110 protein-coding genes and 1 pseudogene (2 of these 111 cut by a window edge) are annotated in these 112,689 nt (G+C 68.6%); 69 read left to right on the top strand and 42 right to left on the bottom strand.

Translation table 11 applies throughout. From position 1 onward, the window contains the following. A protein-coding gene (locus ACPCUW_RS10375; protein WP_423424483.1) for an acyl-CoA synthetase crosses the window boundary here: on the bottom strand, positions 1-1,259 show its 5' portion. Its footprint begins 154 nt before the window's first position; the window shows 1,259 of its 1,413 coding nt (coding positions 1-1,259); its start codon is at positions 1,257-1,259; its stop codon lies beyond the left edge, outside the window. Positions 1,260-1,391: 132 nt separating this feature from the next. Here ACPCUW_RS10375 and ACPCUW_RS10370 point away from each other — a divergent pair, with 132 nt between their 5' ends. Both ACPCUW_RS10370 and ACPCUW_RS10365 read left to right on the top strand, forming a co-directional pair. Next, the gene (locus ACPCUW_RS10370; RefSeq protein WP_104390663.1) at positions 1,392-2,126 is read left to right on the top strand and encodes an IclR family transcriptional regulator; all 735 of its coding nucleotides are present in this window, start codon (positions 1,392-1,394) and stop codon (positions 2,124-2,126) included. A gap of 89 nt (positions 2,127-2,215) precedes the next feature. Beyond that, a complete protein-coding gene (locus ACPCUW_RS10365; protein WP_423424481.1) occupies positions 2,216-4,210 on the top strand; it encodes an APC family permease in 1,995 nt (664 codons plus the stop codon). Positions 4,211-4,229: 19 nt separating this feature from the next. Here the strand turns inward: ACPCUW_RS10365 and ACPCUW_RS10360 are convergent, their stop codons facing one another. From ACPCUW_RS10360 to ACPCUW_RS10345, 4 genes are all read right to left on the bottom strand, one after another. Continuing rightward, positions 4,230-5,498: a cytochrome P450 gene (locus tag ACPCUW_RS10360; protein WP_423424479.1), complete on the bottom strand. Its 1,269-nt coding sequence runs from the start codon at positions 5,496-5,498 to the stop codon at positions 4,230-4,232. A gap of 68 nt (positions 5,499-5,566) precedes the next feature. Beyond that, positions 5,567-6,958 (bottom strand): NAD(P)/FAD-dependent oxidoreductase, encoded by a 1,392-nt coding sequence (locus ACPCUW_RS10355; protein ID WP_423424478.1) that lies wholly within the window; start codon positions 6,956-6,958, stop codon positions 5,567-5,569. After that, entirely contained in the window at positions 6,955-7,173 is a 219-nt protein-coding gene (locus tag ACPCUW_RS10350) for a ferredoxin (RefSeq protein WP_423424477.1), read from the bottom strand. The genes ACPCUW_RS10355 and ACPCUW_RS10350 overlap by 4 nt, the downstream gene beginning before the upstream one ends. A gap of 179 nt (positions 7,174-7,352) precedes the next feature. Beyond that, the gene (locus tag ACPCUW_RS10345) at positions 7,353-7,850 is read right to left on the bottom strand and encodes a MarR family winged helix-turn-helix transcriptional regulator (RefSeq protein ID WP_063017208.1); all 498 of its coding nucleotides are present in this window, start codon (positions 7,848-7,850) and stop codon (positions 7,353-7,355) included. Positions 7,851-7,969: 119 nt separating this feature from the next. Here ACPCUW_RS10345 and ACPCUW_RS10340 point away from each other — a divergent pair, with 119 nt between their 5' ends. From ACPCUW_RS10340 to ACPCUW_RS10325, 4 genes are all read left to right on the top strand, one after another. Then, positions 7,970-8,914 (top strand): NADP-dependent oxidoreductase, encoded by a 945-nt coding sequence (locus ACPCUW_RS10340; RefSeq protein WP_423424475.1) that lies wholly within the window; start codon positions 7,970-7,972, stop codon positions 8,912-8,914. 155 nt (positions 8,915-9,069) lie between these two features. Further along, on the top strand, positions 9,070-10,581 hold the full coding sequence (locus tag ACPCUW_RS10335) for an aldehyde dehydrogenase family protein (protein WP_423424474.1): 1,512 nt from the start codon (positions 9,070-9,072) through the stop codon (positions 10,579-10,581). A 21-nt stretch (positions 10,582-10,602) separates the two neighbouring features. Beyond that, positions 10,603-11,718 carry an NDMA-dependent alcohol dehydrogenase gene (locus ACPCUW_RS10330; protein ID WP_064906869.1) on the top strand — a complete coding sequence of 372 codons (1,116 nt, stop codon included), beginning with the start codon at positions 10,603-10,605 and terminating at the stop codon, positions 11,716-11,718. A gap of 108 nt (positions 11,719-11,826) precedes the next feature. Continuing rightward, entirely contained in the window at positions 11,827-13,515 is a 1,689-nt protein-coding gene (locus ACPCUW_RS10325; protein ID WP_423424472.1) for a sigma-54-dependent Fis family transcriptional regulator, read from the top strand. A 76-nt stretch (positions 13,516-13,591) separates the two neighbouring features. Here the strand turns inward: ACPCUW_RS10325 and ACPCUW_RS10320 are convergent, their stop codons facing one another. Further along, entirely contained in the window at positions 13,592-14,395 is an 804-nt protein-coding gene (locus ACPCUW_RS10320) for an SAM-dependent methyltransferase (RefSeq protein ID WP_423424470.1), read from the bottom strand. Between the two features lie 349 nt (positions 14,396-14,744). On the opposite strand from ACPCUW_RS10320, the gene ACPCUW_RS10315 reads away from it, so the two are divergent. The 8 genes from ACPCUW_RS10315 (at position 14,745) to ACPCUW_RS10280 (ending at position 21,903) form a co-directional block, all read left to right on the top strand. Next, positions 14,745-15,875 carry a 4Fe-4S dicluster domain-containing protein gene (locus tag ACPCUW_RS10315; protein WP_423424469.1) on the top strand — a complete coding sequence of 377 codons (1,131 nt, stop codon included), beginning with the start codon at positions 14,745-14,747 and terminating at the stop codon, positions 15,873-15,875. Further along, positions 15,862-16,371, top strand: coding sequence for a Crp/Fnr family transcriptional regulator (locus ACPCUW_RS10310; RefSeq protein ID WP_305780670.1), 510 nt, complete (start codon positions 15,862-15,864; stop codon positions 16,369-16,371). The genes ACPCUW_RS10315 and ACPCUW_RS10310 overlap by 14 nt, the downstream gene beginning before the upstream one ends. Positions 16,372-16,412: 41 nt before the next feature. Further along, positions 16,413-17,222: an FAD/NAD(P)-binding protein gene (locus ACPCUW_RS10305; RefSeq protein ID WP_423424509.1), complete on the top strand. Its 810-nt coding sequence runs from the start codon at positions 16,413-16,415 to the stop codon at positions 17,220-17,222. Next, a complete protein-coding gene (locus ACPCUW_RS10300) occupies positions 17,222-17,995 on the top strand; it encodes an oxidoreductase (RefSeq protein ID WP_063017225.1) in 774 nt (257 codons plus the stop codon). Before ACPCUW_RS10305 ends, ACPCUW_RS10300 begins: the two co-directional genes overlap by 1 nt. Next, positions 17,979-19,271, top strand: coding sequence for a Ni/Fe hydrogenase subunit alpha (locus ACPCUW_RS10295; protein WP_063017227.1), 1,293 nt, complete (start codon positions 17,979-17,981; stop codon positions 19,269-19,271). Before ACPCUW_RS10300 ends, ACPCUW_RS10295 begins: the two co-directional genes overlap by 17 nt. After that, positions 19,268-19,759, top strand: a complete 492-nt coding sequence (locus ACPCUW_RS10290; RefSeq protein WP_064906866.1) for a hydrogenase maturation protease — start codon at positions 19,268-19,270, stop codon at positions 19,757-19,759. The genes ACPCUW_RS10295 and ACPCUW_RS10290 overlap by 4 nt, the downstream gene beginning before the upstream one ends. A gap of 90 nt (positions 19,760-19,849) precedes the next feature. Further along, positions 19,850-20,662 (top strand): alpha/beta fold hydrolase, encoded by an 813-nt coding sequence (locus tag ACPCUW_RS10285; protein ID WP_423424467.1) that lies wholly within the window; start codon positions 19,850-19,852, stop codon positions 20,660-20,662. Positions 20,663-20,736: 74 nt separating this feature from the next. Continuing rightward, entirely contained in the window at positions 20,737-21,903 is a 1,167-nt protein-coding gene (locus tag ACPCUW_RS10280; protein ID WP_423424507.1) for a PP2C family protein-serine/threonine phosphatase, read from the top strand. On the opposite strand, the gene ACPCUW_RS10275 is transcribed toward ACPCUW_RS10280, so the two are convergent. Then, positions 21,890-22,747, bottom strand: coding sequence for an aldo/keto reductase (locus ACPCUW_RS10275; RefSeq protein ID WP_423424465.1), 858 nt, complete (start codon positions 22,745-22,747; stop codon positions 21,890-21,892). The two genes, ACPCUW_RS10280 and ACPCUW_RS10275, sit on opposite strands and share 14 nt — an antisense overlap. 262 nt (positions 22,748-23,009) lie before the next feature. On the opposite strand from ACPCUW_RS10275, the gene ACPCUW_RS10270 reads away from it, so the two are divergent. Both ACPCUW_RS10270 and ACPCUW_RS10265 read left to right on the top strand, forming a co-directional pair. Continuing rightward, positions 23,010-23,519, top strand: a complete 510-nt coding sequence (locus ACPCUW_RS10270) for a DUF2231 domain-containing protein (RefSeq protein WP_423424464.1) — start codon at positions 23,010-23,012, stop codon at positions 23,517-23,519. Between the two features lie 87 nt (positions 23,520-23,606). After that, entirely contained in the window at positions 23,607-25,808 is a 2,202-nt protein-coding gene (locus ACPCUW_RS10265; RefSeq protein WP_423424462.1) for an acyl-CoA dehydrogenase family protein, read from the top strand. A 9-nt stretch (positions 25,809-25,817) separates the two neighbouring features. On the opposite strand, the gene ACPCUW_RS10260 is transcribed toward ACPCUW_RS10265, so the two are convergent. Further along, positions 25,818-27,161 (bottom strand): cytochrome P450, encoded by a 1,344-nt coding sequence (locus ACPCUW_RS10260; RefSeq protein ID WP_423424460.1) that lies wholly within the window; start codon positions 27,159-27,161, stop codon positions 25,818-25,820. Positions 27,162-27,260: 99 nt separating this feature from the next. Between ACPCUW_RS10260 and ACPCUW_RS10255 the strand changes: the two genes are divergently transcribed. Continuing rightward, positions 27,261-27,872: a TetR/AcrR family transcriptional regulator gene (locus ACPCUW_RS10255; protein WP_423424458.1), complete on the top strand. Its 612-nt coding sequence runs from the start codon at positions 27,261-27,263 to the stop codon at positions 27,870-27,872. Here ACPCUW_RS10255 and ACPCUW_RS10250 read toward each other — a convergent pair. After that, a complete protein-coding gene (locus ACPCUW_RS10250; RefSeq protein ID WP_423424456.1) occupies positions 27,863-28,447 on the bottom strand; it encodes a TetR/AcrR family transcriptional regulator in 585 nt (194 codons plus the stop codon). The genes ACPCUW_RS10255 and ACPCUW_RS10250 overlap by 10 nt on opposite strands. Positions 28,448-28,546: 99 nt before the next feature. On the opposite strand from ACPCUW_RS10250, the gene ACPCUW_RS10245 reads away from it, so the two are divergent. After that, positions 28,547-29,686 carry an acyl-CoA dehydrogenase family protein gene (locus tag ACPCUW_RS10245; RefSeq protein WP_423424455.1) on the top strand — a complete coding sequence of 380 codons (1,140 nt, stop codon included), beginning with the start codon at positions 28,547-28,549 and terminating at the stop codon, positions 29,684-29,686. A gap of 23 nt (positions 29,687-29,709) precedes the next feature. Here the strand turns inward: ACPCUW_RS10245 and ACPCUW_RS10240 are convergent, their stop codons facing one another. Together ACPCUW_RS10240 and ACPCUW_RS10235 are read right to left on the bottom strand one after the other, a co-directional pair. After that, the gene (locus ACPCUW_RS10240; protein WP_423424453.1) at positions 29,710-30,657 is read right to left on the bottom strand and encodes an alpha/beta hydrolase family esterase; all 948 of its coding nucleotides are present in this window, start codon (positions 30,655-30,657) and stop codon (positions 29,710-29,712) included. Between the two features lie 489 nt (positions 30,658-31,146). After that, entirely contained in the window at positions 31,147-31,890 is a 744-nt protein-coding gene (locus tag ACPCUW_RS10235) for a patatin-like phospholipase family protein (RefSeq protein ID WP_423424451.1), read from the bottom strand. A gap of 296 nt (positions 31,891-32,186) precedes the next feature. On the opposite strand from ACPCUW_RS10235, the gene ACPCUW_RS10230 reads away from it, so the two are divergent. From ACPCUW_RS10230 to ACPCUW_RS10150, 17 genes are all read left to right on the top strand, one after another. Further along, positions 32,187-32,564: a hydrogenase maturation nickel metallochaperone HypA gene (locus ACPCUW_RS10230; protein WP_423424450.1), complete on the top strand. Its 378-nt coding sequence runs from the start codon at positions 32,187-32,189 to the stop codon at positions 32,562-32,564. After that, entirely contained in the window at positions 32,519-33,451 is a 933-nt protein-coding gene (gene hypB, locus ACPCUW_RS10225) for a hydrogenase nickel incorporation protein HypB (RefSeq protein WP_423424448.1), read from the top strand. Before ACPCUW_RS10230 ends, hypB begins: the two co-directional genes overlap by 46 nt. 81 nt (positions 33,452-33,532) lie before the next feature. Further along, positions 33,533-34,588 (top strand): hydrogenase expression protein HypE, encoded by a 1,056-nt coding sequence (locus ACPCUW_RS10220; protein WP_063014144.1) that lies wholly within the window; start codon positions 33,533-33,535, stop codon positions 34,586-34,588. 12 nt (positions 34,589-34,600) lie between these two features. Continuing rightward, complete coding sequence (locus ACPCUW_RS10215) at positions 34,601-36,397, top strand: nickel-dependent hydrogenase large subunit (protein ID WP_423424447.1); 1,797 nt, start codon at positions 34,601-34,603, stop codon at positions 36,395-36,397. A 33-nt stretch (positions 36,398-36,430) separates the two neighbouring features. Beyond that, positions 36,431-37,330, top strand: a complete 900-nt coding sequence (locus ACPCUW_RS10210; protein WP_423424505.1) for a NifU family protein — start codon at positions 36,431-36,433, stop codon at positions 37,328-37,330. After that, positions 37,327-37,968: a DUF5947 family protein gene (locus ACPCUW_RS10205; protein WP_423424445.1), complete on the top strand. Its 642-nt coding sequence runs from the start codon at positions 37,327-37,329 to the stop codon at positions 37,966-37,968. Before ACPCUW_RS10210 ends, ACPCUW_RS10205 begins: the two co-directional genes overlap by 4 nt. Continuing rightward, positions 37,965-38,612 (top strand): DUF6084 family protein, encoded by a 648-nt coding sequence (locus ACPCUW_RS10200; protein ID WP_423424444.1) that lies wholly within the window; start codon positions 37,965-37,967, stop codon positions 38,610-38,612. Before ACPCUW_RS10205 ends, ACPCUW_RS10200 begins: the two co-directional genes overlap by 4 nt. Continuing rightward, complete coding sequence (locus ACPCUW_RS10195; RefSeq protein WP_423424442.1) at positions 38,609-39,898, top strand: hypothetical protein; 1,290 nt, start codon at positions 38,609-38,611, stop codon at positions 39,896-39,898. The genes ACPCUW_RS10200 and ACPCUW_RS10195 overlap by 4 nt, the downstream gene beginning before the upstream one ends. A gap of 26 nt (positions 39,899-39,924) precedes the next feature. After that, complete coding sequence (locus tag ACPCUW_RS10190) at positions 39,925-40,044, top strand: DUF6893 family small protein (RefSeq protein WP_372453225.1); 120 nt, start codon at positions 39,925-39,927, stop codon at positions 40,042-40,044. Then, complete coding sequence (locus ACPCUW_RS10185; RefSeq protein ID WP_423424440.1) at positions 40,041-40,517, top strand: hydrogenase maturation protease; 477 nt, start codon at positions 40,041-40,043, stop codon at positions 40,515-40,517. Before ACPCUW_RS10190 ends, ACPCUW_RS10185 begins: the two co-directional genes overlap by 4 nt. A gap of 2 nt (positions 40,518-40,519) precedes the next feature. Next, positions 40,520-40,759, top strand: coding sequence for a HypC/HybG/HupF family hydrogenase formation chaperone (locus ACPCUW_RS10180; protein WP_063014200.1), 240 nt, complete (start codon positions 40,520-40,522; stop codon positions 40,757-40,759). Next, entirely contained in the window at positions 40,756-43,053 is a 2,298-nt protein-coding gene (gene hypF / locus ACPCUW_RS10175) for a carbamoyltransferase HypF (protein ID WP_423424438.1), read from the top strand. The genes ACPCUW_RS10180 and hypF overlap by 4 nt, the downstream gene beginning before the upstream one ends. 20 nt (positions 43,054-43,073) lie before the next feature. Then, positions 43,074-43,409: a HypC/HybG/HupF family hydrogenase formation chaperone gene (locus tag ACPCUW_RS10170; protein ID WP_063014128.1), complete on the top strand. Its 336-nt coding sequence runs from the start codon at positions 43,074-43,076 to the stop codon at positions 43,407-43,409. Beyond that, entirely contained in the window at positions 43,406-44,518 is a 1,113-nt protein-coding gene (gene hypD / locus ACPCUW_RS10165; RefSeq protein WP_195049698.1) for a hydrogenase formation protein HypD, read from the top strand. Before ACPCUW_RS10170 ends, hypD begins: the two co-directional genes overlap by 4 nt. Further along, positions 44,511-45,596 (top strand): hydrogenase expression/formation protein HypE, encoded by a 1,086-nt coding sequence (hypE, locus tag ACPCUW_RS10160; protein ID WP_423424437.1) that lies wholly within the window; start codon positions 44,511-44,513, stop codon positions 45,594-45,596. Before hypD ends, hypE begins: the two co-directional genes overlap by 8 nt. Positions 45,597-45,627: 31 nt before the next feature. After that, complete coding sequence (locus tag ACPCUW_RS10155; RefSeq protein WP_423424435.1) at positions 45,628-46,719, top strand: HoxN/HupN/NixA family nickel/cobalt transporter; 1,092 nt, start codon at positions 45,628-45,630, stop codon at positions 46,717-46,719. Continuing rightward, the gene (locus tag ACPCUW_RS10150; RefSeq protein ID WP_423424434.1) at positions 46,716-47,474 is read left to right on the top strand and encodes a DUF6390 family protein; all 759 of its coding nucleotides are present in this window, start codon (positions 46,716-46,718) and stop codon (positions 47,472-47,474) included. The genes ACPCUW_RS10155 and ACPCUW_RS10150 overlap by 4 nt, the downstream gene beginning before the upstream one ends. A 13-nt stretch (positions 47,475-47,487) precedes the next feature. On the opposite strand, the gene ACPCUW_RS10145 is transcribed toward ACPCUW_RS10150, so the two are convergent. Next, positions 47,488-48,378, bottom strand: a complete 891-nt coding sequence (locus ACPCUW_RS10145; protein WP_423424432.1) for a YihY/virulence factor BrkB family protein — start codon at positions 48,376-48,378, stop codon at positions 47,488-47,490. A 123-nt stretch (positions 48,379-48,501) separates the two neighbouring features. Then, positions 48,502-50,436, bottom strand: coding sequence for a serine/threonine-protein kinase (locus ACPCUW_RS10140; protein WP_423424431.1), 1,935 nt, complete (start codon positions 50,434-50,436; stop codon positions 48,502-48,504). A 274-nt stretch (positions 50,437-50,710) separates the two neighbouring features. Between ACPCUW_RS10140 and ACPCUW_RS10135 the strand changes: the two genes are divergently transcribed. Both ACPCUW_RS10135 and ACPCUW_RS10130 read left to right on the top strand, forming a co-directional pair. After that, positions 50,711-51,652, top strand: a complete 942-nt coding sequence (locus tag ACPCUW_RS10135; protein ID WP_423424430.1) for a pentapeptide repeat-containing protein — start codon at positions 50,711-50,713, stop codon at positions 51,650-51,652. A gap of 118 nt (positions 51,653-51,770) precedes the next feature. Continuing rightward, a complete protein-coding gene (locus tag ACPCUW_RS10130; protein WP_423424429.1) occupies positions 51,771-56,402 on the top strand; it encodes an HAD-IC family P-type ATPase in 4,632 nt (1,543 codons plus the stop codon). Positions 56,403-56,604: 202 nt separating this feature from the next. Here ACPCUW_RS10130 and ACPCUW_RS10125 read toward each other — a convergent pair whose 3' ends face one another. The 5 genes from ACPCUW_RS10125 to ACPCUW_RS10105 form a co-directional block, all read right to left on the bottom strand. Further along, complete coding sequence (locus ACPCUW_RS10125) at positions 56,605-56,949, bottom strand: hypothetical protein (RefSeq protein WP_423424428.1); 345 nt, start codon at positions 56,947-56,949, stop codon at positions 56,605-56,607. A 48-nt stretch (positions 56,950-56,997) separates the two neighbouring features. Next, complete coding sequence (locus tag ACPCUW_RS10120) at positions 56,998-58,179, bottom strand: helix-turn-helix domain-containing protein (protein WP_423424427.1); 1,182 nt, start codon at positions 58,177-58,179, stop codon at positions 56,998-57,000. 195 nt (positions 58,180-58,374) lie between these two features. Next, positions 58,375-59,400, bottom strand: a complete 1,026-nt coding sequence (gene dmpG / locus ACPCUW_RS10115) for a 4-hydroxy-2-oxovalerate aldolase (protein ID WP_423424426.1) — start codon at positions 59,398-59,400, stop codon at positions 58,375-58,377. Next, the gene (locus tag ACPCUW_RS10110; protein ID WP_423424425.1) at positions 59,397-60,377 is read right to left on the bottom strand and encodes an acetaldehyde dehydrogenase (acetylating); all 981 of its coding nucleotides are present in this window, start codon (positions 60,375-60,377) and stop codon (positions 59,397-59,399) included. Before ACPCUW_RS10110 ends, dmpG begins: the two co-directional genes overlap by 4 nt. A gap of 5 nt (positions 60,378-60,382) precedes the next feature. Then, positions 60,383-61,195: a 2-keto-4-pentenoate hydratase gene (locus ACPCUW_RS10105; protein ID WP_423424424.1), complete on the bottom strand. Its 813-nt coding sequence runs from the start codon at positions 61,193-61,195 to the stop codon at positions 60,383-60,385. A 180-nt stretch (positions 61,196-61,375) separates the two neighbouring features. On the opposite strand from ACPCUW_RS10105, the gene ACPCUW_RS10100 reads away from it, so the two are divergent. Continuing rightward, positions 61,376-62,107 carry an IclR family transcriptional regulator gene (locus ACPCUW_RS10100; protein ID WP_063014191.1) on the top strand — a complete coding sequence of 244 codons (732 nt, stop codon included), beginning with the start codon at positions 61,376-61,378 and terminating at the stop codon, positions 62,105-62,107. Between the two features lie 35 nt (positions 62,108-62,142). On the opposite strand, the gene ACPCUW_RS10095 is transcribed toward ACPCUW_RS10100, so the two are convergent. The 3 genes from ACPCUW_RS10095 to ACPCUW_RS10085 all read right to left on the bottom strand — a co-directional run bounded on the left by ACPCUW_RS10095 (position 62,143) and on the right by ACPCUW_RS10085 (position 63,700). Continuing rightward, positions 62,143-62,634 (bottom strand): DUF2231 domain-containing protein, encoded by a 492-nt coding sequence (locus ACPCUW_RS10095; RefSeq protein ID WP_423424423.1) that lies wholly within the window; start codon positions 62,632-62,634, stop codon positions 62,143-62,145. A 177-nt stretch (positions 62,635-62,811) separates the two neighbouring features. Beyond that, positions 62,812-62,961, bottom strand: coding sequence for a hypothetical protein (locus ACPCUW_RS10090; protein ID WP_423424422.1), 150 nt, complete (start codon positions 62,959-62,961; stop codon positions 62,812-62,814). Positions 62,962-63,262: 301 nt separating this feature from the next. Then, the gene (locus ACPCUW_RS10085) at positions 63,263-63,700 is read right to left on the bottom strand and encodes an Hsp20/alpha crystallin family protein (protein ID WP_423424502.1); all 438 of its coding nucleotides are present in this window, start codon (positions 63,698-63,700) and stop codon (positions 63,263-63,265) included. A 133-nt stretch (positions 63,701-63,833) separates the two neighbouring features. On the opposite strand from ACPCUW_RS10085, the gene ACPCUW_RS10080 reads away from it, so the two are divergent. After that, positions 63,834-64,187, top strand: a complete 354-nt coding sequence (locus ACPCUW_RS10080) for a MerR family transcriptional regulator (protein ID WP_423424421.1) — start codon at positions 63,834-63,836, stop codon at positions 64,185-64,187. A gap of 23 nt (positions 64,188-64,210) precedes the next feature. Here the strand turns inward: ACPCUW_RS10080 and ACPCUW_RS10075 are convergent, their stop codons facing one another. The 3 genes from ACPCUW_RS10075 to ACPCUW_RS10065 form a co-directional block, all read right to left on the bottom strand. Further along, complete coding sequence (locus ACPCUW_RS10075; RefSeq protein WP_423424420.1) at positions 64,211-64,831, bottom strand: hypothetical protein; 621 nt, start codon at positions 64,829-64,831, stop codon at positions 64,211-64,213. 206 nt (positions 64,832-65,037) lie between these two features. Next, a complete protein-coding gene (locus ACPCUW_RS10070; protein ID WP_423424419.1) occupies positions 65,038-65,664 on the bottom strand; it encodes a hypothetical protein in 627 nt (208 codons plus the stop codon). 175 nt (positions 65,665-65,839) lie between these two features. After that, positions 65,840-65,980: a hypothetical protein gene (locus ACPCUW_RS10065; protein WP_423424418.1), complete on the bottom strand. Its 141-nt coding sequence runs from the start codon at positions 65,978-65,980 to the stop codon at positions 65,840-65,842. A 161-nt stretch (positions 65,981-66,141) separates the two neighbouring features. Between ACPCUW_RS10065 and ACPCUW_RS10060 the strand changes: the two genes are divergently transcribed. The 5 genes from ACPCUW_RS10060 (at position 66,142) to ACPCUW_RS10040 (ending at position 69,572) form a co-directional block, all read left to right on the top strand. Beyond that, positions 66,142-67,158: an RNA polymerase subunit sigma-70 gene (locus ACPCUW_RS10060; RefSeq protein WP_423424417.1), complete on the top strand. Its 1,017-nt coding sequence runs from the start codon at positions 66,142-66,144 to the stop codon at positions 67,156-67,158. Next, the gene (locus tag ACPCUW_RS10055) at positions 67,158-67,415 is read left to right on the top strand and encodes a hypothetical protein (protein WP_063014088.1); all 258 of its coding nucleotides are present in this window, start codon (positions 67,158-67,160) and stop codon (positions 67,413-67,415) included. The genes ACPCUW_RS10060 and ACPCUW_RS10055 overlap by 1 nt, the downstream gene beginning before the upstream one ends. Positions 67,416-67,477: 62 nt before the next feature. Next, positions 67,478-68,215 carry an SDR family NAD(P)-dependent oxidoreductase gene (locus ACPCUW_RS10050; RefSeq protein ID WP_423424416.1) on the top strand — a complete coding sequence of 246 codons (738 nt, stop codon included), beginning with the start codon at positions 67,478-67,480 and terminating at the stop codon, positions 68,213-68,215. Next, positions 68,212-68,946 carry an SDR family NAD(P)-dependent oxidoreductase gene (locus tag ACPCUW_RS10045; RefSeq protein WP_423424415.1) on the top strand — a complete coding sequence of 245 codons (735 nt, stop codon included), beginning with the start codon at positions 68,212-68,214 and terminating at the stop codon, positions 68,944-68,946. Before ACPCUW_RS10050 ends, ACPCUW_RS10045 begins: the two co-directional genes overlap by 4 nt. A 50-nt stretch (positions 68,947-68,996) precedes the next feature. Beyond that, positions 68,997-69,572: a dihydrofolate reductase family protein gene (locus tag ACPCUW_RS10040; protein WP_423424414.1), complete on the top strand. Its 576-nt coding sequence runs from the start codon at positions 68,997-68,999 to the stop codon at positions 69,570-69,572. An 83-nt stretch (positions 69,573-69,655) separates the two neighbouring features. Here the strand turns inward: ACPCUW_RS10040 and ACPCUW_RS10035 are convergent, their stop codons facing one another. Both ACPCUW_RS10035 and ACPCUW_RS10030 read right to left on the bottom strand, forming a co-directional pair. Continuing rightward, complete coding sequence (locus ACPCUW_RS10035) at positions 69,656-70,897, bottom strand: fatty acid desaturase family protein (RefSeq protein ID WP_423424413.1); 1,242 nt, start codon at positions 70,895-70,897, stop codon at positions 69,656-69,658. 8 nt (positions 70,898-70,905) lie between these two features. Then, positions 70,906-72,018 (bottom strand): ferredoxin reductase, encoded by a 1,113-nt coding sequence (locus tag ACPCUW_RS10030; RefSeq protein WP_423424412.1) that lies wholly within the window; start codon positions 72,016-72,018, stop codon positions 70,906-70,908. A 254-nt stretch (positions 72,019-72,272) separates the two neighbouring features. Here ACPCUW_RS10030 and ilvD point away from each other — a divergent pair, with 254 nt between their 5' ends. Together ilvD and ACPCUW_RS10020 are read left to right on the top strand one after the other, a co-directional pair. After that, entirely contained in the window at positions 72,273-73,964 is a 1,692-nt protein-coding gene (ilvD, locus tag ACPCUW_RS10025) for a dihydroxy-acid dehydratase (RefSeq protein ID WP_064905092.1), read from the top strand. Between the two features lie 28 nt (positions 73,965-73,992). Continuing rightward, entirely contained in the window at positions 73,993-74,787 is a 795-nt protein-coding gene (locus ACPCUW_RS10020; RefSeq protein ID WP_104362777.1) for a PIG-L family deacetylase, read from the top strand. Positions 74,788-74,818: 31 nt separating this feature from the next. Here the strand turns inward: ACPCUW_RS10020 and ACPCUW_RS10015 are convergent, their stop codons facing one another. Further along, a complete protein-coding gene (locus ACPCUW_RS10015) occupies positions 74,819-75,469 on the bottom strand; it encodes a TetR/AcrR family transcriptional regulator (RefSeq protein WP_423424411.1) in 651 nt (216 codons plus the stop codon). A 112-nt stretch (positions 75,470-75,581) separates the two neighbouring features. On the opposite strand from ACPCUW_RS10015, the gene ACPCUW_RS10010 reads away from it, so the two are divergent. Further along, complete coding sequence (locus tag ACPCUW_RS10010; RefSeq protein ID WP_063014070.1) at positions 75,582-76,142, top strand: OsmC family protein; 561 nt, start codon at positions 75,582-75,584, stop codon at positions 76,140-76,142. Positions 76,143-76,241: 99 nt separating this feature from the next. Here ACPCUW_RS10010 and ACPCUW_RS10005 read toward each other — a convergent pair whose 3' ends face one another. Continuing rightward, entirely contained in the window at positions 76,242-77,888 is a 1,647-nt protein-coding gene (locus tag ACPCUW_RS10005) for a flavin-containing monooxygenase (RefSeq protein WP_423424410.1), read from the bottom strand. A 327-nt stretch (positions 77,889-78,215) separates the two neighbouring features. On the opposite strand from ACPCUW_RS10005, the gene ACPCUW_RS10000 reads away from it, so the two are divergent. Together ACPCUW_RS10000 and ACPCUW_RS09995 are read left to right on the top strand one after the other, a co-directional pair. Then, the gene (locus ACPCUW_RS10000) at positions 78,216-78,371 is read left to right on the top strand and encodes a DUF6131 family protein (protein ID WP_086006941.1); all 156 of its coding nucleotides are present in this window, start codon (positions 78,216-78,218) and stop codon (positions 78,369-78,371) included. A 71-nt stretch (positions 78,372-78,442) separates the two neighbouring features. Beyond that, positions 78,443-78,922, top strand: a complete 480-nt coding sequence (locus tag ACPCUW_RS09995; protein ID WP_063014066.1) for a hypothetical protein — start codon at positions 78,443-78,445, stop codon at positions 78,920-78,922. Between the two features lie 32 nt (positions 78,923-78,954). Here ACPCUW_RS09995 and ACPCUW_RS09990 read toward each other — a convergent pair whose 3' ends face one another. Beyond that, the gene (locus ACPCUW_RS09990) at positions 78,955-79,461 is read right to left on the bottom strand and encodes a hypothetical protein (protein WP_233429815.1); all 507 of its coding nucleotides are present in this window, start codon (positions 79,459-79,461) and stop codon (positions 78,955-78,957) included. A gap of 171 nt (positions 79,462-79,632) precedes the next feature. On the opposite strand from ACPCUW_RS09990, the gene ACPCUW_RS09985 reads away from it, so the two are divergent. From ACPCUW_RS09985 to ACPCUW_RS09960, 6 genes are all read left to right on the top strand, one after another. Continuing rightward, a complete protein-coding gene (locus ACPCUW_RS09985) occupies positions 79,633-81,579 on the top strand; it encodes a glycoside hydrolase family 15 protein (RefSeq protein ID WP_063910767.1) in 1,947 nt (648 codons plus the stop codon). A gap of 94 nt (positions 81,580-81,673) precedes the next feature. After that, complete coding sequence (locus ACPCUW_RS09980; protein WP_423424409.1) at positions 81,674-82,093, top strand: DUF4186 domain-containing protein; 420 nt, start codon at positions 81,674-81,676, stop codon at positions 82,091-82,093. Positions 82,094-82,185: 92 nt separating this feature from the next. Next, positions 82,186-83,517 carry an APC family permease gene (locus tag ACPCUW_RS09975; RefSeq protein WP_423424408.1) on the top strand — a complete coding sequence of 444 codons (1,332 nt, stop codon included), beginning with the start codon at positions 82,186-82,188 and terminating at the stop codon, positions 83,515-83,517. 151 nt (positions 83,518-83,668) lie between these two features. Continuing rightward, complete coding sequence (locus ACPCUW_RS09970; protein ID WP_423424407.1) at positions 83,669-84,160, top strand: beta-class carbonic anhydrase; 492 nt, start codon at positions 83,669-83,671, stop codon at positions 84,158-84,160. Between the two features lie 88 nt (positions 84,161-84,248). After that, the gene (locus ACPCUW_RS09965; protein WP_423424406.1) at positions 84,249-85,097 is read left to right on the top strand and encodes a helix-turn-helix domain-containing protein; all 849 of its coding nucleotides are present in this window, start codon (positions 84,249-84,251) and stop codon (positions 85,095-85,097) included. 124 nt (positions 85,098-85,221) lie between these two features. Beyond that, positions 85,222-86,037, top strand: coding sequence for a sterol desaturase family protein (locus tag ACPCUW_RS09960; protein ID WP_082857003.1), 816 nt, complete (start codon positions 85,222-85,224; stop codon positions 86,035-86,037). 3 nt (positions 86,038-86,040) lie between these two features. Here ACPCUW_RS09960 and ACPCUW_RS09955 read toward each other — a convergent pair whose 3' ends face one another. From ACPCUW_RS09955 to ACPCUW_RS09945, 3 genes are all read right to left on the bottom strand, one after another. Next, complete coding sequence (locus ACPCUW_RS09955) at positions 86,041-86,472, bottom strand: DUF427 domain-containing protein (protein ID WP_064905100.1); 432 nt, start codon at positions 86,470-86,472, stop codon at positions 86,041-86,043. 37 nt (positions 86,473-86,509) lie between these two features. Then, positions 86,510-87,418: an acyl-CoA thioesterase gene (locus ACPCUW_RS09950; protein ID WP_423424405.1), complete on the bottom strand. Its 909-nt coding sequence runs from the start codon at positions 87,416-87,418 to the stop codon at positions 86,510-86,512. A gap of 67 nt (positions 87,419-87,485) precedes the next feature. Further along, positions 87,486-89,009: a WS/DGAT/MGAT family O-acyltransferase gene (locus ACPCUW_RS09945; RefSeq protein WP_082856996.1), complete on the bottom strand. Its 1,524-nt coding sequence runs from the start codon at positions 89,007-89,009 to the stop codon at positions 87,486-87,488. A gap of 354 nt (positions 89,010-89,363) precedes the next feature. Here ACPCUW_RS09945 and ACPCUW_RS09940 point away from each other — a divergent pair, with 354 nt between their 5' ends. Beyond that, positions 89,364-90,398 (top strand): hypothetical protein, encoded by a 1,035-nt coding sequence (locus tag ACPCUW_RS09940; RefSeq protein WP_423424404.1) that lies wholly within the window; start codon positions 89,364-89,366, stop codon positions 90,396-90,398. A 16-nt stretch (positions 90,399-90,414) separates the two neighbouring features. On the opposite strand, the gene ACPCUW_RS09935 is transcribed toward ACPCUW_RS09940, so the two are convergent. The 4 genes from ACPCUW_RS09935 to ACPCUW_RS09920 form a co-directional block, all read right to left on the bottom strand. Continuing rightward, a complete protein-coding gene (locus ACPCUW_RS09935; RefSeq protein ID WP_063014056.1) occupies positions 90,415-90,753 on the bottom strand; it encodes a histone-like nucleoid-structuring protein Lsr2 in 339 nt (112 codons plus the stop codon). 97 nt (positions 90,754-90,850) lie between these two features. After that, positions 90,851-92,020 carry a zinc-dependent alcohol dehydrogenase gene (locus tag ACPCUW_RS09930; RefSeq protein WP_423424403.1) on the bottom strand — a complete coding sequence of 390 codons (1,170 nt, stop codon included), beginning with the start codon at positions 92,018-92,020 and terminating at the stop codon, positions 90,851-90,853. A gap of 9 nt (positions 92,021-92,029) precedes the next feature. Beyond that, complete coding sequence (locus ACPCUW_RS09925) at positions 92,030-92,536, bottom strand: SRPBCC family protein (protein WP_064905107.1); 507 nt, start codon at positions 92,534-92,536, stop codon at positions 92,030-92,032. 438 nt (positions 92,537-92,974) lie between these two features. Then, complete coding sequence (locus ACPCUW_RS09920; RefSeq protein ID WP_423424402.1) at positions 92,975-93,715, bottom strand: hypothetical protein; 741 nt, start codon at positions 93,713-93,715, stop codon at positions 92,975-92,977. Between the two features lie 202 nt (positions 93,716-93,917). Between ACPCUW_RS09920 and ACPCUW_RS09915 the strand changes: the two genes are divergently transcribed. Together ACPCUW_RS09915 and ACPCUW_RS09910 are read left to right on the top strand one after the other, a co-directional pair. After that, on the top strand, positions 93,918-94,340 hold the full coding sequence (locus ACPCUW_RS09915) for a Zn-ribbon domain-containing OB-fold protein (protein ID WP_423424501.1): 423 nt from the start codon (positions 93,918-93,920) through the stop codon (positions 94,338-94,340). Then, positions 94,333-95,532 carry a lipid-transfer protein gene (locus tag ACPCUW_RS09910; protein WP_423424401.1) on the top strand — a complete coding sequence of 400 codons (1,200 nt, stop codon included), beginning with the start codon at positions 94,333-94,335 and terminating at the stop codon, positions 95,530-95,532. The genes ACPCUW_RS09915 and ACPCUW_RS09910 overlap by 8 nt, the downstream gene beginning before the upstream one ends. A gap of 93 nt (positions 95,533-95,625) precedes the next feature. On the opposite strand, the gene ACPCUW_RS09905 is transcribed toward ACPCUW_RS09910, so the two are convergent. Continuing rightward, the gene (locus ACPCUW_RS09905; RefSeq protein ID WP_423424400.1) at positions 95,626-95,976 is read right to left on the bottom strand and encodes a hypothetical protein; all 351 of its coding nucleotides are present in this window, start codon (positions 95,974-95,976) and stop codon (positions 95,626-95,628) included. A gap of 148 nt (positions 95,977-96,124) precedes the next feature. Here ACPCUW_RS09905 and ACPCUW_RS09900 point away from each other — a divergent pair, with 148 nt between their 5' ends. After that, complete coding sequence (locus tag ACPCUW_RS09900; RefSeq protein ID WP_156747632.1) at positions 96,125-96,286, top strand: hypothetical protein; 162 nt, start codon at positions 96,125-96,127, stop codon at positions 96,284-96,286. 60 nt (positions 96,287-96,346) lie between these two features. Here the strand turns inward: ACPCUW_RS09900 and ACPCUW_RS09895 are convergent, their stop codons facing one another. Beyond that, complete coding sequence (locus ACPCUW_RS09895; RefSeq protein ID WP_423424399.1) at positions 96,347-97,018, bottom strand: phosphodiesterase; 672 nt, start codon at positions 97,016-97,018, stop codon at positions 96,347-96,349. Between the two features lie 91 nt (positions 97,019-97,109). Next, positions 97,110-97,424, bottom strand: a complete 315-nt coding sequence (locus ACPCUW_RS09890; protein ID WP_227463011.1) for a cold shock domain-containing protein — start codon at positions 97,422-97,424, stop codon at positions 97,110-97,112. A gap of 265 nt (positions 97,425-97,689) precedes the next feature. Here ACPCUW_RS09890 and ACPCUW_RS09885 point away from each other — a divergent pair, with 265 nt between their 5' ends. Next, positions 97,690-98,502, top strand: a complete 813-nt coding sequence (locus tag ACPCUW_RS09885) for an alpha/beta hydrolase (protein WP_423424398.1) — start codon at positions 97,690-97,692, stop codon at positions 98,500-98,502. A gap of 17 nt (positions 98,503-98,519) precedes the next feature. Here the strand turns inward: ACPCUW_RS09885 and ACPCUW_RS09880 are convergent, their stop codons facing one another. After that, positions 98,520-99,497, bottom strand: coding sequence for an adenylate/guanylate cyclase domain-containing protein (locus tag ACPCUW_RS09880; RefSeq protein WP_063014042.1), 978 nt, complete (start codon positions 99,495-99,497; stop codon positions 98,520-98,522). A gap of 134 nt (positions 99,498-99,631) precedes the next feature. On the opposite strand from ACPCUW_RS09880, the gene ACPCUW_RS09875 reads away from it, so the two are divergent. Further along, positions 99,632-100,483: a SigB/SigF/SigG family RNA polymerase sigma factor gene (locus tag ACPCUW_RS09875; protein WP_063014175.1), complete on the top strand. Its 852-nt coding sequence runs from the start codon at positions 99,632-99,634 to the stop codon at positions 100,481-100,483. Positions 100,484-100,614: 131 nt separating this feature from the next. Then, on the top strand, positions 100,615-101,097 hold the full coding sequence (locus ACPCUW_RS09870; protein WP_423424397.1) for a hypothetical protein: 483 nt from the start codon (positions 100,615-100,617) through the stop codon (positions 101,095-101,097). On the opposite strand, the gene ACPCUW_RS09865 is transcribed toward ACPCUW_RS09870, so the two are convergent. Beyond that, positions 101,073-101,870, bottom strand: coding sequence for a hypothetical protein (locus tag ACPCUW_RS09865; protein ID WP_423424396.1), 798 nt, complete (start codon positions 101,868-101,870; stop codon positions 101,073-101,075). The genes ACPCUW_RS09870 and ACPCUW_RS09865 overlap by 25 nt on opposite strands. An 89-nt stretch (positions 101,871-101,959) precedes the next feature. Here ACPCUW_RS09865 and ACPCUW_RS09860 point away from each other — a divergent pair, with 89 nt between their 5' ends. The 4 genes and pseudogenes from ACPCUW_RS09860 to ACPCUW_RS09845 all read left to right on the top strand — a co-directional run bounded on the left by ACPCUW_RS09860 (position 101,960) and on the right by ACPCUW_RS09845 (position 105,090). Continuing rightward, positions 101,960-102,562 (top strand): DUF4232 domain-containing protein, encoded by a 603-nt coding sequence (locus ACPCUW_RS09860; protein ID WP_423424395.1) that lies wholly within the window; start codon positions 101,960-101,962, stop codon positions 102,560-102,562. A 157-nt stretch (positions 102,563-102,719) separates the two neighbouring features. Further along, positions 102,720-103,451 (top strand): annotated as a pseudogene (locus ACPCUW_RS09855) (hypothetical protein); the annotation flags it as partial. 240 nt (positions 103,452-103,691) lie between these two features. Further along, a complete protein-coding gene (locus ACPCUW_RS09850; RefSeq protein WP_063014036.1) occupies positions 103,692-104,027 on the top strand; it encodes a PQQ-binding-like beta-propeller repeat protein in 336 nt (111 codons plus the stop codon). Positions 104,028-104,034: 7 nt separating this feature from the next. Further along, entirely contained in the window at positions 104,035-105,090 is a 1,056-nt protein-coding gene (locus tag ACPCUW_RS09845) for a DUF4185 domain-containing protein (RefSeq protein WP_423424394.1), read from the top strand. Positions 105,091-105,098: 8 nt separating this feature from the next. Here ACPCUW_RS09845 and ACPCUW_RS09840 read toward each other — a convergent pair whose 3' ends face one another. Further along, positions 105,099-105,650, bottom strand: coding sequence for a TetR/AcrR family transcriptional regulator (locus ACPCUW_RS09840; protein WP_030518493.1), 552 nt, complete (start codon positions 105,648-105,650; stop codon positions 105,099-105,101). A 162-nt stretch (positions 105,651-105,812) separates the two neighbouring features. On the opposite strand from ACPCUW_RS09840, the gene ACPCUW_RS09835 reads away from it, so the two are divergent. The 3 genes from ACPCUW_RS09835 to ACPCUW_RS09825 form a co-directional block, all read left to right on the top strand. Then, a complete protein-coding gene (locus ACPCUW_RS09835; RefSeq protein WP_423424393.1) occupies positions 105,813-106,739 on the top strand; it encodes a ParB/RepB/Spo0J family partition protein in 927 nt (308 codons plus the stop codon). 43 nt (positions 106,740-106,782) lie between these two features. After that, entirely contained in the window at positions 106,783-109,026 is a 2,244-nt protein-coding gene (locus ACPCUW_RS09830) for an MMPL family transporter (RefSeq protein ID WP_423424392.1), read from the top strand. A 187-nt stretch (positions 109,027-109,213) separates the two neighbouring features. Continuing rightward, positions 109,214-112,689, top strand: partial view of a type I polyketide synthase gene (locus tag ACPCUW_RS09825; RefSeq protein ID WP_423424391.1) — the 5' portion only. Its footprint extends 2,839 nt past the window's final position; the window shows 3,476 of its 6,315 coding nt (coding positions 1-3,476); it begins with the start codon at positions 109,214-109,216; its stop codon lies off the right edge, out of view.

Here is a 112,689-nt window from a genome sequence, read left to right as displayed (position 1 = left end):
TCGCCGACGACATATGCCACGATGCGCTGGCCGAGATCGGCATCGGGGACACCGACCACAGCGGCCTCGCGCACGCCCGGGTGCGACAGCAGTGCGTGTTCGACCTCGCCCGCGCCGATCCGGTAGCCACCGGATTTGATCATGTCGACCGATTCACGACCGACGATGCGGTGGAAGCCGTCCGGATCGATCACGGCGATGTCGCCGGTGTCGAACCATCCGTCGGGCGACATGACCTCGTCGGTCTTGGCCTTGTTGTGGAGGTAGCCGTCGAACAGTGTGGGCCCGGCGATTTCGAGGCGGCCGAGCGTTTCGCCGTCGTGGCCGACGGTATCGCCGGAGTCCGAGCGGAGCCGGGTTTTCACTCCGGTCACCGGTAGTCCGACCCAGCCGGGGCGGCGCTCACCGTCGTATCGGGTGCTGAGTGTGATGACGGTTTCGGTCATGCCGTACCGCTCGATCGGCGCGCTGCCCGTAAGCGCCCGCAACCCTTCGAACACCGGAACCGGCAGCGGCGCGCTCCCCGAGACCAGCAGGCGAGCGGAGGCGAGCGCCCGCGCGGAATCCGGATCGGCGCAGACCCGCGACCAGACCGTCGGCACGCCGAAATACAGCGATCCGCCCGCCGCGGCGTATCGGTCGGGGGTCGGGCGAGTGGTGTGGACCAGCGGCGATCCGGTGCGCAGGGCGCCCAGCACGCCGACCACCAGGCCGTGCACGTGGAACAGCGGAAGCCCGTGGACGACAACGTCGTCGGCGCTCCACTGCCACGCGTCGCGCAGTCCGTCCAGGCTGGCGGCGATCGCGGCGCGCGACAGCACCACTCCCTTCGGCGCGCCGGTGGTCCCGGAGGTGTAGACGATCAGCGCCGCCGTGGCCGGATCGGGTTCTGGGCCCGTCCAGGATTCGCAGGCGCGCGGGTCGACCGTGACCGCGGGCAGGGAGATATCGGAATCCGTTGCGCCGAGCCATAATTCGGCGCCCGAGTCGGTGAGGATGTGGCGGCGTTCGACCGCGCCGGAATCCGGGGGAACGGGGACCGCGGGCACACCGGCCAGCAGGCAGCCCACGACGGCGATCACGGTGTCGACGCTGGGGCGGGCGTCGATGGCGACACATCCGGCGCCGGCGAGGCGATGCGCGAGCGCGCCCGCCGCGCCCAACAGCGCATCGGGCCGCAGGGCGGTGTCGCCGATCGTGACGGCGGGGCGGGACTCGGCCGTTGCGGTCTGCAATGCGGTGAGAAGAGGAACTGGCATGAGGGCCACTTTCTCGTGTATGGTCCACATTGTGGACCGATGTGCTATATTATGGACCAGTGACGGTATTAGCTCCAGGCGACTCCGTCAACAACGGGTGTGCCGCCGCGCGCTCGGCGCAAGGGCGCGGTCGTGAACAGCGTGCTGACCGCCCTGCGGGTATTCGAGGAGGTGGCGCGGCTGCAGCCCGCGGGTCTCAGCGACCTCGCCCGGCGGCTGGAGGTCCCGAAAAGTACGGTGCAGCGCTGTCTGAAAACCCTCGAGGAGGCCGGGTGGGTGCGGTCGTCACCGGAAGGACGGTGGGAGATCACCGGTCTGGCTTTCCGGGTGGGTAGCGCGGTCGCGGGTCGCGACAATCTGCGTGAGGTGGCGCTGCCGGAGCTGTCCGCGCTGCAGATGTCGACCGGTGAGACAGTGCATCTCGCGGTTCCCGACGGCGACGAACTGGTGCTCATCGAACGTCTCGACAGTTCGCACCAGGTGCGCGCGTTCATGGCGCTGGGCACCCGGCTGCCGCTGCACGCCGCCGCGACCGGAAAGGCGTTCCTCGCGACCCTGTCCGACGAACGGATCGCGGCCTACCTGTCCCACACCCCCGCCAAGACCACCGAACACACCATCACCGACGTGGACGAACTCTGGGAGGAGATCGCTCTCATCCGCCGACGGGGATACGCCACCACGATCGAAGGGCTGCACGACGGTATCTGCGCGGTCGCGGTGGCCCTGCGCGGGCGCTACGGGCCGGCCCGCGCATGCTTCAGCATCTCCGGGCCGTCGTCACGGCTGACCCCCGCGCTTTTCGAGGATTACGGAGCCCGGGCTCTGGCGACCCGTGCCGCCGTCGAACGGCTGCTCGGCGAGTGAGGTCTGCGGCTGCGGCGCGGGATTTTTTACGTTTTCCCTACGCCTCGCGATCACTGGGTTCGGGTTTGCCGGATTTAGGCTGATTAATCGTGGTTTCACCGATCGACGTCGCCAAACGGGTGGTGCTGGGACGACCGTTTCGCAGCGATCGGCTCGGGGAGACGCTGTTGCCGAAGCGGCTGGCATTGCCGATTTTCGCCAGTGATCCGCTGTCCTCGGTGGCGTATGCGACTCAGGAGATTCTGCTCATCCTGACGCTGGGCGGGCTCAGCTATCTGTATCTGACACCGTGGGTGGCCGGTGGTGTCGTCGTGCTGCTGGCGGTGGTCGCGTTGTCGTATCGCCAGGTCGTGCGCGCCTATCCGTCGGGCGGTGGATCCTATGAGGTCGTCGCCGAGAACCTCGGGGCGATACCGGGTTTGGTCGTCGCGGCGGCGCTGCTGGTCGATTACGTGATGACGGTGGCGGTATCGGTCGCGGCGGGGGTGGACAACGTCATCTCCGCGGCGCCGGCGCTGAACCCGCATCGGGTGCTGATCGATATCGGGTTCATCGTGGCGCTGACCGCGATGAACCTGCGTGGGGTGCGAGAATCCGGCCGGGCGTTCGCCGTGCCGACCTACGCCTTCGTCGCCGGCGTCATGGTGATGATCTCGATCGGTGTGGTCGAGACGCTGATCGGGCACGCACCGGTCGCCGAGAGCGCGCACTACCAGATCAACGCCGCGCACGCGGGCCTCGGTACGGCCGCGGTGGCATTTCTCGCGCTGCGGGCGTTCTCCTCGGGGTGTACGGCGCTGACGGGGGCCGAAGCGATCTCCAACGGCGTCCCGGCGTTCCGAAAACCGAAGTCGCTCAACGCGGCCCGGACCATGACCGCGATGGGTGTCCTGGCGATCGCCATGTTCACCGGTGTCACCGCGCTGGCGATGATCACCCACACGCGCGTCGCCGAGAATACCTGCGACCTGATCGGCTTTCCGGGCGATTGCCGCACCGACGCCCAGAAGACCGTCATCGCGCAGATCGCGGGGGCGGTCTTCGGCGACAGCAGCCTGGGCTTCTACTACCTGATGGTCACCACCGCGTTGATCCTGATCCTCGCCGCGAACACCGCCTACAACGGATTCCCGCTGCTGACCTCGATCCTGGCCCAACATCGTTACCTGCCACGCCAATTGCACACGCGCGGAGACCGGCTCGCCTACTCCAACGGCATCATCCTGCTCGCCGCGGTCGCCGCCGGGTTGATCTACGCCTTCGACGGACAGACCACCAGGTTGATCCAGCTCTACATCGTCGGCGTGTTCACCTCGTTCACGCTGTGCCAAACCGGCATGGTCCGGCATTGGAATCGCGAACTACGCGCGGTGACCGCGCCGGGGCAACGCCGGCGCATCCACCGTGCCCGGGCGATCAACGCGTTCGGCGCCTGCTTCACCGGCGTCGTGCTGGTCGTGGTCATGATCACCAAATTCGGTCACGGCGCCTATCTCGTGGTCATCGCGATGCCACTGCTGGTGCTGATGATGTATTCCATCCACACCCACTACGCGACGGTGCGCGCCGAACTCGACATCGACCCCGACGAGGAGACGACGCTGCCCGGCCGGGTGCATGCGATCGTGCTGGTTTCGGACTGGCACAAGGCAACTCAGCGGGCCGTCCAGTTCGCGCGCGCCACCCGCCCGGACACCCTCACCGCCGTCACGGTCAACGTCGACGACACCGACACCCGGGCGCTGACCCAATCGTGGGAGCGCCACGACGTCAGCATTCCGTTGAAGGTCGTCGAGTCGCCCTACCGCGAAATCACCCGTCCCGTCGTCGAATACATCAAACGGCTCCGCCGATCGCGGCCCCGGGACGTGGTCAGCGTCTACATCCCCGAGTACGTCGTCGGACACTGGTGGGAGAACCTGCTGCACAACCAGAGCTCGCTCCGGCTCAAAGCACGCCTGCTGTTCGAACCGGGTGTCATGGTCACCAGCGTTCCCTACCAACTGCGCTCTTCGCGAAATCGCAAGCCGCCCACAGTCACACCGAGCCCCGGTCAGATCCGCCGCGGCATCGTCGCTCCCTGATCGGAGGCTTCCGCCGCGGTCATCGATCGGCTCGGCCGGCGATGTGGTCGACGTCGATGAGCAGATGTCGTGGTCCCCGGAAGATTTGGCTGCGCCGATACGGTGGCGGATCGACGACCAGCCGCGGTGTCACGACGCGGCGTAGGAAGATCTCCAGTGCGAGATTGACTTCCAATCGCGCGAGCGGGCCGCCCGGGCAGGTGTGGATGCCGCTGCCCCAGCCGAAATGCTCGTTGTCGGGCCGTTGGATGTCGAAGCGGTTCGGATCGGTGAACCGGTTCGGGTCGCGGTTGGCGGCGGCGTAGACCAGATGCACCGCGGACCCTTCCGGAATCACGGTGCCGCCGATCTCGATATCGGCGGTGACGCTGCGGCTGGGGAAGAACTGCACCGCGGCCTGCAACCGCTGGACCTCTTCGATCGCGCGCGGCAGAAGATGTGGCCGGTCGCGCACCTGGTCGTAGGAACCGGGGTTGCGCAACAGTGTCAGCACACAGTTGGCGATGGTGTTGACCGTCGAGTCGTGCCCGGCGATCAGCAGCAGTACCGCATTGGCCAGCACCTGCCCGACCGGCATCGGGCCGTCGGGGCCGTCGTCGTGCAGCAATCGCGACAGCAACCCCGGGCCGGGCGCACGCTGGAGTTGCTCGATCAGGCCGGCCAGATATCGGGTGAGTGCGTCACGGCCGGCGTGCGCCCGGCCGGCGCGAACCTTGCCCTCTGCGGTCCGCGCGTCCGGGCCCAGATCGGTGCCGGTGAGCATGTCGTAGATCCAGGCGTGGAACCGGGGCTCGTCCGCGAGCGGGATGCCGAGAATCGTGGAAATCACCGTCACAGGTACGGGGTAGGCGTAGTCGTCGACCACGTCCATCCGGGTCGTGCCGCCGGCCTCGAATTCGTCGAGCAGCCGGTTGCACAACCGGACGATCACGGGTTCCGTGCCGGGGATGACATCGGGCGAGTGCGGCGGGCCGAAGTGGCGCATCACCTGGCGGCGGGCCCGATCGTGATCGGGCGGATCGGAGACGATGATGCTCGGCGTCCGAGTCGGCGGCGTGCTCGCGGCGCCGGCGTCCCCTGCCAGGGGGTTGCCCAGCGGGCTGCGGCCGATATCGGAGCTGACCCGCGGGTCGTGCGCCAGCGCCAGCAGTTCCTGATAACCCGTCACCACATACAGGTTGTCGGCCACGCGCGCGACCGGGGTCCGGCGTAGCTGATCGAAGAACGGGTACGGGTCGGCGCGGTGTTCGAATGTCATCGCCTCGGCCCAGGCGGTCGCCGCCGTCATACCGCGTAACCGCCACTGCTGCTTGACAAAAACATTAGGCTGCCTCCTCGCTCGACGGAACTCGGCGCTCAATGGAACTCGGCGCCTCGTGAGGTGGGGTCGTGGCCGGTCAGCACCACGTCGGGGATGCCGGTCGGCACTCGCGGATCGGGAAAGCGGGCCGGCATCGGTGCCGGATCGGGGGCCCGATCGTAGCCCGGCAGTGGCGGCGGAAACGGCGCCGATCGTTCGATCATCGCCGCGTAGTACGGGAGCCATTTGCCGTGATCGAAGGTCACCGCACCGACGATGCGGCCCCGGCGGCCGTAGACGGCGGCGAACCGAAAGTCCTCGGGCGATCCCTGGGTGAACGCGATCTCGTCGCCGAACGAGCACACGCCCACACCCTTGATGTTCACCCCGAATTGCGCCGACCAGAACGACGGCAGCGGCAAATGCGGTCGCCGTTCGGTCTCCAGGCTGATCATGTTGTTCGCGGCGACCTGCGCACCGCATACCGCGTTGTCCCAGTGCTCCATCGAGATGAACTGATACTCGTAGAGCACATGGGGCTGCCGTGCGACATCGCCTGCCACGAAGACGTTGTCGGTCACCACGCCGTTGATGTCGAAGGCGCGGCAACCGGCATCGCACCCGACGCCCCAGAAACCGGCGGCAAGTCCGGCGCCGCGCAGCCATTCGACATTGCGGATCGACCCGAGCGACGCGACCACCACATCGACGTCCACTGTGGTTCCGTCCGAAAGGCAGGCCCGGCGCACCTTTCCGTCGGCGTCGCCGTCGAGGGACCGGACGGACACGCCGGTGCGCAGGTCGACTCCCGCGCCGCGCTGCATCCGCGCGGCGATATCGCCGATCACCCCGCCGAGCGGGCCGATCAGTGGACCGCCGCCGCGTTCGGCGACGGTCACCGGCACGCCGCGCTCGCGGCATACCGAGGCCAGTTCCGAGCCGATGAATCCCGAGCCGACGACCAGGACGCGCTGCGGATTCGCGTTCAGCGCTGCCTGCAGCCCCGCAGCGTCCTCGCGGGTGCGCACGGTGAACACTCCGCGCAGGGCGGCCTCGGCCGGGTTGGGCCACGGCCGGGCCCGCACGCCGGTGGCGATGAGCAGCCGGTCGTAGGGCACCGCATCGCCGGTGGCCAACAGGACCCGCCGGTTCGCTCGGTCCAAGCCGGTCGCGGCCACCCCCAGCCGCCAGTCCGCGTCGACGGCCCGCATCCGCGGAAGTGCTGTGTGATCGGCGCGCACCCATCCCTGCAAAACCTGTTTGGACAACGGCGGACGGTCGTACGGTTCGTGCGGCTCGTCGCCGATGATGGTCAAGCTTCCGTGAAAGCCCCTCTCCCGCAGAGCTTCCGCCGCGCGCAACCCGGCCAGCGAAGCGCCCACGATCACGATGCGGCCTTCGGCCCGGAAGGTGTCGACCAGGTCCGCCATCAGCGAGGCGGTCCTCATGTCGTGGGCTCCGCCTCGTCGGGAGTGTGGGTTTCCACCAGGATGGCCTGAACCGGGCAGGCCGCCGCCGCCCGCACGACCCGGCCGCGCTGACCGTCGTCGGGATTGGGGTCGTAGGCCAGCGCCTCATCGCCCAGTAGCCGCAGCACCTGCGGTGCCAGCGGAACACACTGGGCATACCCCTGGCACCGATTCAGATCGACCACGATGCGCATGTCCTCAGCTCCTCGTTCGAACCGAGTCTTGTCGGGCCGGATTGCCTTGCGACCGCTGCGGACCGATCGGCGCTGATCCCCGCGAGGGTCGACGTGAACTCCTACCGGAGGACACGTCCCGGAATGCCCGGTGCCGTGCGGGCACCTCACCAAGGATTCGTAGCGGCCGGGCCGATGGGTTATCGCCGGCGGCGAGGTGTTGCCGAGCGGGGTGGCGCGGCACGCATGTGGTCGCGCACCGGCGACAGCAGCTCGGCCAGCGCCTTGGTGTCCGCGCGTGACAGCGGTTCGAAGAGTTGCTGGTTGACGACCTCGGTATGACCGGGCAGGACCTCGGCGAGCAGCGCCCGGCCGGCATCGGTGATCGTGACCGTGACGCCGCGCTCGTCGTCCGCGGAGGGCGCGCGCGTGACCAGTCCCGCCTTCTCGAGCAGACCGGCCTGATAGGTCAATCCGCTGCGGCTGTAGACGACGCCGTCGGCCAGATCGGTCATGCGCTCACTGCCGGTGGGGGAGTCGAGACCGAGCCGCGCCAGCAGCTGGAACTGCACGTAGCTCAGATCGCCGGCGTCTCGCAGCTGTTGCTCGACCGCGTGCCGGAGCAGGCCGGCGACCTCCATGAGGGCGAAATACGCGCCCAGTTGGACGGCGTCCAGGGGCCGCGGGGTCTCGGACATGGCACGACTGTACAACTCTTGCTTCGATTTCGAAACTCTTGCTTCGAATTCAAAGCACTGCTACCGTGACGGATGTGCTTCGAACTCGAAGCACATCACATCGAGAGTGAGGCACCACGATGAAGGCGGTTCGATTCCACGAGTACGGCGATCCCGAGGTCCTTCGCTACGAGGACGTCGACCGGCCGGTTCCCGGTCCCGGCCAGGTCCGGGTGCGCGTTGCGGCGACATCGTTCAACGGCGTCGACGGCAATATCCGCGCGGGATTGATGCAGGGCCCGATGCCGCTGGCCCTGCCGCACATCCCCGGCCTGGACGTCGCCGGAACCGTCGACGCGCTCGGCGAGGGCGTCGACGAGCCGAAGGTCGGTGACCGGGTCGTCGGCTTCCTGCCGTTCACCGACGACGGCGCCGCGGCGGAGTGCGTGCTCGCCCCTGCGCGGAGTCTGGCGGCGGCGCCGGCGAGCATCCCGCTCGCCGATGCGGCCGCGCTGCCGCTGGTCGGACTCACCGCGTGGCAGGCGCTGTTCGACCACGCCGAACTGAAGCCCGGGCAACGGATCCTGATCAGTGGCGCCGGGGGAGCCGTGGGTGGTTATGCGGTACAGCTGGCCAAGGCGGCCGGCGCCCATGTGATCGCCACCGGCAGTCCGCGCAGCCGCGAGCGCGTCGAGGCGCGGGGCGCCGACGAGGTCGTCGACCACACCACCACCGAGGTGACCGCGGCGGTGACCGAGCCGATCGACGTCCTGCTCAACCTCGCGCCGATCGATCCGGCCGAGTTCGCGGCGCTGGCCGGACTGGTCCGCGACGGCGGCGTCGTAGTCGGCACCACCGTGTGGATGCCCGCCCCGGCCGACGCGGCGCGCGGCGTGCGTGCCGTCGACGTCTACGTCCGCAGCGACGCGCGGCAACTGGCGGAACTCGTTGCGCGCGTGGACCTTCGCGCGTTGATCGTCGATGTCGACGAGCGTGTCCCGCTGGCAGAGCTGGCATCGGTGCACACCCGGGCGGCCGCGGGAACGTTGCCGGGCAAGGTCGTCGTCCTCCCGGCCGCGGACTGACTGCGCCGGACCGGCGGGGAGACGACACCGACGGGTGCCGGCGCGGGACCGCTGCCGGCCGGCTCACGCCGGGTGTTCAGAAACTGGACACTTCCCGATGCTCGATCCATCCCACTATGGCTTGCATCACATCAGGTTGTAGCCAGGAGGTTTCGATGACGGTCGTCTCCGAGTTCCCGGTCCGAGCGGACGTTCGGGCGGTACTCAGCGGTCGAAAGCAGCTGCTGATCGACGGCGAATGGACCGATGCCCGGTCGGGCCGGACATTCGCGACGCACAATCCCGCCGACGGCAGTGTGCTGGCGGAGGTGGCCCACGGCGAGGCGGCCGACGTGGACCGCGCCGTCCGCGCCGCCCGCCGCGCCTTCGACAACGGGCCGTGGCAGTGGATGAAACCCAATGAGCGCGAACGGCTGCTGTGGCGGGTGGGCGATCTTCTCTCCGAACGCGCGGAGCAGTTCGGCGAACTCGAGGCGCTGGACAACGGTAAATCCGCGGCGGTCGCCACCGTCGTCGACACCGCGTGGGCGGCCGACGTCTTCCGGTACTACGCGGGCTGGGCGACCAAGATCGTAGGGAGCACGGTCGATGTGTCGATGCCGTTCGCGCCGCCCGGCAGCCGGTTCCACGCGTACACCCTGCGCGAGCCGGTGGGGGTCTGCGGGCTGATCGTGCCGTGGAACTTCCCGCTGTTGATGGCAGCCTGGAAGCTGGCCCCCGCGCTGGCTGCCGGAAATACGGTGGTGCTCAAGCCCGCCGAGCAGACTCCGCTGACCGCGCTGCTGCTGGGAGAGGTGTTCCAGGAGGCCGGATTCCCGCCCGGCGTGGTCAATATCGTGACCGGATTCGGCGATGCCGGCGCCGCCCTGGCCGCGCACGACGGCGTCGACAAGGTCGCCTTCACCGGATCCACGGAGGTCGGCAAGCTGGTCGTCGACGCTGCCAAGGGCAATCTGAAGAAGGTGTCGCTGGAGCTGGGCGGCAAGAGCCCCAACGTGGTGTTCGCCGACGCGGATTTCGATGCCGCGGTCACCGGCTCGCTCAACGCCTGGCTGTTCAATCACGGCCAGTGCTGTGTTGCGGGGACGCGACTGTATGTGGAGGACAAGATCTTCGGCGATTTCACCGCCGCGGTGGCCGAGGCCGCCTCGCGGGTGAAGATCGGTCCCGGCTTGGACCCGTCCACCGAGCTGGGCCCGCTGGTGTCGCAGGAGCAGTTCGACCGCGTCACCGCCTATCTGCAGGCCGGCCTCGCCGACGGGGCGAAGGCGCTCACCGGCGGGGGCCGCCACGGCGACACCGGATACTTCGTGCAACCGACCGTATTCGTCGACGTGCGGACCGAATTCAGCATCGTGCGCGAGGAGATCTTCGGCCCGGTCGTGGCGGCGCTTCCGTTCGACGCCGACGAAGGGATCGCAGCCGCCGCGCACCAGGCCAACGATTCGATCTACGGCCTGGCCGCGGGCATCTGGACCCGTGACATCTCCAAGGCCCACCGGGTGGCCCGTGAGCTGAAAGCCGGCTCGGTGTGGATCAACCAGTACAACGGCTTCGACACCGCGATGCCCTTCGGCGGTTACAAGCAGTCCGGCTGGGGCCGTGAACTCGGCCCGGACGGCCTGGACCTGTATTTGCAGACCAAGTCGGTCAACGTCGCCCTCTGATTCCAGCGCAGGAGAACTTTCGTGAAGACAACAGCAGCAGTACTCGTCGAGCCCGGCAAACCGTTCGAACTGATGGAACTCGACCTGGACGGGCCCGGCCCCGGCGAGGTCCTGATCCGCTACACCGCAGCCGGACTGTGTCATTCCGACCTGCATCTCACCGACGGCGATCTGCCGCCGCGCTATCCGATCGTCGGCGGGCACGAGGGCTCGGGAATCATCGAGGAGGTCGGTCCCGGCGTCACCAAGGTCGCTCCCGGCGACCACGTGGTGTGCAGTTTCATTCCCAACTGCGGCACCTGCCGGTACTGTTCGACCGGCCGGCAGAACCTGTGCGATATGGGTGCGACCATCCTGGACGGCTGCATGCCCGACGGGACGTTCCGATTCCATTCCGGCGGAATGGATTTCGGTGCGATGTGCATGCTGGGCACCTTCTCCGAGCGGGCGACGATCTCGCAGCATTCGGTAGTGAAGGTCGACGACTGGCTGCCCCTCGAGACCGCGGTAGTCGTGGGTTGCGGGGTGCCGACGGGGTGGGGCAGCGCGGTCTACTCGGGCAATGTGCGCGCCGGTGACATCACCGTCGTCTACGGCATCGGCGGGCTGGGCATCAATTCGGTGCAGGGCGCCGTCCATGCCGGGGCCAAGTACGTCGTGGTGGTCGACCCGGTCGGCTTCAAACGCGAGACGGCGCTGAAAATGGGTGCCACCCATGCCTTTTCGACGTCCGAGGAGGCGGCCGAGAAGGTCGCCGAACTGTCCTGGGGGCAGGGCGCCGACCAGGCGATCATCACCGTCGGCACGGTGACCGAGGAGGTCGTGTCGGCCGCCTTCGCCGTCATCGGCAAGGGTGGGACCGTGGTCGTCACGGGCCTGGCCGATCCGGCCAAGCTCACCGTTCACGTCTCCGGTGCCGAGCTGACCCTGAACGAGAAGACCATCAAGGGCACGCTGTTCGGATCCGCCAACCCGCAGTACGACATCGTGCGGCTGCTGCGTCTCTACGACAGCGGCCAGTTGAAGCTGGACGAGCTGATCACCACGCGATATTCGCTCGAAGACATCAATCAGGGCTATCAAGACCTGCGCGACGGCAAGAATATCCGTGGTGTGGTGATCCACGCCGGATCGTAGGTCCGCCCCGCGGCCGCCGCCACGGTGGCGGCCGCGGTCCCCGCCGGGACCGTGGCAAGCGAACCGCGGCCGACGTGGGTATGCCCGGCAGACAGGAGGTAGCACCGGATGGCGACATCGCAGTGCGGCGAGGCGACGGCGTCGGCGCCGCGCCGGGAGATCGAGTTGTCGTGGCGGCGCTCGAAGCTGTCCGGCGTACCACCCGAATTCGACGGATTCCCCGATCTGCCCACGGTGGAGGTCGATCCGCGCAGCCGGCTGCTCGAGGCCGCGCGGCCGGTTCTCGATCAGATGGCGGTCGCCCTCGCCGACACCGCCTACAGCCTGCTGCTCGCGGATCGCGAGTGCCGGCTGGTCTACCGGTGGTTCGGCGATCCGCGCTTCGAGCAGGCGCTGGACACACTGGGCATCCGGAGCGGAACCAGCCTCGCCGAGGACACCTTCGGCACCAATGCGCTGGGTACCGCGCTCGAAACCCGCCGCGGCATCGCCGTCAACGGCTCCGAGCACTACATCGAGCGCTTCAAGGGATTCACCTGCTACGGTCACCCGATCCTGCATCCGGTCACCCGCCGCCTGGTCGGCGCCTTGGACATCACCAGCACCAACACCCACGCCGATCCGCTGCTCGGCCCGTTTCTGCAGCGGGCGGCCCAGGATATCGAACAGCGGCTGCTGGATCAGGCCAAGGCGTCCGAACGTGCGCTGCTGGCCGCGTTCCAGACCGTTTCCCGGCAGCGGCGCGCCATCGCCGCGGTCGGCGACGACATCGTGCTGACCAACAAGAGCGCGGTGGATCTGCTCGGCCCGTCCGACTACGCGCTGTTGCGCCTGCTGGCGGAGCGGACCGCCGCACATCCGCGCGTCACCGAGGTTCGGCTCGCGTCCGGTGCGGCGGTGCGCATTCATCTGTCCCAGGCGCCCGGCGCCGGCACCGGCATGCTGTTCCACTTCGAACCCCTCGAAGAGGCCGCGACCGTGACCAGGGTGTCGGCGGGCACCACCGGGCACCGGGCGCTGGAAGGGGCGACGACGGGACCGGTTCTGATCGTCGGCGAACGAGGCTCCGGCCGCAGCAGCGAGGCTCGGCGGCTGGCGCGCGGCGCAGACGTGGAATTCCATCAATGCGCGGACGTCGCGGCGGACGGCGCCCAGCACTGGATCGACAGGCTGCGGGAGAACTTGTCCGGCCCCGGTGGCGCCGTCTGCGTCGACGGGGTCGATGCCCTGCCGGAGCCGGTGGTCGACCAACTGATCGATGCGATCGACGCCGCGCGCGGGCGCAGAGTGTTGCTCACCTCGCTGCCGCTGCGCACTACCCACGGCGCGCATGCCGCGCTGGCGGCCAGGTGTGTGCAGCGGGTGGACGTGGCGCCGCTGCACGAACGTGCCGCCGAACTGCCCGCGATCACGAAAACCCTGCTGCACGAGCTCGATCCGTCCGCCGATGTGCGGTTGCTGCCGAGCGTGATCGAATTGCTCGCCACCCACCCGTGGCCCGGCAACCTGCACGAACTCAAGGCCGTCCTGGCGCATGTGCTGCGGCATCGCCATCGCGGGGACGTGACGGTAGCCGACCTGCCGGACCGTTACCGCGTGTCCTCGCGGGCCCGCCGCCTTTCCGGTCGCGAGCGCGCCGAGCGCGATGCCATCGTCGAGGCGCTACGCCGCAATCAGGGCAACAAGCTCAAGACGGCCCACGAACTCGGCATCAGCCGCACCACGCTGTACGCCCGGCTCAAGGCGCTGCGCATCACCGACGGCCGATCGTCGCTCGGCCGTCCCGCGTGCCGATAGCGCGGGACGGCGTTCGGGAGCAGCTGCCGCCGAAACGGTTGCGGCACAGCCTGTTCCGGACGATGCGGGGACCGGGCTACTTGCGTGCGACGGCCGCGTAGGCGGACACCTGCACGTCCATCTTCTTCGCGGGTGCGACACCGTCGGGGCGCCAGCGGTGCGGCACCTCGACACCCGGTTCGATCAGCTCCATGCCGTCGAAGAAGCGCGCGAACTCGTCGCGGCTGCGGACCTGGCACGGCAGACCGCTGCGGCGGTAGATCTCGACCACCGTCGCTATCGCCGTCGGATCGAAGTCCGGGGTGACATGCGTCATCACCAGGTACGAGCCGGGCACGAACCGCTTCATCAGCGTCTCGATGATCCCGTAGGCGCCGTGCTCGTCGGGCACGAAATGCATCAGCGCGTTGAGGCTGACCGCGACCGGCTGGGTCAGGTCCAGCGTCTCGTGCAATCCCGGGGCGTCGAGAATCGCTTCGGGGGTGGTGACGTCGGCGGAGATGTAGTTGGTGCGTCCCTCCGCGGAGCTGATCATCAACGCCCGGGCGTGGACGAGCACGATCGGATCGTTGTCGACGTAGACGACTCGCGAGTCGGGGGCGACCTGCTGGGCCACCTGATGCAGATTCGGCTCGGTGGGGATACCCGTTCCGATATCGAGGAATTGACGAATCCCCGCGTTCGCCAGGAACCGTGTCACACGGTGGATGAACGCCCGGTTCTGCTGCGCGGCCACCCGCACTCCGGGCCAGGTCGCCACGACCTTCTCGGCCGCTTCCGCATCCGCGCTGTAGTGGTCCTGGCCGCCGAGGTAGTAGTCGTACATGCGGGCAGTGTGGGGCTGGTTCTGTCGCAGGTCGACAGGGGAGCCGGATTCCACGTCGCAATCCTTTCCGAGACGAAGCGGCAACGGCGATATGCGGAGTGCCGTGTCGAACGTGTTGCGGGCAACGGGAATCGGCGACCGAGGCCGATCCCCGCACGCGGCGAAAGTCTACCCGGCACCCTCGGCGCGAATCCGGTTCTCGGCGATCTCGTGGCCCGGCCGGTCGACGATCCGGCGCCGTGGACCACCGAGGACAACGGCGCCGGTTGCCGTGGATGGATCCGATTCGGGCCTTCCGGCCCCCCGGCCGGGACCTTCGGCGCTCCCGGTCGGGCACCCCCGCGACGAGGCTGGAATGCGAACCGGCGACGAATACCGACTCTGCGGCGAACAGAGGCTCCACATGACCATCGGCGACAACATGACGATCGACCGGGCGGGCCTGGATCGGCTCGTCACCGTCCTCGTCGAGCACGGATACCGGGTCATCGGCCCGCAGGTCCGCGATGGGGCGATAGTCCTCGACGAGCTCGATTCGGGCGCCCGGCTGCCCGGGGGCTGGGGTGTGCACACCGAGCCGGGGCGATACCGGCTGTTCCGGCGCGACGACGAAGCCGTCTTCTCGCATTCGGCCGGCCCGGGATCGTGGAAACAATTCCTCCAGCCGCCTCATCGCCGGATAGCCCGGTTCGACGCGGATCTGAATTCCGAACCGGTGCAGGATATTCCGACGCCGACCGCATTTCTCGGAGTGCGCGGCTGCGATATGGCCGCGATCGGCGTGCTCGGGCAGGTGCTCGGCGGCGGCGCCCATCCCGACTCGGCGTTCGCGGCGCGGCGCCGGGAGCTGTTCATCATCGGCGTGAACTGCACCGAGCCGGGCGGCGTGTGCTTCTGCGCATCGATGCACACCGGTCCCGACGTGTCCTCCGGCTACGACCTCGCCCTCACCGAACGCATCGACGACACCGGGCACCGGTTCCTCGTCGACGTGGGTACCGAGGCGGGTGCGCGCATCGCCGCCGAACTGGTCGGCGAACCGAGTTCGGAGGCGGAGATATCGGCGGCGCGAGCCGAGGTCGCGGCGGCGGCGGACCGGATGGGACGCAGCATGCCGGATGTCGATGTCCGCGACGTGCTTCGCCGCTCCCGCGAATCGCCTCACTGGCAGGACGTCGCGAGCCGCTGCCTCACCTGCGCCAACTGCACCATGGTGTGTCCCACCTGTTTCTGCACCACCACCGAGGACGTCACCGATCTCACCGGCACACATGCCGAGCGCTGGGAGCGGTGGGCCTCGTGCTTCGAACTCGACTTCTCCCATCTGCACGGCGGCAGTGTGCGGCAGTCGGGAGAGAGCCGGTATCGGCAGTGGCTGACCCACAAATTGAGTACCTGGTACGACCAATTCGGCAGTTCCGGTTGCGTGGGGTGCGGACGCTGCATCGCGTGGTGCCCCGCGGGTATCGACCTGACCGTCGAGGTCGCCCGCCTGGCCGAAACGGTCGAAGGAGGCGAGGATGACCACCGCTGAGGAACTGTCCGCCTTCGCGCCGCTCGCCACGCTGGACCGCGGCAAACTCGGCACGCTCGCGCGAGCGGGGCGAAACGTCGGCTATCCCGCCGGGCAGCGGCTGATCACGGAGGGCCGCCGAGCCGACCGATGCTGGCTCCTCCGATCGGGATGTGTGGCCGTGGACGCGACGCTTCCCGGCCGCGAGCCCTTCGTGGTGCAGACCCTCGGACCCGGTGATCTGCTCGGATGGTCATGGCTCGTGCCTCCCTACCGCTGGCATTTCGGCGCCGTCACCACCGAGCCCGTGCAGGCGATCGAATTCGATGCGGCCCGCCTGGCCGACATCGCCGATGCCGACCCGAAATTCGGCTACACGCTCACCTTGCTGCTCTTCGAGGCGCTGGTGGAGCGGCTGCAGGCCACCCGGGCGAGGTTGCTGAACCTCTACCGCAATCCGGGCGAGGCGGCCACGACCGCCCCGCTGCGCCGGGGGGAGAGCGGAGGTGGGCGGTGAGCAGCGCGCCGGCCGCCGCCGTGGTCGCCGACCCGGACACCATGCTCCGTTATCGGGTGGTCGAGCGCATCGCGCAGACCGCCGATACCGCGACCTTGGTCCTCGCCCCGATAGCTGATGCGGCACAACGGTTCCGGGCCGGCCAGTTCATGATGCTCTACCGATTCGGGGTGGGCGAGATCGCCATCTCGGTCAGCGGAAATCCCTGTGCCGCAGACAATTTCCTCGAGCACACCATCCGCTCGGTCGGTGCGGTGAGCTCCGCGCTGTACGACTCACCGCCCGGTGCCGTGATCGGGGTGCGCGGGCCGTTCGGCGCCGGATGGGATCTCGATTCCGCCGTCGGCCGCGATCTGGTCGTCGTCGGCGGTGGAGTCGGGATGGCGCCGCTGCGTCCGATCGTGCTGGAGGCGCTGGCGCGGCGAGCCGAATACGGCCGGATCGTGCTGATCACCGGCGCGCGAACCCCCGGTGAGACCCTCTTCCGGGACGATCAGCGCGCATGGCAGGCCGACGGCCGGCTCGAGCTGTACCGGACCGTCGATCACCCGGCTCCCGGCTGGACCGGAAGGGTCGGCTTCGTCACCGAACCCCTCCGCGCGCTCGTCGTCGATCCCGCGCGCACCACCGCATTCCTGTGCGGGCCGGAACCGATGATGCGGTTCTGCGCGCAGACGCTGATTCGGCACGGCATGGCACGCGGCGACATCCGGCTGTCGATGGAGCGCAATATGCAGTGCGGCGTGGGCCGATGCGGCCACTGCCAGCTCGGGCCGCTACTGATCTGCCGGGACGGTCCCGTCGTCGACTACGCGGTGGCCGGACCGCTGATGACGGTGCGGGAGTTGTGATGACCGTCCCGACACTCGCGGTATGGAAGTTCACCTCCTGCGACGGCTGCCAGCTCACCCTGCTGGACTGCGAGGACGAGCTGCTGACGCTCGCGGGCCGGATCCGGATCGCGCATTTCACCGAGGCGTCCAGTGCGGTCGAACCCGGGCCCTACGACGTGTCGCTGGTCGAGGGATCGGTCTCCACGCCCGAAGAGGTCGATCGGATCGCCGAAATCCGTTCGCAGTCACGCATTCTCGTCACGATCGGCGCCTGCGCGAGCCACGGCGGCATCCAGGCACTGCGCAACTTCGCCGATATCGGCGACTTCACCTCGATCGTGTACGCGAGCCCGGAGTACATCTCGACGCTGGACACCGTGACCCCGATCGCCGCGCATGTGCGAGTGGACTACGAACTGCGCGGCTGCCCGATCGACCGCCGCCAGCTCCTCGACACCCTCTGCGCCCTGCTGGCCGGTCGCGCACCCGATCTGCCCGACACCAGTGTGTGCACCGAATGCAAGCGCCGCGGCAATACCTGCGTCATGGTCGCCGACGGCATACCGTGCCTGGGCCCGGTCACCCAGGCCGGTTGCGGCGCCCTGTGCCCGTCGTATCACCGCGGCTGTTTCGGATGCTTCGGGCCGATGGCCCGCCCCAATATCGGTGCGCTGCTTCCGATCCTGCGCGTCAACGGCATGTCCTACGACGATGTCGATCGGGTGTTCGCCACATTCGCCGCGGCCGCACCGCCGTTCGCGGAAAGGGGGCGAGATGAGCCACCGCAGTAGGCGATTGACGGTGAATTCGCTGGCTCGGGTGGAGGGCGAAGGAGCCCTGCGGGTCGTCGTCGAGGGCGACAAGGTCACCCGCGCGGAATTGAACATCTACGAGCCGCCACGGTTCTTCGAGGCGTTCCTGCGGGGCAGGGCCTACACCGAGCCGCCCGATCTCACCGCCCGCATCTGCGGAATCTGCCCGGTGGCCTATCAGACCAGCGCGTGCAACGCACTCGAACAACTCTGCGGTATCCGCCTCGACGCGCCGCTGGCGGCGTTGCGGCGGCTGTTGTACTGCGGTGAGTGGATCTCCAGCCACGCCCTGCACATCTATCTGCTCCACCTGCCCGATTTCCTCGGCTATCCCGATGCCGTCGCGCTGGCCGCCGACCACCGGGAACTGGTGGAACACGGTCTGGCGGTGAAGAAGGCGGGCAACAGCCTGCTCGAACTCGTCGGGGGTCGCTCGATCCATCCGATCAACGTCCGGATCGGCGGCTTCTACGCGGTACCGGATCGGGCGCGGTTCGATCCGATCGCCGAACAGCTGCGTCGCGCGCGGGACTACGCCGTCGAGACCGCCGCATTCGCCGCGGGATTCGACTTTCCCGACCTCGAACTCGACCACGACCTGCTCGCCCTCACAGCGCCGGACGGGTACGCCATCGAAGACGGCACCCTGCGCAGCGACACCGGAACCTCGTTCACCGCAGCCGATTTCGGCGCGCACGTCGTCGAAGGGCAGGTGCCGCATTCCACCGCGTTGCACGCCCGGTTGGACGGCCGGCGCTACCTGGCCGGGCCGCTCGCCCGCTACAGCCTCAACTCCGCGCAGCTGTCACCGCTGGCCCGCGAGGTCGCGGCGGCCGCGGGCCTGCGCGCGCGGTGCCGTAACCCCTTCCGCAGCATCCTCGTTCGCGCCGTCGAACTCGTCTACGCCCTCGACGAAGCGCTCCGGCTGATCGACGACTACGAGCGACCCGCGCGACCGGCGGTCCCGGCGCGGCCACGTGCCGGTGTCGGCCACGGCGTCAGCGAAGCTCCCCGCGGAGTGCTCTACCACCGATACGAAACCGACGACGCCGGAGTCGTCGGCGCGGCCACCATCATTCCGCCCACCTCGCAGAATCAGGCCGCGATCGAGGACGACCTGCGCCGGGTGGTCGAGGCCAACCTCGGACTGGACGATGCGGCACTCACCCACCTGTGCGAACGCACGATCCGCAACTACGACCCGTGCATCTCCTGCTCGGCGCACTTCCTCGAGCTCGACCTGGTCCGCCGATGACCGGACCGCGGGCCGTGGTGATCGGCGTCGGGAACGACTACCGCCACGACGACGGCATCGGCCCCGCCGTGGCCCGTCGCCTCGAATCGCTGCGCATCCCCGCCGTCAGGGTGGCGCAGTGTGACGGCGAACCCACCGGCCTTCTCGACCTGTGGGCCGGTCTCGAGCTCGCGGTGGTCGTGGACGCGGTTCGCTGCGATCCCCCGGCTCCCGGGCGGGTGTGGCGCACCACGGTCGAGGACCTGCGCGGGTGCCCTCGCGCCGCCGGCTCGCATGCGCTCGGCGTTGCGGACGCGCTGCCGCTCGCGCGAGTCCTGGGCCGTGCCCCGGCCGAACTCGTCGTCGTCGCGGTCGAGGCACAGTGCCTCGATCCGGGTGTCGGCCTGTCCGGCCCGGTAGCGGCGGCCGTCCCGGACGCCGTCGCGGCCGTGCTGAGCGAACTCGCCCGCCTCGGGCTACGCCCGGCCGGAGCAGGGCCGCCGGACTGAACGTGCACCGCGTCCGGTGCCGGTGAGGGCTTCGGCACGCGCGGCTCCGAGGAGAAGGTCGGTCCGGCGTCGGCGTGGTAAGCATGTCGGGTGGCAGTGCGTGACAGGAACAACGTGGTCGTCCTCGGCTCGGCGGAGGGGCCGACGCTGCTGCTGGCGCACGGATTCGGCTGTGATCAGAACATGTGGCGCCTGGTCACCCCGATCCTGGCGCGGCGTTTCCGGGTGGTGCTGTTCGATCATGTCGGTTCGGGCCGCTCGGATGTCCGGGCGTGGTCGGCCGACCGGTACGGCGACCTGCACGCCTATGCCGACGACATCATCGATATCTGTGCCGAGCTGGATCTGCGTGATGTGGTGCTGGTCGGCCATTCCGTGTCGGCGATGATCGCGGTGCTGGCGGCGAATCGGGCGCCGGAACGGTTCGCGAAGCTGGTGCTGGTGACGCCCTCACCGCGGTATATCGACGACGGTGACTACCGCGGTGGATTCAGCCGCGCCGATATCGAGGAATTGCTCGACGCCCTCGAGGCCAACTATCTGGGCTGGTCGGCGTCCATGGCCCCGGTGATCATGGGCAATCCGGACCGGCCGGAACTGGGCGCCGAGTTGACGGAGAGTTTCTGCCGGATGGATCCGGCGATCGCGCGGGTTTTCGCGCGCGCCACCTTCCTGTCCGACAATCGTGCCGACCTGCGGCAGGTGAGCGTGCCGACGCTGATCCTGGAAACCGCGCAGGATCCGATCGCCCCGCGCGAGGTGGGCCGATTCGTTCACGACCGGATCCGGGGCAGCGAACTGGTCACCCTCGACGCCACCGGGCACTGCCCGCAACTGAGCGCCCCCGAACTCACCGCCGCCGCCATCGAAGCGTTCGCGGGCCTGGCCGCGATAAGCCGATGATGATGTGCCGGCAGGGCGAGGCCGACCGTCGCGACCGCGAGCGGTCACCCGATGCCGACCCCGCCTTCTCGGCGATGCTGGAGGACAGCGCCGAGGACCTCTACGACAACGCGCCGTGCGGATACCTGTCCACCCTGATGGACGGCTCGATCGCCAAGATCAACAGCACCCTGGTGGGCTGGCTGGGCTACGAGCGGTCCGAGCTGATCGGGCGCCGCGCATTCACCGATCTGCTCGCGGTGGGCGCGCGCATCTACTACGAGACCCATATGGCGCCGATGCTGGCCATGCACGGTAACGTCAACGGCCTGGCTCTCGACCTGCGCTGCGCCGACGGGACGAGGTTGCCGGTGCTGGTGACGTCGGTGGTGAAACGCGGCTCCGACGGCACCGCGCAACTGATCCGCACCACGATCTTCGATGCCCGCGAGCGCCGCGCCTACGAGCAGGAACTCCTGCGCGCTCGCCAGGCCGCCGAGCATGAACGAGAGCGGGCGTTCACCCTGGCCGCCACCCTGCAGCGCAGTCTGCTGCCGTCCGAACTGCCGGCGGTGCCGGGTATGCAGGTCGCCGCCTACTACCATCCCGCGTCCGCCGACGAGGTCGGCGGCGACTTCTACGACCTGTTCCCGCTGACCCCCGACACCTGGGGATTCTTCCTGGGCGACGTCTGCGGCAAAGGCGCCGACGCCGCGGTGGTGACGTCCTCGGCGCGATACACGATGCGCGCCGCGGCGGTCTACGACCCGGACCCCCTGGCCGTGCTGGCACACCTCAACACGGTGTTGTGCCGCGAATTCGACACCGGCACAACGGGTTTCTGCACCGTGGTCTACGGCTCCGTGCGCCCCACTCCCACCGGCGCGACGCTCACCCTGGCCGCCGGTGGGCATCCGCCACCGGTGCTGATCCGGGCCGAGGGCGCCACCGAATTGCTCGAGACTCCGGGCGGCATGCTGGTCGGGGCACTTCCGGATGCGGTATTCGCCGGGCGCGCAGTACATCTCGCACCCGGCGATACCCTGCTGCTCTACAGCGACGGCCTCACCGAGGCCCGCGTCCGCGGTCGCGAACGCCTCGGTGAGGAACGTCTTCGCGAATTCATCGATGCCCTCGGCCCGGTGTCGGCGCCCGCGCTGATCGCCGCGTTGACCGAGTTGCTGGCGGGATTCGACGGCGTCGACGACGACACCGCCCTGCTCGCACTCGGCATCCCGCCCCTCGCGGCTACCGACCGCTGAAAACCGGGAACCTGCTGGACTCGCCGTAATCCTGGAACTGCTCCATGTTCCGCAGCGCGCGCATGTCGTCGTCGGCGATCACGAAATCGACCTGGGCGTTGCTTCGCATGTGATCCGGGTTCGCCGTTTTCGGCAGCGGGAGGGTGCCGAGTTGCAGGGTGTAGCGGATGCACAGTTGCGGCACGGTCACTCCGTAGCGGTCCGCCATCGCGACGAGGTCCTGATTCTCGAGTATTTCCCCGTGCGCGATGGGGGAGTAGGCCTCCACGAGGATGTTCTCGTCCTCGCAGTAGGCGATGAGGTCGGCCGGAGTGTTTCCGACGTGCACGAGCAATTGATTCACCTGTGGCGCGACGGTGCAGGCCGAGAGGATGTTGTCGAGGTCGTGCTGTTCGAAGTTGGACACGCCGATGGACCGCAGCTTGCCCGCTCGATACGCGTCCTCGAGGGCTCGCCAGGCCTCCCGATTGCCCTCCGCGTAGTCCCCGCCCCGAAAGTCGGCCCAGGGTTGCGGACTGTGGATCAGCATGAGGTCGATGTGGTCGAGTCCCATCGTTTCGAGCGAACGATCGATGGCGGCGGCCGCGTCGGGGTAGTTCTTGATTTCCGCCGCCAGTTTGCTGGAGACGAACAGATCCTCACGCGCGACGCCACTGGTACGGATCCCTTCCCCGACGCCGCGTTCGTTTCCGTACGCCTGCGCGGTGTCGATATTGCGGTATCCGATGTCGACGGCGTCGGCCACCGCCCGGGCCGCTTCGTGGTCGTCGATGAACCAGGTGCCCAACCCCAGCTTGGGCACCCGCACACCGTTGGACAGCGTGTACGTCTCGTTCAGAACCATCGATTTCCACTCCTTCGGTCGTCGAATAGATTGCGGGAGAAAGTTTTTCGATCGATCGCGCGCAGGTCCGGCTCGGCAGCAGGACAGCAAACATTCGCCTACGGCCGTCGACTACCCACTGCGGCCCGGCTGTACCGCCGCCGACATCGGCGGGGGCCGACGGCAGTGTCACCTTCATCACGACGGCATCGCGGCTCAGCGATTTCACAGCAGGGTCGTGGAACGCTGGCGCGCGTTCGTCCGTCCGAAAGAAAGACCTTCGATGTCGACTCTCAATGGGCTGCCCGCTCATATCCTTCTGGTCCATTTCGTGGTGGTGCTGGTGCCGCTGACCGCCGTGCTCACCATCGCGTGTGCGCTGTGGCCGGCGGCGCGCCGGCGGTTCGTGTGGCTGAACCTGGCGCTGGCGGTGGTGGTCCTCGTCCTGACTCCGATCACCACCGAGGCCGGTGAATGGCTCGAGCGCCGGGTCGGCGCCAATCCCGATCTGAGCACCCACACCCATCTCGGCGACACCTTCCTCTACTTCGCCGTCGCGTTGCTCGTCGCGGCGGGCCTGATCGCGGTGGTTCATATGCGTGCGACCCGTGAGCGCGGGCTCTCCCGTCCGGTCGTGGGCGCGGTGGCGGTCGTCGCGATCGCCGCGAGCGTGGCCGCGACCGTGCAGATCTACCGCATCGGCGAATCCGGGGCGGGTTCGGCCTGGCACGGGGTGGCGACCCGGCCCGCGCACGCGCGCGCCGCGACGCAGGGCGTCACGTCCTCGCGGTGAACAGCCCCGCACATCGCTGCGAACCTGTTCTAATCGGGGTGCGCGGCCGGGAGCCCGGACCGTATCGACGCCGAGCGGAGTGAGATCGTGCCCCTAGCCCTGACCGCGGATCAGGCGGCGCTGGCGCAGGCCGTCAGCGGATTCGCCGACCGCCACCACACCCGTGAATACACCCGCAAGCACACCGATCGCCTCGCCGCCGGCGAACGGCCCACCTTCTGGGCCGACCTGGTCGCACTGGGTTTGCCCGGTGTGCATCTGCCGGACGAGGTGGGCGGACAGGGCGGAACTCCGGACGAGATCGCGGTGGTGCTCGCCGAGGCCGGGCGGGCGCTGCTGCCCGGCCCGCTCCTGCCCTCGGTGATCACCAGCGCCATCGTCGCCTCGGCGGAATCCGTTGCTGCGGTGAGCGATACGTTGCGACGTTTCGCCGAGGGCGGGACCGGTGCGACCGTGGATGCCGGACATGGGGTGCGGTTCGCCGACGGCCGGGCGAGCGGTACCACCGCCCCGGTCCTGGGCGCCGCCGCCGCCGACGTACTCCTGGTGGCCGCGGCCGACGGCGACCGGACCCGCTGGTTGCTGGTGGAACGTGGCGCCGCGGGCGTGCGGATCGAGGCGTGTGCCGGATCGGACCTCGGCCGCGACCTCGCCGTCGTCCGCCTGCACGATGTCGCCGGAATCGAGCTCACCGGCATCGACTCGGGCTACGCCGAGGCGGTCGCCACCGCCTTCATGGCCGCCGAAGCGGCCGGGGTGATCCGCTGGTGTTCGGACACGGCCATCGAATACGTCAAGGCCCGCAAGCAATTCGGCCGCCCCATCGGTTCCTTCCAGGCCGTGCAGCACCGTGCCGCGCAACTGCTGATCACCAGTGAACTGGCCACCTCGGCGGCCTGGGACGCGGTGCGCGGCCTCGCCGACGAACCGGCTCAGCGCACGCACGCCGCGGCCGGCGCCGCGCTCACCACCCTCGGCAACGCCGTGCACGCGGCCGTGGAATGTCTGTGCCTGCACGGCGCGATCGGGTTCACCTGGGAGCACGATCTGCACCTGTACTGGCGGCGGGCGATGTCGCTGGCCGGACTCGGCGGGTGCGCGGAGAGCTGGGAACGCCGCCTCGGTGAGGTCGCGCTCGGCGGCCCGCGCACATTCGCGGTGCCGCTGCCGGAAACCGATTCCTCGTTCCGCGAATGGGTTTCGGAGATTCTGGACCGGGCCGCCGCCCTGGACAATCCGAATCCGGGCAAGATCGGTGACCACGACGCCACCAATACCGGCCCCCGGCGGACCCTGCTCGCCGACTCCGGGCTGGTCTCGCCGCCGATGCCGAAACCGTGGGGGATCGAGGCCGGTCCGCTGGAACAGTTGATCCTGCAGGACGAATACGACAAGCACGGAATCGCCCAGCCCTCCATGGGAATCGGCCAGTGGGTGGTGCCGATCGTGCTGCAGCGCGGCACCCCCGAACAGCTCGCCCGGCTGGCCGCGCCCGCCCTGCGCGGCGAGGAGATCTGGTGCCAGCTGATGAGCGAACCGGAGGCAGGTTCGGATGTGGCGTCGCTGAGCCTGCGCGCCACCGAGGACGGCGACGGCTGGCGGCTGAACGGGCAGAAGATCTGGACCACACTGGCGCATCGCTGCGACTGGGGACTGCTGCTGGCCCGCACCGATCCCGAGGCCGAACGCCACCGGGGCCTGACCATGTTCCTGGTCGATATGCACGGTGCGGGGGTGACGGTCCGGCCGATCACCCAGTCCAGCGGTAACGCCGAATTCAACGAGGTGTTCTTCGACGACGCCTTCGTCCCCGGCGACATGGTCCTCGGCGAGGTCGGACAGGGCTGGGCGCTGACGTTGGAAACCCTTGCCCAGGAACGGCTTTTCATCGGTGGCGTCCGCGACCCCGGGCACAACTCCCGCATCGTCGGCATCATCGAGCGCGGAGAGTACGCGGGCAGTCGCGACAACGCCCTGCGTGTGCTGGGACGGATCAGTGCCCGCGGAGCCGCCATCTCGGCGATGAACCTGCGCGAGACCATTCGCCGCCTCGACGGTCACGCAATCGGCCCGGCCACCAGTATTTCCAAGGCCGCGGCCTCCATGCTGCACACCGACGCCGCGGCCGCCGCGCTCGAACTCGTCGGGCCGGCCGCGGCGCTGAACGAGAAGGACTGCGAAGTCGTCCTCCACGAGCTCGACATCCCCAGCTGGGTGATCGGCGGCGGGACCCTGGAGATCCAGCTCAACACCATCGCCACCCTGGTGATGGGCTTGCCGCGGAAATAGCGGGCGTGCTCAGTTGCGGACGAAGGTGATGGGCAGGCCGTCCTTGGGGTAGGGCAGGGAGTGGTAGTCCAGGGGCGCGACGTAGGCGGGATCCACCCGCCAGTGGTAGTCGCGCAGCAGGCGATGCATGATCGACTTCACTTCCAGCCCACCGAAATGCATGCCGATGCATTTGTGCGCGCCGCCGCCGAAGGGCTCCCACGCGAAGCGATGGGATTTGTCCTCGCGGCGTTCGGGGCCGAAGCGGTCGGGATCGAAGGTGTGCGGGTCGGTCCAGTACTGCGGCATCAGATGGGTGAACTGGATTCCGACGACCACATCGGTGTCGGCCGGGATTCGAACCCCTTGGATCACCGTGTCTTTCACCGCGTAGCGGACCAGCACCGGAACCGGGGCGCGCAGTCGCAGCGCCTCGCGCATCACCAGATCGATGGACTCCAGGCGCTCGAGTTCGGCCATCGACGGCGCGGGGCCCAGCGCCGATGCCTCACTGCGGCAACGCTGCTGCCATTCCGGGTGTTGTCCGAGGTACTGCAGGATCGTCGAGGTGGTGATGGTGGAGGTGTCGTGGGCGGCCATCATCAAGAAGATCATGTGGTTGACCACGTCGTCGTCGCTGAACCGGGCGCCGTTCTCGTCTTCGATATGACACAGCACCGAGAAGATGTCGTCGGTCTGCTCGGCGCGTTTCGTGGGCAGATAGTGCCGTAGAAAGTCTTCGAGCACTCGCCGGCCGCGATAGGCCCTGCCCCAGCGGGTGAACGGCACGTTGCCGCGCACGATTCCGGCCGCGGCCTGCACGCACGCGATGAACGCCTTGTTGATCCGCTCCATCTGGGCCGGTGAGGTGTCCGCGGCGCCACCCATGAACAGATCGGCGGCGATATCGAGGGTGAGTTGCTTGAGTTTCCAGTAGGCGGGGAAGGATTCGCTCTCACCCCACTGCGCGACACCCTGTTCGATCGCCGGATGCAGGCGCTCGGTATAGGTCTGCAGGCGGGGGCGGGTGAACGCCTGCTGCATGATTCGCCGATGCCGCTTGTGCTCGTCGAAATCGATGAGCATGAGCCCGCCGTGGAAGAACGGGCCGACCAGCCGCGACCACGCCGGACCGTTGGCCAGCGCCCCGTCCTTGTTCAGCAGTGCCTCGCCGCACGCGTCGGGGCCGAGCAGCAGGGCCGCGGTCCGGCCGAGTGAGTACATCGGGGCGACCGGCCCGTAGTGATCCCATTCGCGCTGGAACAGAGCCAGCGGGTCCTGGGCGAATTGCAGAACTTGCCCGAGTACGGGGTAGCCGCGGTCCTCCCGCCGCTGCGTCGGGATGGGCCTGGTCTGCAGGGCGTCGGCCGTCATCGCACACCTCGTCTCTGTGATGTCGCTCACGTCACAGCCTGATTCAGGAAGGACATCCTGTCAATCTTCGTGTGGAACTCGCTGTGGCATGCTGGGGCCATGGCCGTGCAATCAGGGGTCTATCGCGGAGCGACCGCCGCCGAACGGGCCACCGAACGCCGGTCGCGGCTGCTGGACGCGGGGCTCACGGTGTGGGCCGAGGCGGGGACACGGACGACGATGACCGCGGTGTGTGCGGTGGCCGGACTCAGCGAGCGCTACTTCTACGAGAGTTTCACCGGACTCGACGCCCTGCTCGAGGCCGTGCTCGACGGGATCGCCGTCGACATCGAGAACATCAGCCGCGGCGCCGCCGACGCGGCGGGAAATGATCCGGAAGCCCGCATGCGGGCATCGATCGGCGCGTTCGTGCGGCTGCTGGTCGAGGATCCGCGCAAGGGGCGCGTCGCGATCGTCGAGTCGGTGGCGTTTCCGCACTTGCGAAGGCGGCGAACGGAATTGCTCCGGCACCTGGCGCACGAGTCGGCCCTCGAAGTGCGAACGTGGCTCGGCGATGCCGGCCGCAGCCGGGCCGCCGACGAAACCTCCGGTCTGCTGTTCATCGGCGGTATGGCCGAACTGGTCACCGCCTGGCTCGACGGTGCGATCGAGGTGACCGCCGACGAGATCGTCGAAGCTGCGTGCCGGGCGCTGCGCGGTCTCTACCGCTGAATGCCGGTGGTGAGGATGGCCGCGAGTTCGCGGTAGGCGTCGGCGTGGTCGAGGCCGGTTTCGGTGCGGACACCGCCCTGCTGGATGCGGACCATCATGGTCGCGGCGAGGTCGGCGGCGAAAGCGGCGTGTACTTCCCGGAATTCGCCGGCCGCGACTCCGTCGTCGACCAATTCGCGGACTCTTCTCGCCGCGAGGCGGGTGTTCTGTTCGTAGACCTCCCGGGCGGGTGCGAAGGCGTCCAGGTCGGTCATGAACTGCTGCGATGCGGCGCCGAGGACGGCTCCGACGGCGGACAGATAGGCGATGATGCGTTCGCGGGCGCCGGTGGTGGTCGCGATGCGTTGCTCGACATCGTCGGTGGCGCGCCGGAAGAAGTGCACGATGGCGGCGCGGACCAGCTGTTCCTTGCTGCCGGCGAGGGTGTAGAGCGTGCTCTTGGAACAGCGCAGCCGCGCGGCGATCTCGTCGAGGGTGAGATGGGCGAAGCCCTCGGTCAGGAAGAGGTCGACGAGTGCGTCGAACAGTTCGGTCCGCCGCCGGGTGCCGAAACCGCTGCGAGTCGTCTGCGCCATGCCTGAATAGTACTCAAACGAGTGTTGCAGTACTGTTCGGCGGACAGTACTGTGGCCGGTAACAGAGTACTGTCAGGCGTGGCCGAGAGGGAGAATGTCGTGGCTGTCGATCGATTGCTGCCCACCGACGAGGCGCACGAGCTGATCCAGCTCACCCGTGACATCGCGGACAAGGCGCTCGCGCCGATCGTCGACGAGCACGAGCGGTCGGAGTCGTATCCGACCGGTGTCTTCGCCACGCTCGGCGAGGCGGGGTTGCTGAGTCTGCCGTATCCGCAGGAGTGGGGCGGTGGCGGCCAGCCCTACGAGGTGTATCTGCAGGTGCTCGAGGAGATCGCGGCGCGGTGGGCGGCCGTCGCGGTGGCGGTGAGCGTGCACAGCCTCGCCTGCCATCCGCTGATGGCGTTCGGGACCGAGGAACAGCAGCGCCGCTGGCTACCGGAAATGCTCGGCGGCACCACGATCGGCGCCTACAGCCTGTCCGAACCGCAAGCGGGATCGGATGCCGCAGCGGTGGCGTGCAAGGCCGCGCCGGTGGACGGTGGTTATCGGCTCAACGGCACCAAGGCGTGGATCACCCACGGTGGGATCGCCGACTTCTACAACGTGTTCGCCCGGACCGGTGAAGGCTCGCGCGGGATCTCGTGCTTCCTGGTGCCGAAGGACCTCGAGGGTCTGAGTTTCGGCAAGCCCGAGGAAAAGATGGGCCTGCACGCGGTGCCGACCACGACCGCGCATTACGACGACGCGTACCTGCCCGCGGAGCGGCGGATCGGCGCCGAGGGGCAAGGTCTGCAAATCGCTTTGAGCGCCTTGGATTCCGGGCGCCTCGGGATCGCCGCGGTGGCGACGGGATTGGCGCAGGCGGCGCTCGACGAGGCCGTCGGCTATGCGAAGGAGCGCAGCACCTTCGGCCGCAAGATCATCGATCATCAGGGCCTGGGGTTCCTGCTCGCCGATATGGCCGCCGCCGTCGACTCAGCCCGGGCCACCTACCTCGACGCCGCGCGCCGTCGCGATGCCGGACTGCCCTACTCGCGGCAGGCCTCGGTCGCCAAGCTCGTCGCCACCGACGCCGCGATGAAGGTGACCACCGACGCGGTGCAGGTCTTCGGAGGCTACGGCTACACCCGCGACTTCCGTGTCGAGCGGTATATGCGGGAAGCCAAGATCACGCAGATCTTCGAGGGCACCAACCAGATTCAGCGTCTGGTCATCAGCCGCTCACTCGCGAAGTAGCCGCCCGCCAAGGACTTGGGGCGTTATCGGCCGCTGAAGAACTGCCAGATGACAGTGGCGGCGTCGAATTGCCGGCTGACCTTGCCGACGAGGGCGGCGGGCAGATATTGCGGGCCGCCGGGCCAGGTGTGGCCGCCGTTGTCGATCGAATACGCCGCTACCCGAGTGTTGTCGGCACACGCGACGGTCTCGGTGTGGACGGTGGTTCCGTCGTCGACGACAGTCGGCAGTTCGGCGGTCGTGACGGGGCCGCACCGGTTTTTCGTGCGCCACAGTTGCTGGGTGGCGTCGACGGACAGGACAGGGCTGGTGCCAGGGCCGAGGCGGCCGGAGGTCATCCGCACGACTCCGCCGTCGTAGGGGACGACCGGGTCCGCGGTGCCGTGGATTTCGAGCACCGGCAGCGGATGCGTGGGCGCGCAGTCGGCGGCATCGGCGGCGGGAAGCGGTCCGGCGACCGGCGCGATCGCGGCGATCTCGGCCGAGAGCCGGCAGCCGAGGTACTCGGTGAACATCGCGCCGTTGGACAGGCCGGTGGCATAGACGCGGGTCGGATCGACGTCGTTGTCGGCGACGAGGCGGTCGATGATCGCGGAGACGAAGGCGATATCGTCGATCCGCTTCGCGCCCGCGGTGGTGTCCGCGCCCCGGCCGTCGTTCCAGCTCTTGTCGGAGCCGACGGGGTAGACGGCGACGAAACCCTCGGTGTCGGCCAGGGCATCGAAACCGGTTGTGGCGGCCATGTTTTCGGCTGTTCCGCCGCCGCCGTGGAAGATGAGGACGGCCGGTCGTCTCCCCGGCCCGGGTGATGACGGTTCGTGGATCAGGTACTGCCGTGGCAGACCGCTCGACTCCACTGTGACCGCCCGGTCCCCGGCCGGAGCGGCATGCAAAGGAGCACATCCGCCCACTGCGGCGAGCAGACCGGCTGCCGCGACGACGGCCGGAATCGGTGCGAACGGCTTACCCATCGCACCACCGTAAACCGGATCCGTCGCTGCGTCGGCCGCGTGAAGCTGAGGATCTTCTGAAATCCGCAGGGGCGGCAGGACGTAACGCGACGCGGTGCCCGCCGGACGGTACGTCCGACAATCGGGCGCCGACTGCGACGATGATCGGTTCATGATCAGGCCGAGAGTGATCGTCAGCCGGGTGATGGAGGCAGGGCTCGTGGTCGTGGGGCTGGCCGTGTTGTGGGTCGGCGCTCCGAACGCCGGGCTCCTGATCTGGGACGTGCTGGCAGCCGTCTACGTCGGTATCTGGGCGGTGCGGCTGTGGCGGCACCGGCGCGAGGAGGACCCCGAGGAATCGCTCGTCGAAGTGCAGGGCACATCGCGACATCCGCGCACAAGTGCTGGTGCATTCGGTGCTCGGATTCTTCTACAACGCCGCGGTCATCGGTGTCGCGGTCGGCGTGGTGACCGGCGGGCGGTGACCAGCCCGACCGCACATGCGTCGGGCTATGGCGCGGGCCAGATCTCACGTAGGCGTGCGGCGGCGACCGCGCTCTGGCGCAGGCCCGCCTCGTAGGCGGGCCGGAGTGCGGCCGGATCGAAGACGTCCGCCCCGGTGGCGGCTATGGCTTGGGCGTCGGGGGACAGGGAAACCGTTGTGGCCGAGGCGAGTTCGTGGTCGGTCTCGGCTCGGGGGTAGAGGTGGGCGCCCGGTTCCAGGATCACGATCGTCTCGGCGCCGGCCGCGAGGTCGGCGTTGATCGGGGAGCGCACGCCGCCGTCGGTGTAGCGGCCGCCGTCGATCGGGATCGGCGGGAACACTCCCGGCACCGCCGTGCTCGCCGCGACCGCCTCCGCCACGGACGCCGCATCGGTTCGGGTCCACGCCCGCAGCTCTCCGGACTCGGCATCGACCGAGGTGATGATCAGATCGCGGTTCGGCCAGTGCGGCATCGCCAGCAGGGCGTCCATTCGCGCCACGTGTTCGGCGGCGTCGGCAGGGACGGCCGGGGCGGGTTCCTGCCCCGGCTCGGGCGGGGTGAGCAAGCGGGCGACGTCGCCGCCCTCGGCGAGTACCGCGGCGACGACCGCGCCGGCCGAGGTGCCGACGATGCGGTCCGCTCGCGCGAGGTCGATCCCGGCTTCCCGCAGGCCGACCAGCAGCCCGACCGTCCACACGGTGCCGACCGATCCACCTCCGCCCAGCACGAGCGCGGACCGAAAACCGTTGGGCTGCAGAGCGGAAGTCACGCGTCGAGCCTACCGGCGACCCGCGGGGCGGTGCTCCCACAGCCGGGGCCCGGTGCCGGCACACGGGGCCACGGTGTGACGTCCGCAGCAGGTGAGCGCGGAGGGCCTCCGGAAGGGCCGGACCGTAGCGGGTGGACGTATCCCGGGGACCGCCGAAGGGGGCGCCGCCGAGTGATCGCCGGGGGCAGCCGGGACGAGCGGATCTCCTGGTAAGCGGGTTGTGCGGGAAAGTTGCCGGAGTACGCTGAGTGGGTCGGCCTGCGATGAATCGGCGCATCGATGAATCGAGAGAACTCATGCACGAGCTGGCAATCGCGCAGGGGATCGTGAGCGGCGCGTGTGAACACGCTGCCGGGCGGCGGGTGCACCGCGTGACCGTCGCGATCGGGATGCTCTGCGCGGTGGTTCCGGATTCCCTGCACTTCTGTTTCGGCCTCGCGGCCGATGGGACCCTCGCCGAGGGCGCCGAACTCGTGATCGAGGAAGTTCCGGGCCGGGCGCGCTGCCGCACCTGCGGCGCCGAATTCGCTCTGCCCGATTTGATCCCGCTGTGCGCGTGCGGCAGCGCCGACGTCGACATCCGCGCCGGGCGGGAGCTGCGAATCCGCTCCATGGAGGTGAGTGACACATGTGCGCAACCTGCGGATGCGGCGGCGACGACACCCAGGCGGTGATCACCGGCCCGCACGAGCACGAACATCCGCACGACGGCGATCACGGACACGACCACTCCCACGATGCCGGTCACGGCCACGACCACTCGCACGACGGCGGTCACGGCCACGATCACCCGCACGACGGCAGCCACCCGCACGAGCACGGTCCCCGCCGAGGCGACGGGCACGATTCCCGGCACGAGGACGGCGGTCCGCCGACCGCGACCGTGACTCTGGAACAGAAGGTGCTGGCCAAGAACGACCAACTGGCACAAGAGAATCGGCGCTGGCTGGCCGAGCGGGACATTCTCGCGCTGAACCTCACCAGCTCACCGGGCGCGGGCAAGACGACGCTGCTCGAACGCACCATTCGGGAATGCCCGGGCATGCCGATCGCCGTCGTCGAGGGCGATCAGGAGACGCTGCTGGACGCGCGTCGGATCGAGTCCACCGGCTGCCCCGTGGTGCAGATCAACACCGGCGCCGGCTGTCATCTCGACGCGCAGATGACCCGCGGCGCGCTCGACTCGCTGGCCCCGGCGCGCGGCAGCGTGGTCTTGATCGAGAACGTCGGCAATCTGGTGTGCCCGGCGCTGTTCGACCTCGGCGAGCGCGCGAAGGTCGTGATCGTCTCGGTGACCGAGGGGACCGACAAGCCGCTGAAATATCCGCATATGTTCGCCGCGGCCGGGCTCGTGCTGATCAACAAGATCGACCTGCTGCCCTACGTCGACTTCGATCTCGCCGCCTGTACGCGCTACATCCACACGATCAACTCCGGGGTGCCGGTCCTCGCGATATCGGCGACCAGCGGAGAGGGCCTCGACGACTGGTACGGCTGGCTGGCCGGGCAACGCCCGTCCACGGTCGGCGCACCCATTGAGGTTCATATGTCACGCGACTAACATCTGTGTGGTCTGTATCACAGATTGAGACGGCTTCGAGCCGGATCGGCCAGCCCCGCCCGGCTCGGGAAGGCGGCGTTCATGCCAACCCAGGAAGCAGTTCGGGCCGAAGAGACGCTGATACACGTCCTGTGGATCAACGCGGGCCTCAGTTGTGACGGTGATTCGGTGGCGTTGACTGCCGCCACCCAGCCCAGTGTCGAGGAAATCGCTCTCGGAGCGCTTCCCGGCCTGCCCAAGATCGCCGTACATTGGCCGCTGATCGATTTCGAATGCGGTCCGAACGGGGGAGCCGACGACTTCCTCGAATGGTTCTTCAAGGCCGACCGCGGCGAACTCGAACCCTTCGTTCTGGTGGTCGAAGGCTCGATCCCGAACGAACAATTGCACGGCGACGGCTATTGGTGCGGTTTCGGCAACAACCCGGAGACCAACCAGCCGATGACCACCAGTGAATGGCTCGACCGGCTGGCGCCCAAGGCCACCGCGGTGGTGGCGGTCGGCACCTGCGCCACCTACGGCGGCATTCACGCGATGGCCGGTAATCCCACCGGAGCGATGGGAGTTCCGGACTATCTCGGCTGGCAGTGGAAGTCCAAGGCCGATATCCCGATCGTCTGCGTGCCGGGTTGCCCGATCCAGCCGGACAACCTGTCCGAAACACTGACCTATCTGCTGTACATGGCCACCGGCCAGGCGCCGATGATTCCGCTCGACGAGGCGCTGCGCCCGAAGTGGTTGTTCGGGGCGACCGTGCACGAGGGCTGCGATCGCGCGGGATATTACGAGCAGGGTGATTTCGCCGAGGAGTACGGCTCGCCGAAGTGCATCGTGAAATTGGGGTGCTGGGGCCCGGTCGTGAAATGCAATGTGCCCAAACGCGGCTGGCTCAACGGCGTCGGCGGATGCCCGAACGTCGGCGGTATCTGCATCGGCTGCACCATGCCGGGATTCCCGGACAAATTCATGCCGTTCATGGACGAACCACCCGGCGGGAAACTCTCGTCCTCCGCATCGGGGTTGTACGGATCGGTGATCCGCAGTCTGCGTCACATCACCGGCCGCACGGTCGACAAGGAGCCGCACTGGCGGCACAAGGGGGAGAAACTCGATACGGGCGCGACTCGCACCTGGTAGGAGGATCTCGCGATGACACAGATCATCCCGGAGGCGTCGCACAAGAAGATCGAGCCGGAGTCGCTCGTCGAAATGGCGTGGGACCCGATCACCCGTATCGTCGGCAGCCTCGGTATCTACACGAAGATCGATTTCGAGAATCGCGAAGTGGTCGAATGTCACAGCACGTCGTCCATCTTCCGCGGCTATTCGATATTCATGCGCGGCAAGGATCCGCGCGATGCGCACTTCATCACCAGTCGCATCTGCGGAATCTGCGGTGACAACCACGCCACCTGTTCGTGCTATTGCCAGAACATGGCCTACGGCGTGAAGCCGCCGCATCTGGGCGAGTGGATCGTCAATCTCGGCGAGGCCGCGGAATACATGTTCGACCACAACATCTTCCAGGAGAATCTGGTCGGGGTGGACTTCTGCGAAAAGATGGTGGCCGAAACCAATCCGAGCGTTCTCGACGCCGCTCGCAAGGCCGAGGCGCCGCACGCCGCGATGCACGGCTATCGCACCATCGGCGACATCATGGAAGCGCTCAATCCCTTCACCGGTGAGTTCTACCGCGAGGCGCTGCAGGTGAGCCGGTATACGCGAGAGATGTTCTGCCTCATGGAAGGCCGGCACGTGCATCCCTCGACGCTGTATCCCGGCGGCGTCGGCACGGTCGCGACCGTCCAGTTGATGACCGACTACATGTCGCGGCTGATGCGCTACGTCGAATTCATGAAGAAGGTCGTGCCGATGCACGACGACCTGTTCGACTTCTTCTACACCGCGGTGCCCGGATACGAGCGGGTCGGGCTGCGGCGCACCCTGCTGGGATGCTGGGGCTCGTTCCAGGATCCGGAGGTCTGCAACTTCGAGTACAAGGATATGGAGGACTGGGGCCGGCGGATGTTCGTGACGCCGGGTGTGGTGGTGGACGGCAAACTCGTCACCACCTCGCTGGTCGACATCAACCTCGGACTCCGAATCCTTTTGGGCAGTTCGTATTACGACGACTGGACCGATCAGGATATGTTCGTGAAGACCGATCCGCTGGGCAATCCGGTGGACCGGCGCCATCCGTGGAATCAGCACACCAACCCGAAGCCGCAGAAACGCGACCTCGACGACAAATACAGCTGGGTGATGTCACCGCGCTGGTTCGACGGCAAGGACCATCTGGCCCTCGACACCGGCGGCGGCCCGCTGGCCCGATTGTGGTCGACGGCGCTGGCCGGGCTGGTCGACATCGGCTACGTGCGCTCGACCGGGCACAGCGTGCAGATCAACCTGCCCAAGACCGCCTTGAAGGGGCCGGTGGAACTCGAATGGAAGATTCCGGAGTACGGGAGCAACACCATCGAGCGCGATCGCGCCCGCACCTACTTCCAGGCCTACGCGGCGGCATGCGCACTGCATTTCGCCGAGCAGGCGCTCGCGGAGATCCGGGCCGGGCGGACCAAGACGTGGGAGCACTTCGACGTGCCCGCCGAGGGGATCGGCTGCGGTTTCACCGAGGCCGTGCGCGGGGTGCTGTCGCATCACATGGTGATCCGCGACGGCAAGATCGCGAACTACCACCCCTATCCGCCGACGCCGTGGAATGCCAGCCCGCGCGACAGCTTCGGCACGCCAGGCCCCTACGAGGACGCGGTGCAGGGACAGCCGATCTTCGAGGAGAACGACCGCGAGCACTTCAAGGGCATCGACATCATGCGCACCGTGCGCAGCTTCGATCCCTGCCTGCCCTGCGGCGTGCACATGTATCTCGGGAAGGGCACGACCCTGGACCTGGTGCATTCACCGGCACAGATATCGACCGTCGGATAGCGGGAGATCCGGTCCCGGCGGCAGGAGGAGGCGATATCCACGCGTCCTGACGGTGAGTCCGCTGCGACGGTCGGCGACGACCGGTGGCGCAGCGCGGGCGATCGCATCGAGACCCTGCTCGATGCCAGTTCCGCGGGCGGTGCGGCGGCTCGGGAACGGGCCGAGGCGCTGGTCGGCGAGGTGGTCGACCTGTACGGCGCCGGTCTGCGGCGCATCCTCGCCGTCCTTGACGAGGGCACGGTGCAGCGTCTGCTCGACGACGACCTGATCGCCAGTCTGCTGCTGGTGCACGGCCTGCATCCGCACGACGTGGCGACCCGGGTCGCCGGCGCGCTGGACAGTGTGCGGCCGTATCTGGGATCGCACGGCGGCGACGTGCGATTGCTCGAGGTCACCGCGGAGGCGGTGGTGCGGCTGGAGCTGACCGGAAGCTGCCGCAGTTGCCCGTCGTCCTCGGTGACACTGGAACTGGCGGTGGAGGACGCCGTGCGCGCGGCCGCCCCGGAGATCACCGCGATCGAGGTGGTCACCGCCGAGGCGGGCGCCGACGCCGCGGTGATCGCCCCGGAGACGCTGTTCGCGCACGTGCGATCCGGCGGAAACTGGATCGGCGCACCGGAATTGGCCGAGCTGGCCGCCGGTGAGGTCGGCGGATTCGCGCTGGCCGGGCTGAGCGTGCTCGCCTGCCGAGTCGGCGACGAGATCTACGTCTACCGCGATCACTGCCCGAACTGCGATCGGACGCTGGCCGGTGCGGTGCTGCACCGCGGGGTCTGCGGCGATCCGGTGCTGCGCTGCCCCGGTTGCCGCGCCCACTTCGACGTCGTGCACGGCGGCGCCCGGCTCGACGGGGCCGGACATCTCGAGCCGCTGCCGGTGCTGGTGCGTGACGGCGAACTGTCGGTGGCGATTCCGGTGGGGGTGGGCGGATGAATCCGACCGTGCGCGCCCTGCGCCGCCTCGCGGCCGAACGCCCGCCGACGCCGGTCGCGGGGGAGCGGTGCGAGATGTGCGCGGAACCCGTCGGCGCGGACCATCCGCACGTCGTCGACACCGAGAGCCGGCGCATGTTGTGCGTGTGCCGGGGCTGCTCTCTGCTGTTCACCGATCAAGGTGCGGCCCTGCGCTACCGGGCGGTACCGCGGCGATACGTCTCGTTCCCGGATTTCCGGATGACCCTGCCGGAGTGGGACGGCCTCGAGATCCCTGTGGGCCTTGCCTTCTTCTTCCACAGTTCGTCGGCCGGGCGCACCGTCGCGTTCTATCCGGGACCGGCCGGTGCCACCGAATCCGAACTGCCCCTGGACAATTGGACCGCCTTCATGGAGCGGCATCCGGAATTCGGCGATCTCGCCGACGATGTCGAAGCGCTGCTGATCCAGGTCCCCGACGGTGACGCGCCCGCACGCTGCCTGCTGCTGCCGATCGACGCCTGCTACGAGTTCGTCGGCCGGATCCGCCTGCTGTGGCGCGGTTTCGACGGCGGTGCGGACGTGCGCGACTACGTGGCGCGATTCTTCGCCGAGACGACAGCGCGGGCCCGGGCCTTCGATCCGGGGGAGGCGCCGTGAGCCCCGCCTACGCCACCACCTTCGCGGTGCTCGGGCTGAAGCCCGAACCGTACGCGGTCACTCCGATCCTGTCCGCGCGGATCGGAATCGCCTCCGTCGGTGCCGAACCCGTCCACGCCATCGCGCTGCGCGCCCAGGTGCGCATCGAGCCGAACCGCCGGACCTACACCGATGCCGAGAGCGCCGGACTGCTGGATCTGTTCGGTCCGCGCGACCGCTGGGACCACACCCAGCGCTCGTTCCTGTGGATGCACTGCGCGACCACGGTTCCCGGCTTCACCGGCGGCGCCGAGGTGGATCTGCCGATGCCGTGCACCTACGACCTCGAGGTCGCCGGATCGAAGTATCTGCACGCGCTGCGCGACGGCGAGGTGCCGCTGCTGTTCCTGTTCAGCGGGACCGTGTTCATCCGTGGCAGCAACGGTTTCGCCGTGCAGCAGATCCCGTGGGACCGCGACGACCGCTACCGGATGCCGGTCTCGGTGTGGCGGGAACTGATGGCGGCGCACTTCCCGGCCACGGGCTGGCTGCGGCTGCACGAGGACACTCTGGCCGCGCTCGCGGCCTACAAGGGCGAGCACGGGCTGCTAGGTTTCGACGAGACGGTCGCGCGATTGCTCGCGAGCGCGCAGGAGTCGGCGTGAGTACCGCGGGATCGAGCCGAGCACGAGCCCGCGCGGTCGCCGACGCGGTGCTCTACGAGGGCTATCTGCTCTACCCGTACCGGGCTGACGCGCGAAAGAACCGCTGCCGCTGGCAATTCGGCGTCCTCGGTCCGGTCGGAGCGCACGCGTCCGGATTGGGGGAGGAGTCCGAACTCACTGGGCAGATGCCGATAGCCCCGGACGGCGACCCGGTCCTGCGGTTCACACTGCGGTTCCTGCAGCTGCAACATCGCGCCGCCGCGGGCACCACCCGGCCCGACTGGGACGAGGCCGTCGAACGGGAGGTCACCGTCGGACCGTGCGCCCCGGTCGCCGTGACGGTGCCGTTCGAGGTTCCGGGAGGTCGCGACACCGAATCCCTCGTCGATCCGGCCACCGGGCGCGCGGACGTCGTGCGCACTCGCCGGCCGCTGCGCGGCGAATTCGAGCTGGCCGTCGCGACCGAGGGCGGATATCCGATCCTCACCGTGACCGTGCGCAATACCGGGGAGCCGGCTACCGACCGTCGCGACGCCCTGGCTCGCTCCATGCTCGGCGCGCACGTGATCGCCGAGGCCGCCGGCGCGGAATTCGTCTCGCTGCTGGAACCGCCGCCGGAGGCCGAGGCCGCCGTGGCGCGGTGCGTCCAGCATCGCTGCTTCCCGGTACTGGCCGGACCGCCCGGCGACCGCAGCCTGATGCTGATTTCGCCCATCATCCTCTACGACCATCCCGAAATCGCCGAGCAGAGCCAGGAATCGCTCTACGACGCCACCGAGATCGACGAGATCCTCACCCTGCGCGTGATGGCCATGACCGACGAGGAGAAGGCGGCCGCGCGGGCCACCGATCCGCGCGCGGCCCGCATCGTCGACAACTGCGACGCGATGACCGCCGAGCAGATGGCCCGACTGCACGGCGTGCTGCGCGACCCGGGCGCCGGGCAGAACCGGCTGGTGCCGGAAATTCCGCCCGGGACGGACTGGTGGGATCCGGTGGCCGACGGTGCTGTGCGGCCCGATTCGGACGCCGTGCCCATCGCCGGGACGCTGGTGCGCAAGGGGAGCATGGTCCGGCTGCATCCGGCCCGGCGCGCCGACATCCACGACATGTTCTTCGACGGCAGGGACGCACGGGTCACCTCGGTGCACGCCGACGTCGACGGGCGCACCCACGTCGGTGTGGTCATCGCCGACGATCCCGGAGCCGATCTGCACGAATGGTACGGGCGCTACCTGTATTTCGATCCCGACGAACTGGAACCGCTGGACGGACCGGGCGAGTAGCGCGGCCGGAGGAAAGGACGGATGTCATGGAGACGGTGGGAATGGTGGCGACGGGAATCGTCGCGGCGGCGGTCGTCGTCCTGGCGCTGATCGGAATCCGCTCGATTCCGGATATGCGCCGCTATCTGCGAATGCGGCGCATGTGAACAGCCGGGTGCTGGTCGCCGGAATCGGCAACATCTTCCTCGGCGACGACGGATTCGGCCCCGAGGTGGTGCGGCGGATACCGCCGGACCGCGAGGACGGCGTGCGGGTGGTCGACTACGGCATCCGCGGTATGCATCTGGCCTACGACCTGCTCGACCCCTGGGATGCGCTGGTCCTGGTCGACGCGGTCCCGAATCGGGGCGCGGCGGGCCGCATCGAGGTGATGCGCGCCGAACCGGACCAGGAGGCGCCGGCCGGTCTGGACGCCCACGGGATGGATCCGGCGGCGGTGTTCGCGGGGGTGCGGGCGCTGGGCGGGGTCGTGCCACCCACCGTGGTCGTGGGCTGTCAGGTGCTGTCGACCGATGAGGGGATCGGCCTGTCCGAACCGGTGGCGGCCGCGCTGGACGAGGGCGCCGAGACCGTGGCGCGGGTGGTCGCGCAACTGCGGATGTCGCGAACGGAGGTGTGATCGTGTGCCTCGGAATTCCGGGCCGGGTCGTGGAGATCGTCGACGGCTACGCGGGTCAGCTGGCTCTCGTCGATGTCTCCGGCGCCGAGCGCAAGGTGAATATCGGCCTGCTGGAAGACGATCCGGTGGGACCGGGTGACTGGGTGATCATCCACATGGGCCTCGCGGTCGAGCGCACCGACGAGGCGGGGGCCCGCGAGGCGCTCGCCGGACTGCGACTGCTGAGCCGGGGCGAACCGTGAGTACCGAGGCGGGCCGAGGAGCCGACACCGGGCGCGCTCGGTGCCGGCTGATCGTGCGCGGTGTGGTGCAGGGCGTGGGATTCCGGCCCTTCGTCTACAGCACCGCCGCCGAACTCGCGCTGACCGGCAGTGTCGCCAACGACAGCGACGGGGTGATCGTCGACATCGAGGGAACACCCTGGGCACTCGCCGAATTCACCGATCGGGTGCGCCACCGGCCGCCCCCGCTGGCCGTGGTCGACTCCGTGGAGCGCACCGATCTGCCGGTGCGCGGCGGAACCGGATTCCACATCGCCGGCACGACCCGTGGCAGCGGCCGCACCCTGGCCTCGCCCGATGTGGCGATCTGCGCCGACTGCGCGCGGGAGCTGGCCGATCCCGCCGATCGCCGCTACCGGCATCCGTTCATCACCTGTACCAACTGCGGGCCGAGATTCACCATCATCGCGAGTCTGCCCTACGACCGCGAGCGGACGTCGATGGCCGATTTCGCCATGTGCGAGCGCTGCGCGCGCGAGTATCACGATCCCGCCGATCGCCGCTTCCACGCCCAGCCGATCGCCTGCCCGGACTGCGGGCCCACCCTGCGCTACTCCGGTCCGGGAACCGGTGATCCCGTGGCCGCCGCGCGAAAGACGTTGCGCGAGGGCGGAATCGTGGCGGTCAAGGGGATCGGCGGCTATCACCTCGCCTGCGCCGCCGACGACGAGGATGCGGTGGCGCGGCTGCGTGTGCGTAAACGCCGCGGCGCCAAACCCTTCGCCGTCATGGTCGCCGATCCGGCCGCGGCCCGCACCGTCGCACATGTCGACGCGGCCGCCGCGGCGGTGCTGAGCGGACCCCAGCGCCCGATCGTGCTGCTGCCGCGGCGCGGGCACGTGCTGACGGACGCGGTGGCGCCGGGCCTTCGCGATCTCGGGGTGATGCTGGCCTACACCCCGCTGCACCTGCTGCTGTTCGGACTGCCCGGCGACTCGCCCGGACCACTCGCGCTGGTGATGACCTCGGCCAATCTCGGCGGCGAACCCCTCTGCTACACCGACGAGGACGCCGCGCGGCGGCTGCCGGAACTGGCCGACGCCGTGCTGGACCACGACCGCCGCATCCTCGTGCCCTGCGACGATTCGGTGGTCCGGCTGGTCGACGGCATCGAACTGCCGATCCGCCGCTCCCGGGGGTACGCGCCGCTGCCGCTGGCGCTGCCGCAGGAGTCGGCGCCCGTCCTCGCGGTCGGCGCGGATGTGAAGAACACCTGCGCGGTCGCCGAGGGCCGGTACGCGTGGTTGAGCCAGCACATCGGCGATATGGACGATCTCGCCACGCTGCGCGCATTCGGCGCCGCCGAACACCATCTGGAGGAACTGACCGGAGTGCACCCGGCGCGGCTGGCGGTCGACGCCCATCCCGGCTACCGCTCCAGCGCCTGGGCGCGACGGGCCGCGGCCGGACGGCCGGTACACACGGTGCAACATCACCACGCCCACATCGCGGCGGTGATGGGGGAGCACGGTCTGCCCGGCTCGTCGACCGTCCTCGGAATGGCTTTCGACGGAACGGGTTTCGGCCCGGACGGGGCGATCTGGGGCGGTGAGGTGCTGGCCGCCGGCTACAAGGGGTTCCGGCGCCTGGCGCATCTGGCCTACGTCGCGCTACCGGGTGGTGACGCCAGCGTGCACCGGCCCTACCGGATGGCGCTGGCTCATCTGCACGCCGCCGGCATCCCGTGGGAGGAATCCCTCGCCTCGGTCGCCGCGTGCCCGCCCGCCGAGCGCCGGGTCCTCGCCCATCAACTCCGCACCGGGCTGGGCTGCGTTCCCACCTCGAGTATGGGACGGCTGTTCGACGCGGTGGCGTCGCTGGCGGGTGTGCGCCACGTGGTCGACTACGAGGCCCAGGCCGCCATCGAATTGGAGGCCCGCGCCCGCGACGCGGATCCCGGCCACGGCTACCGATTCGCGCTCGGCGCGGCGGATCCCGACGGCGCCGTGCGAATCGATCCGGCTCCGGTGCTGGCGGCGGTGGTCGCCGACCTCGCGGCGGGAGCCGGTGCGGACCTCGTCGGCGCGCGCTTCCACGTCGCGGTCGCCGAACTCGTGGCCGCCCTGGCGCGCCGGTTCGGCGAACCGGGTGTACCGGTGGCCCTCTCCGGCGGCGTGTTCCAGAACGCGCTGCTGCTCTCGCTCTCGCGAAAACGGCTGCGGGACGAGGGTTTTCACGTCATCACTCATCACAGAGTGCCACCCAACGACGGCGGCCTGGCATTCGGGCAGCTGCTCGCCGCCGGGGCTCGATGAGCGAAAGGAAGGAACCGATCATGTGCCTGGCAGTCCCGGGGAAGGTGCTCGACCTGTACGAGCGCGACGGCACGCTGATGTCGGTTGTCGACTTCGGCGGTGTCCACAAAGACGTGTGCCTGCAATACATTCCGGATGCCGCGGTCGGCGACTACGTCGTCGTGCACGTCGGATTCGCCATTCAGCGCCTCGACGAGGAGTCGGCGCTGGCCACCCTGGCCGAATTCGAACACCTCGGTGTGCTGAACGAGGAATTCGGCGACGGATTCGCCATCGCCGCCCGGCAGTCCGGCCTTCCCGATCCCACCTCCGGCGCACCGTCGGAGTCCGCCCGCGACGACGAGGTGAACCGATGAAATACCTGGACGAATTCAGCAATCCCGAACTGGCTCAGCGCCTGCTCGAACGCATCCGCGCCGCGACCTCGCGCCGCTGGTCGATCATGGAAGTCTGTGGCGGGCAGACGCATTCGATCATCCGGCACGGCATCGACCAGCTGCTGCCGGACACCATCGAGATGATTCACGGCCCCGGCTGCCCGGTCTGCGTCACACCGCTGGAGGTGATCGACAAGGCGCTCGAGATCGCCGCCCGCCCGGAGGTCATCTTCTGCTCCTTCGGCGACATGCTGCGGGTGCCGGGCAGTTCCAAGGATCTGTTCCGGATCAAGAGCGAGGGCGGCGACGTGCGAGTGGTGTATTCGCCGCTCGACGCGCTCACCCTCGCCAAACAGAATCCCGACCGTCAGGTGGTGTTCTTCGGGATCGGATTCGAGACCACCGCCCCGGCCAACGCCATGACGGTGTATCAGGCCCGGCGGCTGGGCATCGAGAACTTCTCGCTGCTGGTCTCGCACGTACTGGTCCCGCCGGCGATCGCCGCGATCATGGAATCCCCGGACTGCCGGGTCCAGGCGTTCCTGGCCGCCGGTCACGTGTGCTCGGTGATGGGTATCGGCGAATACCCGCCGCTGGCGCGGAAGTACCGAGTTCCCATGGTGGTCACGGGATTCGAGCCGCTGGATATTCTCGAGGGTATCCGCCGCACGGTGATCCAGCTCGAACAGGGACGCTGCGACGTCGAGAACGCTTATCCGCGTGCGGTACCGGCCGAGGGCAATCCGGCCGCGAAGGCCATGCTGCAGGACGTCTTCGAGGTCACCGATCGTGGTTGGCGCGGCATCGGCGTCATTCCGCGCAGCGGGTGGCGGCTCTCGCCGCGCTATCGCGACTTCGACGCCGAATACCGATTCAGCGTGGGCGATATCCACACCGCCGAATCGTCGGTCTGCCGCTCGGGAGAGGTGCTGCAGGGGCTGATCAAGCCGACCGATTGCGCGGCGTTCGGCACCCGCTGCACACCGCGTAACCCGCTGGGCGCCACGATGGTGTCCTCCGAGGGCGCCTGCGCCGCCTACTACCTGTATCGCCGCCTGGATCTGCCGGCGGAGGTGGCTCATGCTTGACCACGCCGGAACCTCCACCCCGGCACCGGTATTCGACGCCGACAGCTGGGTGTGCCCGCTGCCGCTGCGGGATTCACCGACCATCGTGATGGCGCACGGGGGCGGAGGTGCGATGTCGGGCGAGCTGATCGAGCATCTGTTCCTGCCCGCGTTCGGCTCCGCCGCCGACGCCGCGCTCGGGGATGCGGCGGTGGTCGAGGTCGGGGCCGCCAGGCTGGCCTTCTCCACCGATTCGTTCGTGGTGAAACCGCTCGTCTTTCCCGGCGGCACGATCGGCGAGCTGGCGGTCAACGGCACCGTGAACGATCTGGCCATGGCCGGTGCGCAGCCCCTGGTGCTGTCGACGGCGTTCATCCTGGAAGAGGGCACCGACCTGGCCGATATCGCGCGGGTCGCCGAAGCCATGGGCGCCGCCGCCGTCACCGCCGGGGTGAAGCTCGTGACCGGCGATACGAAAGTGGTCGATTCCGGCCACGGGGACGGCATCTTCGTCAACACCGCGGGCATCGGGCTGGTGCCCGCGGGGGCCGACATCCGCCCCGAGCGCGCCCGGCCCGGCGACGTCGTGCTGGTCAGCGGTGATATCGGCGTGCACGGGGTAGCGGTGATGAGTTGCCGCGAGGGCCTGGAATTCGGCACCACCGTGCGCAGTGACACCGCCGCGCTGAACGGTCTGGTGGCCGCGATTCTCGAGACCGGCGCCGATGTGCACATGCTGCGCGACCCCACCCGCGGCGGGGTCGCGGCGACACTGAACGAGATCGCGAAAGCGGCGCATGTCGGTGTGCGGCTGGACGAACGCGCACTGCCGATTCCGGACGCGGTCCGCGATGCCTGCGGATTGCTGGGACTGGATCCGCTGTACGTGGCCAACGAGGGGAAGGCGATCGCCTTCGTCGCCGCCGAGGACGCGGACCGCGCGCTGGCGGCCATGCGGGCCCATCCGCTGGGCGCGCGGGCCTGCGCGATCGGCGTCTGCGTCGACGAACATCCCGGGATGGTGGTCGCGCGCACCGCCCTCGGCGGTACCCGGGTGGTGGATCTGCCCGCAGGCGAACAGCTTCCGCGGATCTGCTGAGCGTCCGGTAGGGGCGCAGGCGGGAGATACGATGCGGCCGTCGGTGACGATATCGCCCGCCCGGAGGTGGGCACGGGACCGGCGCGGCCGGCGCCGCGACGTGATCGGCATGGCCGTGACCGTGGCCGCGCTGCACGTCGCGGGGTGGGGGCTGCTGGCCGCTCTGGTCGTCCCGGGCCACTATGCGGTCGGCAACGTGGTGTTCGGCGCCGGATTGGGCGTGACCGCCTATACGCTGGGGATGCGGCACGCCTTCGACGTCGACCATATCGCCGCCATCGACAACACCACCCGCAAGCTGGTGGGCGAGCGCAGACAACCGCTGTCGGTCGGATTCTGGTTCTCGCTGGGACATTCCACCGTCGTCTTCGTCATGGTCGGTGCGCTGGCACTGGGCGCTCGGGCACTGGCGTCCGGTGTCGAGGACGACGGTTCCGGCCTGCGGCGCTGGACCGGTACCTTCGGCAGCGGCGTCTCGGGAACCTTCCTGTTGCTCATCGGCCTGCTGAACCTGGTGTCGCTCATCGGAATCGGACGAGCACTGCGCCGGGGCGAGGGCGACGAGCGGGACCTCGATTCCCGGCTGCACGCCCGTGGGGCCCTGAACCGGGTGCTGGATCCGCTGGTCCGCGCGGTTCGCAGGCCGGGGCAGATGTATCCGATCGGAGTGCTGTTCGGGCTGGGATTCGACACGGTCACCGAGGTGAGTCTGCTGGTGCTCGCCGGTAGCGCGGCGGCCGACACCGACCTGCCCTGGTACGCGATCGTCGTTCTGCCCCTGCTGTTCTCGGCCGGGATGACGCTGTTCGACTCGCTGGACGGGGCGTGTATGAACGCCGCCTACGGCTGGGCCTGCGTCGCGCCGGCACGCAAGATCTACTACAACCTGCTGGTGACCGGGCTGTCGGTCGCGGTGGCCCTGCTGATCGGCGCCCAGGAGATCGTCTCCGTGGTCACCGGCGCACTGGGCATCACCTCCGGCCCGCTGGCCTGGATCGGCGGTCTCGATCTGGGGGCGATGGGTTTCGTCGTGGTGGCGCTGTTCCTCGCGACTTGGCTGCTGGCGCTGATCCTGTGGCGGCGCGGGCAATCCCCGCGTGCGGCCCCCGAGGGCCCGACATGAGCGGGCCGCAGATGTTCGCGCGGTACGCCTACGCGCCGAACGCGCTGGGCTACTGCGGCCCGGCCGACGCCCCCGCGCTGGCCGGCGGGACCGATGCCGAGATCCGGGCCGTGGCACGGCGCTTCTCCGGAGCCTGGCCGTATCTGCGGGTGCTGTCGTCGATGACCGGGATCGGCGATCCGCTCGACCCGCGACTGGTCGAATCCTATTGGCTCGGTGGGGGAGTCGGCGCCGGCATCGATCGGGCGGAATTCCTGTCGGAGCTGTTGTCGGTGATCGGACCGATCGCCGGTGGATACTGGCGTCATCTGGGCCCGGAGCTGGCGCCGGAAAGCGCGCCCAACCACAACTTCCACGTGTTCGGCATCTATCCGTGGACCCGGCTGCTCGACCGGGGGCCCGCCGACCTGCCGCTGCGCGTGCTCGACAACTGCCGGATCAGCTGGGCGCGGGTGTGCGCGCGAGACGCCACCACCGCGACGGTTTCCGTGCGCCGGCTGCGCTGGAGCGATTCGCACCTGTCGCTTGCGGCAGCGTCGCCGCGCCGCATCGAGCTGGCCGGCGCGGGCATCGATGCCGCCGATGTCGAGGTGGGCGATCATCTCGCGCTGCACTGGGACCACATCTGCTGCCGGCTCGACCCCACCCGGGTCGAGCGGCTCGAGGCCGCGACGGCCTGGCAACTGGCGGCCACCAACCGCCGGCTCGACCCGCACTCCGCGCCACCGGCCGCCGGGCGGTCGCGAGCCTCGTGACCGCCGATGCCGATCACGGCCCGGGGTGCTCGCGCAACATTCGCTGGCGGGTGATCTGGGCGTCGACGACCGCGCCGAGCAGAATCGCGAAGTTGGTGAGCCACAACCACATCAGCAGGACGATCGCCGCGGTCAGTGACCCGTACACGCGATTGAGCGAGTCGAAATGCGCGGCGTACAGGGCCAGTCCGGCCGACCCCGCGATCCAGATGCCCACGGCGATCACGCTTCCGGAGGTGAGCCAGCGCAACCGCTGGCCCTCGGTGTTCGGCGCGACCCAATACAGCAGCGCCAGTGCGACACTGACCAGCAGGGCCAGCAGCGGCCATTTCACGATCGACCAGACGAGCAGGCCCGCCGAACCCATTCCGATCCGGTTGCCGGCGTGTTCGGCGAGGCCGGGAGTGATGGCGAAGCCGAGCACGGTGACGACCACGGCGACCACCAGAATCAGGCCCAGTGCGAACCGCAGCGGCAGTGTGCGCCACAGGGATCGGCTCTCCCGCACACCGTAGAGGGCGTTGGCCGCCCGGATGAACGCCCCCAGATAGGTCGATACGGTCCAGAACGCCGACAACAGGCCCACCACCGCCATCGGACCGGACAGCGACTGGACCGACTGCAGATGATGAATCGACTCGGCGATCAGTGAGGTGCCGCCGCCGGGCCCCAGCCGCCCGGCCGCGCCCGCGAGCGAGTCGGCGGGGGCGGGTCCGGCGATGCTCAGCACCACGATGGCGATCAGCAGCGCCGGAAACAGCGACAACATGCTGTAGTACGTCAATGCCGCCGCCCAATCGGACAATTCGTCCGACCACGCCGCCCGCACGGTACGCAGGAGCACCCTGACCTCGGCCCGGCGAAACACCCGGTACCGAAGCGCGGGCTCCGATCCGACCGCCACAGTCGCTACCTCCCAGCAGTTTTCGATCCGCGCACAGTCGGATCGCCGGCGCCTGGTTTCGGAATACCACTACCGCATCCCGCCACGCACCGCGATGGCGGAGAGGGTACGGCCGGCGCTCGCCTATTCCGCGTCGGTGGTGGATGCGGCCGCGACGCGTTCGAGCGCCCGCAGGTCCTTCTCGATGACCTCGTAGCACACGTAGGCGAGGATGAAGCCGATGATGCCGCCGACGCACAGGATGCGGATCGCCCAGATGATGGATTCGATATCCGGCGCCGGCAGGAACGTGATGCCCGTGACGCCCACCAGCGGTACGGCGGCGGCCGCGGTGAGGTAGATGCCGGTACGCCGGGCGAGCCGGCGCAGGTGTTCGACGTCGGCGGCGGCGGACCGTCCGTGGGCCAGGAAGAGCGGGTACAGGAACCGCACCACGTACCAGGTGATCGCGAAGTACGGGTAGGCCAGGGCGACCGCACCGCAGACGACCAGGGACAGCAGGAAATGCGTGTAGGTGCCGCGCGGCACGCCGCCGGCGACGAGATTCAGCATCACCGGAAATATCACGCCACCGGCGAACCAGAACACGAAAGCGATGGCGGCCACCCGGTTGCCGAGCCGCAGCGCATCGATGCGAGCGCTCGTGAGAACGGCCTCGGGATAGTCACGCCCGTTGTGCAGTCCGATGGACACCTCGATGAGATGGCGCGCGATGTAGAGGATCAGGAGTGTGGCCGCCACGATGGCCAGCGGATACAGCACCTGGGCCACATCGTGGAAGGACCGCTGGATCTCGGGCGTGAGTTTGCTGACGATCAGCGTCCTATTGTAGTAGTAGTTGTACCATGCGGCGGCAAGATTGGGCACAGCGATCGCGATCGCCAGAATCGGTATCGGCCACAGCGGCCCGCGCGGCCGATGGCTGTCCGGTGGTGCGTCGACGAGCTCCCGGGCCCGCGGGTCGAGGCAGAGCTCGAATTGCTGGGCCAGCTCCGCGCCGTTGGCCCAGCGATCGGTGCGCCGCGGCGCCAGGCAGGTCAGCAGCACGCGGCGCAGTGAGGCCGGGCAGTCGGCGGGAAGGTCGTCGAGGAATTGCGACGCGATCGGGCGGCGCCGCATGTCGAGGAGCTGTTCGACCGAGTCCTGTGAATCCTTCGCCGCGGTCGGCGGAAACGGGCGGCGCCCGGTCAGCAACTCCCACAGCATGACGCCCAGAGCGTAGATATCGCTGCGCGTGTCGAGGTCGTCCACCGTGCCGGACAGTTGCGGGTGGCTCGCCTCGAGATGTTCGGGAGACATGTAGGCCAGCGATCCGCCGAAGTACGCCACCGGACTGCTGCCCGCGACGTGGTCGCTGAAGCTGATGTTGAAGTCGGCCAGTTTGGGTGCGGCGTCGGCGGAGAGCAGGACGTTGGCCGGTTTGATATCGCGGTGCAGCACACCGCGTCTTTCGGCGTAGTCGAGGGCTTCGGCGAGCCGGCGGCCGAGCCAGGCGACGGTTTCCGGCCAGGACAGGGCCGCGATCTCGTCCCGCGCGCGGCTGCTCGAGGTGGGGATCTCGCCTTTGTCCGCCAATGCCTCGTCGACCGCGTCCAGCAGCAGCCGCCCGCTGCGTCGCTCCGGCGCGGTCGCGCGGACCCGCGTCAGCACCGCGGCCAGCGTGCCACCCGGAACGTATTGCATGTACAGCAGCTTCAGTCCCCGGTCCGGCAGCACCCGCTGGTCGTACACCCGGACGATGGATTCGTGATCCAGCTGAGCCAGGGTTTGGGGTTCGGTGCCGTGGTCCGCGGAGATCTTCACCGCCACCAGTCGCTGCAGCGACCGCTGCCGGGCCAGGAAGACCTGGGCGAACGCGCCGCGGCCGAGCTCGAGCAGCAGATCGAAATCGTCGATCCGGTCGCCGGGCTCGAGATCGGCGGCGGGGGACGGGTGCGGCCGCGGCCTGGTCGCGCCGGGGGACTGCTCGTCCGCGGTGGGTTGCGGCGCAGTATCCACCGCCCGATCGGCCGACGGGTCGAAGGCGGCGGTGGCATCGCCTTCCGGTCGAGCGCCCATGTGCTGGTCACTCCGGGATGAGACATCGAGACATGGCGAATTTTATCGCGCTCCGGGCTGCGAATCGGCCGGTCTCGAATGAGGTGGCAAGACGGTTATCCGACAGCGATTTCCGCCCGCCACGAGCGTCCCGATCCCGCGCAGGTCGACCGGCGCGCCGTAGCCGGTCGATTACTTTTCGGTGACGATTGTCATGGCGGATGTCGAGCGGTTATACCGTCGTTACAGCGAGTGAAGAGCTTTTCTGGGCGTTGCAGGCGTTTAGGAGGTTCGAATGGTAGTGCTCGTACAACGCCGGCCGGCACCGGTGGCCGCGGCGGCGAATCTATTGCTCGACAGCGACGCGACTTCGGTGAATTCTTTTCGGCGCAAGCGTTTTCGGTGGCCGTGGCAACTGGCCGACATGTTCGTGTCGGCGGCGGCGCAACTCTATGTCGGTGAGGGCAAAGCGCAGATCTCCGCCGTGCGCACGCTGGCCGAGATCGCGGACGCGTCCGCGGCCACCCCGCGCCAGCAATGCGTGGACGTGCTCTGCGGTTATCTCCGACTGCCCCGTGCGGCCGGCCGGCTCGGCGGATACGACCGGACGGTGCGGCGGACCATCACGTCCGTCATCGCCGACCACCTCCGCCGCGGCGCGCGGCGCAGCTGGTCGCGCGCCACCTTCGATTTCCGCAATGCGCGAATCGAGGATGCCGATTTCACCGGTGCGGTTTTCGGCGGCTCCGCGAATTTCGAACGCGCGAACCTGACGGGCATCACTCGATTCGACGGCGCGACATTCTCCGCCGACACCCAATTCCAGGCGGCGACCTTCGATACCGTGTGGTTCCGGGAGGCGGTGTTCACCGATCGCGCCAAATTTTTCGGCGCCCGATTCGAGCGGGCCCGATTCGACGGAACCACCTTCCGCGGCAGCGCCCAATTTCCACTGGCGATCTTCTCCGGCGACGCCCGATTCCACCGGGCGGCCTTCCACGGCGGGGCGTATTTCGACAGCGCGCAGTTCCGTGGCCATGCCGACTTCGGTGCGGCCGGCTTCACCGGGCCGGCCCGGTTCGACGGTGCCGCGTTCACCATCGACAGCTCTTTCGAACGCGCCCGATTCCTCGACCCGATGCCCGCGGAGCGGCCATCGGCCGAAGCGGACCCGTCGTTCACCGCACCGGCGCCGCACGGCCCCGCCCACCGGATACCGGTCGCCGCATGCCTGTAGCCGCACCGCGTCGGCGGTGGAAACAATCAGCCCCGCTCAGGCTGCCGATATCGCGGTTGGCTTCCCCGATCCTGGGTAGTAGCTCGGACGACGGTACTCGTACGGGCTGGGAGGTCCGGTGTTTCAGTCGTTGATCGGTGTGGTGTCAGGAGCCGGCCGGACCGGGACGGCTCTCATCGGCGGCCCGGCGCGGCTGCCCGTGCGTGCGGTGGCGGCGGCGCAGACCGCGCTGCGGCTGACCGAGGTGGCCGACGATATCGCCACGCAGCTGCAGCGCGACGTGCGGTCGCTGCTGAACCCGGCGCTGCGCCGGGACGGCAGACGGATCGCCGCCGTCGAGGATCGCGTGCTCGTAGAGGTGCGCGGCCTGTGTTCGGAGCGCAGCGAGCGAGTCGCGGAGGCCGTGCACCGGAGGGTTGGCTCGCTGCCGGGTGTGCGCTGGACGCGGGTGAACGCGGTGACCGGGGATGTGGTCGCCGCGGTTCGCGACGATGATGTGGTGCCCGGCCTGCTGGAGGCGATCGCCGCGGCCGAGGAGGACGCCGGCGTCGCCGATACCGTCTGGGATCCGAGCGCGGAACATCCTGCCGATCTGGAACCCGTTGTGTCGGCGGCGATTTCACTGGCCGGTGATCTGATCTCGGCCGGTGTCACCTTCGTCGGAGCGGCCATTCCCGGGCGCAACGGCGTGGAGACGGTGCAGTCGCTGGTCGCGCTGGCGGACTCGCAGCCGCGCATCCGGCGGCTGTTGGAACAGCGTCTCGGCCGGGCCCGCACCGATCTGCTGCTGACCACCGCCAACGCGCTGGCGCAAGCCGCCGGCGACAGCCCCGCGAACGTCCTGGTCGATGCGCTGCACCGAGTGCTGGCCGTCACCGAACACGGTGTGCGCCATGCCCGTTGGCGCTTGTGGGAGGTCGAGCACGGCCACCGACGGGCCCGCGATATCTTGCACTCCCCGCCACACCGGGAGCGTCCGGTGGTACTGCCGCCCGGCCCGGTCGAGCGGTGCGCGGACGAGGCGTCGGCCGCCGCGGCCGCCGGAGCCGCCGCCGTCGCCGCCGGGCAGGGCCTGTCCTCGGTCGGCCGCGCCTTGTCGATCGCCGCGCCGAAGGCCGCGCGGGCGAGCCGGGAGAGCTTCGCGGCGGCGGTGTCGTCACTGCTGGCCGCTTCCGGCGTGCTGACGATGGATCCGTCGGTATGGCGGCGGCTGGATCGGCTGAGCGCCTTGGTGATCGACGGCGCCGTGCTGTACGGAAGCGGCCGCCTGGTACTCGATGTCGAAGCCGCTGCCGGCACCGGCGAAACCGCACCGGAAGATGCCGAGAAGTCCGACTGGACCACGGCCCGGGTATGGAACGCCGCTCAGCGGCTGTTGTGGTCGAGCCCCGGCGCGGCCGGACCTGCGCCGCCGGATACCGGCGACCTTCGGCTGCGACCGGATCCGGACCGCAACCGCACCGACTCGATTCCCGGTTGGTACGACGTCTGCGACGGAACGGACGTGGTGGGCCGGGTCCTGATCGGCCGCGAACTCGACCCCCGCGCGCGGACGCTGATGCTCACCGCCCGGGCCTCGGGCCTGAAGGTGGTCGTGCGCGGACAACGCGACGCGGTCGAATTACGGTCCCTGGCAGACGAATTCGTCGAGCGGGTGGGGCAGGCGGCGGAGTTGGTGTGGCGCTTGCAGTCCGACGGACATGTGGTGGCGCTGGTCGCCACCGACGCCGCCGAGGATCTGAACTGCGCGGATGTGGCCATCGGCGTGAGCCGGATCAGCGCCGGCGAGGTCGAGGCGATGCCGTGGGCGGCGGATGTGGTCTGCGGCGATCTCGATCAGGTGATGCGCGTGCTGTTGACGGTGGCTCCCGCCCGGCAGGTCAGCGAGCGCGGTCGCGTCCTCGCGCTCTCGGCGTGTTCGCTCGCGGGTCTGCTGCTGGCCGCGGGCCGCTCCCGCGACGCGTGGCCGGTGACCGCGGCGCAGGCCAGCGGGCTGATGCAGGGTACGTGGGTGGGCGTGCAGGCCGCGCGCGGCCGGCTCCCGGAATCGGGCGCACCGCTGGTTCCCTGGCACAGTCTCGAACCCGACGAAGTGTTGACGCGGCTGCCGGAACCCGAACGCGACGAGCTACCTCCCGCGCGGTCGTGGACCGCACCGCTCACCCGCATTCCCGCGCACCTGTCTCCGGCGACGCGTTTTCTCGCCACCGTGCGCCGCGAGCTGGCCGATCCGCTCACCCCCATTCTCGGTGTCGGCGCCGCGGCCTCGGCCGTACTGGGCTCACCCGGCGACGCCGCACTGGTGGCCGGCGTGGTGGCGGTCAACGCGGTGGTGTCGGCCTTGCAGCGGCAACGCGCCGAGAACGCGCTGCGCGACCTGATCGCGCACGAGCGCATCACCGGGCGCCGCGTCGATCGCGCCGCGCTCGACCACGATCCCGAGCCGCCGAGCGAATCGGTGCCCGGGACGGCCCTGGCGGTCGGCGACGTGATCGCACTGCGCACCGGCGATGTCGTTCCGGCGGATGCGCGGCTGCTGCGAGCCGAGGACCTGGAGGTCGACGAATCGGCGCTGACCGGGGAATCGGTCACGGTGCCCAAGGACAGCCCCGCCACTCCCGGAGCGGACCTCAACCAGCGGCGCTGCATGGTGTACGAGTCCAGCACGATCGTCAACGGCGCCGCAGTGGCGGTGGTCGTCGCGGTGGGCTGCGATACCGAAACCAACCGCGCCGCCGCCGTCGCCGTGCCGCCGCGCCTGGGCGGAGTGCAGGCGCAGCTGCGTGCGCTCAGCGATCAGGCGCTGCCGCTGACACTCGGCGGCGGTTCCCTGGTCACGACGCTGGGATGGCTGCGGGGACAGCGTATTCGCTCGGCCATCGCCGACGGGGTCGCGGTCGCGACGGCCGCCGTGCCGGAAGGACTTCCGCTCGTCGCCACGGTGGCGCAACTGGCCGTCGCCCGGCGCCTGTCACGTCACGGCCTGCTGGTTCGGGCCAGCCGGACGGTGGAGGCCCTGGGCCGGGTGAACACCATCTGCTTCGACAAGACCGGAACGCTCACCTTCGGCCGCCTGCGGCTGACCACCCTGGCCGACCTCGATCACCAGTGGTCGCCGGAGGACGACGACCCGCGTGCCCGCCTCTTGCTGCGGGCCGCGGCCCACGCCTGCCCCGATCCTGCCGAGGGCCCGATCGTGCACGCCACCGATCAGGCGGTGCTCGACGCCGCCGAGCAGCTCGACTCGGACGAACGCTGGGACACGATCGAGGAACTGCCCTTCGAATCGAATCGCGGATACGCCGCGACGCTGGGGCAGACGCGGCGGCGGCGCTGGCGGCTGATCGTGAAGGGGGCCCCGGAAATCGTGCTCGCCCGCTGCACCGCGATCCGGACCCGGCACGAGGGTGACGATCGCGACGAACCGATGTCCGCCGCCCATCGCCGCGCCGCTGACCGCATGATCAATCGCATGGCCGAGCGCGGGCTGCGGGTGCTGGTCGTCGCCCGGCGGGATCTGTCCGCGGCACCGGGTGATGTAGTGAGCGCGGTCGAGAAACTCACCCTGCTCGGCTTCATCGGGCTCGCCGACACCGCGCGTCCGCAGGCACGTCCGCTCGTCGGCGCGTTGCAGCGCAACGACATTCGCGTGCGGATGATCACCGGCGACCATCCCGTCACCGCCTCCGCCATCGCCGCCGATCTCGGCATCGACGCCGAGCCGGTGGTGACGGGGAGCGATCTGGCCGATCTCGACGATGCCGCCCAGTCGGAGCTCATCGCGCGCAGCAGTGTCTTCGCCCGCGTCAGCCCGCAGCAGAAGGTTCGCATCGTCACCACCCTGCAGCGGCGCGGCGAGGTGGTCGCCATGGCCGGGGACGGCGGCAACGACGCGGCCGCGATCCGCACCGCCGACGTCGGCATCGGACTCACCGCGCAGGGGTCGACCGCCGCCCGCAATGCCGCCGATCTGGTGCTGACCGATCCCGACCCGCTGGTGCTGCTGCATGCGCTGATCGAGGGCCGCGGCATGTGGCGGCGCGTCAGCGATGCGGTCGGCATCCTGGTCGGCGGCAACGCCGGTGAGGTCGCGTTCACGGTCCTCGGCACCGCGCTCGCGGGCCGGGCACCGTTGGGCACCAGGCAATTCCTGCTGGTCAACATGCTCACCGACATGTTCCCGGCGATGGCCGTCGCACTGTCGACCGAGCGGTCCGGCGACGAGGAGCCGACCGGCCACCAGGAGCGCGCCGATCTGCTCGCCGAACAGCTCGCCTCCCGGCCGCGCACCGATATCGCGGCGGATCTGCGTCGCACGATCGTGATCCGCGGCTCCACCACCGCGGCCGCCTCCACCGTGGCGTGGTCGATCGCCCGCTGGACCGGTACCGAGCGCCGGGCGGCGACCGTCGCCCTGGTCGCGCTGGTGGGCACACAGCTCGGGCAGACCGTTCTGGCCGCGCGTCACAGCCCGCAGGTGTGGCTCACCGCGGCCGGTAGTGCGGCCTTCCTGGGCGCGGTCGTCATGACACCCGGACTGTCGACGTATTTCGGTTGCCGTCCCCTCGGGCCGGTGGGCTGGGCCACCGCGCTCACCTCGGCGGCGACCGCGACCGCCGCCGGCGCCCTGCTGCCCTCCCGCCGACCGGCCGAGCCGGACCAGCTCGCTCTTCGGTCAGGAGACAGCGAATCCGCGGAGGATCGGGAGTCCGTGGCCGAGATCGAAAGCGTTGGTGTGCAATACATTTGACAGAAAGTCGGCGCGTCAGACCGCTGCCGGATGCCGTTGAATGCGTATGGCGACTGGATTCCGGGGAGAAGGAGGCGCGGGCGACAATCTGCCGGAACCGCCTCGCAGTTGCCGCTCCCAAGTGCGGCTTATACGCCCGACAGCGAAGACACTAGGGCGTTGAACGTGGTGCCGTTGTCCGGTCAGCGCTCAGCGGGACGCGTCAGTCGTCTTCGCCTTCGGTTTCCAGCCCTGCTGGAGTGTCCCTCGGTGAGACCGGAGCAGCAGCGACAGGCGCGCCCAGCCCGATTCCGTCCAGCGCCTCGTGGATGTGACTACGCAGCTTCTGCTTCACCTCGTCGACGGCCTGGTTGTACGCCAACTGTGCAGCCGCACCGCCTGCATGTCCTGCTGCGCGATAGCCGCCCCACGAATCAACGATGCGGTAGCCGCCTCCCGTCGGATCAATCCGCACCACCCAAAAAATCTTTCCGTACTTGCGTACGGTCCAGTATGTGCCGTCTGCCGTGTAGTTCCGGTAACCGCTCGGCCGTGATTTCGCTGCCATACCCGCATAATCTCATCAAACATGTTGCGGGACAGCGGTTTGCGTCTATCAGAGTTGCACACCCAGCCAGGAGGCGAACCCGGTGAGGCTGTTGGTCTGTCGGCGTTGTGCCGCAGCGATTCCGTAGACTGTTTCCCGTACAGAGGGGTGGAGGCGGGTCTGCTGCGGGGCCACCCGTCGCGCCCGATTCAGTGCGGCCAGCGCCTGGTCCGGTTTGCCGATCATGAGCCATGCGCGGCTCACGTCTTGCCAGTGGTGCCCCGCACGCGGCGGTGCGACTTCTTCGGGGAGCACGAGGGACGAGCCTTCCCTCGCGGCCCTGTCGGGATCGCCGGCCTCCAATGCAACTGCGACAGAATGAATCCCGACATTCGCCGGGCCGAACAGCGTGCCGTACAGGTCGGATTCACCAGGCATCGCCGGGGCAAGGCGGCGCGCGTGTTCGATGTGTTCGGCGGCGGTATCGGGGCGGATGCTTCGGGCGGCCACAATCGCCCCGCACAGGTGCGCGTATCCACGGACGGCGTTCGCAGCTTCGCTATCGCCTTCGATTCCGTCGAGCGCGTCCTCGACCAGCCGGAGTCCGGTGTCGTTCGCGTCGTGGTACATGAGGACCCGCGCCCGCTTGACCTTGGCTTGCGCCTCGTACAGCGGATCGTCTGCCGCCTCGGCGGCCCACTCGAGTCGGTCGAGCACCGCAGGGGCGAGCTGAATGAAGCCGAACCTTCTGCACAGCCGTTCGGTGGTCACGTATGCAGCGCACAACAGCGAGAACACCGCACCGCGCTCGTCTGCGCGGGCCTCGCGCAGCGCGCCGTACAACTGGCGAAGCAGGCCCGGTATGCGTGCGAGAGCCAGGCGACCCTTGTCATTGCGATAGGCAAGGTCTACAGCGGCCATCTCGGAGGCAAGCTCGGTCAGTGACGGCGGTTCGACGGCACGCACGTACCTTCCCTCCGCGAGCACGGCGCGCAAATCGGCCAACCCCTCCAACGGCCCGTCCTGCTCGATGAGGTCACGGTACGGCGTACCGGTCAGCCGTTCGGGTTCCACCCGCAGCGCACGCGCAGCGGCAGCCAAGAACGCCGGGCTCGCTGGTTCCCGGCCCTGTTCTACCGCCTTGACCATCGCCAGGCTGTAGTTCGCGCGATCGGCCAATTGCCGCTGGCTCAGACCCGCAACTTTCCGCTCAGCCGCGATGATCTGTCCGGCGTGGGGCGAAGGGCTCATGGCTCCAGGGTAAGTCCCTGTTCTCGGCCCAGTCCTTCGAAAGGTGAACATCGGTAAGGCTTTTCGCCAAGCGCTGGTATCGGGGAAATTCGAGGGCCTTTCGATACCGGGTGTGCTCACACCGGGATCCAGGAGGGCACGCGATAGACCACCGAGTAGTTCGTACTCGGTGGTCCTTCGGTGGTCCTTCGTTGTTCAGGCGGTCGCGGCGCTGGCTTCGCCCACGAGATCCAGTGCGATGTCGACGATGAGATCTTCCTGACCGCCGACCAGTCCGCGCCGGCCGACCTCGAGCAGGATGGTGCGCGCGTCCAATCCGTAGCGCTGCGCCGCGGCCTCGGCGTGGCGCAGGAACGATGAATACACACCGGCATATCCCAGGGTGAGCGTTTCGCGGTCCACCCGCACCGGGCGATCCTGCAACGGCCGCACGAGATCGTCGGCGGCGTCCTGGAGGGCGAACAGATCGCAGTTGTGCTTCCAGCCGTACAGGTCGGCGACGGCGACGAACGGTTCGATCGGGCAGTTGCCCGCGCCCGCGCCGTGCCCGGCGAGCGAGGCGTCCACGCGGGTGACGCCTTCCTCCACGGCGACAACGGAATTGGCGACCGACAGCGAGAGATTCTCGTGCGCGTGGATGCCGATCTCGGTGGCCGGATCGAGGACGCGGCGATAGGCGCGCACACGGTCGCGCACGCCGTTCAGGGTCAACCGGCCGCCGGAGTCGGTCACGTAAACGCACTGTGCGCCATAGGTTTCCATCAGCTTGGCCTGTTCGGCGAGCTGCTCGGGTTCGGCCATATGCGACATCATCAGGAACCCGGAGACGTCCATGCCGAGTTCGCGGGCCTTGCCGATGTGCTGGGCGGAGACGTCGGCCTCGGTGCAGTGGGTGGCGACGCGGACCGAGCGGACGCCGAGCCGGTAGGCCTGCTCGAGGTGGTCGATGGTGCCGATGCCGGGCAGCAGCAGGGTCGTCAGCCGGGCGTGGGTGAGGTTGGCGGCCGCGGCCTCGATCCACTCCCAGTCGGTATTGCTGCCGGGGCCGTAGTTCAGGCTGCCGCCGGCGAGCCCGTCCCCGTGGGCGACCTCGACGGCGTCGACTCCCGCCGCGTCCAGCGCCGCCACGATCGCGCCGACGTCGTCGGGAGTGATGCGGTGGCGTACGGCGTGCATACCGTCGCGGAGCGTGACGTCTTGGATGAACAGTTGCGTGGTCATCGCGAGGCTCCCTGTTCTGCCGGGGCGGCGATCGTGTCGGCGACCGATTCGGCATAGCGCATCGCCGCGGAGGTCATGATGTCGAGATTTCCCGCGTAGGCGGGCAGATAGTGCGCCGCACCCTCCACTTCCAGGAAGACGCTCACCTGATGCGTCGGCGCCGGACCGCCGTCGGCGTGCTGCAGGGTGTGCACCGGCTGGTCCGCCGGTATCGGGGTGATCTGGATCTGCTGTTTGAGCCGGTAGCCCGGCACATAGGTGGCGACCCGCGCGATCATCTGCTCGATCGATGCGCGAATCGCCTCCTGCGTAGCGGCGTCCGGCGCCGTGGTCAGACAGAGCACGGTGTCACGCATGATCATCGGCGGTTCGGCCGGATTGAGGATGATGATCGCCTTGCCCCGGCGGGCCCCGCCCACGGTCTCCACCGCGTGCGCGGTGGTCTCGGTGAACTCGTCGATATTGGCCCGCGTCCCCGGGCCGGCGGACTTCGAGGCGATCGACGCGACGATCTCGGCGTAGGCGACCGGTGCGACGCGCGAGACGGCGGCGACGATCGGGATGGTGGCCTGCCCGCCGCAGGTGACCATGTTGACGTCGGTCGCGTGCCGGTGTTCGTCCAGATTCACCGCCGGGACGACGAAGGGCCCCAGCGCGGCCGGAGTGAGATCGACGAGGCGCTTACCGAGCGGCTCGAGGACCGCCGCGTGGGCCGCGTGCGCCTTGGCCGAGGTCGCGTCGAAGATCACCTCGATCTGGTCGAAGTTCGGCAATCGCAACAGCCCCTGCACACCTTCGGAGGTGGTGGGCACGCCCAGCCGCCGGGCCCGGGCGAGGCCGTCGGATTCCGGATCGATGCCGACCATCGCGCCCATTTCCAGCACGGTCGAATGCCGGATGACCTTGATCATCAGATCGGTGCCGATATTGCCCGATCCGATGACGGCCACCTTGACGGCGCCACGTTCGTCGCTCATGGTTGTCACTCCTCGATGAAGACGGCGGTCACCGAGCCGAGCCCGGAGATCTCGGCCGTGACGGTTGCGGGGGCGGTGATCGGGGCCATCGGGCCGAGCGCGCCGGACAGGATCACCTGGCCCGCACGCAGCGGTTCGCCGAATTCGCGGGCGGTGCGCGCCAGCCATGCCAGCGCGCGCAGCGGGTCGCCGAGGCAGGCCGCCCCGGTCCCGGTGGACACCTCGACGCCGTCGATGGACATGGTCATCCGCGCCGATACGGGTTCGAACTCGTCGAGGGTGCGGCGCCGCGATCCGAGGACGAACAGTCCGCTGGAACCGTTGTCGGCAACGGTATCGCCGAAGGTGATATCCCAGTCGGCAATTCGGCTGTCGACGATTTCCAGCGCGGCCACGGCGTAGTCGACCGCGGCGCGCACCTGGTCGTCGTCGAGTGGACCGTCGGCGAGGTCGTGAGCGAGCACGAACGCGACCTCGGCTTCGGCCTTCGGTTGCAGCAGACGGCTCGCGGGAATGGGCGTGTCCTGCCGGAAGCGCATGTCGTCGAACAGGACACCGAAATCGGGTTGGTCGACACCGAGTTGCTGCTGCACCGCCGGTGAGGTCAGCCCGATCTTGCGGCCGACGATCGTGGCCCCCGCCGCGACCCGTTCGGCGGTCGACTGCGCCTGCACCGCGTAGGCGGCGGTCACGTCGTCGGTCCCGATCAGGTCGCGCACGGGGCGGCAGGGGATGGCGGTTCGCGCCGCGGTGCTGAGCCGTTGTGCCGCGGCGGTCGTCGCCGCGGTGGTTCGGTCGTCGAGTCGTGAGGTCGGCATCCAAGGTCCTGGCGTAGTAGGTGAACGGGGGAGCCTTCACTGTCGCGGCGGAGCGCAGTGCCGCACCAGCATTTCGTTCCACTGAGCGGAACCCGGGGTAAGCTCGGCCGGGTGAGTACGGCGGAGTCGGCGAGGATCGGCGCACGGCCGGTCGACGGGTCGACCGTGCTGGGCAAGGTGATGGCCGTCCTCGAATCGTTCTCGATCGACGACGGCGTCCTGAGTCTGGCCGAGATCGGCCGGCGCACCGGGATGCCGAAGGGGACCCTGCACCGGGTCCTCGCGGATATGGTCACCGTCCGGCTGCTGGAACGGACCGAGAGCGGCTATCGCCTCGGCGGCCACCTGTTCGAACTCGGAATGCGCGCCTCCGTGGAGCGGAGTCTGCTCGAGGTCGCCATCCCGTTCCTCGAGGAACTGAACGCCCGCATCCACGAGACCGTGCATCTGGGCGTCCTCGACGGTACGGACGTGGTGTATCTGACCAAGATCGGCGGGCGGCGGCAGGCGAGTGCGCCGTCGCGGATCGGAGGCCGAATGCCGGTGCACTGCACGGCGATCGGGAAAACGCTGCTCGCTCATGCCGATCGGTCACTGCGCGACCGCGTGCTGAGCGGGCCGCTGCCCGCCCACACTCCACGCACGATCGTGCTGCCCGGCACGTTGCGCACGCAACTCGACCGGATCGCCGCCGAGGGCGTGGCCTACGAATTCGAGGAATCGGCACCGGGTTTGGTGTGTGTGGCGGCGCCGGTGCGTGAGGCCGACACCGTGGTCGCGGCCATCAGCATCGCCGGCGCGTCACACCGATTCCACCCGGAAAGTCACGTCGCATCGGTGCGGGCGGCCGCGGACGGCATCGGCGCGACCCTCACCCGCCGCGCACGAATGCTGGCGTCCCCGGGTAGCTGATCGCTCCGGCGGCAGCTGTGCCGAAGCGGTGTCGGTCAGTCGCCGCGGTTCTTCTGCAGACGTGCGATCTCGTCGCCCCAGACCGATTGCGATCCGGCATCGCCGACCCGGTAGGTCTGCACGATCGAGGCGACGGCGACGACCACGGCGAAGACGGCGACGGTCACCGTGATCAGGGTGCGGAGATCGGCGCCGCGGCGTTCGGCGAGGTGAAGCCCGGCCAATGCCACCGCGACGACCAGCAGGGCGATGGCGAAGTAGAGCATCGTCTCACCGCGTTCGGCGTGTTCGCGCAGGATCTCCTCGGGATTGCGGCGCAGGTTGTACAGCCATTGGCCGGCGTGAATGGTGATCGGCGTCAGGACCATGACGATCACCGCGAGTGTCAGCGTCAGCCACACCAGATGGCCGCGGCGCGCGGCCGGCCACAGCGCGCACACGATTTCCAGGGTCGCGGTCAACGGCACCAGGATCACGATGAAATGAACGAACAGTACGTGCGCGGGCAGGTTGTGGATGACGGTCACCGGGGCTCCTCGGTCACTCGCGGTTATCGCGGCGCCGGCGACCGCCCCGAACCCGCCGATGCCACAGTCGAACCGAGCATAGCCATCGGAGCAGCGGATCCGATGGATTACTCGCCACCTGATCGGTGCGCTGCGGCGGGCAGACCCGATCGGGTGCGCGAACGTCCGCGCCGGTTGTCACCGTCGATGTCGGCCGCCGGGCCGGCGCCGGGAGTCGGGCCGGGAGGTGCGCATCTCCCACCAGTAGGTCGCCGCGACGGTGGCGTACGCGATGGCCACGGCTGCGGCGATGCCGGCGCCGCCGGTCAGCGTGAGCATTATCGGCACGAGAACTCCCTCCTCTCCGTGGGGTCGAAGGCGCGGCGGGCGGGACGCATGACGGTGTCCCACCACGACTGCAGTGGGCTGGGGTCGGGCCAGTGCACGACCGCATCCGGTTCGAGGTCGCGCGTCTGGTCGGTCGGCGAGGCAGTCGTAGTCGTCATCGGCGTGAGGAGTCCAGGACTGATCGATGCGGTCGGTGGTGTCGAAGGTCCGGCGATCACCGGCACGGCGGCGCCGGTGGGGATCGGAAGAGGGCCGGGTGGGCCCGGAAGCCGCAGCCGACCGGGCCCGTTGTCCGTACCGATCAGACCGTGATCGCCTGCCGTTCGCCGGCGACCCGGTCCACGTTGATCTTGCGTGGTTTGGCCTTGTCCGCCACCGGGATTCGCATTCGGAGCACGCCGTCGCGGTAGTCGGCGCGAATGTGATCGGTGTCGAGGCTGTCACCCAGCATCACCTGACGCCGGAACACCCCGCGGACGCGTTCGGCCGCGATCGTCGACCTGCCCGCGTCCAGTTCCGGGCGCGACGCCCGCACCGTGACCACATTGCGTTCGATATCCACATCCAGCGAATCGGGGTCGACGCCGGGGAGATCGAACTCCACCACGAACTCGTCGCCCTCGCGCCAGGCGTCCATCGGCATCGCTACCGGTCGAGCCTGCGTGCCGAACACCTGCTGCGTCCGACGGTCCGGATCACGAAACGGATCAGTGCGCATCAGCATGGTCGCCACCTCCAGTTCACTCCTTATAACTCTCGAAGGAACCTCAGATAACCTCTGTTACCTGACACAGATTTATTTAGCACTCTGGCAAGGAGAGTGCAAGGAGTGGTGAGAGATAAACTGGTTGCCGCGCGGAGAAGGGAGCAGGATGGGTGCGGATCGGCGCGAGGGACATCTGCCGGGTTCAGGCCAGGCGGTGTATCCGATATCGGTGGCTGCCGAGCTCACCGGTATCGAAATCCACACCCTGCGCCTCTACGAGCAGCACGGCCTGATCACCCCTGCGCGCAGCGCGGGCGGAACCCGGCGCTACAGCGGCGACGACCTGGCCCGGCTGCAGCGCATCACCGCTCTCACCCGCCAGGGCATCCATCTGTCGGCCATCGCGCGGATTCTCGATCTCGAGGACGACAACAGCGCGCTGCGTGCGCACAACACCGCACTGACCGTCGAACGCGACCATCTGCGCGACACGATCACCCGGCAGCAGCCGCGGCCCTGACCCGCCGCGCGAATCGCGCTGCGTCAGAACATGTTCGGATAGGTGGTGGTGTCCTTGCCGGGCGGCGGCAGCGGTGCCGTCCAGGAGACCCGGCCACCGGGGAACACTCGGCAGCAGCCGCCGACGTCGTGGGCCCGCGCGTGCACGGTCGCGACCGTGGCCGCCGGAAGTATGTCGGCCGTTGTGGTACCGGTGGTATCCAAGGTGTCGATGGTGACGGTGAGCACGTCGGCCACGGTGACGGTGACGACGACCGCCGCGACGTCCGCGTGCGCGACGACCGCGGCGACGGTATCGGCGACCACGGCTTCGACATGGTCGGCCACCGCGTCCGGCACCCGCTCCGCCGATCCGGTCAGAGCGACGATGCTGCGCGACTGGGTGTGACCGATGCAACGCTGCACCGCCCGCTCGACGCGCTGGAGCAGGGCGGCGCCACGGGGGAGCGCGGCGAGGCCGCTACCGCGACCGCCGTGCGCGCGGTGTGGCGTGCTGGATATCGCGCCGGCGCTCGGGTATTCCGGGTCCGCGCATTCGGACCGGAGCATCGCGTCGACCAATTCGAAGGCCTGCGACAACGCATTCCGCACCGCGACGTGGGCGGTTGGATCGTTGTCGTTGCGGCCAGTGGGGGTGGGAGCCATGGATGGCGTGACCTCTTCGTACCGACACACAGCGAACCGACCCTGCGTATAGAGCCGAGAACGTCGTGTGCAGAATGACCGGTATCGGCCACGGCTAAACCGGAAGTCGCCCCTCGCGCGCTGAGGCGTCGGACACAATGCGCTGTCCTCACATCTCGCTGATCACACGTCCCGCACCTGGTCATGCGTCCGAGTGGTGTCCCGGCTCAACCGATTTCGTATTCGCCCGGGTCCGGTGCGCTGGTCCATCTCCAGTACTCGACGAGGCGGAACGGATTGAGCCCGGTGACCTCGCCCGCGTCGTTGCGGTAGTAGTTGTGTGCGATACGCGGCGATGCCCAGCCCTTGCGCGACATCTCCTCTCGGGCCTTGGCGGTGTAGGCGTCGAAGGCCTCGGCGCGGACCTCGATGCGGCGACCATCGCTCGTGGTGAGCATGCGCAGACAGCACATGATCAGGCGCACCGCGCATTCGGCGGCGAAGATGATGCTGCCACCGCTGGCGAGATTGGTGCCGGGACCGTAGAGCAGGAAGAAGTTCGGAAACCCGGGGAGGGTGACGCAGAGGTGGGCGCGGGGGCGTTCGCCCCAGAACCGGTGCAGGTCGCGCCCGGTGACGCGCAGCGGTGTGAGAAAGTCGTTGGGCCGGAAGCCGGTTGCCCAGACGATCACATCCGCGCGATGGAATGTGCCTGTGCTGTCGACGATTCCGTCCTCGGTGAGGCGCTGCGCGCCGGCGCGCACCAGATGCACATGGTCGCGGCGCAGCGTGCGCAGCCAGCTGCCGTTGTCCTGCAAGGCGCGTTTGCCGGTGGGCGCGGTGAGCGATTCCATCCGGTCGGCGATGGCGGGTGCGAGCTGGAATCCGGTGCGCCGGCGCCGACCATGACGACATCCTTACCGGATAGATCGATATCGTGGCGCCAGCGTGCGGTGTGAAACGCCGGACCGGCGAATTCGCCGGGCACATCGGGAACGAACGGCCGATTGAGTTGTCCCACGGCGCTGATCACGATCGCGGCGTCGAGTCCGACATGAAGCCCTGGAATTCGTTGAGCATCGACCCGGCGGGCCGCAGCGGTCCGTCCAGAATCGCGCGACGCCGGTCCGGTGGGGCCGTGTGGATGCACGACAGCAGCAATACCGGCACGGACAGATCGGTGAGTGCGGCGGCGATGTCGGCGGGCGACTCCGCGAAGGGATTGCCGCTGTGTCTGTTGCGCAGACACGGCAGTAAACACTTTTGAAAAACTGTCTACTATTGTTTTCGGCAGACCGATGACCGATGGGGCCGGGATGCGTCATACAGGTATGGATCGGAAAGTGGAGGCAGCGCGCGAGGGCGACCAGGCCGCGTTCGCGCATCTGGTCGAGCCTTTGCGGCACGAGCTGCAGGTGCATTGTTATCGCATGCTCGGCTCGGTCGAAGATGCCGAGGACGCCGTGCAGGAGACCCTGTTGCGGGCATGGTCGCGGCTGGACTCCTACGCGGGCCGCGCTCCGCTGCGGGCCTGGGTGTACGGGATCGCGACCCATACCTGCCTGGACGCGCTGAGAAGGCGCAAGGCACGGGCGTGGCCGGTGGATCTGGCCGGCCCGGCGGACCCGCATCGCTACGAGCTGGCCTCGGTGGACGTGCCGTGGCTGCAGCCCTATCCCGATCGGCTGCTGAACGTAGGCGGCGCCCCGGGGGAGGAACCGGAAGCGGTCGTCACCGCGCGGGAGACGATCGAGCTGGCGTTCCTGGCCGCGATCCAGCGGCTGCCCGCGCGCCAGCGCGCCGTTCTGATCCTGCGGGACACGCTGGACTGGTCGGTTGCCGACACCGCCGCCGCACTGGGAGTCAGCCGCGCGGCGGTCAACAGCGCGCTGCAACGGGCCCATGCCACCCTGTCGGAACACCTTCCCGCACAACGGGATCGGTGGCGGCCCGCCTCGACCGCATCCGAACGCCGGGCGCTGGCGAAGCTGATCACCGCGTGGGAGAGCGCCGATCCGGCCGCACTCGTCGCCCTGCTGCGCGAGGACGCCGCGCTGATCATGCCGCCGGGCACGGTCTGGTTCGCCGGTCGCCGCGACATCAGCGCATTTCTCACCGACCACGTGTTCGGCGAGATGGGCAGCGGCTGGCGGCTCCTGCCCACGGGCGCCAACCGGCAACCGGCGTTCGGACTGTACTGGCGCGAGCCGGGCGCCGACGCATTCGATGCCTTCGCCATCGGGGTGCTGACCGTCGTCGGCGATTCGCTGGCCGAGATCGCGCTGTTCCACCAGCCGGAGCTGTTCGCCGCGTTCGCGTTGCCGTCCGCCCTGCCGTCCCAGAGCTGATGGACTCTCGGCGCGTGCGGCGCTGGAGCGTGGTCCTGCGGCCGGGGGAGGCACTCGATTACCTCGCCGCCGACTGGGCCGACGCCCTCGTCGTGGTGACCAGCGGCGAACTGGAGCTGGAATGCCGCAGTGGCCGGCGGGCCCGATTCGCCGCCGGAGCGGTCCTCGCGCCCGCCGCCGTGCCGGTGCGACGGCTGCTCAATCCCGGCTCCGAACCGCTCGTGCTGTCCGCGGTGACGCGCCGACGTCACCGATGACGGAACGGGCCGGCGTGCGTCACACAGGTGGACACATCGCAGACACCGAACAGGAGCAAACCATGTCCGTCCCAACCACTCTGGCCGGCAAGGCGGTTCTCGTCACCGGCGCCGGGCGCGGTCTCGGGCGCGCACTCGTCGACGAGGCACTGCGCCGCGGTGCGGACCGGGTGTACGCCGCCGCCCGCCGTCCGGTCGAGCATCCGGACCCGCGGATCACTCCGGTGCGGCTCGACATCACCGATCCCGAGCAGATCCGCGCCGCCGCCGACCTGGTCGGCTCGCTCGACGTCCTGGTGAACAACGCGGGCGTCTCCACGCCGGACGACCTGACCGACGCAGCCGCCATCGAGGCTCATCTGGCGGTCAATCTGTTCGGCACCTATCGGGTCACCGACGCCTTCCTCCCGCGATTGCGCGAAGCCGGCGGAGCCGTCGTGAACGTGCTCTCGCTGGCCGCGCTGGCGACCGTGCCGGTCACTCCGGCGTACGCCATCTCCAAGGCCGCCGCCTTCTCGATGACGCAGTCGCTGCGGTTCCTTTCGGCCGCGCACGGCGTCGGCGTGCACGCCGTACTGCCCGGACCGGTGGATACCGACATGATCCGCGGATGGGACATTCCCAAAGCCGAGCCCGCGGCGGTGGCCCGCGCCATCCTGTCCGGTCTCGCGGACGGCCGGGAAGAGATCTTCCCCGACCCCATGTCCGGGGCGATCGCGCCCGGGTGGGACGAGGGAGTCGTCAAGAGCCTGGAGCGAGCGAACGCCGCTTCCGTGCAGGCAGTGGCGGTGGCGTCATGAACGCGTCCCGCCGCACGATGGTCGTCGGTGGCAGCCGCGGCCTGGGCCGGGGCATCGCGGTGGCATTCGCGCGCGCCGGTGCGGCGGTCGTGGCCGTGGCGCGCACGGAGTCCGCGCTGCGAGAACTGGCCGCCGAGACGTCCGGCATCGATATCGAGGTCGCCGACGCGGCCGATCCGACCGTGCCGGGAACACTGCTCGACCGCCACCGTCCGGACACCGTCATCATCGTGGCGGGTGCCGCCCCGCTCCCGCGGCCGCTGCACCACCACACCTGGGAGACGTTCTCGGCGAACTGGAATACCGACGTGCGCATAGCCTTTCACTGGTTGCGCGAAGCCCTGCTGACTCCGCTGCCGCCCGGCGGTCGCGTGATCGTCGTCAGCAGCGGCGCCGCCGTCAACGGTTCGCCGCTCAGCGGCGGGTACGCCGGCGCCAAGGCGACGCAGCGGTTCATCACCGGCTACGCCCAGGACGAGGCCCGGGGCGCCGGCTCGGACCTCACCTTCACGGCGGTCCTGCCGCAGATCACTCCGGCCACGAGCCTCGGCCTGCCCGCGGTGCGCGCCTACGCGGCCCGCGCCGGCCAGAGCGTGCAGGAGTACGTCGATCGGCTGGGTGAGCCACTCACTCCCGAGATCGCCGGGGCGGCTCTGCTCGAACTCGCCTCCGTCGATGAGCCCGCGGCGTCCTATCGGCTCACCGCCGACGGACTGACGGCACTGCCGTGACCGCACCGCAGACATGCCACACCGCGACCGAACGAGAGGAGAGAACCGGCATGCGCAAGCTCATCGCGGCGATGAAGATCTCGGTGGACGGGAAATACGAAGGGGCGCAGGGATATGCGGACTGGGTGCACGGCTGGTCCGATGATTACGGCCTGACGCCCCAGATCGACGCCTGTGTGCTCGGCGGCCGGATGTACGACGGATACGAACCGTATTGGACGGCGATCGGCGACGACCCGGACAAGCCCCTGCCCGAGACCGGCTCGGCGCCGACTCCGGGCGAGCTCGAATGGGCCGAATTCGCCCGTCGCACACCGCATTACGTCGTCTCGGCAAGCCGGAGTGCGGCCGCGTGGCCGAATACGCGATTTCTGCGCGGCCTCGACGAGGTCGCGGCACTGAAAACGCAACCGGGACAGGACATCTACCTCATGGGTGGCGCCGCCCTCACCGCCGCCGCGCTCGACGCGGGCCTGGTGGACGAGCTGCGACTGATCGTCTACCCGCTCATCGCGGGCAACGGCCCGGCCCTGTTCGCGGGCGCGAATGTCCGTCATCGGCTCGAACTACGAAAATTCGAGCAACTGCCCGACGGCCGGGCGAGTTACGTCTACGACATCGGCTGACGCACATCGAACGCCGGACCGCTCCCGGGCCTCCACCCGGCGGCGGGCCGGCGTTCGATGTGGGTGGTGTCGGCACCCCGCGGTCAGGACGCCGCTCGCACCGGCGCCTGCTTCAGTTCGCGCAGCGCCGTGCGCAGCCCCCGGCGCTTGCCGGTCTCGGGGTCGACGCCGAAATGCGCACGCATCCCGTCGCGGATCGCGAACCGCAACTCCGACGCGGTCTCCGGAGCATCGTCGGAGCTCGCGGTGAGCAGCGCGTTGGGCAGCGCCAGTTTCGCGATCGTCCGGAACGACTGCAGGTATTGGCGGCCGAGCGAACCGGTCGTGTACGGCAGGTCGTATTTGTCGCACAGTTCCCGGACCCGGACGCCGATCTCCTCGTACCGGTTGCTCGGCAGGTCGGGGAAGAGATGGTGCTCGATCTGGTGGCTGAGGTTACCGCTCATGAAGCGCATGAGCGGCCCGGCGCGAAAGTTGGCCGACCCCAGCATCTGTCGCAGATACCAGCGCGGCTGATCCTCCTCCGCGAGTTCCTCGGTGGTGAATTTCTCCGCGCCGTCGGGGAAGTGGCCGCAGAAGATGACCATGTAGGCCCAGTAGTTGCGGATGAGATTGGCGGTGGCGTCGGCGGTCAGCGTCGTCTTCCAGTTGCGTCCCGACAACGCCGGATAGATCAGATAATCCTTGGCCGCCTGTTTGCCGACCTTCGTGCCGATGATGCGCAGATCCCGGAACGCCTGCCGCCAGGTCTTGTCCTTGCGGCGGATCTTCTCCACCTCGAGGTGGTGCAGCGCGACGCCCCATTCGAACAAGGTCCCCAATGTCAGGTTGTACACCGGATTTCCGATGTTCCACCACTCCCAGCGCTGGTCCCGGGTCACCCGCAGAATTCCGTAGCCGACATCGTCGTCCCTGCCGACGACATTCGTGTACTTATGATGGACGAAATTGTGCGAATGCTTCCACTGCACGCTGGGGCAGGTGGTGTCCCACTCCCACGACGAGGAGTGGATCTCCGGATCGTTCATCCAATCCCATTGCCCGTGCATCACATTGTGGCCGAGCTCCATATTCTCGATGATCTTGGCCAGCCCGAGCATCGCCGTGCCGGCCAGCCATGCGACCTTGCGGTTGCTGAACATCAGTGTCACCCGTCCACCGGCCGCCAGGGCACGCTGCAGGGCGATGGTGCGATGGATGTAGCGAGCGTCCCGTTCGCCGCGGGACTCCTCGATATCGCGGCGGATGGCGTCGAGTTCGGCGCCGAGCGCCTCGATGTCCTCGGGGGTGAGATGGGCGTAGGCGTCGATATCGGTGATGGCCATAAGGGCTCCTACAGATCGAGGGTGCATTCTCCGGACACGCTGCTGATGCATGTCTGGATTCGTTCTCCTTCGCGTCGCTCCGCTCCGTTGCGCAGATCGCGCACATATCCCCCCGCCAGCGGCACGACACACGTTTGGCAGATGCCCATCCGGCATCCGAAGGGCATTCCGATGCCCAGCTCTTCTCCTGCTTCGAGAAGTGTGGTGGCGCCGTCGATCTCCGCCTTCTTCCCGGACGCGGCGAAGTAGACCGTGCCGCCCTCACCGCCGTGGTCGGTGCGGGCGATGGTGAACCGCTCGGTGTGCAGGCGGTGGCGCAGTCCGCCGGCCTCGTAGTGCGATTCCATCTCGTCCAGCAGGGCCGGTGGGCCACACGCCCAGCAGTGTCGTTCGCGCCAATCGGGCACCCATTCGTCGAGGCGTGCCGCGTCGAAATTGCCCATCTCCCGGGTGAGTTGGAGGGTCAGGTCGTAGCCGGGGGAGTCGGCGGCGCGGCTCTGCATCTCGTCCAGGAAGATGACGTCGTCGCGGGTGGGCGCCGAATGGATGTGGCAGATGTCGGGCGACTGCTCATGCGCCTCGAGCGCGCGCAGCATCGCGATCACCGGTGTGATCCCGCTGCCCGCGGTGACGAACAGCAGTTTGTCCGGCACCGGCTCCGGGAGATGAAAATCGCCCTTCGGCGCCGCCAGCCGGATGACGGTGCCCGGTGCGACACCGTCGACCAGATGCGTCGAGAGGAACCCGTCGGGATTCGCCTTCACCGTGATCGAGATGTCCTTGTCGTCGGCCCCGCCGATCGAGGTCAGCGAATACGAACGCCAATGCCAGCGGCCGCCGATCTGCAGCCCGATGCCGACGTACTGTCCCGGTGTGTACGTGGTCGGAAACCCCCAGCCGGGACGAATGGTGACGGTGGCCGAATCGGCGGTCTCCTTGACGACGTCGACGACCTTGCCGCGCAGCTCGCGGGCGGTCCAGAGCGGATTGACCAGGCGGAGGTAGTCGTCGGGAAGCAGTGGCGTGGTGGCCCGCGCCACCAGCCCGCGCACGACGTTGACTCGCGGCTTCTTCGCGCTGACATCGGCGGCAGGCCGTTTACTCCACTTCAGTAGATCCATGGAAGCCCTCACTTCCGTGTACACCCGTACACTCGAAATGCCTGTGCCTACGTGCGGTGGTATACCACCGTCGAGCGCGCGTACACAGGATTCTCGAGGTTCTGATGAATCGGCTGCCCCTGCCCGGGCGTGCCGCCCTGCGATCAGATTCGCTCGCCTGTTGAGTGGACGCCTGTGCGCCGAACGGTCTCGCCCCGCCACGCGCCGAGGCCGGCCGACCGGTCGGGGGTTCGCGCCGGTCGTAGGCTTGCCGCATGGCACACGATCGCGACAGGTCGCACGACATCAAGCCTCGCTCCCGCGACGTCACCGACGGGCTGGAGAAGACCGCCGCCCGCGGCATGCTTCGTGCCGTCGGTATGGGCGACGACGACTGGGCCAAACCGCAGATCGGCGTCGCCTCCAGCTGGAACGAGATCACGCCGTGCAACCTGTCGCTCGATCGCCTGGCGAAGGCGGTCAAGGAGGGTGTGCACGCAGGTGGTGGCTACCCGCTGGAATTCGGCACGATCTCGGTCTCCGACGGCATCTCGATGGGCCACGAGGGCATGCACTTCTCGCTGGTCAGTCGCGAGATCATCGCCGATTCCGTCGAGACCGTCATGATGGCCGAACGTCTCGACGGATCGGTCCTGCTCGCCGGCTGCGACAAGAGCCTGCCGGGCATGCTGATGGCCGCCGCGCGCCTGGATCTGGCGAGTGTGTTCCTCTACGCCGGTTCCACGCTGCCGGGCAATGTCGACGGCCGCGACGTCACGATCATCGATGCCTTCGAGGCGGTCGGCGCCTGTATGAAGGGATTGATCAGCCGCGAGGACGTCGACCGGATCGAGCGGGCGATCTGTCCGGGCGAGGGCGCCTGCGGCGGCATGTACACCGCCAACACCATGGCCTCGGCCGCCGAAGCGCTCGGCATGAGCCTGCCCGGCTCGGCCGCCCCGCCCGCGCCCGACCGTCGCCGCGACGAATACGCCCGCAAGTCCGGTGAGGCCGTGGTCGGATTGCTCCGCAACGGCATCACCGCGCGCGACATCCTGACCCGCGAGGCGTTCGAGAACGCCATCACCGTCGTCATGGCGCTCGGTGGTTCCACCAACGCCGTCCTGCATCTGCTGGCCATCGCCCGTGAGGCCGGAGTCGAGCTGACCCTCGCCGACTTCAACCGGGTCGGTGACAAGGTGCCGCATCTGGGCGATCTCAAGCCGTTCGGTCGCTACGTCATGAACGACGTCGACCGGGTCGGCGGCATCCCGGTCGTGATGAAGGCCCTGCTCGACGCAGGGCTGCTGCACGGCGATGCGCTGACCGTGACCGGCGCGACCATGGCCGAGAATCTGGCGCATATCGAGCTGGGTCTCGACGGTGACGTGATCCGCCCGCTCGACCGGCCCATCCACAAGACGGGCGGGCTGACCATCCTGCACGGCACCCTCGCGCCCGAGGGCGCGGTGGTCAAGAGCGCCGGATTCGATTCCGATGTCTTCCGCGGCACCGCCCGGGTCTTCGATGGCGAGCGCGCCGCGATGGACGCGCTCGAGGACGGCACGATCGGCGCGGGCGACGTGGTCGTCATTCGTTACGAAGGTCCCAAGGGCGGGCCCGGTATGCGCGAGATGCTCGCCATCACCGGCGCGATCAAGGGCGCCGGCCTGGGCAAGGACGTGCTGCTGCTCACCGACGGCCGGTTCTCCGGCGGCACCACCGGTTTGTGCGTCGGTCACATCGCACCCGAGGCCGTGGACGGCGGGCCGATCGCCTTCGTCGCCGACGGCGACCCGATCGTCCTCGACGTCGCCAACCGCATTCTCGATGTCGAGATCGACGAGGCCGAACTCGCCGCGCGCAAGGCCGGCTGGGAACCGCTTGCGCCGAAGTACACCTCGGGAGTGCTGGCCAAGTACCGCAAGCTGGTCAGCTCCGCCGCCCACGGCGCCGTGACCGGCTGAGCCGCGAGCCGTCACGTAGCGTGGCGCCATGGCAACGTTGGTCAGTTTCCACGCCCATCCCGACGACGAGGCGATCACCTGCGGCGGCGTGATGCGCAAGGCGTACGAGCAGGGGCATCGAGTGGTTCTCGTGGTCGCGACACGCGGCGAGCACGGGGAGGTGCCGGAGGGTTTCCTCGACGACGGCGAACAGTTGTGGCAGCGGCGGGTGCGCGAAACCCACGCCGCCGCAGAGATTCTCGGCGTCGCGCGGGTGGAGTTCCTCGGCTACGTCGACTCGGGGATGATGGGGACGTCCACCAACGACGCGGCCGGTTCGTTCTGGACCGCTCCCGTCGAGGACGCCGCGCGGCGGCTGGCCGCGATCCTCGCCGAGGAGGACGCCGAGGTGCTCACCGTCTACGACGACAACGGCGGATACGGTCACCCCGACCATATCCAGGTCCACCGCGTCGGCATGCGCGCCGCCGAACTCGCCGGTACCCCACGGGTTTTCCAGAGCACCATGAATCGCGACGAGGTCGTGCGCGGGATGACGGAGATGGCCGAACAGGCCGGGGCGCTGGGGATCGAGCCGCCCGATATCCGCGAGGTCGCCGAATTCGGGAAGCCGGAATCGTTGCTGACCACGGCGGTCGACGTATCCGCCTACCTCGACCACAAGCGCGAGGCCATGCGGGCGCACCGCAGCCAGATCGACGAGCAGTCCTTCTTCCTCGCGATGCCGGACCCGGCGTTCGCGCGGGCGTTCGGCACCGAATGGTTCATCCGCAGCGGCGCGCGACCGGGAGCGCTCGAGACGGATCTGTTCGCCGCGGGCTGACCGGTCGCGCCCACCGGCCGGATTGCCTCGGCTACCGGAGTCGGTTTCCGCCGGGGGTGTCGCGCTGGTCCAGTCGTAGCCGTCGGCGGATCACATTGCGGGCCATGGCCAGATACGCCGGGTCGTCGTACAGGACGAATTTGGTGTCGGCGCCCAGCAGGATGGCGTGCAGTTCGAACGCGAGCAGGTCGGGGTCTTCGTCGGCGGGCAATTCCTGTTGCGCCAGTGCGGTAACCGCGCAGGACCGCAGCAGCGCGGTGAAGTCCGACTGAATGGCGGTGAGCCGGTCCTTGACCGGACCGGGGCGCGTGCCCATCTCCAGGGATGTCGCGGCGAAGAAACATCCGCCGGGGAACACCTTGCGCTCGACATAGCTGAGGAATGCCTCGCATGCCGCCATGAGCTGGTCCAGGCCCGGGCGGGCCGCGAGCGCCGGCTGGACGACCTCTTCGGTGAGGATCCGTTCCGCCTCGGCCACAGTGGCCAGCTGAAGCTCCTCTTTGGAGCGGAAGTGCGCGTAGAGGCCGCTCTTGCTGATTCCGATCGCGGCGGCCAGGTTGCCGATGGACAGTCCCTCCAGTCCGTCGACGGTGGCCAACGACGCGGCAGCCCGCAGGATCGTACTGCGGGTGCGCTCGCCGTCGCTCCGTGCGCGCCGCGGGGTCCTCGCTTCTGTCGTCATATTGACAAGTTAGCACGAACGGTCGTACTGTCGGATTTAGCACGACCGATCGTGCTAAATAAGTGGATCGACAGGTCCCGCATTCGTTCAGACCGCACAGCAGGAGCCCATCATGAATGTCACCACCACCGTCAACGGCGTCGACGTGAATCAACTCGCAGGAACGATCGACGCCGTCAGCGCCGATCCCTCGCTGGCCCGGTTCCAGTTCCGCGCCGACAACCATTGGATCGATGGCGGCTACAGCCGGACGGCCATCAAAGGCTTCTACGGCACCGGCCGAGAAGACACCACCCGCACCGAGCCGTTCACCCTGGATTCCGACGAGCCGCCCGTCCTGCTCGGTCGCAATCGCGCCCCCAACGCCGGCGAATACCTCCTGCACGCCCTTGCCGCGTGCCTGACGGGCACGATGATCTACCACGCTGCTGCCCGCGGTATCGCGGTGAAGAGTCTGGAATGCGCGGTTCAGGGCGAGCTGGACCTGCAGGGCTTCCTCGGGCTCGACGGCACTGTCCGCCCGGGCTACGAGCAGATCCGCGTGGCTATCACCGCCGAGGGCGACTTCGACGACAACCAGTTCGCCGAGCTCGCCGGCCTCACCCGTTACTCGCCCGTCCGCGACATCGTCAGCAACCCGGTGCCCGTCGACATCGACGTGATCCGAGCTTGAGCCCTGTTTCCGAGTTTTCGCGACGGCCTCGAAATGATCGAAGGCCCGGCCGGCGGCCTCGAGCAGCCGGCCGGGCCTTCGCAGGCGAAGACATCGCCGCTACCCGAGGTCCGCGGGGGCGTCGATGACGTCGAAGCCCTTGTACTCGGCCGCGGCCACCTCGGCGATGATCTCGCCGTAGACGCCGAAGCCGCCGACGAAGGGCATGAAGACTCGTGGTCTACCCGGGACGTTCGCGCCGAGATACCACGAATTTGCTTGTGGCATAAGAGTTTTCGCGGCTCGTTCGGCGCATTCGGTGACCCAGGCTGAGACCGCATCGGGCCGTGCCTCCAGCGCGGCGGCGCCGCGGCGGTCCAGGAAGTCGATCGCATCGGCCACCCAGTCCACGTGCAGTTCCGAATGCAGCACCATATTGGCCAGCACCGAGGGACTACCGGGCCCGGTGAGGTTGAACAGATTCGGGAAGCCGCTGATGCCCAGGCCGAGATAGGTTTTCGGGCCCTCGCGCCATGCCTCGTTCAGGGTTTCGCCGCCGCGGCCGACGATATTCATCTTCGCGACCGATCCGGTCATCGCGTCGAATCCGGTGGCCAGGACCAGGGTGTCGAGCGTGTAGTGCGCGTCGGTGGTGTGCACGCCCGTGGCGTCGATCCGCTGGATCGGTGTCGTGCGCAGATCCACCAGTTCGACGTTGTCGCGGTTGAAGGTCTGGTAGTAGTCGGTGTCGGTGCAGATCCGTTTGGCGCCGATCGGATGGTCGCGCGGGATCAGCAGGTCGGCGACGCGCGGATCGTCGATCACCGCGCGCACCTTCTCCTCCCAGAACAGGCGCGCCGGTTCGTTCGCCTCGGCGGTCACCATCTGATCCGGGAACGTCTTGCTGAACAGCACACCGCCCAGCTGCCACCGCTTTTCGTAGGCGGCGCGGCGCTCCTCGGCGGAGACCTCGAGGGTGTTCTTCGGATGCGGCTGGTGCGGTGAACCACCGCCGCTGGTCATCGACAGCCGCCGCCGTTCCGGATAGCCGGCTTTCTGCTCGCGGCGCGTCTTCTCGTCCAACGGCGTATTGCCCGCGGGCACACTGTAATTGGGCGTGCGCTGGAAAACGTACAGCCGTCGCGCTTGCTCGGCGAGATGTGGAATCGCTTGGATGCCCGAGGATCCGGTGCCGATGACGCCCACGTGCTGCCCGGTCAGATCGACACCATCGGCGGGCCAGCTGGAGGTGTGCAGCAGCCGGCCGGCGAAGGTCGGCAGGCCGTCGATGTCGGGGGTGTTGGCGTTCGACAGCGGACCGGTGGCCAGCACGACGAACCGCGCCGTCACCTCGGCGCCGCTGTCGACGCGGACCCGCCAGTGCAGTGTGCTCTCGTCGAGCACGATATCGGTTACCCGCGTGCCGAATTCGATGTCGCGGCGCAGATCGTAGCGGTCGGCGACGTGTTCGAGATAGGACAGGATCTCGGGCTGGGTGGCGTATTTCTCGCTCCAGTTCCATTCCTGCTGCAGGGCTTCGTCGAACGAGTACGAGTAGTCGACGCTCTCGACGTCGCAGCGCGCGCCCGGGTAGCGGTTCCAATACCACACGCCGCCCACGCCGTCGCCCGCCTCGAACGCCCGCACGCGCAGGCCTTGCCCGCGCAGCCGGTGAATCGCGTAGAGCCCTGCGATGCCTGCGCCGACGATCACCACATCGACGCCGGTACGGATATTCCCAGTGGACGATGTCGTCTCGGGGGTCACAGTCGGATACCTTTCGCCGGAGACCTGTTTCTCCGCCTTCGACGCTAGGAACGCGCGCGGTTCTCGAGCAGATGTCGTCCCGCTGACCGGCGCTCACGGCGGTACGGTTCCCGATGACCGGGACCCGCGCTGCGCCGGGCATCCGCATCGGGACCACCGGTCGCCGCGGCCGCAGAACCGGGTTGCGGGCCGGAGCCGAACACCGTTGACAGGGTGCGTTCGCGGTGGTTGAGTAAGTTCTACAGCGTGTAGCCGGTGGGTAGCTTTGCAGACCGTCGAAGTGCCCGGTACAGGCCCGTCGCTCATTCGCCGAATCAGGTGTCGACCATGATCATTCTCGGAATCATTCTCCTCGTCGTCGGTTTTCTGCTGAAGATCCACATCATCTGGATCATCGGAATCGTGGTCCTCGTCATCGGTCTGGTGCTGCTGGCCATGGGGTCGATGGGTCGTGCCGTCGGCGGGCGGCGCCATTACTACTGACGCCATTACTTCCGACGCCGGCACCGGTGCCGGCCGCACGCCGGAACCCCGAGCGAGTTCGAGGAGTCGAGATGAGTACCACCACGATCGTCGTGATCGTTGTTGTCGTGGTTGTGGCGATCCTGGTCATCGCCGCGCTGGCCCGAGTGGCCGTGGCCCAACGTAGGGAACACCGCCGCACGGAAGCCGCGGAGATCCGGGCGAAGGCGACCGAGCGGTCCCACGAGGTCGGCCGCCGCCAAGCGCTCGCCGACGAAACCGCGGCCAAAGCCCGGGCAGCGGCCGCCGAGGCCGATATCAAGGCGGCACAGGCGGCCGGTCTGAAGGAACAGGCGGCCGCCCACCACAACGACGCCGCGACGTCGCGCGACGAACTCACCCAGGAGTTCCACCGTGCCGACAAGGTCGATCCGGACGCGCGAACCCGCGAGCCGGGGAAGGACGCCGAGCCCGGCCGGACTTCCGGATCCGATGCTCGGAGTAACGACGTCCCGAGAAGTGACGTTCCGAGAAACGACGTTCGGCGAAACGACACCGCCGAAGGGCGCTGACCCCTGCCGCCGTCACCGCGGGTATCGGGCCGTCATCGCCCCCACAATGCGCGGTGCGCGCGCGGCCAGAACTCGAATCCGGCGGTAGCCAGCCCGCCGAGGCCGATCACCAGCACCGCCGCATCGACGCTGGTCCGTCCCTCCCGTGCCCAATAGACGTCCTCGAGATCCAGCAGCAGCGCCAGTTCGTCGACGATCAGGGCTGAACCGGCGCCGTAGGAGGTGGCCACCACCGGATGCCGGCGGGCGCGTTCGGTGCCGCGCAACGCCACCAACCCCACCGCAGCGAGCGTCGCGATCCCGATGTTGTAGTGGTGGAAATGCTTGCCGCCCAGACTCATTCCGCCACCACTGGGCCCGTGCCCGGCGCGGATCCAGTGCGTGAGGGCGCGCGTGGTCCCGAAGGTCGCCGTGAACGCCGCCCAGGCCCACACCGCCGACCGCTCCCCGGGCCCCAGTGTCTCCAGCCAGGCTCGCCGCACCTCGCGGCCTCGATGTTGCGCGGTGGCGAGGGCGCTCCTGCCGTCATCGTCGGTCACTCTCTCATCGTCGTCGGGCGGCAGCGTCTCCACGCCGTATTCGGCAAATTTCCAGACAACCAGGTGGATGCTCGCATCGCCTTCTCCGCGCCGGTAGAAACCGGGCACCGGCGGACTTACGATCGAAGCAGTGCCCGAGCGGGCCGATCAGGTGGCGAATGGGAGCACCGCATGAACGACCATCCGGAACACACGCCCCGGGTCACCGCCTTCCCGCGCATCGACGACTACGCGTTCATCTCCGATTCCGAGGTCACAGCCCTCATCGCGCCCAGCGGCGCCATCGAATGGATGTGTCTGCCCCGCATGGATTCTCCGAGCGTCTTCGGTGCGATCCTCGATCGTTCCGCCGGGTCGTTCCGCTTCGCTCCCGACGACATCGCGACCCCGGCCGATCGCCGGTACATCCCCGGGACGATGGTCATGGAGACGAGCTGGCGCAGTGGCGAAGGATGGGCAACCGTGCGCGACGTTCTGCTTGTCGGCCCGTGGCGGCACCAGCAACCCGGCCGCAGTGCGCACCGGCGCGCACCCACCGACTACGACGCCGAACACATCCTGCTGCGCATCGTGCACTGCGAGACCGGACAGATCCAGTTCGTGCTCGACTGCCAGCCCGCCTACGAATACGGGCGCGCCCGGGCCACGTGGGAATACCTCGACAGTTACCACCTGGCCCAGGCCGACGCCGACGGTGTCGATCTGCCATTGCGGCTCACCACGGATCTGCGCCTCGGAATCGAGGGCTCGCGGGCGGTGGCCCGCACCCTGCTCAAGAGCGGCGACACCCGCTACTGTGCGCTGTCGTGGGGGAGCCGGGCGGCTCCCGAAACCGTCGACGAGGCTCGCGAACGGCTGATCGGAACCGTGCATCACTGGCGGCACTGGCTGGCCGGCGGCCGGTTCCCGGACCACCCCTGGAGCGCCCAGCTCACGCGCAGCGCCCTGACGCTCAAGGGCCTGACCTTCGCCCCGACCGGCGCCATCGTCGCCGCGCCGACCACATCGCTGCCGGAAACACCTGGCGGAGAACGCAATTGGGACTACCGCTACACCTGGATCCGGGACTCGGCCTTCGCGCTGTGGGGTCTGTACACCCTGGGCTTCAACTGGGAGGCCAACGACTACTTCTCCCACATCATCAATCTGGCCGAGAACGCCGAGGACATGCAGATCGTCTACGGCATCGGCGGTGAAACCGATCTGCGGGAACGCACCCTGGACAACCTGCGGGGGTACGAGAACGCCGGCCCCGTGCGGGTCGGCAACGACGCGTATCGGCAACGCCAGCACGATGTCTGGGGTGCGGCGCTGGATTCGGTCTATCTCTACGCCCGCCATCAGGATCAGATCGACGCGCGCACCTGGCCGCTGCTGCGCTGGGCGGTCAAGAGCGCGCTCGCGGTGTGGCGCGAACCCGACCACGGTATCTGGGAGGTGCGCGGGAAGCCGCAGCACTTCACCTCCAGCAAGGTCATGTGCTGGGTCGCCGCGGACCGCGGCGCGCGCCTGGCCCGTATCCATCAGGATTTCGAACGTGCCGCCCGCTGGCAGCGTTCGGCAGACGAGATCCGCACCGACGTCTGCGCCAATGCCGTCGACTCGCGGGGTGTGTTCACCCAGTACTACGGCAGCACGGCACTGGACGCCTCGACCCTGCTCATCCCGCTGGTCCGGTTCCTGCCTCCCGACGACGAACGCGTCCGCAAGACGGTGCTCGCCATCGCCGACGAACTCACCAGCGACGGCCTCGTCCTGCGCTACCGCACCGACGAAACCGACGACGGATTCTCCGGAGCCGAAGGCACTTTCACGATCTGCTCGTTCTGGCTGGTGTCGGCGCTGTCGGAAATCGGCGAGAAGCACCGTGCCAAACAGCTGTGTGAGAAGCTGCTCGGCTATGCCAGCCCGCTGGGCCTCTACGCCGAGGAGATCGATCCCGTGACCGGACGGCACTGGGGCAATTACCCCCAGGCGTTCACGCACCTGGCGTTGATCAATGCCGTCATGCACGTCGTCCGGGACGAGCGGATCGAGTTGCGCACGGCACTCGGGGGAGAGTCCATCGCCCCCCGCCTCGACGACGGCATGCTCACCGGCGGATACATCCACATCTGAGCCTCCCGATGCCGGACCGTGGCCGGATGCGGAGCTGGCGTAGCCGCTCGTCCGGGCGAGCGGTCGTGTCGGCCGGTCGTTCTAGGCTGGTGTGGTGCGGCTGGACCACGCAACTCTCGACGCTCGCCTCGCTGCCGTCGCGCGGCAGCCGTTCCGGGCGAAGTTCCACCTGCGTGAACCCGAGATGGAGTTCGTCGCGCTGCGTGGCATGACGGTGGTGCGCGAGCACGCGGCCGATCTCATCGGCAAGCGGCTCGCGCCGGCTCATCCCGCGAAGGACGGGAAGCAGACTCCCTGGGGCGGTCATCCGGTCTTTCGCGCTCAGCACGCCACCGGCACCTGCTGTCGCAGCTGTCTGCAGCGAACGCACGGCATCGGCAAGGGCCGCGAACTGACCACGCCCGAGCGTGAATACGTCGTGGACATCATCTGCCGCTGGGTCGAAAACGAGTGCGCTCGCCGGACGGTACGGGTACCGGGCGACGAGGACTCGGACCGCCGCGGCGACGGATAGGGCTGCGAACGCGGCCGTCCGGCGACCCGCATGTCGGCGCACGGTCACCGGCATTTTCGGTTCGATGCGCGCCGGGCGGGTACGTGGCCGATATGCCCCGTTCGTTGAAGCGCGCCGTCAGTACGCCTCTGCTGTACTTCTTCATCCTGGGCGACGTGCTCGGGGCCGGCGTGTACGTGCTGATCGGTTCCGTGGCGCAGGCGTCGGGCGGTGCGGTCTGGTTACCGCTGGCCGTCGCCCTCGGACTGGCCACACTCACCGCGGCGTCGTATGCCGAGCTGGCGACGAAGTACCCGCGGGCCGGTGGTTCGGCGCACTACGCGACCCGCGCACTGGGACCCGCCGCCGGTTCGCTGGTCGGCTTCTGCATGCTCGCCGCGGGTGTGGTGTCGGTGGGGGCGCTGGCGCGGGCATTCGCCGGTGACTATCTCCAAGCGCTTGTGTCCGCACCGACCGCGCTGGTCATCGTGGTCTTCCTGGTCGCGCTGGCGTTGCTCGACATTCGGGGGATCAAGGAATCGCTGCGCGCCAATGTGGCGGCGAGTCTGATCGAGCTCAGTGGGCTGGTGCTGATCATCGGGTTGGGTGCGTGGATCCTGGTTCGCGGTGACGCCGATCCCGGCAGGCTCACCGAGATCGGCACCGCGGAACACGGTCCGGTTCCGGCAGTGCTCGCGGGGACGGTGCTGGCCTTCTACTCCTTCGTCGGTTTCGAGACCTCGGTGAATCTGGCGGAGGAGGTGCGCGATCCGCGTCGCTCGTACCCGTTCGCGCTGTTCGGCGCGCTGCTCACCGCCGGAGTGGTGTACGTGCTGGTGGGTGTGGTCGCCAGTGCCGCCGTGCCCACCGGCGAACTGGCACGGTCGAGCGGTCCGCTGCTCGAGGTGGTGCGCCGAGCCGGCGGGGTGCCCGACCGGTTGTTCAGTGTGATCGCCCTGGTCGCCGTCGCCAACGGCGCATTGCTGACCGGCATCATGGCCTCGCGGCTGGCCTACGGCATGGCACGCGACGGACTGCTGCCGGCGGTGCTGACCCGCCTGCTTCCCGGCCGCCGCACTCCGTGGGTCGCGGTGGTGGCGACCTCGGGCGTATCCGTCGCCCTCGCGCTCACCGGCGAGGTCGCCGTGCTGGCCGAAACTCTGGTTCTGCTTCTGCTCGTCGTCTTCGCGGCGGTGAACTGTTCGGTTCTGCTCGAGCGCCGCCATCCCGTCGACACCGATCACTTCCGCGTCCCGACGCTCGTTCCGTGGCTGGCACTGGCCTCCTGCCTCTACCTGTTCACCCGCATCGATGCCGACATCTGGGCGCGCGGGTTGGTCCTGGTCGGCCTGGGCGCAATACTCGCGCTGGTCAACAGCGTGCGCACTCGTCGTGCCCACCCGGAATCGCGCATCGCGCACGCGGCGAAGGCGATGCGTCCGTGAATCCGCGCCCGGCCGGCGCGCGGCGGTCGTGTCACCCGATCGGCAACCGTTGACTTCACGCTGAGCGAATACCTGGTGTTCGCGGCGGGCGGGAGTCACGATCCATGCGTACATGTGAATGTCCGCAGCTACCCCGACGAAGGGCGCGATCATGACCGTGACCGACGAGCTTCTGGCCAACAACACCGAATACGCAGCACAGTTCAGCGGACCGCTTCCGCTGCCGCCGAGCAAGCACGTCGCCGTCGTGGCGTGCATGGACGCGCGGCTGGACGTCTACCGCGTTCTCGGCCTCGAGGAAGGGGAGGCGCACGTCATCCGCAATGCGGGCGGGGTGGTGACCGACGACGAGATCCGGTCGCTGGCAATCAGTCAGCGGTTGCTGGGCACCACCGAGATCATCCTGATCCATCACACCGACTGCGGCATGCTGACCTTCACCGACGACGAGTTCAAACGCGGAATCCAGGACGAGGTGGGCATCGAACCCGAATGGGCGGCCGAGGCTTTCGACGATCTGGATGTGGATGTGCGCCAGTCGATTCGGCGAATCGAGGCCAGTCCGTTCGTGACGAAGACGACCTCACTGCGCGGCTTCGTCTTCGACGTCGGCACCGGCAAACTCCAGGAGGTCATCGCCTGAGTCCGAGCGGTGCGGAGAGCCGCTGCCGCGTGCCGTCGGCGGATGGCAGGATAGGCGGGTTCCCGCTTCCCGTCCGATGGTTCGATACATGCCGAGTGACTTCTCCGACGCCGAAGGCCCGTTCCTGCGCGAGACAGGGTGCGAGGGTGCCGGCGCGGCGGTCGATCGCTCGAAAGTCGTTGCGGTAATGGATGTTCCGGATGCTGAGCGATGGTCGGGCGCGGCGCTGCTGCTGCCGGGCGTGCTGGCGTACGCGGGCGCGATCGGGCCGACCGAACGGCACGCTCACCATGCGGTACAGCTGATGGTCGCGGCGAGGGATCTGCGAGTGATCGGCGACGACGGGCGCGTGCACACCGGAACTCGGCTGGGGATTCCCTCCGATACCGGGCACGCGATCACGACGGGCGCCCATCCTGCGGTCGCGCTGTTCGTCGATCCGGAATCCGCGCTGGGTAGCGCGGTGGAGAACCGTCTCGGCGCGGACTGGGCGGGCGCCGAGCTCCTGGCCGGCCTCGATCCGGCCGTCCGTGATCTGCGCGCCGCGGTGTCGGCGCTGACCCGGTCGGTGGGCGCCGGGGCCGCACCACCGCCTCGCCATCCAGGTGTCAGCGCCGCGCTGGAACTGCTCCCCGAGCTGATCGCGGCGGGCCCGGTGCGCACCGGCACCGTGGCCGGGCGGCTGGGGATGTCGACGAGCCGGCTGACCCACGTGTTCACCGAACAGGTCGGGTTGCCGCTGCGCCGGTACGTGTTGTGGCTGCGCGTCATGACCGCCGTCGCGCGGACCGCGGCCGGTGACGATGTGACCGCCGCGGCGCATGCGGCGGGATTCGCCGACAGTGCACACCTGTCCCGAACCTGCCGTGCCACCTTCGGCCTGCCGCCGTCCGCGCTGAGCCGCAACGTCCGCGTGGACATCGATCCCGCGACCTAGCCGAATCGTTCAATCGCCCCGGCGGCAGTTGCGCGAGGCTGGAACGGTGACCGATACCACCACGGCGAAGAAGACGAAACAGTCTGTCCCGCAACGTGTTCTGCGTTACTGCTATGTGCCGTTCATGCTGCTCGGCATCGACGGCGCCGCGATCGCCCTGTCGGCCGCCGGCGCTGCGGAGGTGTGGCTGCTACCGCTGCTGATGATCGCCGTGGCGTCGTCGTTCCTCACCGAGCGGGTCATTCCGTACGAGCGGTCGTGGAATACCGACCACGACGACACTCGCCGCGACCGCATCCATGCCGTGGTGAACGAAACTATGACTCTGGCCGGTGTGGCGGTGATTCCGCTGGTGGCGGCCGTGGCTCCGGGCCCGGATCTCTGGCCGCGGCACTGGCCGTTCCTGGCCCAGGCTCTCGTGGCGATCGTGGTCGCCGATTTCGGGATCACGACCGTACATCTGGCCAGCCACAAGATCGGCGTGCTGTGGCGATTCCATGCCGTGCACCACAGCGTCACCCGGTTCTACGGACTCAACGGTCTGATGAAACACCCTGTGCACCAGGCGATCGAAACGGCCGCGGGGGTGGCGCCCCTGATCCTGGCCGGCCTGCCGGTCCATGTCGCCGGCGCGCTGGCCGTGGCGGTCGCCGTGCAACTGCTGCTCCAGCATTCCAATGCCGACTACCGCGTCGGCCCGGCGAAACACGTGCTCGCCCTCAACGCGGGGCACCGTTTCCACCACCTCAAATGGGCCGGTGCCGGCGATGTGAACTTCGGGCTGTTCACGCTGATCTGGGACCACCTCTACCGGACCTACTCCTTCGATCCCGCGCGCCGATTCACCTCCGCCGAACTCGGCATGGCGGCGAAACCGGACTATCCCACCGCCTATCCGGCGCAGCTGCGCCATCCCTTCACCGCCGACGGGGGGTGCTGAGGACTATTCGGCGGCGCGCGGTGTGCTTCCGGCCTCCGCCCGCTGCCGCACACCCGACACGGCCGGGGTCGCCACGCCGACCTCGAGACGGACCCGATCCTGATAGAAGCCGATGTGGTCGCGGATCAACGCCACCTCCGGATAGGGATCGGTGTACTCCCACGCGATCGGCTCCGCGCTGTCGTGCGGGCGCCAATACCGGGCCCGGCCCTTGAAGGGGCAGCGCGAGGTGAGCTGTTCGTCCAGGGTGAGCAGGTCGAAGCGCACATCGGCGACCGGAATGTAGAACACGATCCCGTGATCCTGTTCGGCCACGAGCAGACTCGCGGTGGTCTCGGCCAGGTGCCGGTCGTCGTGCGAGACGCGGACCAGATTGCGAATGCGCCGCACGTCGATGCGATAGTCGGGCCACTCGGCGAAGCCGGACGCTTGCATGTGTTCCTCCGAACGTGTTGCCCCGGAATACGGATGGTCAGAGTACGGTGCCGGCGCGGGTGCGGACGGCGGTATCGGCCGGCCGGAACGCGCGCACCATCGCGTGCACGCTGTAGGTGGCCGTCAATCGTCCGTCGGCGGCGTGTACCCGTCCTTCGCTCTGGGCGTGGCCGCGTCCGGCGTAGACGACGCGGGTGCCGTACAGCAGCCACTGCGTCACATCCGGTTCGTCGTGAAAGGTGATGGTGGCCATGGTGATTCCGGTCGAGATCGCGGAATGTGCCATCGATTCACCGTAGTCGGGATGCGGCCGCAGCGCCGCGGCCACCGTCCAGTGCGCGCACGACTGCGCCAGCAGCGCCGCGTGCAGGTAGTAGGCATCCGGCGCGTCGCGGTACCGCGTCCACACGAACAGTTCCGGCGGACCCACATGTCCGGGATCGGGACTGTACGCGCCGCCGACCACACGCATGTCGCGGCCGTCGACCTCCGTTCCCGGAATATCCAGCGGCGCCGACTCGTCCGGTGGATCGACGACCGGCATCGGCGCGGCCGAACGGATCAGGTCGGGCGCGCCGGCGTCGAGGAGCACCGTGCCCGCACACCGCAGTGTGTCGTCCTGGCGCACCCGGACCTGCGCCGTGCTGTAGGTGCGACCCGAGTGCAGGACCTCGACCTCGACGTCCAGCGGCGCGTCGTGGGCGGCGACCCGCGAGAAGATCATCGACGCCGACACCACACGCTGTCGTGGCACCTCCTTGGCGGCCGCCACGATCGCGTCGCCGAGCATCTGACCGGCCTCGACGACGTTGCGGACCGTCGGACCGTGCGCGGGCGCTACGTAATGTCCTGCGCCACAAGGGCGTACGTCCATGAGGCGCGACAGCTCGGCCTGGCTCCACGGTGGCCCGCCCGGGCCCGCTCCGGCGTGCGGATCGTCGACCATCGGACCCCTCGCGCGTATATGACGTTCTCGCTATCGGAGAGTCATATTACCAAAGTCGCGCGCCGCGTCACGAGCTCCGCTGCAACTCCGACAGCGCATCGGCGAGGTGGGTGGTGATGTCCCAGACGTCGGGAACGGCTTCCGGGCAGGCGACGATGCCGAAATCGAGGTGACCGTCGTAGGACATCACCGTGATGTTCAGGCTGCCGGACAACTCGGTGAGCACCGAGACCGGATAGCTGGCCAGTACGCGGATTCCGTCGAGATACAGCGGGAGCTGTGGTCCGGGGACGTTCGAGACGATCAGGTTGACCAGGGGAAGGGTGGGAGCCGCGGCGCGCAGCAGCGCACGCGTCGGCAGCCCGTGCAGGGCCGGTGTGAGCATTGTGGTCAGTTCGTGCAGCAGGGTCGGTGGCTGTTTGCCGAACCGGTCCTTGGCCACGAGCAGATTGTTGTGCAGCAGTTTCAGCCGGGCGTGTGGATCGTTCTCCCCGATCGGCAGTTGGGACAGCATGAGCGAGAACTGATTTCCCGCACTGCCGAACTGCTCGGGTGTGCGCACCGAGACCGGGATCGCGGCCAGCAGGGGCCGGTCGATGGGAAGTTCGCGGTCGAGCATCCAGTTGCGCAACGCCGAGGTGCACAGAGCCATCACGACATCGTTGACGGTGCCGTCGATCGATTTCTTGATCGCCTTGACCGCCGCGAGGGGCAGTGAGGTGTAGGCGACGCTGCGGGTCGTGGTGAGCGGCTGGTTGAACGGGACATCGTCGTGCTTGGCGCGGAATGCGTCCCTGGTGCGCAGCAGCGTCGGCACCGCGTCGAGGGCCGCGCGCGTGCGGGCCGACTGGCGGGTCACCGCCTTGGGAGCGCTGCGGGCCAGCATCTCGACGATCGAGGGCGTGCGATCGCGGCGCATACCGGCCTCGGGTAGCGGTGTGGCCGTGGGGGTTTCGGAGATGTCGAGGATCGCGCCCATGATCTCCGCCGCGGACACGCCGTCGATCACCGCGTGGTGCACCTTCGTGTAGACCGCCTGACGGCCGCCCGAGAGTCCGGAGACGAGATGGCATTCCCACAGCGGACGGGATCGGTCGAGGGGCTGGGCGTGGCGGCGGGCGACGTAGTCGGCGAGGTCGGCGTCGGTCGCACCGTCGGGCAATCGCACGTGCCGCACGTGGAAACCGAGATCGACGGCGGCGCAATCTTCCCAGTACGGCTCGTCGAGGCCCAGCGGCACGGTGCGTACCCGGCGGCGCAGCGGCGCCACGAGGTGCAGCCGGGCGGCGAACAGCCGCCGCAGTGTGCCGGCATCCAGCGGGCCGCGCGGCCCGCGGCCCGAATCGAGCAGCATGACGGCGCCGATATGCATGGGCGCCGCTGCGGTTTCGCTGTCCAGCAGATGCAGATCCAGGGCGCTCAACTGCCGCGGTGGTCCGATTTCCGCCGCGGCCGGGATCGTCGTGGACGCCGGCGCGGCCGCGCGCTGCGCACCGCTGGTCAACGACTCGCCGGGGGTGCGCAGGTGGACGGTGGTCTCTCGCGCGTGGGTCTCCCGTGCGTGCGAGACAGTGCTGGACGAGCCGGTCATCGTTACCTCCCGGGAGACGGTCCGGGGAGGTTCAGCGGCAGCACAGGTGCACCGAATCGAGCCCGGACAGCGGGGTGGCGCCTCGGTGAGGCGCGCAGACGGAGTTCGCGGCACTGGTCGAACGACGAGTCGTCTCGATATCCGAAACGTGGCTGCGAGTCTAGGGCCGATCGTGGCCGGCTGGGCTTCGCGGAGAATTCGGGCCCGTAAATTGTGTGCAAACACCCGATGTGCGCCGGTCCGCGCGGACCGGCGCAGGCCGGCTCCTGCGGCGCGCCCGGCAGCACCGGCGAGCGTCTCGGCCCGGTTCCGCGTTCGGCAGAACATGTGCCCCGCGACTTGTACGATGTGGTAATGCGTTCGCGGAGCGTGCATTTCGTGGGTAGCTTCCCCGCCACGACTACGGATGAGGCGATGCGGGCGATGGCCGACAGTGCCGGTCCGCTGTTACACACCCTGCCCACCGGCGAGACCCGCCGCTACGAGTACTACGTCCGGCCGATCCTGGAAGACCTGGTCGCTCAGGGCGCGCTCGAGGTCGCCCGGGCGGGGGAGTGGCGGACTCGGCGCGATCGACCTCGGTACCGCCTGCCGCCGGGCCGCACGCCGACCGGGGCCGGGATGGACCTCGGATATGCCGGGGAAGCCGCCGAGGCGCTGCCGATCTTCTCCGCCGTGCGCGCCGACCTCGGCCGGCCCGAACTCGCGTTGCAGATCGGCATGCCGACCGACCTCACCCTGGCGTTCGTCGCCTTGGGGCCCAAAGGGATTCGATCCGGGCGCGCCCCGTTCACGGAAGCCACGGCACGCGAGATCGCCACCATCGCGCGGATGGGCGGCGACGATGTCGTGATCCAGCTGGAGGCGACCGCGGAGCTGGTGGCGATGGCGCTGACTCAGCCCGCGCATCGCATGGTGGAACGCGTGCTGGGCTCGGGCCGCGGCATCGCGGCACTCGCCGCCGCGGCACCGCAGGGCACCCGCATCGGCGTGCACCTGTGCCTGGGCAGCCTGCACAACACGGGTGCGCCGCTGCGCACCGCACGGCCCTTCGTCGACCTGGCCAATTCCGTTGCGCGGCACTGGCCTTCCGGACGCACCCTGGAATACGTTCATGTCCCGTTCGCCGCGGGCGACCGACCGCCGGCGGCCGGGGCCCGGTTCTACGCGCCCCTCGCCGATCTGTCCCTGCCCGCGGGCACCCGCTTCTACGCGGGCGTCGTCCACGACGTACCCACCGCGGACGAGCAGCGAAAGACGCTGCACACCATCGAGAATGCGCTCGGCCGCCGCGTCGACGGCGTCGCCTGCGCATGCGGTCTGGGCCGTCGTCCCCGCGCCGTCGCGGACGCGCTCATGACGCGCGCCGTGACGTTGGCGGGTTCGTGACCGGGCGGACCGGGGTCTAGCCGGCTTTGTTGTACGCCTCGACGATGTCCTTGTGGATGCGGCCGCGGCTGGAGATCTCGTAGCCGTTGTTGCGCGCCCACTCCCGGATGGCGGCCGTCTGCTCCCGGTCCGGTGTCGTGCGGGCGGTACCGGATTTGACGGCGCCCTTGCGGTTTCGGCCGACCTTGCGGGCGGGCTCGGTCCACTGCTCGAAGATCTTGCGCAGCTTCTCGGCGTTCTTGGTCGACAGGTCGATTTCGTATTCGACTCCGTCGATGCCGAAGTGCACCGTCTGGTCGGCATCGGACTTGCCGTCGTAGTCGTCCACCAGCTCGACGATGACCTTCTTGGCCATGAAAACCCACCCTCCACTCAGCTCGTATGTGACGCGGCGAAAATGCTAATCGAGTTCGCGAGAGCGTCGTTGAGCAGGGTGAGGACCGCGGCTCGGGTCACGGGCGGAAGATCGCGCGCACGCAGCCTTCCCGTTTGTTCTTGAACATGTCGTATCCGCGTACGGAGTCCTCGAGGGGCAGGTCGTGGGTGATCAGGTAGGACGGGTCGAGGTCGCCCTGCTGGATGTAGTCGAAGATGCGCCGCACGTAGCGCTGGCCGTGCTGTTGCGCGCTGCGGATCGTGAGGCTTTTGTTGGTGACGATGCCCATCGGGAATTTGTCGGTCAGGCCGTAGATGCCGAGCACCGACACCACACCGCCCTTGCGGCACGCCAGCAGCGCCTCGCGCAGAGGTGTCGCGCGGTCGGTTTCGAGACGCAGAAGTTGTTTGGCGCGGTCGTAGGCGTTCTGCAGTCCGGTGCCGTGCCCTTCCATGCCGACCGCGTCGACGCATGCGTCCGGGCCGCGGCCGCCGGTCATCTCGGCGATGGTGTTCTGCACGCTGTCCACCGCGGTGTAGTCGATGGTTTCGGCGTCGAAATGCTTGCGCGCCAGTGCCAATCGTTCCCGATAGCGGTCGATGACGATCACGCGATCCGCGCCGAGCAGCCGCGCCGAGTGCCCGGCCATCAGGCCGACCCCGCCGCTGCCCCAGATCGCGACCGTATCGCCGGGAGAGATGTCACAGAATTCGGCGCCCATCAGACCGGTCGGCACGGCGTCGGAGACGAACAGGGCCTGTTCGTCGGTGATCTCCCGGGGGACGGGGAAGCAGTTGACGTCGGCGAAGGGCACCCGCACGTATTGGGCGTGCGAACCCTGATATCCGCCGAAGGGATGGGTGTAGCCGTAGATGCCGGCGGTCGGATAGCCGAGCGCGGGGCGCTGCAGGTGTGCGTTCGGGTTGGTGGTGTCGCATGCCGCCCACAGTTCGTGCTCACAGAACCAGCAGGAGCCGCAGCCGATGAACGAGGGGACGACGACGCGCTCACCCACCGTACGGTGGTTCACCTCCGGCCCGACATCGACGACTTCGCCGACGAATTCGTGTCCGAAGACGTCGCCCTGCCGCATCCCGGGCAGGTAGCCGTCGATGAAATGCAGATCCGAACCGCAGGTGGTGCTCAGATGGACCGCGACGATCGCGTCGTGCGGGTTGACCACCGAGGGGTCGGGCACGGTTTCGACGGCGAGATCGTTGACCCCGTTCCAGCACAGTGCGCGCATGAATCGTTCCTATTCGTCCGAGGAGGCACGCGCGCTCGGATTACCGGCGAGGGTCGGTATCTCGCCGGTCTGCAGCAGCGCCCGCGCACGGTAGAGGACCGCGAATGCGGCGGTATCGGTGAGGACATCGGCGATCGGCGCCAGCACCGACAAGGTCACTTCGGTGCCCAGCCCGCGGGGCGCGTCGCGGAAGTTCAGTTGCAGGGCGGCGCCGGCGGCCTCGGTGCCGGTGAACCGCAGTGTTCCCGGACCTTCGGTCAGTGTGGTTGTCCACGTGCCGGTTTCGTTGCCGTGCGAACCCAGCCGCCACTCGAACCGGTGACCGTCCTCGCTGCTCACCGAGGCCACATCCCCGAACACCCGGGACAACCGGTGGGGATCGCGCCAGAGCCGCTCCACATCCTCGCGCGGGCGGGCGATCGTCACCGACTGCGGATGGCCGTACCCGGAGGCCGCGCCCACCACTTTCGTAACCACCGTGCCCAGTCGATCCTTGACCGCATCGGTGACGTTCATCCGGTCCTCCTCGCCGGTCGCTTCGCTGGCGAGCTACCCGGGACCGAAGGTGGTAAACGCCGATTGCCGCAAGGTCGCGGGCCGGCAGTGATCGTTTCGGATGAGACTTTCCCGACCGGTAGAGTGTCGGTCCCGGGTGTCCTCACGTGGGAAGCGAGGCGTGCGCCGACTCGGTCGAGTGCGGCGAATTTTCTGAAACGTCCTTCTTTCATAAGATTGCTGAGCTAGGTTCACGGCTACGCCGGACACTCGGCGATGAGTAAGTCGGAGGACACCGTGGAATTTCTTGGCTCAGTCGCTGGCATCCTGCAGATGGTGATCGGCACCATTCTCTCCAACACCGGTTCGGGTGGCTCCGGCTCCGGTTGGTGAACGTGACGGATTCGGCTCGCTACCGGTGAGCCGAATTCCCCGCGTGTGTGGGTAGCGCCGGGTCGTTCACTGGTCGAGGGCATGCTCCGGCTGGCAGACATGCATCGGCGACGGCAGGTACCGGACCATCGCGTCCAGCAGTGCGGTGATGTCGTCGGTGTGCGGCGACGCATCGCACAGGACGGGTACGACATCGCCGATCCGGGTGAGGTGGCGGATCCGGTCGTGCAACTGTCGCGGTGGCATCTTCCCCGTGCCCGGCAGGCGGGGCCGCGCGGTGTCCTGCGCCAGCACCGTGTCCACGAGTTCGTGATACCGCTGTACGGCGGCCGGCCAGTGACTGCCGAAGAATTCGGCGGCCATCGGTTCGAGTTCCCACATCGGTACCAGATCGATGACGCCTTCGAATTCGGCGCCGATGCCGAGCGGCATCTGCAGCGTCACCGGCACCGCTCCGCGGGTGGCGGCGACCGTGCGCACGCAGTGACCGAAGTCCGCGGCGTGCTGGTCGAGTCCGCGCACCAGGCACAGGCGTGCGACCTGGTGGTCGTCGGCCACCCGCAGTATCGCCTCGAGTCGCGGAGCGCTCGTCGCGGCCGCGTTCATCGGCACGACCACTCCGTCGGCCGTCCGGATGGCCCGTTCGAGTTCCGCGATGGGCGCGTGGCTCGACAGTTCGGTGATGCGAACCGTGTGCTCGGCGCGGTCGGTCACCCACTCGACGGTGACCGCTGAGCGGGACCCGGGTGCGGTGGGCCGGCGACGCAGCCGGCGGATGAGCGCCGTCGTCTCTTCGGGCTCGCCCACGAGCGTGACGTTGCGAATCGACTGCGGGTCAATGATTTTCACGCCCATCGCGTTGCGTACTCCCGATCGGCTCGCGGGTGGGGACCGTCCTCGACGAGGTCTCACCGTACCCGCGGGGGCGCATCGGCGGAGCGGAATTCCTCGCCAAAGTAGAACGTGTTCCTATATCGTCGGCGCTGTGCAGAAAGAACAACGCCCCGCCGTGGAAGGTTGGTTCACTGCGGACGACGGCACGGTACGTCTCCAGGGAAGTCGCTGCGATGTGTGCGGCACACCGTATTTCCCTCGGAACACCCTGGCCTGCCGCAACCCGCAGTGTGCGAGTCCCAAGGACGGATCCGAGCTGGTCGAGTACCTGTTCTCCACGCGAGGCCGGATCTGGTCGTACGCGGACGCCCGCTACAAACCGCCCGCGCCCTATGTCTCGCCGGATCCGTTCGAGCCCTACGTCGTCGCAGCGGTGGAGCTCGAGGAAGAGCAGATGGTGATTCTCGGGCAGGTCGTGCGCGGCCTCACCGTGGACGACCTGGCCGTCGGCATGCCGGTCGAACTGGCCTTGGGCGTGCTGTACGAGGACGAGGATGCGGAACACACGGTGTGGATGTGGAGGCCGGTCGATGCCTGACAACGATCGCGATATCGCCGTCCTCGGTGCGGGAATGCACCAGTGGGGCAAATGGGGACGCAACTTCGTCGAATACGGCCTGGTGGCCGCGCGGGCGGCGCTGGCCGATGCCGGCGTGGACCACCGCGACGTCGGCTACATCGCCGGCGCGGACACGATCCGCAACGGCTACCCGGGATTCGTGTCGGGTGCGACGTTCGCCCAGGCGCTCGGCTGGTCCGGCGCCCGCATCTCGAGCAGCTACGCCGCCTGTGCCTCCGGCGCCCAGGCCATCGCCAACGCGCGGGCCCAGATTCTGGCCGGGTTGACCGATGTGGCGCTCGTGGTCGGTGCCGATGCCGCGCCGAAGGGTTTCTTCCAGCCGGTCGGCGGTGAACGCCGCGACGATCCGGACTGGTTGCGCTTCCACCTGCTCGGCGCCACCAACCCCATCTACTTCGCGCTGTACGCGCGCCGACGGATAGCGCTGCACGGGGCCACGCTCGACGATTTCGCCGCCGTCAAGGTCAAGAACGCCAAGCACGGCCTGAACAACCCCTATGCCCGCTACCGCAAGGAGGTCGCGGCCGAGGAGGTCGCCGCGTCGGCGATCGTGTCGGATCCGTTGCGGCTGCTCGACATCTGCGCGACCAGCGACGGCGGCGCCGCGCTGGTGCTGACGTCGATGGACTACGCCCGCCGCCACGGCATCGCAGACCCGGTCCGCATCCGGGCGCTGTCGACGGTCACGCCCACCTTCCCGAAGACCGTGCTCGATCTGCCGGATTTCGCGACCGACTCGGCGGTGGCCTTCGATACGCCCTCGCGTTCGTTCCGGTCCGCGATCGCGGACGCCGCCTACGAGGAGGCCGGGCTCGGCCCCGCCGACCTGTCCTTCGCGGAGGTCTACGACCTGTCCACCGCGCTGGAACTGGACTGGTACGAAGACATCGGGCTGTGCGAGATCGGCGGTGCCGAGGAGCTGTTGCGCAGCGGCGCAACCACTTTGGGCGGTCGAGTGCCGGTCAACCCCAGCGGTGGCCTGGCCTGCTTCGGTGAGGCCATCCCGGCGCAGGCGATCGCTCAGATCTGCGAACTCACCTGGCAGTTGCGCGGCCGGGCCGACGGTCGTCAGGTGGAGAACGCCCGCGCCGGTATCGCCGTGAACCAGGGCTTGTTCGGCCACGGTTCGGCGATCATCGCCACCCGCTGAACTCCGCTCCGCTCACGAAAACCCGGGTGCGACCCGGGTTTTCGCGTATCCGGGAGGGTTCGGGGCCGCCGGCGTGGCAGCGGTCCGGTTCGCTCAGCCCCAGGTGGCCCGGTCCGGCACGGTGGACGTGAAGATCACATAGAAGTGCTGGCCCGGCAGCAGTTCGTTGATGTCGTGCCAGCTGCCGGCGGGATCACGCTGGTAGTAGCGCTGAATGCCGGTGCCGTCGTCGTAGCACACCATGCCGGCGGTGCCGAACGGACTCCAATACACCTCGGTGCCCGGTCGCGGTGGTTCCAGCGGGGTACGGAACTGCTGGCTGCACGGTGTGATCACCGGGTGGTAGATGGTGGGTTGGGCGGCCGCGCTCGGTGCCAGTGCGGCGAGTCCGGCGCCCGAAATCGCGGCGGCGGTGAGGACACGGCGGAAGGTGAAAATCGGCAATTCCACTCCTTGCTGGGCGGAGAAGAGTTCACTGGCCTGTGTCGGCAACCCTACGGTCCGGGGCGTGTGACGAAAAAGTGGTTTGGCAGGCCGGGATCGGGGTTTTCGGTAGTCAGCAGTGATCTTGGGGGAACGAGGAGTGAGCCGCATGCCGAGTAACAGAGATTCCGTGTTCGTCGACGATGAAGCCGTGGCCTCGATGCCGGCCGAACAACCGGCCGCGGTGAGCTGGCCGGACCCCAGCCCCCTCGATTCGTGGTGGAACGACATCATGGGCCTGTCGGCCGACCCGCCCCGGCCGGCCGCCTGACGGAAGGGCGAAATCCTCAGCGCCGTAAATCCTCAGCGCCGCAGTGGTTTCGACCGGCTGCTACGGTTGTTCGGCGCCGCGTCCTTCGCGGCTGCCCCGGTAGGCGCTGCGCCGGATGCGAGTGACGAACCCCGGGGCCAGCGCGACGCCGGGCGGGTGGTACAGGGTCGGGTCGACGGCGTCCTCGGGCGGTGGGGCGACGGTTTCGGCGGTGAGCCGCAGATTCGCGAACGGTTCCTCGGGTCCGTGCAGTCGCCCGGCGGTCAGTGTGAAACCGAGGCCGTGAGTGGTCGTGTATTCGCGCAGCGTCGCCAGGGAGGCGTCCGCAGGTTGATCGGCGTCCGGCCGGGCGAATATCCACTGGGGTGCGCCGCCGTCGAACCGATAGGCCATGAGCGTCCCGTAGGTCGCGTGGCGCCACGACGGGACAGGTATCGCGAAAAATCGGGTCAGCGTGCCGGTGGGTGTCGATGCCAGCGCGAGGTCCCAGCGCCCGCCGGGGGTCTGCACGCGCAGTCCGATTCCCACGGCGTCGGGCAGCCGTCCCGGCATGCCGAGGGCCTTGGACAGGCGAACCTCGACGTCGCGTTCTCCGTCCCCGAAATACCTCTCGAAGGCCGGCGCGGAGTGCAGGCGCCCGCTGAACCAGAGGCCGCGCGGATGGAAGACGCGGGCACGCCGGATGCGGGCGACCAGCTCGAACGATTCCTCGACCAGGCGTTCGGCTTTCACATCTCTGCTTTCGTCGTGACGGTCGGGTCGGATCGGCGGCAGCCGACATCTGGCCGGTACCCCGTCACGGCCGAGGTATTCGCCTCCGCAGTCAGGATTCGTCGCCGGCGTGCGGGTACGGGAGGACCTGTGTGGCCTCGGGCCCGCCGCTGGTGTGGGTCACGGTGAAGACCACCGTCTGCCCGGGGCTGAGAGTTTTGTAGCCGGGCATGTCGATCGTGCGGTAGTCGACGAAGACCGCGTCCCCGGAGGCGCTGGTGAGGTAGCCGAACCCTTTCTCGGCGTTGAACCACGTGACCTGCCCCCGCTGCCAGCCCGGCAGCTTGTCGTCGACCGGCATGAGGTGCGGATCCGGGTGGGCCCGGTGCTCGGCGGGAACAACGGCGGGTGTCCAGGTCACGGTCATGCGCAAACTCATTCCGGTCGCGGGTGGGGAAAACTGGTGGCCGGTCACCGGCTTCCCGGCGCCGACGCCCGAGATACCCGGTCGTACCGCGGCCAAACAAGCCCTGCTGTTTCCCGTCGACTCCGCTTCCGGGCCGGGTGAACGGATCTTCCGGATCGGCTGCCGGTCTACTCCCGAGAGCGCTATCGTCGCTGCCAGGTCGCCTTTGCCCATTGGTTGCCGGCCGTGCGCGTATGCCCGCCGGCGCAGCGATGAAGGGACAGCCATGAGGATCACCCGTTTCGCGAAAGCCGTTTCGATCGTGTTCGCGCTGATCGCCGGTTTCGTCGTGGCGGCATTCGGACCCGTGAACGCTCAGACAATGCCGACGATCGTGCTGGTTCACGGCGCGTTCGCCGACACCACCAGTTGGGACGCCGTCGCCGGCGATTTGCGCGGGCGGGGATACCAGGTGGTGGTGCCCGAGAATCCGCTGCGCGGACCGGCCTACGACGCCGCGGCGGTCGAGAAGACCGTCGCCGGAATCTCCGGTCCGGTGGTCCTGGTCGGCCATTCCTACGGCGGCGCGGTGATCACGAACATCCACAATCCGAACGTGAAGGCGCTGGTGTTCGTGGCGGCATTCGCGCCGGCGCAGGGCGAGCCGGTGGCCCTGGCGCTCGATCCGATCCGTTTCCCCGGTAGCCAACTACTGCCGCCCGCACTGCAGATGAAGGTCGTCGACGATTCGAGCAACGCCCTCGGCCGCAACCTCGACGCCTACATCGCCGACGCCTCGTTCCATCAGGTGTTCGCCCCCGATGTCAGCGACGCCACGGCCGCGACCATGCTCGCCCACCAGAAATCGCTCGCGGTGGCGGCGAATGTCGAGCCGTCCGGATCGCCCGCGTGGTCGAACACGCCCAGCTGGTATCTGGTCTCGGCGAACGACACCGTGATCCCGCCCGCCGCGCAACGGTGGATGGCGGGCCGGATCGGCGCGCACACCAGCGAGGTACAGGCGTCACACGTCGCGCTCGTCTCCCAGCCGGCCGTGGTGGCCGATGTGATCGCGTCGGCGGCCGCGGCGACGACATAGCCGCCGCGGCATGATCGTCAGCGCTGTTTGCGCTGACGCTCCCGGAGCACATGGGAACGCAGGCGGGAGAATCCCTTCACGCGCACGCTGCGTAGGTGACGGAGGGAGAATTCGGTGTCGCCGGCCAGGGCCGCGGCCGCGCCGTCGTCCACGAGCACCGTGCCGGGACGGGCGACACCGGTCAGCCGTGCGGCGGTGTTGACCACCGTGCCGTAGAGATCGCCGAAGCGGGTCAGCACGGGACCGTAGGCCAGGCCCACCCGGATCTGGGGCATCTCCGAAATCTTCTGTGCCGCCCGGCCGATCGCCACATGCAGGGCCAGCGCGATGCGCGCGCCCCGGTGCGGATCGTCGACGGCGAACATCACCTCGTCGCCGACGTTCTTGATCACCCAGCCGCCGTGGGCGGTGATCGCCTCGGTGGTGGCGGTTTCGAACGCTTCCAGCAGATCGGTCAGCTCGTCGGGGTCGAGGTGGCGCGAGAGCCGGGTGTAGCCGGCCATATCGGCGAAGCCGACGAGCAATTGCCGTGCGGCGCCGTCGGATTCGAGCGACCGGCTCAGCGCCGCGGCCAGATGGCGCCGCCAGGCGTACTGCTGCAGGTCGGTGAGCACCTCGATGGCGTGGGTGGTGGCCTCGGCATCGGTGCCGGCGCCGAGTTCGCGGGTGATCAGGTCCGCCTGCCATTCGGCCAGCCGCGCCATGGACTGCCCGAGGGTACGGGCCGCGGCAATCTGGTTCTGCTCGTTGACATTCGAGGCCGGGCCCAACGCGCAGAAGGTGCGTACCGCCGCGACGTCGGCCTCGGTGAACGCCTCCTCGTCGTCACTGGCCGCCGCCGGAAAGCCCAAGGCGATCCACAGTTTGCGGGCGCTGTCGACCGAGACCCCGGACAGCTCGGCGACCTGAGCGCGGGTGTAGCGGCGGGGACCACCGAGGAGAGTTTTTTCGACCACCGCGTCGACCACGTCGGCCGGCTCACCAGACTCGCTCACCCGGCAAGTACAGCACACGCGGCGGGGATGGCGCCGCCGTCGTTCGGACGGATTCGACCGAAAAATCTTGTTTGAGCGTCCGAGCCGCGGATACCCAGGGCGGCATGGTTCATACGGAAGCTGCGGAGACGATCATGAGCACCGATACCACTGCTGCCTCGCCCCGTTCCGCGACCGCTCGCGACGACGGTGGCCGCAATTCCTATGACGGAATCGAAGATTCCTTCCGTGCGCTGGCCGAACTCGATGCCGCCGACCCGCGCCGGGCCCGGCTGCGGGAGCAGATCATCGCCGACTGCATGCCGCTGGCCGCCCATATCGCCCGCCGGTACGAGGGCCGCGGCCAGTCGCGGGAGGACCTGCAACAGGTCGCCAATCTCGCACTGGTGCTGTCGGTGGACCGTTACGACGTTTCCCGGGGCGCACCGTTCCTGGGCTTCGCCGTGCCGACGATCATGGGGGAGGTGCGGCGTTACTTCCGCGACAGCGGGTGGGCGGTGAAGGTGCCGCGCCGGATGAAGGAACTGCGCGCCCGCATCTCCCAGCACAGCCTGGTGCTGTCACAGCAACTCGGCCGCGAGCCCAGCAGCCATGAACTCGCCCGCGCCCTCGACGTCCCGGTCGAGGAGGTCGTGCAGGCCACCGTCGCGGCCAACAGCTATCTGTGCGACTCGCTCGACGAAACCCAGTCCGCCGAGAGCGACAGCCCCACGCCGCTGGGCGCCCGGCTGGCGGTCGACGAACCGCGCTACGAGTTCACCGAGGATGCCATCACGGTGAAACCGCTGATCGAGGCGTTGCCCGAGCAGGAGCGCAAGATCTTGATCCAGCGCTTCTACGAGAACAAGACCCAGTCCGAGATCGCTGCGCTGCACGGTATCTCGCAGATGCAGGTCTCGCGGATCCTCAGCCGCGTCCTCAGCGGTCTGCGCGACCAGGCGCTCGCCGAACCCACGCGCCCCCGGCATCTGCGCGCCGTGGCGTGACCTGCGCGCCGGCACCGAATTTGCCGGTTCCGTACCCGAATGTCCGGACCTGCGGCCATGATCGGTAGGGCGTGCCGATTCTAGACCGCAGGGTCGGTTCGTTTTCTCGGCGAGAGAGGTCGGGCCGATCGATGGCTGAGACTCCAGCGGTCACCACCGCCCCCCGTGCTGCCGGCGTTCCCGGACTGTTGATGCGCATCGACGAGGTGATGCGCCGCCACGCCGGTCACACCCTGCTCCGCATCGTCACCGCGGTCACCGGCCCGGTGCGCGCGGTCCCGGATTATCTGATCCTGCACGCCGAAGCGGTGATCGACGAGGCCGTGCGGCACCTCGTCGCCCAACCCGGCGCCGACACCGTCGTCGTCATGGTGTCGGTCACGACGACGGTGACGGTGGTCGTCGAAGCCACCGGTCCGGTCGGAATCCTCCTGCCGCCGCTGCTCGGCTCGAGCGCACGGGCGCGACTGCTGGGCGGGCACTGCGCTGTCGAGCGGGGTGCTCGCCTCGTCTGGTCGGTTCCCCTGCCTCCGGCCGACATCCACGCACGTGTGCCCGCCGGTCCGGCGCGCCGGCGCGGTGATCGGCCCTACGCGAAGTTCTCCGTGATGTAGTTGGCCGCCGCGGTCGTCCAGGTCACATCGGTGCCCGGCATGTCGTGTGCCGGATACAACACGTGCTGGCCGTCGGGATACGGAGTGAGATAACCGATCACGCCGTTGACGGCGGTGGCGAATCGTTGCAGGTTGGCCACCGGATTCGACATCAGGAACTCCAGCAGCTGCGCGAAGATGAGATAGCTCGCGTTGCCGAAACGCGCGCCCTCGACGAACGAGAACGGCGAGATGCCCACGTCGATGACGCGAAGCGGCGAGTCGGCCGGAGACGCGGTGATGATGTCGCCCGAGTTCGCGTACTCCCGGGTGGCGACCGCCGCGGGCCAGGTGCCGTGCTGACCGTGCAAGCCGTAGGTCGTGGGCGGGCACAGGTTGTTCACCGAATCGCCGGCCTTGCGCAGGGGGTTGGCGATGAAGACGGCGAAGGCGATCTCGAGCGGGCTGCCGTCGGTGTTGGTGTACTCACCCGTGGCCACCCCTTCGAGTATCCGGCTCGCGCAGATGCCGCCGAGCGAATAGCTCAGCAGCGCACAGACATTCGGCGACTGCTGAATCGCCTCGACCCCCGCGGCGATACCCAGCCGGACCGAGGTGTCCAGCGACGGCCCCCACAGATTCGGATCGGGCCCGACCGAGGCGGGCCAGTCGGGTTCGAAGAAGCTGAAGCTGTCGGTCGAGAGCAGATCGGTGACCGCGGCCAGCATGCCCGCGGGGCTGCCGTCCGCGTTCCGGGGCTCTCCGGTTCCTCGCAACGTGATGATGTCGATCATCGGGTTCTCCTTGCCCGCGACGAACTTCGACGGATCTTCCACGGTCGGCCCCGAACCGAGTACGGTCGGGTGTTGTGAAAAGAAGGCGGATGGCATGGTGGTCGCTCACCGCGGCCGTGGCTGTGATCGTCGCCGGCTGCGGGTCGGACCAGTCGGCGCCGGACACTCCGAATACGAGCGCGGCCCCGGCCTTACACGTGGGTTCGGTACCTTCCGACGATGGTACCCCGCCCACCCGCGCCGCGAATGCCGTTGCGGCACAATGCCGGACATCCGATCTCGCGGCCGCGCTCGGGCCCGCGAACGCCGCTGCCGGAACTGTCGCGTTTCCGGTCGTGTTCACCAACAACGGGTCCGGCCCGTGTGTCCTCGAAGGTTTCCCGGGCGTCTCCTACGCCACCGGCCCCGACAGCGCACCCGTCGGCACTCCGGCCGCCCGCGAGGGAACCGCGTCCGGTCCGGTCTCGCTGGCGCCCGGCGGCCAGGCGTCGGCGCTGGTGTTCGCGGTCGACGTGCACAACATTCCGGCCGAGCAGTGCGGGCCCGTCGACGTGCCGGGGCTGCGAATCTACCCGCCCGACAACACCGCATCGCTGTATCTCGACCATGCGGCGACGGCGTGCGGTAACGGACAAATGACTGCACACCAGCTGCGGGTGCGCGCCCTCGTACCGGGCGCCGAGGGGCGGTAATTCGATCTTCGACGGGTTTCGTTGGGAGACCGCCGATTACGACGCGGTCACGAGAACCGCACTATCGATGACGGGACAGGCGTAGCCTCGGACAATGAGATAGCCACCCACTCGAAACCCGGTCCTGCCGAGGACCGGTCGACTCTTGGAGGGGAATATGGTCGATTCCCTTTTCGCCGACGTGTCCGAGTTCCAAGTGCCGGTCGACGACTCTTACCCGTATCAGCTCTTCTCGTTCCGTTCCAACGACGGGACCTACCAGGACCACAACTTCTATCAGAACTATGCCTGGGCGGCCCGGGCCGCCGATTCCGGACGCATCGCCTGCTTCATCGTCTACTTCTATTGGCGGCCGAACTGGCTCGATACCGTCGACACCCACCGGGGCATGGTCGGTCAGGCGGGTGGCCCGCATCCGAAGATGATCGCGATGATCGATGTGGAGTCGGGCGGCAATCCCGGCGGGGATCAGTCGGACGGAATCAACCGCGCCTATTGGCGGCTGGCCGATTGGCTGGGCTCGACCCGCCGGGTCATCGGCTACGCCAACCGCCCGGATTTCGACAGCATGTGGCCGGTGCGCCCGGACGGCCTCAACATGATCGGCGCGGGTTACGGCAGCAATCCGAACCTGCCCGGCCAGATCGCGCACCAGTACACCGACGGTCAGGGCTACGGCGGCGGCCTGCCCGAGGGCGCCCCGCCCTTCGGCAACTGCGATATGAACTCCGCCGACGGCTTCTCCCCGGAGGATTTCGCCAATCAGGTCGGCGTCGGCACGGTGGCACCGGATCCGGTGACCGACATGTGGATTCAGTTCATGGGGATCGGCGGCAACGGCTGGCCGCAACTGGCCGGCCATACGCTCGTCGACGGTGTCGCCAGCGTGGGGCAGACCCTCGGCCTGCCGGGCTTCGCGGCGCCGCCGGGTCCCACCCAGGTGCCGCTGCCGCGTGACTCCGACGGACGCATCCGCGACGAGTGGATCCAGATGCGCGGCCTGCAGGGCACCGGCTGGCCGCAACTGGGCGGCTGGTCCCTGGTCGACGCCATCGCGGCCATCGGGCAGAAACTCGACATCCCCGGCTTCCAGCCTCCCCATCCGTAAAGCCCCCGACGGAGTATTCGCATGCCGACAATCGCCAGTACGAACGGCCGCTTCTTCGTGATCACCGACTGTGTGCCCCAGGTCCGGGCGGCGGCGACAGCGGCCGCCGCGGGCGGCACCCTCGCCGCCCTCACCACCGCCACGGCCGCCGAGATCGCGTTCCCGGAAGGAGCTTTCGCCGACGTCGCATCCTGTACCGGACCGCAGGCCGGGCCGACGGCCTGGTTCGCCACCTTCAACGGCGGGGTCCCCGACGGCTGTGTCTATGCCATCGACCTGACCACCGGGCAGGTGTGTACCGAGAACGCCAACCGAGCCGCGGCATGGACCCGGTTCGTGCTCGCCGCCCCGGCATGAGCCGGCGATGGCGACGCACTGGGGGACTCCGCTCACCGGGTACGCCGGAAGTACGGCCAGACAATTCGGTGTAGGTGGCACCGATCTCGGAATCCCGTACGACCGAGATCATTTCGCGCCGCGCGCGTCGGGATTCGTCTTCGGCGACACGTTCACCGGCGACAGTCAGGGGTCCGGCACCTGGCTCGGCTCGCCGGTGTTGCTGTTCAGTTCGAACCTCCCGGACGCCACCACCACCTTTTCCGCGACCCCCGGTGGCGCGCAGGCGCGCCAGGCGCTCACCTACGCCCACAACGCCGACAACGGCTACGGGGTGGAGGTCAGCCGCATTCCCAACGACGCGTTCGTCGATCCGAACGGGCGGACGTGGCTGACCTACACCAGTGTTCACGACTGGAGCATCCCCGACGATCGATACGGCGCGCTGTTCTGCGGCCTGGCCTACTCCGACGACGACGGCGCGACCTGGACCGATTACGCGGCCGTCTGGCCCAACGACGGCAATGACGGCTACGCCGGCTGGAGTCCGTTCATGATGCAGTCCTTCGCCGGCATCGGGAACAACAACGGCGACGGCTATCTGTACATCGTCTCCAAGGAGTGGGGCCGCAGCCACAATCGCAACGGCCCGATCCTGATGCGCGTGCCGTGGCAGCAGATCGCCGTCCGCGCCGATTACGAATACTGGGGCTACAACGGTTCGGCCTGGCAGTGGGGCAATCCCACTCCCACGCCGCTGTTCGGCGGTATGGGCCCGATCGGCGAGGTGAGTGTGAAGAACATCGCCGGGACGTGGGTGATGTCCTACTTCGACGTCGCCGGCGCCTGCATCTCGACCCGCACCGCACCGGCCATCGATCGCGTCTGGACGTCGCCGAAACGGCAGATCGTCGCCTCCGCACCGTGGTGGCAGTTCTGGGTTCGTACCTTCCCGCAACTCTACGGCGGCTACATCCACCCGCGATCGAGCTCACTCACGGACATCACTCTGTATGTCTCGCAATGGAACACCACCACGAACAATCCGTATTGGGTGATGCAGTTCGACGGCATCACACCGTAGCCGCCGGGTCAGCGCGGCGGGCGACCGGCGAGCATCGCCTTCGCCGCGGCGCGCAGGTCGGCGCGCGGGGCGCGGGTGTCGAGTTCGGCGATGCAGATCTCGCGCACCATCGCGACCTTCAACATCGACGCGGCATCCGGATCGGACCAGCCGACCGCGACCATATCGGGTCGGCTGGCGGCGAGGAAACCCTCGCGCCGCTGGGCGATCTCGGTACGCAGGCCGGGATCCGACTGGGCTTGCAGCATGAAGGCCTCGGTGCCGCAGCTGTGCAGGCAGGCGTCGAGGAAGGCGTCGACGCTGACCGCGAGCCGGTCCGGACCCGGCGCCATCCCCCTGATCGCCTCCGCCACTCGCGCGCTGATGAGCGTGAAGAACTGGCGATACAGCGCCACCAGGTAGGTGTGGCGGTTGGGGAAATGCCGATAGAAGGTGCCCTTGGCCATGCCCGCCTCTTCGACCACGGCATTGATCGAAAGGCGCTGTAGTCCTTCGCGTTCGGCTACGACCATGCCGGCGGTGAGCAGGGTGGCGCGGCCGGATTCGGCGACGACTGTCATGGCGAGGGCACTCCTGGAGCGTTCTGTTCGGAAAGTCTAGTCGTGATCATCCGGCGCGCCTACGCTGTGACCGATCGGTCGGCCCGGCACCGGGTTTCGAACGGCCGGTTGCGGTCATCGGTGACCGGTCCCGTTCCGGACGAACTTCTTTTGGGGGCTGGAATGTCCGCTCAGCGTAAAGCGAACGTCGGCGCAGTGGTGCCGCTGACATCCGATGCGTGTTATCGAGTCGAACTGCAGCGGCTGCTGCCGGCGGATTCGCCGCGTTCCACCGGGGAGGATCGCCGCCACATCGTGCGGCTGGCCGAAAGCGAGTCGCAGTGGCCGCCGATCCTGGTCCACCGCGCGACCATGCGGGTGATCGACGGGATGCACCGCGTGCATGCGGCGCGGATGAAGGGCATGACCCATATCGAGGTGTTGTTCTTCGACGGCAGCGCCGCGGAGGCATTCCTGCGCGGCGTCGAATCCAATGTGGTGCACGGGCTTCCGCTGACGCTGCCCGACCGGAAGGCGGCCGCGGAGCGCATCCTGGAATCGATGCCCGAATTGTCCGATCGTACCATCGCCACCAGTACCGGATTGTCGTCGAAGACGGTGGCGCGCATCAGATTGCGTTCGACCGGGGAAATTCCGCAGTCGAACATCCGGATCGGCGCCGACGGCCGTTCCCGGCCGCTGGATTCCTCCCGTCGGCGCCAGCAGGTGATCGAATTGCTCACGGCCTCACCGGATATGCCGCTGCGCGCACTGGCGGCGGCCGCCGATGTGTCGGTCAGCACCGCGCACGCCATCCGGAAGAAGATGCGCGAGCGTCTGTGCTCGGACGGCGATACCACCGAAGGGCCCGATACCAATGCCCTACTGCTGCAGAAACTTACCCGCGACCCGGCCATGCGGGCGAGTCAGCAGGGACGAGATCTGTTGCGCTGGTTGCATTCCCATTCCATGAACCGCAAGATGTGGCCGCGGGTGGCCGAAGCGGTGCCGCCGCATCTGGCCGCGACCGTCGCGGAGCTGGCCAGCCGCAACGCGCGGGAGTGGCGTGCGTTCGCGGACCGGATCCAGTCCTCCGACACCGCCATCTGAACGCCCCGCATCCGTTTCGTCGCACTCCCGAGAGGTTCGGCACATGCTGTCCACCGTCGCCGCTTTCGCCACCCGACACGCCCGCGCGGTCCTCGCGGCATGTCTGCTGGTGGGCATCGTCAGCATCGCCTTCGGCGCCACCGCGCCGACGCATCTGAAGACGGGCGGGTTCTCGCCGCCCGATACCGAATCGGCACGCGTGTCGTCCTTCCTGGGCGACGAATTCCCCTCGGCCGCGCCGAATGTGGTTCTGCTGGTGCGCGCCCCCGGGGGAGTCGAGTCCACAGCGGCACGGACGGCCGGTGAACGCGTGGTCGCGCAGTTGCACGCCGACCACCATGTCGACGCCGTGCAGTCCTACTGGCAGCTGGCGCCGGATCTGCGCTCGGCGCTGCGCAGCGGAGACGGCCGGGAGGCGCTGGTGCTCGCGCACGTCGCGGGGGACGACACCACCGCACCGCAGCGCGCGGGCGCGCTCGTCGATCGGATCGGCGGTGACTACGACGGTGTCACCGTACTCGCGGGCGGTCAGGCCGTGGCGTTGAATCAGATGAGTGAGCAGGTGGTGAAGGATCTGATCGTCACCGAGGCGATCGCGGTCCCGTTGACCGGGCTGGCGCTGATCATCGTTTTCGGCAGTGTGATCGCCGCCGCGATACCCCTGGCGGTGGGTCTGTTCACCATCGCGGTCACGCTGCCGCTGTTGCGCATCCTCGCCGAGTTCGGCGACGTGTCGATCTTCGCGCTGAACATGATGAGCGCTCTCGGTTTCGCCGTGGCGATCGATTCGAGCCTGTTCCTCGTGAGCAGATTCCGCGAGGAACGCGCGGCAGGTCTCGACACCGGTGCGGCGGTCGTGCGCACCGCGCGGACCGCGGGGCGCACGGTGCTGTTCTCCGGTGCGGTCGTGGGGCTTTCGCTGTGCACGCTGCTGGTGTTCCCGCTGTATTTCCTCCGGTCGCTGGCCTTCGCGGGGCTCTCGGTACTGGCCGCCGCAGTGGTCACGACCCTGCTGCTGGTACCGGCCGCGCTGGCGGTGACCGCGCCGCACCTGCACCGGTTCGATCTGCGAGTTCCGTTGCGGCGCTGGGCTCGCCGACCGGCACCGAGCGGAGTGCCCGCGCAGCCGGCCGACACCCGCTGGTATCGGGTGGTGCGGGCGGTGATGCGCCGGCCGGTGCTGTCCGCGGTCGCGGTGGTGGCGCTGTTGCTGGTCCTGGGCACGCCGGCCCTCTCGATGCGATTCGGCTCCGCCGACGACCGCGTCCTGCACGGTGCGTCCAGTCACGAGGTCGGTGACGCGTTGCGCGGCGACTTCCATGAGAATGCGATGGCGGCGGTGACCGTGGCGCTGCCCGGCGACGGCCTCGTCTCGTCCGAGCTGGAGCACTATGCCGCCAATCTCTCCCGGGTCGAGGGCGTGACCTCGGTGTTGTCCGCCTCGGGAGTGTTCGCCGAAGGAACTCGGGTCGCGGCGGTGCCGGACGGGATGAGCACGCCGGCCGGAACCTATCTGCGCGTCGGCACCGAGGCCGACCCGTCGTCGCCGGCGGGCAACGATCTGTTGCACCGGATTCGTGACGTGCCCCCGCCGAGCCCGGCACTCTACGGCGGCGCCGCGGCCGAGAACGCGGATTCGGTGCACGCGTTGACCTCTCGGTTGCCGCTCGCGCTGGGCCTGATCGCCGTGTCGACCCTGCTCGTACTCCTGGCTTTCACCGGCAGCGTGTGGCTTCCGGTCAAGGCGTTGCTGCTGAATACCCTGTCGCTGTCGGCGACATTCGGCGCGATGGTGTGGATTTTTCAGGAAGGTCATCTGTCGGCAATATTCGGTTTCACGCCTACCGGATTTCTGGTTCCGACCATGCCCATTCTCATGTTCTGTCTGGCCTTCGGCGTTTCGATGGATTACGAAGTATTCCTGCTCTCCCGAATTCGTGAGGAATGGATTGTGACCGGAGACAACACCCGGTCGGTCGCGATCGGCGTGGCCCGCACGGCGCGCATTTTCACCGCCGCCGCACTACTCATGACGATCGCCTTCGCGGGGATGGTGACCTCGCTGGTTTCCTTCATTCAGCTGTTCGGCCTGGGACTGGCGCTCGCGGTGCTCAGCGATGCCACCCTGATCCGCGGCATCCTCGTTCCGGCCCTGATGCGCCTGCTGGGCGCGGCCAACTGGTGGGGGCCGACATGGCTGCGGCGGTTGCCGGCCGGACTCGAGGGCGGGCCGGATCCGGATTCCCGGGCCCGGCCGGGGCCGGATCCCGTTCCCGTACAGAATTGACCGACAGAAAAATGCGCGAGGCGCCGGTACGCACCGGCGCCTCGCGCATTTGTGTGCGCTCGGAATTCGTTGACCGCTCCGAATCGCACACCATAAGCTGCACGCATCCGGTACAGGTGTCCGGAATTTGGACAACGCCGCGGTTCGTCCCGACGAATTCGGGCACTGTTCACAGCCAGGAGTGACAATGGTCGACATTGCGATAGTAGGTATCGGCTGCCGTTTTCCCGGTGGCATTTCCGATCCGAAAGGTTATTGGGATTTCCTGCTCGGGCGCGGCGACGGAATCGTGGATGTTCCGCCGGACCGATGGAGCATCGATAAGTACTACGACCCGGATCCGGACGCACCGGGCCGGATGTACACCCGCCGAGGCGGCTTCCTCACCCAGCCGCTGTGGGACTTCGACGCCGACTTCTTCGGCATCGCCCAGCGCGAAGCCGCGATTCTCGATCCGCAGCAGCGGCTGCTGCTGGAGGTCACCTGGGAGGCGCTCGACGACGCCGGGATGGCCGGGCGGGTGTCCGGCGGCCGGGTGGGTGTCTATGTCGGCGGCTTCATCCTCGACAACGCGCTCGGGCGCAGCGGGCCGCTGGTGCGGTCGGCGATCAACAACCACACCGCGATGAGCGCCTCGCACACGCTGCTGTCCAACCGGATCTCCTATCTGCTGGATCTGCACGGGCCGAGCCTGACCGTCGACACCGCGTGCTCGTCGTCGCTGGTGGCCACTCATCTGGCGGTGCGGGCGATTATCGCCGGAGAGTGCGAGACCGCGATCGTCGGCGGCGCCAATGCGATGCTGCAGCCGGAAACCTTCATCTCCATGTGCAAGGGCCGGTTCCTGTCCGTCGACGGCCGCTGCAAGACGTTCGAGGCCGGCGCCGACGGCTACGGCCGGGCCGAAGGGGCCGGCGCGGTGGTGCTCAAGACGGTCGATGCCGCCGCACGCGACAAGGACCGGATCTACGCGGTGATCCGCGCGACCGGCGTCAATCAGGACGGCCGGACTATGGCCATTCCGGTGCCGAATCCCGTTGCCCAGCAACAACTCGCCGCGCAGGTCCGTGAGGAGTCCGGCATCGCGGCCCGCGACATCGGCTATCTGGAGGCACACGGCACCGGCACCGCGGTCGGCGACCCGATCGAGATGAGGGCGCTCGGTCAGGTCTACGGCGCCGTCGACGGGCGGACCGCGGCGGTGCCGGTCGGATCGGTGAAGAGCAACTTCGGCCACACCGAAGCGGCGGCGGGGGTGGCGAGCCTGATCAAGGCCGCGCTGACCCTCCACCACGGCACGGTCGCGCCGCACTTCTCGCTGTCGAATCCCAACCCGGAGATCGCGTTCGACGAATGGCGCCTGCGGGTGCCGCTCGACAGCGAGCCGCTGCCGGGCACCCCCGGGCAGCGTGCGGTCGCGGTCAACGGATTCGGCTACGGCGGCACCAACGCCCACGTGATTCTGACCGAGGCGCCGGCTTCGGCCGCAAGCCCCGAACGACTCGATGTACCGCGGATCGCGCCGCTGTCGGGCCGCTCCGAGGCCGCGGTGCGCCAGACCGCGGCGGAACTGGCCCGAACCCTGCGCGACGACACCGTCGACTCGGTGACGGCGGCGCTGTGGACCCGGCGCGCGCACCATTCGCTGCGCACCGGATTCGTCTACCGCGATGCCGAGGATCTGCGTACTCAGCTGCACGACTTCGCATCCGGTGCGGGTAAGGCGCCCGCCCGCGCGGTCGGCGACGGTTCGGTCGAGCCGGTGTTCGTCTACAGCGGTATGGGCCCGCAGTGGTGGGGGATGGGCCGCGAACTGCTCACCGCCGACACCACCTTCGCCCGCGTGGCCCGCGAGGTCGACGCGGAATTCACCGCGGTGGCGGGCTGGTCGATTCTGTCGGAAATGCTTGCCGGGGAGCAGGATTCGAAGGTCGCGCAGACCGCCGTCGCGCAACCGGCGAACTTCCTGCTGCAGGTGGCGTTGACCGCCGAGCTCGCCGAGTACGGCGTGCGTCCGGCCGTGGTCGTCGGTCACAGTGTCGGAGAGGTCGCCGCGGCGTATGTGTCGGGCGCGTTGTCGCTGCGCGACGCGGTCCTGGTCAGCTATCACCGGTCCCGATTGCAGGCCACCACCGCCGGAACCGGGGGCATGCTCGCGGTCGGCATGCCCGAGGCGGACGTCCGGACCTTGCTGGCCGACAGCCCCGGCATCTCGATCGCGGCGGTGAACAGCCCCAGCGCGGTCACTCTCGCCGGCGACAGCGCCGATCTGGAGATGCTGCGCGATATGCTCTCGGCGACAGGGACTTTCGCGCGCATGCTGCGAGTCGAGGTGCCTTATCACAGCCATCTGATGGATCCGATTCTGGCGGATCTGGCCGACGCGCTGGCGGAGCTGACCCCGGGAGCGGCCACCGTGCCCAGCTATTCGACGGTCACCGCCGACGCGCTCGAGGGCACCGCGTGGACCGGGGCCTACTGGTGCCGCAACGTACGCGAACCCGTACGCTTCGCCGACGCGATATCGAGCCTGCTCGACGCCGGACATCGGGTCTTCGTCGAGGTCGGGCCGCATCCTGTGCTCAGCGGCAATATCCGCGAGCTGCTGATCCACCGCGGTGTGGTCGGCGCGGCGGTGAGCACGCTCTCGCGCGACCGCGACGACCGCCGCCACATCCTGCAGGCGGTGACGGACCTGTATGTCGCCGGTTCCCTCGACGGCACCAGGGTCCCCGGACATCCGGAGGCGGCGCGGTCGCCGTATGTCGCGCTGCCGAGCTACCCGTGGCAGCGCAAGCGGCTGTGGCACGACGAGCCGATCACGACGCGCGACAAACTCGGCGCCGCGAACAGCCCCGCGCTGCTGGGCGAGACCACGGCCGGCGCCGGATCGGAATGGGAAGTGCAGCTGTCGGTGTCGCGACTGCCGTGGCTTCCGGATCATGTCGTCGACGGCCATGTGGTGCTGCCCGGCGCGGCCTACCTCGACGCGGCCCTCAGCGCGGCGGCCGAGCGGACGGGCCGCAGCCGGATCGGGCTCGAGGACATCGAATTCGTCGCACCGCTGGTGATCGACGAACACGACGTCCCCGTCCTGCGCGTCACGGTGGAGGAGAGCACGCGGCGTTTCGCCGTCCACTCCCGCCCGGCCTCGGCCGAGGTCTGGACCCGCAACGCGGTCGGACGGCTCGTCGAAACCGATTTCGACACGGCGGTCGAACCGTTCGGCGCGCCCGAGGGAGCGGCCGTGGTGGCCGGCGCCGACCTGTACACGGGCCTGGCCGCGCGCGGTCTCGACTACGGCCCGGCGTTCCAGCGCATCGTCTCCGCGGTCATCGGCGGCGATACCGTGCTGGCGAGCGTCACCGGCGATGCGCCCGCGAATCCGGACCACCCGCACCTGGCTCATCCCGCGGTGGTGGACGCGGCGTTGCAGTGCGTCGCCGCGCTGGCCGCCGACAGCGGTCCCGACGCGGGCGCGATCGTCCCCGCAGCCATCGGCAGCGTCCGCCTGCTGGCCCCGCTGCCGCAGCGGCCCCGGGTGGTCGTCACCCGGCGCGGCACCGATCCCTTGCGCGCCGATATCGCCATCCTCGACGAGGACGGCGCGGTGTCGATGCGGATGACCGGGGTGGAGTTCCGCCCGGTGTCGGTGCGGCCCGA

This window comes from Nocardia sp. AB354 (assembly GCF_049538315.1).
Classification (GTDB): domain Bacteria; phylum Actinomycetota; class Actinomycetes; order Mycobacteriales; family Mycobacteriaceae; genus Nocardia; species Nocardia nova.
This window is presented reverse-complemented; position numbering and strand designations above follow the sequence as displayed.

Bases quoted from the DNA above. Each gene is read 5' to 3' on its own strand.
- ACPCUW_RS10360 (WP_423424479.1), bottom strand. From the start codon at position 5,498: ATGACGGCGGCGACCGCCTGGGCCGAGGCGATGACATTCGAACACCGC.
- ACPCUW_RS10355 (WP_423424478.1), bottom strand. From the start codon at position 6,958: ATGAGGACCGCCTCGCTGATGGCGGACCTGGTCGACACCTTCCGGGCC.
- ACPCUW_RS10350 (WP_423424477.1), bottom strand. From the start codon at position 7,173: ATGCGCATCGTGGTCGATCTGAATCGGTGCCAGGGGTATGCCCAGTGT.
- ACPCUW_RS10345 (WP_063017208.1), bottom strand. From the start codon at position 7,850: ATGTCCGAGACCCCGCGGCCCCTGGACGCCGTCCAACTGGGCGCGTAT.
- ACPCUW_RS10340 (WP_423424475.1), top strand. From the start codon at position 7,970: ATGAAGGCGGTTCGATTCCACGAGTACGGCGATCCCGAGGTCCTTCGC.
- ACPCUW_RS10335 (WP_423424474.1), top strand. From the start codon at position 9,070: ATGACGGTCGTCTCCGAGTTCCCGGTCCGAGCGGACGTTCGGGCGGTA.
- ACPCUW_RS10325 (WP_423424472.1), top strand. From the start codon at position 11,827: ATGGCGACATCGCAGTGCGGCGAGGCGACGGCGTCGGCGCCGCGCCGG.
- ACPCUW_RS10315 (WP_423424469.1), top strand. From the start codon at position 14,745: ATGACCATCGGCGACAACATGACGATCGACCGGGCGGGCCTGGATCGG.
- ACPCUW_RS10310 (WP_305780670.1), top strand. From the start codon at position 15,862: ATGACCACCGCTGAGGAACTGTCCGCCTTCGCGCCGCTCGCCACGCTG.
- ACPCUW_RS10305 (WP_423424509.1), top strand. From the start codon at position 16,413: ATGCTCCGTTATCGGGTGGTCGAGCGCATCGCGCAGACCGCCGATACC.
- ACPCUW_RS10300 (WP_063017225.1), top strand. From the start codon at position 17,222: ATGACCGTCCCGACACTCGCGGTATGGAAGTTCACCTCCTGCGACGGC.
- ACPCUW_RS10295 (WP_063017227.1), top strand. From the start codon at position 17,979: ATGAGCCACCGCAGTAGGCGATTGACGGTGAATTCGCTGGCTCGGGTG.
- ACPCUW_RS10290 (WP_064906866.1), top strand. From the start codon at position 19,268: ATGACCGGACCGCGGGCCGTGGTGATCGGCGTCGGGAACGACTACCGC.
- ACPCUW_RS10280 (WP_423424507.1), top strand. From the start codon at position 20,737: ATGCTGGAGGACAGCGCCGAGGACCTCTACGACAACGCGCCGTGCGGA.
- ACPCUW_RS10275 (WP_423424465.1), bottom strand. From the start codon at position 22,747: ATGGTTCTGAACGAGACGTACACGCTGTCCAACGGTGTGCGGGTGCCC.
- ACPCUW_RS10270 (WP_423424464.1), top strand. From the start codon at position 23,010: ATGTCGACTCTCAATGGGCTGCCCGCTCATATCCTTCTGGTCCATTTC.
- ACPCUW_RS10260 (WP_423424460.1), bottom strand. From the start codon at position 27,161: ATGACGGCCGACGCCCTGCAGACCAGGCCCATCCCGACGCAGCGGCGG.
- ACPCUW_RS10255 (WP_423424458.1), top strand. From the start codon at position 27,261: ATGGCCGTGCAATCAGGGGTCTATCGCGGAGCGACCGCCGCCGAACGG.
- ACPCUW_RS10250 (WP_423424456.1), bottom strand. From the start codon at position 28,447: ATGGCGCAGACGACTCGCAGCGGTTTCGGCACCCGGCGGCGGACCGAA.
- ACPCUW_RS10240 (WP_423424453.1), bottom strand. From the start codon at position 30,657: ATGGGTAAGCCGTTCGCACCGATTCCGGCCGTCGTCGCGGCAGCCGGT.
- ACPCUW_RS10230 (WP_423424450.1), top strand. From the start codon at position 32,187: ATGCACGAGCTGGCAATCGCGCAGGGGATCGTGAGCGGCGCGTGTGAA.
- hypB (WP_423424448.1), top strand. From the start codon at position 32,519: ATGTGCGCAACCTGCGGATGCGGCGGCGACGACACCCAGGCGGTGATC.
- ACPCUW_RS10220 (WP_063014144.1), top strand. From the start codon at position 33,533: ATGCCAACCCAGGAAGCAGTTCGGGCCGAAGAGACGCTGATACACGTC.
- ACPCUW_RS10215 (WP_423424447.1), top strand. From the start codon at position 34,601: ATGACACAGATCATCCCGGAGGCGTCGCACAAGAAGATCGAGCCGGAG.
- ACPCUW_RS10205 (WP_423424445.1), top strand. From the start codon at position 37,327: ATGAATCCGACCGTGCGCGCCCTGCGCCGCCTCGCGGCCGAACGCCCG.
- ACPCUW_RS10190 (WP_372453225.1), top strand. From the start codon at position 39,925: ATGGAGACGGTGGGAATGGTGGCGACGGGAATCGTCGCGGCGGCGGTC.
- ACPCUW_RS10170 (WP_063014128.1), top strand. From the start codon at position 43,074: ATGTGCCTGGCAGTCCCGGGGAAGGTGCTCGACCTGTACGAGCGCGAC.
- hypD (WP_195049698.1), top strand. From the start codon at position 43,406: ATGAAATACCTGGACGAATTCAGCAATCCCGAACTGGCTCAGCGCCTG.
- hypE (WP_423424437.1), top strand. From the start codon at position 44,511: ATGCTTGACCACGCCGGAACCTCCACCCCGGCACCGGTATTCGACGCC.
- ACPCUW_RS10155 (WP_423424435.1), top strand. From the start codon at position 45,628: ATGCGGCCGTCGGTGACGATATCGCCCGCCCGGAGGTGGGCACGGGAC.
- ACPCUW_RS10150 (WP_423424434.1), top strand. From the start codon at position 46,716: ATGAGCGGGCCGCAGATGTTCGCGCGGTACGCCTACGCGCCGAACGCG.
- ACPCUW_RS10140 (WP_423424431.1), bottom strand. From the start codon at position 50,436: ATGGGCGCTCGACCGGAAGGCGATGCCACCGCCGCCTTCGACCCGTCG.
- ACPCUW_RS10135 (WP_423424430.1), top strand. From the start codon at position 50,711: ATGGTAGTGCTCGTACAACGCCGGCCGGCACCGGTGGCCGCGGCGGCG.
- ACPCUW_RS10125 (WP_423424428.1), bottom strand. From the start codon at position 56,949: ATGGCAGCGAAATCACGGCCGAGCGGTTACCGGAACTACACGGCAGAC.
- ACPCUW_RS10120 (WP_423424427.1), bottom strand. From the start codon at position 58,179: ATGAGCCCTTCGCCCCACGCCGGACAGATCATCGCGGCTGAGCGGAAA.
- dmpG (WP_423424426.1), bottom strand. From the start codon at position 59,400: ATGACCACGCAACTGTTCATCCAAGACGTCACGCTCCGCGACGGTATG.
- ACPCUW_RS10110 (WP_423424425.1), bottom strand. From the start codon at position 60,377: ATGAGCGACGAACGTGGCGCCGTCAAGGTGGCCGTCATCGGATCGGGC.
- ACPCUW_RS10105 (WP_423424424.1), bottom strand. From the start codon at position 61,195: ATGCCGACCTCACGACTCGACGACCGAACCACCGCGGCGACGACCGCC.
- ACPCUW_RS10100 (WP_063014191.1), top strand. From the start codon at position 61,376: ATGGCCGTCCTCGAATCGTTCTCGATCGACGACGGCGTCCTGAGTCTG.
- ACPCUW_RS10080 (WP_423424421.1), top strand. From the start codon at position 63,834: ATGGGTGCGGATCGGCGCGAGGGACATCTGCCGGGTTCAGGCCAGGCG.
- ACPCUW_RS10075 (WP_423424420.1), bottom strand. From the start codon at position 64,831: ATGGCTCCCACCCCCACTGGCCGCAACGACAACGATCCAACCGCCCAC.
- ACPCUW_RS10070 (WP_423424419.1), bottom strand. From the start codon at position 65,664: ATGGAATCGCTCACCGCGCCCACCGGCAAACGCGCCTTGCAGGACAAC.
- ACPCUW_RS10060 (WP_423424417.1), top strand. From the start codon at position 66,142: ATGGATCGGAAAGTGGAGGCAGCGCGCGAGGGCGACCAGGCCGCGTTC.
- ACPCUW_RS10055 (WP_063014088.1), top strand. From the start codon at position 67,158: ATGGACTCTCGGCGCGTGCGGCGCTGGAGCGTGGTCCTGCGGCCGGGG.
- ACPCUW_RS10050 (WP_423424416.1), top strand. From the start codon at position 67,478: ATGTCCGTCCCAACCACTCTGGCCGGCAAGGCGGTTCTCGTCACCGGC.
- ACPCUW_RS10045 (WP_423424415.1), top strand. From the start codon at position 68,212: ATGAACGCGTCCCGCCGCACGATGGTCGTCGGTGGCAGCCGCGGCCTG.
- ACPCUW_RS10040 (WP_423424414.1), top strand. From the start codon at position 68,997: ATGCGCAAGCTCATCGCGGCGATGAAGATCTCGGTGGACGGGAAATAC.
- ACPCUW_RS10035 (WP_423424413.1), bottom strand. From the start codon at position 70,897: ATGGCCATCACCGATATCGACGCCTACGCCCATCTCACCCCCGAGGAC.
- ACPCUW_RS10030 (WP_423424412.1), bottom strand. From the start codon at position 72,018: ATGGATCTACTGAAGTGGAGTAAACGGCCTGCCGCCGATGTCAGCGCG.
- ilvD (WP_064905092.1), top strand. From the start codon at position 72,273: ATGGCACACGATCGCGACAGGTCGCACGACATCAAGCCTCGCTCCCGC.
- ACPCUW_RS10020 (WP_104362777.1), top strand. From the start codon at position 73,993: ATGGCAACGTTGGTCAGTTTCCACGCCCATCCCGACGACGAGGCGATC.
- ACPCUW_RS10015 (WP_423424411.1), bottom strand. From the start codon at position 75,469: ATGACGACAGAAGCGAGGACCCCGCGGCGCGCACGGAGCGACGGCGAG.
- ACPCUW_RS10010 (WP_063014070.1), top strand. From the start codon at position 75,582: ATGAATGTCACCACCACCGTCAACGGCGTCGACGTGAATCAACTCGCA.
- ACPCUW_RS10000 (WP_086006941.1), top strand. From the start codon at position 78,216: ATGATCATTCTCGGAATCATTCTCCTCGTCGTCGGTTTTCTGCTGAAG.
- ACPCUW_RS09995 (WP_063014066.1), top strand. From the start codon at position 78,443: ATGAGTACCACCACGATCGTCGTGATCGTTGTTGTCGTGGTTGTGGCG.
- ACPCUW_RS09985 (WP_063910767.1), top strand. From the start codon at position 79,633: ATGAACGACCATCCGGAACACACGCCCCGGGTCACCGCCTTCCCGCGC.
- ACPCUW_RS09975 (WP_423424408.1), top strand. From the start codon at position 82,186: ATGCCCCGTTCGTTGAAGCGCGCCGTCAGTACGCCTCTGCTGTACTTC.
- ACPCUW_RS09970 (WP_423424407.1), top strand. From the start codon at position 83,669: ATGACCGTGACCGACGAGCTTCTGGCCAACAACACCGAATACGCAGCA.
- ACPCUW_RS09965 (WP_423424406.1), top strand. From the start codon at position 84,249: ATGCCGAGTGACTTCTCCGACGCCGAAGGCCCGTTCCTGCGCGAGACA.
- ACPCUW_RS09960 (WP_082857003.1), top strand. From the start codon at position 85,222: ATGCTGCTCGGCATCGACGGCGCCGCGATCGCCCTGTCGGCCGCCGGC.
- ACPCUW_RS09955 (WP_064905100.1), bottom strand. From the start codon at position 86,472: ATGCAAGCGTCCGGCTTCGCCGAGTGGCCCGACTATCGCATCGACGTG.
- ACPCUW_RS09950 (WP_423424405.1), bottom strand. From the start codon at position 87,418: ATGGTCGACGATCCGCACGCCGGAGCGGGCCCGGGCGGGCCACCGTGG.
- ACPCUW_RS09945 (WP_082856996.1), bottom strand. From the start codon at position 89,009: ATGACCGGCTCGTCCAGCACTGTCTCGCACGCACGGGAGACCCACGCG.
- ACPCUW_RS09940 (WP_423424404.1), top strand. From the start codon at position 89,364: ATGCGTTCGCGGAGCGTGCATTTCGTGGGTAGCTTCCCCGCCACGACT.
- ACPCUW_RS09935 (WP_063014056.1), bottom strand. From the start codon at position 90,753: ATGGCCAAGAAGGTCATCGTCGAGCTGGTGGACGACTACGACGGCAAG.
- ACPCUW_RS09930 (WP_423424403.1), bottom strand. From the start codon at position 92,020: ATGCGCGCACTGTGCTGGAACGGGGTCAACGATCTCGCCGTCGAAACC.
- ACPCUW_RS09925 (WP_064905107.1), bottom strand. From the start codon at position 92,536: ATGAACGTCACCGATGCGGTCAAGGATCGACTGGGCACGGTGGTTACG.
- ACPCUW_RS09910 (WP_423424401.1), top strand. From the start codon at position 94,333: ATGCCTGACAACGATCGCGATATCGCCGTCCTCGGTGCGGGAATGCAC.
- ACPCUW_RS09900 (WP_156747632.1), top strand. From the start codon at position 96,125: ATGCCGAGTAACAGAGATTCCGTGTTCGTCGACGATGAAGCCGTGGCC.
- ACPCUW_RS09890 (WP_227463011.1), bottom strand. From the start codon at position 97,424: ATGACCGTGACCTGGACACCCGCCGTTGTTCCCGCCGAGCACCGGGCC.
- ACPCUW_RS09885 (WP_423424398.1), top strand. From the start codon at position 97,690: ATGAGGATCACCCGTTTCGCGAAAGCCGTTTCGATCGTGTTCGCGCTG.
- ACPCUW_RS09875 (WP_063014175.1), top strand. From the start codon at position 99,632: ATGAGCACCGATACCACTGCTGCCTCGCCCCGTTCCGCGACCGCTCGC.
- ACPCUW_RS09870 (WP_423424397.1), top strand. From the start codon at position 100,615: ATGGCTGAGACTCCAGCGGTCACCACCGCCCCCCGTGCTGCCGGCGTT.
- ACPCUW_RS09865 (WP_423424396.1), bottom strand. From the start codon at position 101,870: ATGATCGACATCATCACGTTGCGAGGAACCGGAGAGCCCCGGAACGCG.
- ACPCUW_RS09860 (WP_423424395.1), top strand. From the start codon at position 101,960: ATGGCATGGTGGTCGCTCACCGCGGCCGTGGCTGTGATCGTCGCCGGC.
- ACPCUW_RS09850 (WP_063014036.1), top strand. From the start codon at position 103,692: ATGCCGACAATCGCCAGTACGAACGGCCGCTTCTTCGTGATCACCGAC.
- ACPCUW_RS09845 (WP_423424394.1), top strand. From the start codon at position 104,035: ATGGCGACGCACTGGGGGACTCCGCTCACCGGGTACGCCGGAAGTACG.
- ACPCUW_RS09840 (WP_030518493.1), bottom strand. From the start codon at position 105,650: ATGACAGTCGTCGCCGAATCCGGCCGCGCCACCCTGCTCACCGCCGGC.
- ACPCUW_RS09835 (WP_423424393.1), top strand. From the start codon at position 105,813: ATGTCCGCTCAGCGTAAAGCGAACGTCGGCGCAGTGGTGCCGCTGACA.
- ACPCUW_RS09830 (WP_423424392.1), top strand. From the start codon at position 106,783: ATGCTGTCCACCGTCGCCGCTTTCGCCACCCGACACGCCCGCGCGGTC.